The organism is Pseudomonas sp. GW821-FHT05H12, assembly GCF_059419385.1.
Map to the genome: position 1 here is coordinate 15595 of NZ_JBWKRS010000019.1, position 115343 is coordinate 130937.

96 protein-coding genes, 2 tRNA genes and 1 other RNA gene (1 of these 99 running past the window's edge) are annotated in these 115343 nt (G+C 58.9%); 60 read left to right on the forward strand and 39 right to left on the reverse strand.

All coding sequences use genetic code 11. The annotated features are described in order from the left end of the window. Window positions 1-86 precede the first annotated feature (86 nt). The 3 genes from yjiA to AC07SU_RS17855 all read left to right on the forward strand — a co-directional run bounded on the left by yjiA (window position 87) and on the right by AC07SU_RS17855 (window position 2667). Complete coding sequence (yjiA, locus tag AC07SU_RS17845; RefSeq protein ID WP_494997769.1) at window positions 87-1058, forward strand: GTPase; 972 nt, start codon at window positions 87-89, stop codon at window positions 1056-1058. A 101-nt stretch (window positions 1059-1159) separates the two neighbouring features. Further along, on the forward strand, window positions 1160-1816 hold the full coding sequence (locus AC07SU_RS17850) for a YopT-type cysteine protease domain-containing protein (RefSeq protein ID WP_494997770.1): 657 nt from the start codon (window positions 1160-1162) through the stop codon (window positions 1814-1816). Window positions 1817-1908: 92 nt separating this feature from the next. Then, window positions 1909-2667, forward strand: coding sequence for a hypothetical protein (locus AC07SU_RS17855; protein ID WP_256349894.1), 759 nt, complete (start codon window positions 1909-1911; stop codon window positions 2665-2667). A gap of 56 nt (window positions 2668-2723) precedes the next feature. On the opposite strand, the gene glyA is transcribed toward AC07SU_RS17855, so the two are convergent. Together glyA and AC07SU_RS17865 are read right to left on the reverse strand one after the other, a co-directional pair. Next, on the reverse strand, window positions 2724-3977 hold the full coding sequence (gene glyA, locus AC07SU_RS17860) for a serine hydroxymethyltransferase (RefSeq protein ID WP_058427701.1): 1254 nt from the start codon (window positions 3975-3977) through the stop codon (window positions 2724-2726). A gap of 223 nt (window positions 3978-4200) precedes the next feature. After that, entirely contained in the window at window positions 4201-8052 is a 3852-nt protein-coding gene (locus tag AC07SU_RS17865; protein WP_494997771.1) for a sensor domain-containing protein, read from the reverse strand. Between the two features lie 284 nt (window positions 8053-8336). Here AC07SU_RS17865 and ettA point away from each other — a divergent pair, with 284 nt between their 5' ends. Next, window positions 8337-10001 carry an energy-dependent translational throttle protein EttA gene (gene ettA / locus AC07SU_RS17870; protein ID WP_176998456.1) on the forward strand — a complete coding sequence of 555 codons (1665 nt, stop codon included), beginning with the start codon at window positions 8337-8339 and terminating at the stop codon, window positions 9999-10001. 357 nt (window positions 10002-10358) lie between these two features. Further along, window positions 10359-11696 (forward strand): NADP-specific glutamate dehydrogenase, encoded by a 1338-nt coding sequence (gene gdhA, locus AC07SU_RS17875; RefSeq protein WP_494997772.1) that lies wholly within the window; start codon window positions 10359-10361, stop codon window positions 11694-11696. On the opposite strand, the gene AC07SU_RS17880 is transcribed toward gdhA, so the two are convergent. The 4 genes from AC07SU_RS17880 to AC07SU_RS17895 form a co-directional block, all read right to left on the reverse strand. Further along, entirely contained in the window at window positions 11693-12181 is a 489-nt protein-coding gene (locus AC07SU_RS17880) for a GreA/GreB family elongation factor (protein ID WP_494997773.1), read from the reverse strand. The genes gdhA and AC07SU_RS17880 overlap by 4 nt on opposite strands. 70 nt (window positions 12182-12251) lie before the next feature. Further along, window positions 12252-12608 (reverse strand): hypothetical protein, encoded by a 357-nt coding sequence (locus AC07SU_RS17885; RefSeq protein ID WP_494997774.1) that lies wholly within the window; start codon window positions 12606-12608, stop codon window positions 12252-12254. Window positions 12609-12932: 324 nt separating this feature from the next. Further along, on the reverse strand, window positions 12933-14786 hold the full coding sequence (locus AC07SU_RS17890; RefSeq protein ID WP_494997775.1) for an Lnb N-terminal periplasmic domain-containing protein: 1854 nt from the start codon (window positions 14784-14786) through the stop codon (window positions 12933-12935). A gap of 91 nt (window positions 14787-14877) precedes the next feature. After that, window positions 14878-15366 carry a DUF3015 domain-containing protein gene (locus AC07SU_RS17895; RefSeq protein WP_176998451.1) on the reverse strand — a complete coding sequence of 163 codons (489 nt, stop codon included), beginning with the start codon at window positions 15364-15366 and terminating at the stop codon, window positions 14878-14880. Between the two features lie 267 nt (window positions 15367-15633). On the opposite strand from AC07SU_RS17895, the gene AC07SU_RS17900 reads away from it, so the two are divergent. Further along, entirely contained in the window at window positions 15634-18072 is a 2439-nt protein-coding gene (locus tag AC07SU_RS17900; RefSeq protein ID WP_176998450.1) for a Lon protease family protein, read from the forward strand. 275 nt (window positions 18073-18347) lie between these two features. Beyond that, the gene (locus AC07SU_RS17905; RefSeq protein ID WP_178919521.1) at window positions 18348-18677 is read left to right on the forward strand and encodes a PA4575 family protein; all 330 of its coding nucleotides are present in this window, start codon (window positions 18348-18350) and stop codon (window positions 18675-18677) included. A 3-nt stretch (window positions 18678-18680) separates the two neighbouring features. Here AC07SU_RS17905 and AC07SU_RS17910 read toward each other — a convergent pair whose 3' ends face one another. After that, window positions 18681-20504, reverse strand: a complete 1824-nt coding sequence (locus tag AC07SU_RS17910) for a hypothetical protein (RefSeq protein ID WP_494997776.1) — start codon at window positions 20502-20504, stop codon at window positions 18681-18683. Window positions 20505-20667: 163 nt separating this feature from the next. On the opposite strand from AC07SU_RS17910, the gene AC07SU_RS17915 reads away from it, so the two are divergent. Beyond that, window positions 20668-21156, forward strand: a complete 489-nt coding sequence (locus tag AC07SU_RS17915; RefSeq protein WP_016976786.1) for a TIGR00645 family protein — start codon at window positions 20668-20670, stop codon at window positions 21154-21156. A gap of 15 nt (window positions 21157-21171) precedes the next feature. Here AC07SU_RS17915 and AC07SU_RS17920 read toward each other — a convergent pair whose 3' ends face one another. The 3 genes from AC07SU_RS17920 to dcm all read right to left on the reverse strand — a co-directional run bounded on the left by AC07SU_RS17920 (window position 21172) and on the right by dcm (window position 25595). Then, window positions 21172-22605 carry an ArnT family glycosyltransferase gene (locus tag AC07SU_RS17920; RefSeq protein WP_494997777.1) on the reverse strand — a complete coding sequence of 478 codons (1434 nt, stop codon included), beginning with the start codon at window positions 22603-22605 and terminating at the stop codon, window positions 21172-21174. Window positions 22606-22741: 136 nt separating this feature from the next. Beyond that, entirely contained in the window at window positions 22742-23767 is a 1026-nt protein-coding gene (locus tag AC07SU_RS17925; RefSeq protein WP_494997778.1) for a hypothetical protein, read from the reverse strand. A 391-nt stretch (window positions 23768-24158) separates the two neighbouring features. Continuing rightward, on the reverse strand, window positions 24159-25595 hold the full coding sequence (gene dcm / locus AC07SU_RS17930; protein WP_170038133.1) for a DNA (cytosine-5-)-methyltransferase: 1437 nt from the start codon (window positions 25593-25595) through the stop codon (window positions 24159-24161). Between the two features lie 287 nt (window positions 25596-25882). Here dcm and AC07SU_RS17935 point away from each other — a divergent pair, with 287 nt between their 5' ends. The 6 genes from AC07SU_RS17935 to AC07SU_RS17960 all read left to right on the forward strand — a co-directional run bounded on the left by AC07SU_RS17935 (window position 25883) and on the right by AC07SU_RS17960 (window position 32317). Next, window positions 25883-26314: a very short patch repair endonuclease gene (locus AC07SU_RS17935; protein WP_170038135.1), complete on the forward strand. Its 432-nt coding sequence runs from the start codon at window positions 25883-25885 to the stop codon at window positions 26312-26314. Window positions 26315-26483: 169 nt separating this feature from the next. Then, complete coding sequence (locus AC07SU_RS17940; RefSeq protein ID WP_494997779.1) at window positions 26484-28118, forward strand: ATP-binding protein; 1635 nt, start codon at window positions 26484-26486, stop codon at window positions 28116-28118. Then, window positions 28115-28939 carry an HNH endonuclease gene (locus AC07SU_RS17945; protein WP_170038149.1) on the forward strand — a complete coding sequence of 275 codons (825 nt, stop codon included), beginning with the start codon at window positions 28115-28117 and terminating at the stop codon, window positions 28937-28939. The genes AC07SU_RS17940 and AC07SU_RS17945 overlap by 4 nt, the downstream gene beginning before the upstream one ends. Beyond that, entirely contained in the window at window positions 28932-30752 is a 1821-nt protein-coding gene (locus tag AC07SU_RS17950; protein ID WP_494997780.1) for a DEAD/DEAH box helicase, read from the forward strand. Before AC07SU_RS17945 ends, AC07SU_RS17950 begins: the two co-directional genes overlap by 8 nt. After that, window positions 30749-31189 (forward strand): EcoRII N-terminal effector-binding domain-containing protein, encoded by a 441-nt coding sequence (locus AC07SU_RS17955; RefSeq protein WP_078739171.1) that lies wholly within the window; start codon window positions 30749-30751, stop codon window positions 31187-31189. The genes AC07SU_RS17950 and AC07SU_RS17955 overlap by 4 nt, the downstream gene beginning before the upstream one ends. 687 nt (window positions 31190-31876) lie before the next feature. Further along, window positions 31877-32317 carry a hypothetical protein gene (locus AC07SU_RS17960; RefSeq protein ID WP_494997781.1) on the forward strand — a complete coding sequence of 147 codons (441 nt, stop codon included), beginning with the start codon at window positions 31877-31879 and terminating at the stop codon, window positions 32315-32317. Window positions 32318-32444: 127 nt separating this feature from the next. Here AC07SU_RS17960 and AC07SU_RS17965 read toward each other — a convergent pair whose 3' ends face one another. Then, window positions 32445-32720: a hypothetical protein gene (locus tag AC07SU_RS17965; protein WP_078739170.1), complete on the reverse strand. Its 276-nt coding sequence runs from the start codon at window positions 32718-32720 to the stop codon at window positions 32445-32447. A gap of 84 nt (window positions 32721-32804) precedes the next feature. Further along, window positions 32805-33569, reverse strand: a complete 765-nt coding sequence (locus AC07SU_RS17970) for a hypothetical protein (protein ID WP_464008919.1) — start codon at window positions 33567-33569, stop codon at window positions 32805-32807. A gap of 799 nt (window positions 33570-34368) precedes the next feature. Here AC07SU_RS17970 and AC07SU_RS17975 point away from each other — a divergent pair. From AC07SU_RS17975 to AC07SU_RS17995, 5 genes are all read left to right on the forward strand, one after another. Continuing rightward, the gene (locus AC07SU_RS17975; protein WP_494997782.1) at window positions 34369-34905 is read left to right on the forward strand and encodes a LasR-specific antiactivator QslA; all 537 of its coding nucleotides are present in this window, start codon (window positions 34369-34371) and stop codon (window positions 34903-34905) included. Between the two features lie 1066 nt (window positions 34906-35971). After that, window positions 35972-37372: a YfjI family protein gene (locus AC07SU_RS17980; RefSeq protein ID WP_032699727.1), complete on the forward strand. Its 1401-nt coding sequence runs from the start codon at window positions 35972-35974 to the stop codon at window positions 37370-37372. Beyond that, complete coding sequence (locus AC07SU_RS17985) at window positions 37365-37718, forward strand: hypothetical protein (RefSeq protein ID WP_170038157.1); 354 nt, start codon at window positions 37365-37367, stop codon at window positions 37716-37718. Before AC07SU_RS17980 ends, AC07SU_RS17985 begins: the two co-directional genes overlap by 8 nt. Next, window positions 37702-38682, forward strand: coding sequence for an integrase domain-containing protein (locus tag AC07SU_RS17990; protein ID WP_170038159.1), 981 nt, complete (start codon window positions 37702-37704; stop codon window positions 38680-38682). Before AC07SU_RS17985 ends, AC07SU_RS17990 begins: the two co-directional genes overlap by 17 nt. Beyond that, the gene (locus tag AC07SU_RS17995) at window positions 38679-38948 is read left to right on the forward strand and encodes a hypothetical protein (RefSeq protein ID WP_170038161.1); all 270 of its coding nucleotides are present in this window, start codon (window positions 38679-38681) and stop codon (window positions 38946-38948) included. The genes AC07SU_RS17990 and AC07SU_RS17995 overlap by 4 nt, the downstream gene beginning before the upstream one ends. 171 nt (window positions 38949-39119) lie before the next feature. On the opposite strand, the gene AC07SU_RS18000 is transcribed toward AC07SU_RS17995, so the two are convergent. The 5 genes from AC07SU_RS18000 to AC07SU_RS18020 all read right to left on the reverse strand — a co-directional run bounded on the left by AC07SU_RS18000 (window position 39120) and on the right by AC07SU_RS18020 (window position 46053). Next, on the reverse strand, window positions 39120-40376 hold the full coding sequence (locus AC07SU_RS18000; protein ID WP_170038163.1) for an integrase domain-containing protein: 1257 nt from the start codon (window positions 40374-40376) through the stop codon (window positions 39120-39122). Between the two features lie 186 nt (window positions 40377-40562). Continuing rightward, window positions 40563-40959: a transfer-messenger RNA gene (gene ssrA, locus AC07SU_RS18005) on the reverse strand. 101 nt (window positions 40960-41060) lie between these two features. Beyond that, a complete protein-coding gene (locus tag AC07SU_RS18010; RefSeq protein WP_494997783.1) occupies window positions 41061-41342 on the reverse strand; it encodes a PA2433 domain-containing protein in 282 nt (93 codons plus the stop codon). An 87-nt stretch (window positions 41343-41429) separates the two neighbouring features. Further along, window positions 41430-44288 (reverse strand): FAD-binding and (Fe-S)-binding domain-containing protein, encoded by a 2859-nt coding sequence (locus AC07SU_RS18015; RefSeq protein ID WP_494997784.1) that lies wholly within the window; start codon window positions 44286-44288, stop codon window positions 41430-41432. A gap of 70 nt (window positions 44289-44358) precedes the next feature. Continuing rightward, entirely contained in the window at window positions 44359-46053 is a 1695-nt protein-coding gene (locus AC07SU_RS18020) for a lactate permease LctP family transporter (RefSeq protein WP_494997785.1), read from the reverse strand. A 252-nt stretch (window positions 46054-46305) separates the two neighbouring features. Here AC07SU_RS18020 and AC07SU_RS18025 point away from each other — a divergent pair, with 252 nt between their 5' ends. Continuing rightward, the gene (locus AC07SU_RS18025) at window positions 46306-47073 is read left to right on the forward strand and encodes a GntR family transcriptional regulator (protein ID WP_176998436.1); all 768 of its coding nucleotides are present in this window, start codon (window positions 46306-46308) and stop codon (window positions 47071-47073) included. Window positions 47074-47109: 36 nt separating this feature from the next. Here the strand turns inward: AC07SU_RS18025 and smpB are convergent, their stop codons facing one another. Further along, on the reverse strand, window positions 47110-47592 hold the full coding sequence (gene smpB, locus AC07SU_RS18030) for an SsrA-binding protein SmpB (RefSeq protein ID WP_176998554.1): 483 nt from the start codon (window positions 47590-47592) through the stop codon (window positions 47110-47112). Between the two features lie 167 nt (window positions 47593-47759). Here smpB and AC07SU_RS18035 point away from each other — a divergent pair, with 167 nt between their 5' ends. Both AC07SU_RS18035 and AC07SU_RS18040 read left to right on the forward strand, forming a co-directional pair. Continuing rightward, entirely contained in the window at window positions 47760-48194 is a 435-nt protein-coding gene (locus AC07SU_RS18035; protein WP_016973780.1) for a type II toxin-antitoxin system RatA family toxin, read from the forward strand. Beyond that, a complete protein-coding gene (locus tag AC07SU_RS18040; protein WP_494997786.1) occupies window positions 48187-48489 on the forward strand; it encodes an RnfH family protein in 303 nt (100 codons plus the stop codon). Before AC07SU_RS18035 ends, AC07SU_RS18040 begins: the two co-directional genes overlap by 8 nt. A gap of 63 nt (window positions 48490-48552) precedes the next feature. On the opposite strand, the gene AC07SU_RS18045 is transcribed toward AC07SU_RS18040, so the two are convergent. Continuing rightward, window positions 48553-49080, reverse strand: coding sequence for an outer membrane protein assembly factor BamE (locus AC07SU_RS18045; RefSeq protein ID WP_176998434.1), 528 nt, complete (start codon window positions 49078-49080; stop codon window positions 48553-48555). A gap of 98 nt (window positions 49081-49178) precedes the next feature. Between AC07SU_RS18045 and fur the strand changes: the two genes are divergently transcribed. Next, a complete protein-coding gene (gene fur / locus AC07SU_RS18050; RefSeq protein ID WP_083360362.1) occupies window positions 49179-49583 on the forward strand; it encodes a ferric iron uptake transcriptional regulator in 405 nt (134 codons plus the stop codon). Window positions 49584-49670: 87 nt separating this feature from the next. Here fur and recN read toward each other — a convergent pair whose 3' ends face one another. Then, entirely contained in the window at window positions 49671-51344 is a 1674-nt protein-coding gene (gene recN / locus AC07SU_RS18055) for a DNA repair protein RecN (protein ID WP_494997787.1), read from the reverse strand. Between the two features lie 254 nt (window positions 51345-51598). Here recN and grpE point away from each other — a divergent pair, with 254 nt between their 5' ends. From grpE to AC07SU_RS18095, 8 genes are all read left to right on the forward strand, one after another. Further along, the gene (gene grpE / locus AC07SU_RS18060) at window positions 51599-52159 is read left to right on the forward strand and encodes a nucleotide exchange factor GrpE (RefSeq protein WP_016976812.1); all 561 of its coding nucleotides are present in this window, start codon (window positions 51599-51601) and stop codon (window positions 52157-52159) included. 102 nt (window positions 52160-52261) lie between these two features. Next, entirely contained in the window at window positions 52262-54178 is a 1917-nt protein-coding gene (dnaK, locus tag AC07SU_RS18065; protein ID WP_176998432.1) for a molecular chaperone DnaK, read from the forward strand. A gap of 318 nt (window positions 54179-54496) precedes the next feature. Continuing rightward, window positions 54497-55621: a molecular chaperone DnaJ gene (gene dnaJ / locus AC07SU_RS18070; protein ID WP_178919542.1), complete on the forward strand. Its 1125-nt coding sequence runs from the start codon at window positions 54497-54499 to the stop codon at window positions 55619-55621. Between the two features lie 10 nt (window positions 55622-55631). Next, on the forward strand, window positions 55632-56438 hold the full coding sequence (gene dapB / locus AC07SU_RS18075; RefSeq protein ID WP_494997788.1) for a 4-hydroxy-tetrahydrodipicolinate reductase: 807 nt from the start codon (window positions 55632-55634) through the stop codon (window positions 56436-56438). A gap of 259 nt (window positions 56439-56697) precedes the next feature. Continuing rightward, on the forward strand, window positions 56698-57834 hold the full coding sequence (gene carA / locus AC07SU_RS18080) for a glutamine-hydrolyzing carbamoyl-phosphate synthase small subunit (RefSeq protein ID WP_038843802.1): 1137 nt from the start codon (window positions 56698-56700) through the stop codon (window positions 57832-57834). Window positions 57835-57939: 105 nt separating this feature from the next. Next, complete coding sequence (carB, locus tag AC07SU_RS18085; RefSeq protein ID WP_176998429.1) at window positions 57940-61161, forward strand: carbamoyl-phosphate synthase large subunit; 3222 nt, start codon at window positions 57940-57942, stop codon at window positions 61159-61161. Next, a complete protein-coding gene (gene greA, locus AC07SU_RS18090) occupies window positions 61158-61634 on the forward strand; it encodes a transcription elongation factor GreA (protein WP_017139258.1) in 477 nt (158 codons plus the stop codon). Before carB ends, greA begins: the two co-directional genes overlap by 4 nt. Before the next feature lie 28 nt (window positions 61635-61662). Then, window positions 61663-62067, forward strand: coding sequence for an MFS transporter (locus AC07SU_RS18095; protein WP_178919543.1), 405 nt, complete (start codon window positions 61663-61665; stop codon window positions 62065-62067). A 9-nt stretch (window positions 62068-62076) separates the two neighbouring features. Here AC07SU_RS18095 and AC07SU_RS18100 read toward each other — a convergent pair whose 3' ends face one another. Beyond that, entirely contained in the window at window positions 62077-62385 is a 309-nt protein-coding gene (locus AC07SU_RS18100) for a YhbY family RNA-binding protein (RefSeq protein WP_010206607.1), read from the reverse strand. Between the two features lie 105 nt (window positions 62386-62490). On the opposite strand from AC07SU_RS18100, the gene rlmE reads away from it, so the two are divergent. The 16 genes from rlmE (at window position 62491) to AC07SU_RS18180 (ending at window position 78715) form a co-directional block, all read left to right on the forward strand. After that, window positions 62491-63141: a 23S rRNA (uridine(2552)-2'-O)-methyltransferase RlmE gene (gene rlmE / locus AC07SU_RS18105; RefSeq protein ID WP_010206606.1), complete on the forward strand. Its 651-nt coding sequence runs from the start codon at window positions 62491-62493 to the stop codon at window positions 63139-63141. 200 nt (window positions 63142-63341) lie between these two features. Further along, a complete protein-coding gene (gene ftsH / locus AC07SU_RS18110; RefSeq protein WP_176998427.1) occupies window positions 63342-65252 on the forward strand; it encodes an ATP-dependent zinc metalloprotease FtsH in 1911 nt (636 codons plus the stop codon). An 8-nt stretch (window positions 65253-65260) separates the two neighbouring features. Continuing rightward, a complete protein-coding gene (gene folP, locus AC07SU_RS18115; RefSeq protein ID WP_176998426.1) occupies window positions 65261-66112 on the forward strand; it encodes a dihydropteroate synthase in 852 nt (283 codons plus the stop codon). Window positions 66113-66128: 16 nt separating this feature from the next. Beyond that, entirely contained in the window at window positions 66129-67466 is a 1338-nt protein-coding gene (gene glmM / locus AC07SU_RS18120) for a phosphoglucosamine mutase (RefSeq protein WP_176998425.1), read from the forward strand. Between the two features lie 66 nt (window positions 67467-67532). After that, window positions 67533-68288: a triose-phosphate isomerase gene (gene tpiA / locus AC07SU_RS18125; protein WP_016973764.1), complete on the forward strand. Its 756-nt coding sequence runs from the start codon at window positions 67533-67535 to the stop codon at window positions 68286-68288. Window positions 68289-68292: 4 nt separating this feature from the next. Further along, window positions 68293-68676 carry a preprotein translocase subunit SecG gene (gene secG / locus AC07SU_RS18130; protein WP_010206600.1) on the forward strand — a complete coding sequence of 128 codons (384 nt, stop codon included), beginning with the start codon at window positions 68293-68295 and terminating at the stop codon, window positions 68674-68676. Window positions 68677-68698: 22 nt separating this feature from the next. Further along, window positions 68699-68784, forward strand: a tRNA-Leu gene (locus tag AC07SU_RS18135). A gap of 96 nt (window positions 68785-68880) precedes the next feature. Continuing rightward, window positions 68881-68957, forward strand: a tRNA-Met gene (locus AC07SU_RS18140). A 140-nt stretch (window positions 68958-69097) separates the two neighbouring features. After that, window positions 69098-69556: a ribosome maturation factor RimP gene (gene rimP, locus AC07SU_RS18145; RefSeq protein WP_176998424.1), complete on the forward strand. Its 459-nt coding sequence runs from the start codon at window positions 69098-69100 to the stop codon at window positions 69554-69556. A gap of 47 nt (window positions 69557-69603) precedes the next feature. Beyond that, a complete protein-coding gene (gene nusA, locus AC07SU_RS18150; RefSeq protein WP_176998423.1) occupies window positions 69604-71085 on the forward strand; it encodes a transcription termination factor NusA in 1482 nt (493 codons plus the stop codon). A gap of 27 nt (window positions 71086-71112) precedes the next feature. Continuing rightward, window positions 71113-73638, forward strand: coding sequence for a translation initiation factor IF-2 (infB, locus tag AC07SU_RS18155; RefSeq protein WP_176998422.1), 2526 nt, complete (start codon window positions 71113-71115; stop codon window positions 73636-73638). Window positions 73639-73797: 159 nt separating this feature from the next. Continuing rightward, window positions 73798-74193: a 30S ribosome-binding factor RbfA gene (gene rbfA / locus AC07SU_RS18160; protein WP_016973761.1), complete on the forward strand. Its 396-nt coding sequence runs from the start codon at window positions 73798-73800 to the stop codon at window positions 74191-74193. A gap of 3 nt (window positions 74194-74196) precedes the next feature. Next, a complete protein-coding gene (gene truB, locus AC07SU_RS18165) occupies window positions 74197-75114 on the forward strand; it encodes a tRNA pseudouridine(55) synthase TruB (protein ID WP_176998421.1) in 918 nt (305 codons plus the stop codon). Window positions 75115-75228: 114 nt separating this feature from the next. Then, window positions 75229-75498, forward strand: coding sequence for a 30S ribosomal protein S15 (gene rpsO, locus AC07SU_RS18170; protein ID WP_003177875.1), 270 nt, complete (start codon window positions 75229-75231; stop codon window positions 75496-75498). Between the two features lie 196 nt (window positions 75499-75694). Continuing rightward, window positions 75695-77800, forward strand: coding sequence for a polyribonucleotide nucleotidyltransferase (gene pnp / locus AC07SU_RS18175; RefSeq protein WP_016973759.1), 2106 nt, complete (start codon window positions 75695-75697; stop codon window positions 77798-77800). A gap of 294 nt (window positions 77801-78094) precedes the next feature. Then, a complete protein-coding gene (locus tag AC07SU_RS18180) occupies window positions 78095-78715 on the forward strand; it encodes a BON domain-containing protein (protein ID WP_176998420.1) in 621 nt (206 codons plus the stop codon). A 294-nt stretch (window positions 78716-79009) separates the two neighbouring features. Here AC07SU_RS18180 and AC07SU_RS18185 read toward each other — a convergent pair whose 3' ends face one another. The 14 genes from AC07SU_RS18185 to dksA form a co-directional block, all read right to left on the reverse strand. After that, window positions 79010-81925, reverse strand: a complete 2916-nt coding sequence (locus tag AC07SU_RS18185) for a DUF748 domain-containing protein (RefSeq protein ID WP_494997789.1) — start codon at window positions 81923-81925, stop codon at window positions 79010-79012. An 87-nt stretch (window positions 81926-82012) separates the two neighbouring features. After that, window positions 82013-83029: a class I SAM-dependent rRNA methyltransferase gene (locus tag AC07SU_RS18190; protein ID WP_494997790.1), complete on the reverse strand. Its 1017-nt coding sequence runs from the start codon at window positions 83027-83029 to the stop codon at window positions 82013-82015. Window positions 83030-83085: 56 nt separating this feature from the next. Then, window positions 83086-83955 carry an oxygenase MpaB family protein gene (locus AC07SU_RS18195; protein ID WP_494997791.1) on the reverse strand — a complete coding sequence of 290 codons (870 nt, stop codon included), beginning with the start codon at window positions 83953-83955 and terminating at the stop codon, window positions 83086-83088. Window positions 83956-83971: 16 nt separating this feature from the next. Then, the gene (acs, locus tag AC07SU_RS18200) at window positions 83972-85909 is read right to left on the reverse strand and encodes an acetate--CoA ligase (protein WP_494997792.1); all 1938 of its coding nucleotides are present in this window, start codon (window positions 85907-85909) and stop codon (window positions 83972-83974) included. Between the two features lie 178 nt (window positions 85910-86087). Then, window positions 86088-87752, reverse strand: coding sequence for a glucose-6-phosphate isomerase (pgi, locus tag AC07SU_RS18205; protein ID WP_176998415.1), 1665 nt, complete (start codon window positions 87750-87752; stop codon window positions 86088-86090). Window positions 87753-87993: 241 nt separating this feature from the next. Beyond that, complete coding sequence (gene panC / locus AC07SU_RS18210; RefSeq protein WP_494997793.1) at window positions 87994-88845, reverse strand: pantoate--beta-alanine ligase; 852 nt, start codon at window positions 88843-88845, stop codon at window positions 87994-87996. Continuing rightward, window positions 88842-89642 carry a 3-methyl-2-oxobutanoate hydroxymethyltransferase gene (gene panB / locus AC07SU_RS18215; RefSeq protein ID WP_176998413.1) on the reverse strand — a complete coding sequence of 267 codons (801 nt, stop codon included), beginning with the start codon at window positions 89640-89642 and terminating at the stop codon, window positions 88842-88844. Before panB ends, panC begins: the two co-directional genes overlap by 4 nt. A gap of 365 nt (window positions 89643-90007) precedes the next feature. Continuing rightward, a complete protein-coding gene (gene folK, locus AC07SU_RS18220) occupies window positions 90008-90493 on the reverse strand; it encodes a 2-amino-4-hydroxy-6-hydroxymethyldihydropteridine diphosphokinase (RefSeq protein ID WP_494997794.1) in 486 nt (161 codons plus the stop codon). A gap of 2 nt (window positions 90494-90495) precedes the next feature. Further along, window positions 90496-91890 carry a polynucleotide adenylyltransferase PcnB gene (locus tag AC07SU_RS18225; RefSeq protein ID WP_494997795.1) on the reverse strand — a complete coding sequence of 465 codons (1395 nt, stop codon included), beginning with the start codon at window positions 91888-91890 and terminating at the stop codon, window positions 90496-90498. 697 nt (window positions 91891-92587) lie between these two features. Continuing rightward, the gene (locus AC07SU_RS18230) at window positions 92588-94018 is read right to left on the reverse strand and encodes a sigma-54-dependent transcriptional regulator (RefSeq protein ID WP_494997796.1); all 1431 of its coding nucleotides are present in this window, start codon (window positions 94016-94018) and stop codon (window positions 92588-92590) included. 22 nt (window positions 94019-94040) lie between these two features. After that, window positions 94041-96995, reverse strand: coding sequence for a sensor histidine kinase (locus AC07SU_RS18235; protein WP_176998409.1), 2955 nt, complete (start codon window positions 96993-96995; stop codon window positions 94041-94043). Beyond that, entirely contained in the window at window positions 96979-97155 is a 177-nt protein-coding gene (locus AC07SU_RS18240) for a hypothetical protein (RefSeq protein ID WP_003176118.1), read from the reverse strand. The genes AC07SU_RS18235 and AC07SU_RS18240 overlap by 17 nt, the downstream gene beginning before the upstream one ends. 62 nt (window positions 97156-97217) lie before the next feature. Further along, window positions 97218-98105 (reverse strand): tRNA glutamyl-Q(34) synthetase GluQRS, encoded by an 888-nt coding sequence (gluQRS, locus tag AC07SU_RS18245; protein ID WP_494997797.1) that lies wholly within the window; start codon window positions 98103-98105, stop codon window positions 97218-97220. 84 nt (window positions 98106-98189) lie between these two features. Beyond that, a complete protein-coding gene (gene dksA, locus AC07SU_RS18250) occupies window positions 98190-98633 on the reverse strand; it encodes an RNA polymerase-binding protein DksA (protein ID WP_065910298.1) in 444 nt (147 codons plus the stop codon). A gap of 321 nt (window positions 98634-98954) precedes the next feature. Between dksA and AC07SU_RS18255 the strand changes: the two genes are divergently transcribed. Both AC07SU_RS18255 and sfsA read left to right on the forward strand, forming a co-directional pair. Next, window positions 98955-100127 (forward strand): pyridoxal phosphate-dependent aminotransferase, encoded by a 1173-nt coding sequence (locus tag AC07SU_RS18255; RefSeq protein WP_176998407.1) that lies wholly within the window; start codon window positions 98955-98957, stop codon window positions 100125-100127. Continuing rightward, window positions 100127-100840 (forward strand): DNA/RNA nuclease SfsA, encoded by a 714-nt coding sequence (gene sfsA / locus AC07SU_RS18260; RefSeq protein WP_494997798.1) that lies wholly within the window; start codon window positions 100127-100129, stop codon window positions 100838-100840. Before AC07SU_RS18255 ends, sfsA begins: the two co-directional genes overlap by 1 nt. Here sfsA and AC07SU_RS18265 read toward each other — a convergent pair. Further along, window positions 100837-101154, reverse strand: a complete 318-nt coding sequence (locus AC07SU_RS18265; RefSeq protein WP_494997799.1) for a Rieske (2Fe-2S) protein — start codon at window positions 101152-101154, stop codon at window positions 100837-100839. The two genes, sfsA and AC07SU_RS18265, sit on opposite strands and share 4 nt — an antisense overlap. Before the next feature lie 156 nt (window positions 101155-101310). Between AC07SU_RS18265 and AC07SU_RS18270 the strand changes: the two genes are divergently transcribed. From AC07SU_RS18270 to AC07SU_RS18280, 3 genes are read left to right on the forward strand one after another with little or no spacing between them, the layout of a single operon-like run. Continuing rightward, window positions 101311-102189: a heme/hemin ABC transporter substrate-binding protein gene (locus tag AC07SU_RS18270; RefSeq protein WP_494997800.1), complete on the forward strand. Its 879-nt coding sequence runs from the start codon at window positions 101311-101313 to the stop codon at window positions 102187-102189. 50 nt (window positions 102190-102239) lie between these two features. Then, complete coding sequence (locus AC07SU_RS18275; RefSeq protein ID WP_494997808.1) at window positions 102240-103223, forward strand: FecCD family ABC transporter permease; 984 nt, start codon at window positions 102240-102242, stop codon at window positions 103221-103223. Further along, window positions 103223-103990 (forward strand): heme ABC transporter ATP-binding protein, encoded by a 768-nt coding sequence (locus AC07SU_RS18280; RefSeq protein ID WP_494997801.1) that lies wholly within the window; start codon window positions 103223-103225, stop codon window positions 103988-103990. The genes AC07SU_RS18275 and AC07SU_RS18280 overlap by 1 nt, the downstream gene beginning before the upstream one ends. Before the next feature lie 242 nt (window positions 103991-104232). On the opposite strand, the gene AC07SU_RS18285 is transcribed toward AC07SU_RS18280, so the two are convergent. The 3 genes from AC07SU_RS18285 to AC07SU_RS18295 form a co-directional block, all read right to left on the reverse strand. Continuing rightward, complete coding sequence (locus tag AC07SU_RS18285) at window positions 104233-104505, reverse strand: TfoX/Sxy family protein (RefSeq protein ID WP_494997802.1); 273 nt, start codon at window positions 104503-104505, stop codon at window positions 104233-104235. Window positions 104506-104708: 203 nt separating this feature from the next. Next, window positions 104709-105053: a pentapeptide repeat-containing protein gene (locus tag AC07SU_RS18290; RefSeq protein WP_135310628.1), complete on the reverse strand. Its 345-nt coding sequence runs from the start codon at window positions 105051-105053 to the stop codon at window positions 104709-104711. Window positions 105054-105146: 93 nt separating this feature from the next. After that, the gene (locus AC07SU_RS18295; RefSeq protein WP_494997803.1) at window positions 105147-106703 is read right to left on the reverse strand and encodes a bifunctional aminoglycoside phosphotransferase/ATP-binding protein; all 1557 of its coding nucleotides are present in this window, start codon (window positions 106701-106703) and stop codon (window positions 105147-105149) included. Window positions 106704-106821: 118 nt separating this feature from the next. Here AC07SU_RS18295 and mrcB point away from each other — a divergent pair, with 118 nt between their 5' ends. The 8 genes from mrcB to msrP all read left to right on the forward strand — a co-directional run. Next, entirely contained in the window at window positions 106822-109146 is a 2325-nt protein-coding gene (gene mrcB, locus AC07SU_RS18300; protein ID WP_494997804.1) for a penicillin-binding protein 1B, read from the forward strand. 16 nt (window positions 109147-109162) lie between these two features. Beyond that, on the forward strand, window positions 109163-109897 hold the full coding sequence (locus tag AC07SU_RS18305; protein WP_176998399.1) for a tetratricopeptide repeat protein: 735 nt from the start codon (window positions 109163-109165) through the stop codon (window positions 109895-109897). Further along, entirely contained in the window at window positions 109897-110226 is a 330-nt protein-coding gene (locus AC07SU_RS18310) for a YqcC family protein (RefSeq protein ID WP_494997805.1), read from the forward strand. Before AC07SU_RS18305 ends, AC07SU_RS18310 begins: the two co-directional genes overlap by 1 nt. 431 nt (window positions 110227-110657) lie before the next feature. Continuing rightward, entirely contained in the window at window positions 110658-112382 is a 1725-nt protein-coding gene (locus AC07SU_RS18315) for an acetolactate synthase 3 large subunit (protein ID WP_176998397.1), read from the forward strand. A 2-nt stretch (window positions 112383-112384) separates the two neighbouring features. Next, window positions 112385-112876, forward strand: a complete 492-nt coding sequence (gene ilvN, locus AC07SU_RS18320) for an acetolactate synthase small subunit (protein WP_003176102.1) — start codon at window positions 112385-112387, stop codon at window positions 112874-112876. A gap of 47 nt (window positions 112877-112923) precedes the next feature. Continuing rightward, window positions 112924-113940, forward strand: a complete 1017-nt coding sequence (ilvC, locus tag AC07SU_RS18325) for a ketol-acid reductoisomerase (RefSeq protein WP_003194132.1) — start codon at window positions 112924-112926, stop codon at window positions 113938-113940. A gap of 144 nt (window positions 113941-114084) precedes the next feature. Then, window positions 114085-114942, forward strand: coding sequence for a CDP-diacylglycerol--serine O-phosphatidyltransferase (pssA, locus tag AC07SU_RS18330; RefSeq protein ID WP_176998396.1), 858 nt, complete (start codon window positions 114085-114087; stop codon window positions 114940-114942). A 63-nt stretch (window positions 114943-115005) separates the two neighbouring features. Then, window positions 115006-115343 carry the start of a protein-methionine-sulfoxide reductase catalytic subunit MsrP gene (gene msrP, locus AC07SU_RS18335; protein ID WP_494997806.1) on the forward strand. The gene runs 676 nt beyond the window's last position, so 338 of the gene's 1014 nt are visible here — the first part of the coding sequence; it begins with the start codon at window positions 115006-115008; its stop codon lies off the right edge, out of view.

The following is a 115343-nucleotide window of genomic DNA, read 5'->3' on the forward strand; positions in this document are numbered from 1 at the left end:
CTGCCCCCCCCCCCCCCCCCCCCCCCCCCCCCCCCCCCCCCCCCCCCCCCCCCCCTCGCTCCTACAGTTTTTTTAGCGCATGGGAGATGTGTGTTTTGTTAACCCCCATTCCGGTAACAGTCCTCAGCGGCTTCCTCGGCGCCGGCAAGACCACCTTGCTGCGCCACCTGCTCAAGGCCGAGCACGGTTTGAAAATCGCCGTGATCGAAAACGAATTCAGTGACGCCGGTATCGACACCCAACTGTTGGGCGCCGAGCCGGTGCAAGTCATGACCCTGTCCAACGGCTGCGTGTGCTGCACCATCCACACCGACCTGACCAAAGCCCTGTACCTGCTGCTCGAACGCCTGGACAGCGGCGAGATCGCCTTCGACCGCCTGGTGATCGAGTGCACCGGCCTGGCCGACCCGGCGCCCGTGGCCCAGACCTTTTTCATCGATGAAGAACTGCGCGAGCGCTACATCCTCGACGGTATTATCACCCTGGTGGACGCGGCCCACGCCGAGCAGCACCTGACCCAGACGATTGCCCAGGCGCAGATCGGCTTTGCCGACCGCTTGCTGGTGAGCAAGCGCGACCTGGTGGACGCGGCGACCTTCGACGCCCTCAGCCAGCGCCTCACGCGCATCAACCGGCGTGCGCCGATCCGTGTGGTCGACCACGGCAACATCGACCTGGCTGAGCTGCTCGATGTGCGCGGCTTCAACCTCAACGCCGGCATGAGCCTGCGCCCGGTGAGTGCTGCGCCGTCCATCGATCGCATCTCCAGCCTGGTGCTGCGCACTGACCAGCCGCTGGATATCGACCGCCTCAGCGAGTTCATGAATGCGTTGCTGGAAGACCATGGCAAGCAGCTGCTGCGTTACAAAGGCGTGCTGAACATCGCCGGGGAAGACCGGCGACTGGTGTTTCAGGGCGTGCTCAAGCTCTACGGGTTCGATTGGGACACCGAGTGGGCCGAGGACGAAGCGCGTGAAAGCGTGATCGTGTTCATTGCCGATGAACTGCCCGAAGACAAGATCCGCCAAGGTTTCCAGCAGCTGTACCAGCCGGAATAAACTGCCCATGCGAGCTGTTATCTCATCAGGCAGGTGAGATCGCAGAGGCAGACCCATGGTGAAAGTGGCACGGACCAACGCCGGCATTGGGGGCAGCGCCAATGCCGGCTAATTATGTTTCCTGGAAAACCCCGATCGGCATGAAAGTGCATCGGGTCGCCAAGTTCAAACAGCGCTCGGCGTTGAGCAATAACGCTGCCATCAAAGAGATGCCCGGCGTGCAGAACGGCGCCTGCATCGGGCTGGCGTTTGCGTGGTTGCGGCGCAGGCTGCAGCAACCGTCGGAGACGCCGCAGCGGCGCATACAGTACCTGGGGCAGGAAGACACGCTGTACAAGGTCGATGTGGATTGCAGCTCCTTCAATCGCTGCTACTACAGGTCCGCCCGTGGCATCGAGCGAATTGTCGCGGCAGCGCCCAATATCTGCGGCATGTCGAGCCGTTCGGCCATCGAAGCGAGCGGGCTGACGGGCTTGGAGGTATTGGCCAGTCATCTCGACGAGACCCAGCCGGGCTATTACCTGTGGGAATGCACCTTTACCGAGGGCGTCACGTCCCACGCTTTTGCCTTGTACGCCGACGGCAGCGGGATGAGTTTTTTCGACCCCAACTCGGGCGAGTACCGTATCGGGTCGAAGGGCAAGCTGGCCTTCTTCAAGCAGCTGTACAACCACTACCGGCTTTACGTGTCGATGAAAGGCGTCAAGGCCGACCTTCAATTCGACAAGCTGTACCTGATTCAGCTGGGACGCCTGTAGCCGGGCACCCTGTTGGCCTGGTCATCAAGCCGAAGCCCAGGCCCTCGGAATAAACCGCGATCACCGACTGTTATTTCAACAGGCACGTTCAGATGTCGGAGATCGACCCCATGGCCACGGCAGCACAGATCCAAGCGGGCAGAAAGAGTGACGGCAAGCTGGCCCAGACTTACCGGGCCAAGACCGGCATGATGACCTTCACCTACCAGGCCTATACCGGGCCTGGCGCGGCGATGATGAGCATCGGCAGCGAAAACGGTGACCCGCTCGCCCAGTTGAAACGCACCGCCATCGACAAGGCCCTGCAAGTGCTGGCGGCAAAGGGCTTCAGCCTGCCGCCGATCACCTTTCTCTGCTCGGCCACCGAGGGCGTGCCGTGCATTGCCTGCATGGGCAACCTGCGCGGCGGCGCCGAATACACCGTCTTCATGGGGCCCAAGACCGGGCAGCACAACCCGCAGATCCAGCTCAATGGCATTGAAGGCGGCTTGGGCAAGGACCCGGGAAGGGGCGTCGCCGACCAAGTGTACGACGGTACCCAGCGCTGGTTCGGCGACCCTAAGATGCATGGGCATGCCGCGACCGTGGTGATCCACGAAATCGGCCATATCCTTCATGAGATGAATCAGCCTGAGACGTTCTGGACCTTCAAGCTCGGCGCGCAAGACCCGTCGATCACGCTCAAGGCGGCCAACAACGGTACGGCGGTGAGCATGTACGCCATGACCAACCCCCTGGAGTTCGTGGCGGAAACCTTTGCCGCCCACCTGTCGGGCAAGTCTTTTGATACCGGTGTGAGCAACTTCTACCGTGAGATAGGCGGTGCGTTACCACCCTCGGGCAGCTTTTAGCAGGCAAAAAAAAGCGCCGACGTTGCCGTCAGCGCTTTTGGTTCAAGCTACTGCTATCAAGCGCCGTAAACCGGCAGCTTTTTGCAGATGGCCTTGACCTTCTCACGGACCGCGTCGATCACGGCTTCGTTGTTCAGGTCTGCCAGGATGTCGCAGATCCAGCCGGCCAGTTCCTTGCACTCTGCTTCCTTGAAGCCACGAGTGGTCACAGCCGGGGTGCCGAAGCGCAGGCCGGAGGTGACGAACGGGGAACGTGGGTCGTTTGGCACGGAGTTCTTGTTCACGGTGATGAAGGCTTTGCCCAGGGCAGCGTCAGCATCTTTACCGGAAATGTCCTGCTTGATCAGCGACAGCAGGAACAGGTGGTTTTCAGTACCGCCAGACACCACGTCAAAGCCGCGCTCGATGAACACGCTGGCCATGGCCTGGGCGTTCTTGACCACTTGTTGCTGGTAGGTCTTGAACTCAGGTTGCAGTGCTTCCTTGAAGCAGATCGCTTTAGCGGCGATCACGTGCTCCAGCGGGCCGCCTTGGGCGCCTGGGAATACGGCGGAGTTCAGCTTCTTCTCGATGTCGGCGTTGGCGCGAGCCAGGATCAGGCCGCCACGTGGACCGCGCAGGGTCTTGTGGGTGGTGGTGGTCACGACGTCAGCGAAAGGCACCGGGTTCGGGTAGACGCCTGCGGCAACCAGGCCAGCTACGTGAGCCATGTCGACGAACAGGTAGGCACCGACTTTGTCAGCAATAGCGCGGAAACGTGGGAAGTCCAGGATCTGCGAGTAGGCAGAGAAACCGGCCACGATCATTTTTGGCTTGTGTTCAACCGCCAGGCGCTCGACTTCGTCGTAGTCGATCAGGCCGTTGGCATCGATACCGTACTGGACGGCGTTGTACAGCTTGCCGGAGGACGAAACGCTGGCGCCGTGGGTCAGGTGACCGCCGTGGGCCAGGCTCATGCCCAGGATGGTGTCGCCGCCTTGCAGCAGGGCCAGGTACACGGCGCTGTTGGCTTGGGAACCGGCGTGTGGCTGGACGTTGGCGTAATCGGCGCCGAACAGCTCCTTGGCGCGATCGATGGCCAGTTGCTCAACCACGTCGACGTACTCGCAACCGCCGTAGTAGCGCTTGCCTGGGTAACCTTCGGCGTACTTGTTGGTCAAGACCGAACCTTGAGCCTCCATCACCGCTGGGCTGGTGTAGTTTTCCGAAGCGATCAGCTCAATGTGCTCTTCCTGGCGCACGGCTTCTTGCTCCATGGCGGCAAAGAGATCGGCGTCGTACTTGGCAATAGTCAAATCACGGCTGAACATGGCGGTCCTCAAGGATCGGGGGCAGAAAAGGAGGGCATTCTAACCCAATGGGTTTTAGATGGCATATGAAAGGACATCATGTCGCGGACAAGTGGCGTTCATCTGGGAACAGGCGGTGATTGTAAGGCCGCCATCGCCGGCAAGCCGGCTCCTACAATTGGAATGCGGTCCCCTGTAGGAGTCGGCTTGCCGGCGATGGCGTCATCAGGCGCGCCGCACAACGTCAATCGAACATGAACAGCGCATCATTGCTGAACTGCGCCTCAAACCGATTCGCCGGCATCGGCCGCCCGAACAGGTAGCCCTGAACCTCATCGCACCCATGCTCACGCAGGAAGTCGAGCTGTTCATGGGTTTCCACACCCTCGGCGATCACCGCCAGGTTGAGGCTGTGGGCCATGGCGATAATCGCGCGGGCGATCTGCGCGTCCTGCTCGCCGGACGGCAGGCCGTCGACGAAGGTGCGGTCGATCTTCAGCACGTCGATGGGGAATTGCTTGAGGTAATTGAGCGACGAATAACCGGTGCCGAAGTCGTCGACCGCGATGCTCAGGCCCAGGTTTTTCAGGCTGTCGAGGATCTGCATCGCCTCGTTGACCTCACGCATCAGGATACTTTCGGTCAGCTCCAGCTCCAGGCACGCCGGTGGCAGGCCGGTGTCCTTGAGGATGGTGGCAATGCGCTCACCCAACTGGCCGTCCGAAAACTGCCGCGCGGAGATGTTCACCGACACCTTCGGCACGCGCACCTTGTTCTGGTGCCAGGTCTTGAGCTGGCGACAGGCTTCGCTGAGCACCCAGTCGCCCACGTCCACCACCAGCCCCAACTCTTCCAGCACCGGGATGAAATCCCCTGGCGGCACCAGGCCGCGACGCGGATGGCGCCAGCGCAGCAAGGCTTCGGCGCCGGTCAGGCGTTTGCCGTCGCCGCTGAACTGCGGCTGGTAATAGAGCACGAATTCGTTCTGGTCCAAGGCGTGGCGCAGGTCGCTTTCCAGTTCCAGGCGTTCCAGGGCACTGGCGTTCATGTCGGCCTGGTAAAACTGGAAGTTGTTCTTGCCGCGCTCCTTGGCGTGATACATCGCCGTGTCGGCGTTTTTCATCAACTGGCTGAGTTCGTTGCCGTCCTGAGGGCTCAGGGCGATGCCGATACTGGCGGTCACAAAGAACTCTCGGCCTTCGAGCACGAAGGGCTTCACCAGGCTGGCGAGGATCTGCTCGGCCACGTGGATTGCCCGGTTCAGCGCCATTTCGCGGCTGACCCGCGGTTGCAGAAGCAGGGTGAACTCATCGCCGCCCATGCGCGCCACGGTGTCGTCTTCGGCCACGCAGCCCAGCAGGCGGGTGGCCATTTCCTTGAGCATGCGGTCGCCGGCGGCGTGGCCCAGGGAGTCGTTGATCGGCTTGAAGCGGTCGAGGTCGAGGAACATCAGCACCACCCACGACTTCTGCCGTTCGGCCGACTGCAGCGCGGTGTGCAGGCGGTCCTGGAACAGCGTGCGGTTGGGCAGGTGGGTCAGGGCGTCGTAGTAGGCCAGGCGGTGGATGCGCTGTTCGCTGGCCTTGCGCTCGCTGATATCACTGAAGAAGCACACGTAGCTGGCCAGGTCGCCTTCATCGTCGAACACGGCAGTAATGCCGACCCAGGCCGGGTAGTGCTCGCCGTTGCGGCGCTTGAGCCACACTTCGCCTTCCCAGGTGCTGTGCTGGTGCAACTGCTTGAGCACATAGCGCAGGTGGGCTTCCTGTTGTTCGTCGACGGTGAGCATGTTGGGCAATTGATCGAGTACATCGCTCACCGCATACCCGCTGACCCGGCTGAACGCTTCGTTGGCCTGCACGATGTAGCCGGCCGGGTCGGTGATCAGGATCGCCGACGTGGAGTGCTCGAATACCGTGGCCGCCATGCGCAGGTCTTTCTCGGCGCGGCGCTGCTGGCTGATGTCCCGGCCAACGCCCAGGATGCCTTCAAACGCACCGTGCTCGTCCCACACCAACACCAGGCGCAGTTCGATCGGCACCTTGCGGCCATCGGCGCGCAGGCAGTCGAACAGGAACAGCTGGGTTTGCACTTCGTCGCGCAGTTGGTTCAGCGCTGCGGTATCGCCCAAAGCGCGGCTGACCCGCTCCACCAGGCTATAGATGCCGCTCAATTGCTGCGGGTTGGCGATGATCGACTGCCAACCGTTCTTGAACACCCAGTCCACGTCATAACCCAGTACGGCACTGACCGACGGGCTGATGTAGTTAAGGGCCAACTGGCTGTCGGTGGAACAGATCACGTCGCTGATGCTTTCGGCCAGCATGCGGTAGCGCTGCTCGCTGTCACGCAGGGATTCGCTGGCTTCGATCTGGTCGGTCACATCCTTGGCCACGCCGATGATCCGCGTGACCACGGCGGTCTTGTCCCGGGCCAGGGCCTGTTCGCGGATCTCGAAGCGACGCCACTGGTTGTTGCGGTGGCGAAAGCGCAATTGGCACTGCAACTGGGTGCTGTAGCCGGCCTGACGCTGTTGCTGGCGCAGGTCGTGGTAGTGCTCGGCGTCTTCGGGGTGCAGCAGGATTTCCCAGAAGTACTCGCCCATTTGCTGCAGTTCGGCCTTGTTGTAGCCGAGGGTGTGGCCCAGGTGGTGGTTGCTGAAGATCATGCGCTGGCTGATCACGTCCTGCACATACAGGTGGTCGGGCACGGTGCGCACCACGTCCGACCAGAAGCTTTCACGCTCCACCAGTGACAGTTCAATGAGCTTGCGGCTGGTGATGTCGCTGATGCTGAGGATCACCGCCTTGAAATCGTCCTGCTGCTCCGGCAGGCGCATCACCAGCCACAGGTACTGCTCGTTGCCGGCGACATCGTTGAGCTGGATTTCCAGTTCCAGCTGCTTCTGCTGGGTCAGCACTGCCTCAAGCACCTGGTAGCCGATGGCCGTGGCGTTGCGTGGGCAATCGTCGATCAGGCGCTCCCACGCCTCTTCGCACGAGGCCACATTGAGCAGACGCACCGCCACCTGGTTGACCTCGGTGATGCGCAGTTCCTTGAGCAGTTGCTGGCGTTCTGCGGGGTTGTCCTGCAGCCAGTCGTGCAATTGCTCGCGGCTGTGCAGTTGCGCCTTGTCGAAGAATGCATTGAGCTCCGACAGGTCGAGCACGCACAGGGCCACGCCGGTGCCCTCGAAAATATCCTGATAGCGCCGCCGGCCTTCATGCACCTGGCGCTGACGGCGGCGCATGTTCAGCAGCACGATCACCGGGATCAGCGAGAACGCCAGGCCCAGCAGGCATTTGCCGATAAATGCGGGCAGCAGTTGCTCCAGTACCGCCGTGCGGTCGAACAGCCCGCGCAGTTGCCAGTCGCTCTTGCTCAGGGGGGTGACCAGTACGCTTCTGTTCAATTCATCCGGGGTGAGGGCGGTGGCCCATTGCGCCGGCATGCCGCTGTCACGGCTGACCACGCGGTGGTTCAGGCGGTTCTCGATGGCCCACATCGGGCGCTGGCCCTGGCCGTCCTGGCGGGTGAGGTTGGTCAGGTAGCTGGGCGCCAGGCGCAGTGCCCAGTACATCCGCGAACCGCCGCTGGGCTGGTGCAGCAGCAGGTAGATGATGGTGCCGTCGTTACTGTTGCTCAGGTAATAAGGCTGGGAGTGGCTGCGCTGCACCAGTTCTTCAAGCCAGGCGCTGTCCTGGCTGTCTTTGGCGCTGTCACTGATCATCGCGCCACTGGGGGCCAGCAGGGCGATACTGCGCAACTCCGGCAACGAGCGTTGCAGGGTGCGCATCAGGGCTTGCTGCTGTTCATCGTTGCGCGGCGGCTCGACCATCGGGAGCAGGTTCAGCGCGATTTTTGCGCTGAGGGCCATGTTCAGGCTGATTTGTTCAGCCAGGTCGGCGCTGTAGTCGATGGTGTATTGCTGCTGGTTTTTCTGGTTTTGCTGCAGCTGGTCCAGCAGTTGCCAGAACAATAGCGCGAGCAGCATGAGGACAAGCGTCGCCAATGCGCCTTTAAGGGTGCCGTGCAGGGGCGCTCCCGGCGCTATATGAGCGGCGCGCAGGGGAGTTGGCGGCGTGACTTTGGACAAGCTGTGATCCTGCGGTTTGGCTGGACTGGCGCGCGACGTGCACTATAAGCCGGACGCCCGGAGGGCGGCTAGCATGCCTTGAGTTGTGGCAAAGTGCCAGTCCTTGCCTGGCTGGACTGACCAAGCGCATTCAGGTAGCTTTGCCGGTTACGCGGGGCGTTCCAGCCCCAGACATTCAGGCTTTTCCCGCACGCAGGCATTGATCACCGTCAACGGCCCGCGCGGCGCATGGCCTGCACGGGCTCCGCCCGCTCAATTCATCAGTCACTGACGCTAGGTTCACCATGGCTCAATACGTCTTCACCATGCATCGGCTGGGAAAAGTTGTTCCGCCGAAGCGGGAAATCCTGAAAAACATTTCGCTGTCCTTCTTCCCTGGCGCCAAGATCGGCGTACTCGGCCTCAACGGTTCGGGTAAGTCCACGCTGCTGAAAATCATGGCCGGCGTCGACACCGAGTTCGAAGGCGAAGCCCGCCCGATGCCGGAACTGAACATCGGTTACCTGCCACAGGAACCGATCCTGGACCCGACCAAGACCGTTCGTGAAGTGGTTGAAGAAGCCGTCAGCGCGATCAAGAACGCCCAGGCGCGCCTGGACGAGGTCTACGCCGCCTACGCCGAGCCGGATGCCGACTTCGACAAGCTGGCCGCCGAACAGGCCAAGCTGGAAGCGATCCTGCAAGCCGGCGACGGTCACAACCTGGAGCGCCAGCTGGAAGTCGCCGCCGACGCGCTGCGCCTGCCGGCGTGGGATGCCAAGGTCGAACACCTGTCCGGTGGTGAGAAGCGCCGTGTGGCCCTGTGCCGCCTGCTGCTGTCGGCCCCCGACATGCTGCTGCTCGACGAGCCGACCAACCACCTGGACGCCGATTCCGTCGCCTGGCTGGAACATTTCCTTCACGATTTCCCGGGCACCGTGGTTGCGATCACGCACGACCGTTACTTCCTGGACAACGTTGCTGGCTGGATCCTCGAGCTCGACCGCGGCGCCGGTATCCCTTACGAGGGCAACTACTCCGGTTGGCTGGAAGCCAAGTCCGACCGTCTGGCTGCCGAATCCAAGCAGCAGTCGGCCCACGAAAAAGCCATGAAGGAAGAACTGGAGTGGGTGCGCAAAGGCGCCAAGGCCCGCCAGTCCAAATCCAAGGCGCGTCTGCAGCGCTTTGAAGAAATGCAATCCCAGGAATTCCAGAAGCGTTCGGAAACCAACGAGATCTACATCCCGGCCGGTCCGCGCCTGGGTGACAAGGTCATCGAATTCAAGAACGTCACCAAGGGTTATGGCGACCGCGTGCTGATCGACAACCTGTCGTTCTCCATGCCAAAAGGCGCGATCGTCGGCGTTATCGGTGGTAACGGTGCGGGTAAATCCACACTGTTCCGCATGCTGATGGGCAAGGAAACCCCGGACTCCGGCACCATCGAAGTGGGCGAAACCGTGCAGCTTGCTTGCGTTGATCAGAGCCGTGAGGACCTGGACGGCAGCAAGACGGTGTTCCAGCAGATTTCCGATGGCTCCGACCAGATCCGCATCGGCAACTATGAAATCCCGTCGCGCACCTACGTGGGTCGCTTCAACTTCAAGGGCGGCGACCAACAGAAGTTCGTCAAGGACCTGTCCGGTGGTGAGCGCGGCCGCTTGCACCTGGCCCTGACCCTGAAAGAAGGCGGCAACGTGTTGCTGCTCGACGAACCGTCCAACGACCTCGACGTTGAAACCCTGCGTTCCCTGGAAGAAGCCCTGTTGGACTTCCCGGGCGCCGCCATTGTGATCTCTCACGATCGGTGGTTCCTTGACCGCGTCGCGACTCACATCCTGGCGTACGAAGACGACTCTCAAGCCGTGTTCTTCGAAGGCAACTACACCGAGTACGAAGCCGATCGCAAGAAGCGCCTGGGCGAAGCCGCTGCCCAGCCGCACCGCGTGCGTCACAAGAAACTGGCCTGATTCGGGTTTGTGGTTTGAAAAAACGGAGCCTTCGGGCTCCGTTTTTTTTTGCGTCTTTTCAGGTGGACCGAGGTGGGTTCATCGCAGGCAAGCCAGCTCCCACAGTTTTATCTGTGCCCACATTTCAAATGTGTGAACCCTGTCAAATGTGGGAGCTGGCTTGCCTGCGAAGACGGTTTAACTGCTGGTGCATTCTCTGAATTCGAATCCCATTTATGGTGCAAAAAGGGTGTTTATTTATATCTAATGCACCATTTAAATTCACAAAGGCGACATTTTGCACTTTTCAGGTGCGGCATGACTTGCTAAGGTCCGGCTCAATCTCATTTAAAAACAATCAATTTGCCGAGACTTCCCATGATCGAATCTGTCGAATCTTTCCTTTCCCGCCTCAAGAAACGCGACCCCGACCAGCCAGAATTCCACCAGGCCGTAGAAGAAGTCCTACGCAGCCTCTGGCCTTTTCTTGAAGCCAACCCCCACTACCTGACGTCGGGCATCCTGGAGCGCATCTGCGAGCCGGAACGTGCGATTACTTTCCGGGTGTCGTGGGTGGATGATCACGGCAAGGTTCAGGTCAATCGTGGGTTCCGCATCCAGATGAACAGCGCCATCGGCCCGTACAAGGGCGGCCTGCGGTTCCACCCGTCGGTGAACCTGGGCGTGCTGAAATTCCTCGCTTTCGAGCAGACCTTCAAGAACTCCCTGACCTCGTTGCCCATGGGCGGCGGCAAGGGCGGCTCGGACTTCGACCCCAAGGGCAAGAGCGACGCCGAAGTGATGCGCTTCTGCCAGGCCTTCATGAGCGAGCTGTACCGGCATATCGGCGCAGACGTGGATGTGCCGGCCGGTGATATCGGTGTGGGTGCCCGTGAAATCGGCTTCCTGTTCGGCCAGTACAAGCGTCTGAGCAACCAGTTCACCTCTGTGCTGACCGGCAAGGGCATGACCTATGGCGGCAGCCTGATCCGCCCGGAAGCCACTGGTTTCGGCTGTGTGTACTTCGCTGAAGAAATGCTCAAGCGCAACAGCCAGCGGGTGGAAGGCAAGCGCGTGGCCGTGTCGGGTTCGGGCAACGTGGCGCAATACGCGGCGCGCAAGGTCATGGACCTGGGCGGCAAGGTGATTTCCCTGTCCGACTCCGAAGGCACTCTTTACGCCGAGAGCGGTTTGACCGAGGAGCAATGGTCGGCGCTGCTGGAGCTGAAAAACGTACAGCGCGGGCGCATCAGCGAACTGGCCGAGCGCTTCGGCCTGGAGTTCCGTAAAGGCCAGACCCCGTGGCATTTGGCCTGCGACATCGCGTTGCCCTGCGCAACCCAGAACGAACTCGATGCCGAGGCGGCGCGCACGCTGTTGCGCAACGGCTGCATCTGCGTGGCCGAAGGCGCCAACATGCCTACCACGCTGGAGGCTGTGGATATCTTTATCGAGGCGGGCATTCTGTTTGCCCCGGGCAAAGCCTCCAACGCCGGTGGCGTGGCCGTGAGCGGGCTGGAAATGTCGCAGAACGCCATGCGCCTGCTGTGGACGGCCGGTGAAGTGGACAGCAAGCTGCACAACATCATGCAGTCGATCCACCACGCCTGCGTGCACTACGGCGAAGAAAACGGTCGGATCAACTACGTGAAGGGCGCAAACATCGCCGGCTTCGTGAAAGTCGCCGACGCGATGCTGGCCCAAGGCATCGTCTAAGCCTCAGGCTCGATCCGCAGCACTTCGATCAACTGATCGCCGACGGGGCGCTTCCACAGCACCTCGTCACCGATCTGGGCACCCAGCAAGGCACGGCCCAGCGGCGAGCCCCAGTTGATCAAGTGCGCGGCGGCGTCGGCCTGGTCTTCGCCGACCAGTTGGATGCGCTGCTGCTCATCCTGTTCATTGGCGAAGGTGACCCAGCTGCCGATCTGTACGTTGTCGGTGGAAGTCGCCGGCGCGACGACTTGAGCGCTTTGCACCCGTTGATTGAAGTAGCGCAGGTCGCGCTCAAGGTCAGCCAGGCGCTGTTTGTCGTCTTTGGAAGATTCGACGCTATATGCCTGCTGTAACTGCGCCACCTTGGCCTGCAACTGCGCCAACCCTTGGGCCGTCACTCGGTTGGGCTGCTCGCTGACCTGGCGCTCCACCGGCTGGTCGGCCTGGGCGGCGGCGTTATCTTCATTTACAAAAGCTCGGCTCATGACGTTCTCCCTCAATGGAGTTTGGGCCATAGTCGCCGCGCTTTAGTTTCGATGGATGTCTGAAAGCGACCTATTGCGAGCGATAGGCCCTGGCGGCGTCGCGGTCTTTCTCTTGCTGCCAGGCGCGCTCGCGGTCGTCCCAGTGATTGTCCTTGTAGTCGCGCAGCTCTTCGTTTTCACGCATGGCCTTGCATTGGCGGAAGCCATCCTCCCAGCCTTCGGCGTACTCGCGGTCCTTGAGATAACGCGGCACATTCTTGCGAAACGCCCCGCTGATCACCCCGGCCGCCTGGCGACCACTGCTGCAACCGTCGTCAAAACCATCGGCAAACGCCGGTGGATAACCCTTGGCCAACAGGTCTTGATGAGTGGACTGACAACCGGCCAACCACACCATCGCACACAGCATTACCGCATACCGCCACATTGCCTGCTCCCTCGCCGTGTCACGGCTGATAGGAGAAGTCTAGAAGGGGATTCGTCGGAGAGATGTGAAAGGAAAGTGAGAACGGTGTGGTCCGTAGGCGCCGGCTTGCCGGCGATGCAGACACCTCGGTGTGTCAGGTAATCAGCGGTGATGCGATCGCCAGCAAGCCGGCTCCTACAGGTTGCGTTGGTCAAATGTGGGAGCGGGCTTGCCCGCGAAGGCGGTGGTTCAGCTGAAATATCTTTGACTGGCACACCGCATTCGCGAGCAAGCCCGCTCCCACACAAGCCCGTTCCCACATTTTTGATCGTTGTGCGCCTTTGGTCAGTAGTGATACCACTTCACTTCCAGCAGCACTTCGTTCACCGGGGTGGAGAGGTGGCTGTACTCGCGTTGGGCACTCAGGCGCAGGCCCAGGTTGCGGGACAATTCCCACTGCTGGTTCAGGCTCAGGCTGCGGCGCACTTCGCCGTTGGTGAAGAAGTCGCCCTTGGCTTCCAGGCTCAGGTTGCCCAGCGGGTTTTTCCACAGCACGCCGGTGTTGAAGCCGGCTGCGGGGGAGATGGCTTCGCTGAAGTCGTTGTTGTGTTCCACGCGCACGGTGCCGAGGGCGAAGCCGAGCATGTCGTCGCTCAGTTGCCAGGTACCACCGGCGCCGCCGTTGACGTGGGCCACCAGGGTTTCGTCGTCGTGTTTGCCGGGCACCCGCTCCAGGCCGCCGGTGACTTGCCAGGACCACGGCTGCAACAGCGCGTTGCGCGGGGTCAGGGAGCGGATGGTGGCCAGGTCCAGTTGCTGCAGTTGCCAGTGGTTGCCTTCGTACTGGCGCAGTTTCATCTGCAGGATTTCGATCTGCGCGCCGAGGGGGAAGCCTTCGGCATTGTCATTGAGGTCGTGGTAGGCCATGCGCAGGCCGTACTCACCGAAGGCTTTGTCGCCACGGGTGCCGATACCGGCTTGCCAGGTGCGCGACTCATGGCCGTCTTCCGGCAGGCCGGGGCGTTCGACGTTCAGGTCGGGCGCCGGGTTCTGGTTGATTGCGCGCAGCAGTTCAAAGCTGCGTTGGGAACGTTCGGTGTCACGCTCCAAACCGTTGGCGCGGTAGCGACCCAGGCGGTAGGCGGCGTCGATGATCAGGGCCTGGCGCTCGCGGGGCAGGGCCTTGAAGGCCGGCTCTTGCAGTTGCTTCTGGTCGTCGCTGACCTTGAGTACCCACTGTTGTTCTTCATTGCTCAGCGGCTTGGCACGCTCCAGTAGCTCGCGTTCGCGGGAAGGGCGGTAGTCGATCTTCTCCACCAGCCCTGCATCCTTCACCGCCTTGACGGTGTCGGTAGGGATGGCGGTCAGCGGGAATTGCTCGGTCAGGCGCAGGCCTGGGCGGGCGACTTGCAGCAGTTCCAGCAGGCGATAGGAGCAGTTTTCGTCAAAGAAGAAATAGTCGAACTGGATCTGCTTGAGCTCCCACACGTGCTCGACCATGCGCTCGGTCTCGACCTGGGTCAGGTTCAGGCGGTATTCCCACAGGTCGCGGTTTTCGAGGCTACGGTACTCGGAAAGTTTTTCCTGGTAGGGCACCAGGGCGAACAGGCCGGGGTAGCCGCCCATCAGGCCTTTCCAGGCGTAGAGGATGCTGTTGTCCGAACCTTCGATGTAGGCGCCGAAGTTGATCGCGTAGCTGAGCAGGGCGGTCTTGTCGCGCTGCACATCGGCCTGGTCGATGCGCAGCAGGGTGTGGCCGAACATGGACGACGGGCTGTTGAGGTAGGCCGCCGGGAAGATCATCACCGCGCTGTGCGGGGCGACGTCCTTGAACCATTGCTTGAATTCTTTGCAGTCCACGGCGGGCAGGTCGGTCAGTTGCAACTGATCCTTGAGCCAGCGGGTGCGTGCGGGGTAAACGCATTGAACATGTTTTTCGCCCAGGCTGGCCGGCGCATAGAGTGCGTCAACGGTGGCCTTGAGTTCGGCGTCCGGGTGGTGGGCACCGTCGGGGGCGAGGAAGAATTTCTTGTCACTGACATAGCTGCGCCAGCCCTTGAGCTTGCCGGCTTCGTAATGGCCCAGGGACAACCAGAACGGATCATTGGCCAATTGCTGCAAACGTTGATCATCAATATGCGGGGCCGCGTACAGCGGGGCGCAGGCGAAGAGTGCCAGCCAGGCAAAGCGTTTGAGCATAGGGGCAACTTAAGTCGGATAAAGAGAGACCCAAAGGGGAGGCGGGTCCAAAAATAAAGCCCGTGCCTCGAAAGGCACGGGCGGGTCGAGCTTAAGCCTGGGTAGCGTATTTCGCCAGGCGGGCGTCGCCCTTGAGGACGGCGAGGGTGTTGGTGTGCACATCGTCAGCCGTCACGTCGGCTTTGCTGAAGATCTGTTGGAAGTGCTCGTGGGTCACGGCAGCGAAGTGCTCGCGATCTTCTGGAGCAACGCCCAGTACCACCGCGTAGGTGGTCAGTGCTTCGCCATTGCCTTTGGCCATGTCTTCGGACAGCTCGTTCATCATGCCATTCATGGCAATCCAGGACTTGCCGCCGTAGGTCAGGGCGCTGTTGGTGCTGCAACCGTTGGTGCCCGAGGTCATGCCGAAAGTGGCGTTACCGGAGGTGCCGTTGGTGGTGGACGCCAGGAAGTGAGCTGGAGTACCGCGTTGGCCTTCAAACAACATGTTGCCCCAACCGCAGTTCGGGCCGCCTGGTGCTTCTGCCATTGCATTGAGGGAGACGACGGTGAAGAGAGTACCAAGAAGGATCCGTTTCATAGCTTTGTTCTCTTTGTGTGCAAACCAATGGACAAGGGTTCAGGCGCGTTGCAGCGCCCTAGGGATCGGTTATTAGTCCAACCCGCGCAGTTTGGAGTTTAGGCACGTTCCCGGGGTTCCGTGTTTTTTTATAAAACAATCAGCGATGTCGCGAATTATTTGTAGGACGCCTCCCGTGTCTATGCTTTCCCACAGGCTCGCCTTGCCAGAGCGCGCAAGCGGGAGCCAGAATGCCGTTATCTGCCCCGCCTGATGTAAGGAAGCCCGATGCCTGATCCTGTTGCTGCCAGCTTGCGTCTAGCGCCCGAAGCGCTGACTCGTCCTTTTTCCGCTGAACAGTTCAGCTTCTCGACCACCAATGATTTGGAGCCCTTTCGCGGTGTGCTTGGCCAGGAACGTGCGGTTGAAGCCTTGCAGTTCGGTGTGGCCATGCCACGCCCCGGTTACAACGTGTTTGTCATGGGCGAGCCCGGTACCGGCCGCTTTTCGTTCGTCAAACGCTACCTGAAGGCAGAAGGTAAACGCCTGCAGACCCCGTCGGACTGGGTCTATGTGAACAATTTCGATGAGCCTCGCGAACCCCGTGCGCTGGAACTGCCCGCGGGCGGCGCGGCGGCGTTCATCAGTGACATCAGCGGGTTGATCGACAACCTGGTGGCCACCTTCCCGGCCGTGTTCGAACACCCGACCTACCAACAGCGCAAAAGCGCCATCGACCGCGCTTTCAACCAGCGCTACGACAAGGCCCTGGACGTGATTGAACGCCTGGCATTGGAAAAGGACGTGGCGCTGTACCGCGACAGTTCCAACATCGCCTTTACCCCGATGCTCGACGGCAAGGCGCTGGACGAAGCCGAGTTTTCGCAGCTGCCGGAAGCCGACCGCGAGCGCTTCCACACGGATATTTCCGAGTTGGAAGAACGCCTCAACGAAGAGTTGGCCAGCCTTCCACAGTGGAAGCGCGAGTCGAACAACCAACTGCGCCAGTTCAACGAAGAAACCATCACCCTGGCCCTGCAGCCATTGCTCTCGCCGCTGTCGGAAAAGTACGCGGAAAACGCGGCGGTCTGCGGTTACCTGCAAGCCATGCAGGTGTACTTGCTGAAAACCGTGGTCGAGCAATTGGTCGACGACGCCAAGACCGACGCCCAGGCGCGCAAGCTGCTCGAAGAGCAATACTGCCCGAGCCTGGTGGTGGGCCACCCGATCAACGGCGGCGCGCCGGTGGTGTTTGAACCGCACCCGACCTACGACAACCTGTTCGGCCGTATCGAATACAGCACCGACCAGGGCGCGCTCTACACCACCTACCGGCAATTGCGCCCGGGTGCTTTGCACCGCGCCAATGGCGGCTTTTTGATCCTCGAAGCCGAGAAAATGCTCGGCGAGCCGTTTGTGTGGGACGCGCTCAAGCGTTCCCTGCAGTCGCGCAAGCTGAAGATGGAATCGCCGTTGGGCGAGCTGGGGCGCTTGGCCACCGTCACCCTGAACCCGCAGATGATTCCGTTGCAGGTCAAGGTGATCATCATCGGTTCGCGCCAGCTGTACTACGCGTTGCAAGATGCCGATCCGGACTTCCAGGAGATGTTCCGGGTGCTGGTGGACTTCGACGAAGACATCCCGATGGTGGACGAGAGCCTGGAGCAGTTCGCCCAGTTGCTCAAAACCCGCACCTCGGAAGAAGGCATGGCGCCCCTGACGTCGGACGCCGTGGCGCGGTTGGCCACCTACAGCGCACGCTTGGCCGAGCACCAGGGCCGTTTGTCGGCGCGCATTGGTGACCTGTTCCAGTTGGTCAGCGAGGCGGATTTCATTCGTCACCTGGCGGGCGACGAGATGACCGATTCCGGGCATATCGAGCGGGCGCTCAAGGCCAAGGCCACGCGCACCGGGCGCGTGTCGGCGCGGATTCTCGACGACATGCTCGCCGGGGTGATCCTGATTGACACCGCAGGCGCGGCCGTGGGCAAGTGCAACGGGCTGACAGTGTTGGAAGTCGGCGATTCGGCCTTCGGTGTGCCGGCGCGGATTTCCGCCACGGTGTACCCGGGCGGCAGTGGCATTGTCGACATTGAGCGTGAGGTTAACCTCGGCCAGCCGATTCACTCCAAGGGTGTGATGATCCTCACCGGTTACCTGGGCAGTCGTTATGCCCAGGAATTCCCGCTGGCCATCTCGGCGAGCATCGCGCTGGAGCAGTCCTACGGTTACGTGGACGGCGACAGTGCGTCCCTCGGCGAGGCGTGCACCTTGATTTCGGCCCTGTCGAAGACGCCGCTCAAGCAGTGCTTTGCCATCACCGGCTCGATCAACCAGTTCGGCGAAGTGCAGGCGGTGGGCGGGGTCAACGAGAAGATCGAAGGCTTCTTCCGCCTGTGCGAAGCGCGCGGCTTGACCGGCGAGCAGGGGGCGATCATTCCCCAGGCCAACGTGGCCACGTTGATGCTTGATGAGAAGGTGCTGCAGGCCGTACGTGCCGGGCAGTTCCATATCTATGCGGTGCGCCAGGCGGACGAGGCGTTGAGCCTGTTGGTGGGCGAGGATGCCGGTGAGCCGGATGCCGAGGGGCAATTCCCGGAGGGCACCGTCAATGCCCGCGTAGTCGAACGCTTGCGTGCGATTGCCGAGATGATCAGCGAGGAAGACCTGAAAGAGGCGGAAAAGGAGCTGGCGCAGCAAGCGCTGGCCGAAGCCAAGCCCACCTGACACACCTTTGTAGGAGCCGGCTTGCCGGCGATGGCGGCGTGTCAGTTAAAGCAATGTTGACTGACATATCGCGATCGCCGGCAAGCCGGCTCCTACGGGGTAAGGTGTCAGTAAATTGGCTGTTTTTGTGGGGCCAACGCCCGTTGGTCCCTACAACCTTGGTTTGTCGTGGTTTTCTTCTATTCTCTGCTCAAGGGATATCCACAGGAGTCGCTGGATAGAGACAGCCTCGCCGTGCGCTGAGGTTGAACACCGATCTACCGAGGGTCGCCGCCATGCCGCGCAACCTTTGCCTTACCCGTCAATGCCTGGGCCTGGTCACCCGTATCGAATGCTCCATTCGCCCGCTCGCCGGGGATAACGGGATGTGGACCTTGCTGTTTGCGGCCGGGATGACCGGCGAACAGCCGTCCACCATCAAGTCCCAAGGCCCGTTTCATGGGCCCTTCGTGGCAGAAACCATACTGGAATCGATTGTCGACAGCCTCACGCTGCACGGCTACGAGAAAGCGGGCGACCCGCAGATCTGGAGCCTGCACATGCAGGCCCACCTGCGACAGCTCAACGGCGGGCGCTCACAGACGGTCAGTGATACCCATCACTGACCGCTATTGTGCCTGCGGCTTGTCCAGCTTGACCTCGAAGCCGTATTGCACGGTGTTCAGGTCGGTGCGCTGGTAGCTTTCCAGCACGGTCGGCTGGCCGTAGAAATAATGCACGTCAAACATCGCCGTGCCGTATTCCTCGGCGCGGTGGCTGACGCCGAGGATTTCCTTGAGGTAGTTGCCGCTGGCGTCCTTGGCGTAGAAGCGCCAGCTGTCGGACGGGAATGCCTTCTGGTCGACGATCAGCGCGTTGTCCTTGAGCGTCAGGCCTTTGGGCAGCTTGGCGACGTCAATCGTGGCCTTTTCGATGTTGGCCAGGAACAGCGGGATCGAACCCACCACAAACGCCGGGTTTTCCGGAAACAGGTTGAGGTCGTAGGTCAGCGTGCCACGGGCTGCGTCCAGCTCAAACGCCTCGGCCGGCAGCTCGATGGGTTCGCCGCGCTCGCCCTTGTCGTCGGCCGTGAAGAAGGTGATGGGTTCTTCGCTGCTGTTGCGTTCGCTGCCGACCAGGTCGTCGTTGAAGGTGAACGGGTGGTCGAACACGATGTGCGCGGCGCTGGCGTCTTCGGTCGACTGGGTAATGGTGACGCTTTTTTTCAACTGGTCTTCGGTCAGCGTCGCGTCTTTGAGCCAGCTGGCGGCGCTGTCGTCATACACCGTGACGGGCATCGGCAGGGCTTGCACGGTTTTTTGCAGGCTGTTTTTGTCGAAGCGCATCACCGGCAGGTCGAGGTCCTTGTGCGTGACCGTCGCCTTGGAGAAGTCCAGCACGTTGACCTGCAGGCTATCGATCACGCCGTTGAAGTACACCTTGGCGTAGTGGCTGCTCTGTTTGTGCTCGAACGCCTTTTGTTCGTCGCTCAGTTGCTTTTCAAATGCGTCGGACCAGGCCTTCTGCTTTTGCATCTCGGCCAGTTGTTTCTCGTAGAACGCCACCTGGGCGCTGCTCTCGTTGATCGAGCCCGCGCGGGTGAGGAATTGCCCGGTGGTGTCGCGTGCCTGCACCAGCAACGGGTTAGGCGATTCGTCGCCCACTTCCGGGGCGAGGGGCGCGCTGGTGGTCAGTTCGATCTCGGCGTAGTTCTTTTCAAGCAGCAGCAGGTTGAGGGTGATATCGCCCTCGGTGCGCTTGCGGCCCACGTCTTTTTTCGACAGGTCGAAGGTCAGCACCTTGCCGGGGGCAACCACTTCCACCGCACCTTTGAGGCTGACCGGTTGCGGCTGGCTCTTGTTCTCAGTCTCTACGCCATCGATGAACGGGTAGGTCACCGTCAGGTCATCGGGGTTGGTCAGGTTGGAACTGCTGGGGCTCAGTTGGATGCCCGGGTCGGTTTCCGACCATTCAGGCTGGAAAGGAATGACCTTGTTGTTGCTCAAGGTCACCGACTGCCATTCCAGCCCGTGGGGGAAAGGGAACTGGTCGGGGCTGTTGAAGTTGAACGGGAAGACCGGCTGCAGGTCGGTCAGGTAGTCGGAGTGCGAGGTTTTACGCAGCACGAACAGGCCGTTGATGTAGGTGTCCACCAAGGCTTGGGGCGTGGGGTAGTGTTTGAGCAGGGCCAGGGTGTCTTCGCCATATTCGGCCTCGACGGGCTTTTCGGCGAGTTTGACGCGTGCCCGTTCCAGCAGGAGCAGCGAGCCGCCGAGGTCGGCGATGGCGTCGCGCAGCTTGGGATCCTGGATGCTGTCCAGGGACTGCTCGAACTTGGCGGTTCTCTCTTCGAGGGTGGCTTGCTTCTGCTCTTCTTTGGGGGAGCAGCCGCCGCTCATCAACAGCATCGCACCCAGGCCGATAGTGGCCAAATGGGATCGCACATCCATCATCTGAGTTTTTCCTGTTCGACGTCATCGAGCCGATTTGATGGGCTCGACACTAGCAGAAAAATTCTCTTACAGATGCCGCTCAGGTCAGTTTTCTCGCGGTGACAGGTGTCTTGTAGCGGCTGGTATACTCGCGGCCATTTTTAGCCAAGCTGTGTGAGATTCAATGGAACGCTTTATCGAAAATGCTATGTACGCCTCGCGCTGGCTGCTGGCGCCAATCTATTTCGGCTTGTCCCTGGGGTTGCTGGCGCTGGCGCTGAAATTCTTCCAGGAGGTGATTCACCTGCTGCCGAGCGTGTTCTCGATGGCCGAGTCAGAGCTGATCCTGGTGCTGCTGTCGTTGATCGACATGGCCCTGGTGGGTGGCTTGCTGGTGATGGTGATGATCTCCGGCTACGAGAACTTCGTCTCGCAGCTGGATATCGATGAGAGCAAGGAAAAGCTCAACTGGCTCGGCACCATGGACTCTTCGTCGCTGAAGATGAAGGTGGCGGCGTCCATCGTGGCGATTTCCTCCATCCACCTGTTGCGCATCTTCATGGACGCCAAGAACGTCGATCCGCAGCATCTGATGTGGTACGTCATCATCCACATGACCTTCGTGATCTCGGCGTTTGCCATGGGTTACCTGGACAAGGTCACCAAGCACTGATGCCTTGCGCCGGCCTTACTGCTCGACGAAGTAGTAAGGCTGGCGATTGATCGCCATCTCCTTGATGACCGTGACCTTCTCGGTCAGTTGTTCGGTACGGTCCATCAGCGCCACGTTGCCCGGCTTGGCCGTGAGGAACGTGCGCAACTGCGCTTCGGTCTGCAGGATCGGCAAGTAAGCCTGCAGATAGAACACGCTGGCCCCGGCAATCCGCTCGTTGGGCTGGAACAACACCACTTCCTTACCTTGCGCTTGCAGCGCCTGCACCTGGCTGATCACTGGGACGAACGACTGACGCACGTCCGCTTTGGGCGCAAACCAGAAGGCTGCAATCAGGTAGCAGGCGACCGCCAGGGTAAACACGCTGCCGATCACGGCCTTGTGGTGTATGTACAGCGATGGCTTGTGCTGCTTGGCCCATTCCAACAATACGCGCGCGTATTCGGCAGCCAGCACGGCGGCGGCTGGCGTCAGCGCCATGAGGTACACCGTGCGCTTGCTGGAAGCCAGGGTCAGCAGGGTGAATTGCGCCACCAGCCAGATGCTGAAAAACAGGTAGTAGCGGTTGCGCACCAGGCTTTTACGGAAATGCCACAGCCCCAGGTACACCAGGATGTTCCATGGCAGGAACGCCTCGGGCAGCTTGGCGATGTAGTAGTAGAAGGGTTCGTAATGCCCAGCCTCGACGAATGAACCGCTGAAGCGGCCGACGCTGTTGGTCCACAACACTTCGCCCACGGCCTGCATCCCGCCGCGCTGGAACAGGAAGCCCAGCCAGATCATCAATGGCACCAGCGCCAGCAAGGTGAACAGCCCCGGTTTGAGCCAGTCACCGATACGCAGGCGCTTGTCCATCACCGTGGTCGCGACCAGGTACACGAAGATCACAATGCCCGGCATCGCCAGGCCCAGTACGCCCTTGCTCAGGGTGGCGATGACCATCCCGGCAGTAAACAAAGCCCATGCCCAGGCAGTGGAGCCTTGGCGGTCGGGGCGTACCGCCTGATAGAACCCCAGCAATGCAGTGGTCACGCCCAGGCTGAGCAAGGAGTCTTCGCCAACACCCCGCACGTTGCCCCAGTAACTGGCCATGGTCGCGAGGATCAGGGCGGCGCAGAAGGCCAATGTTTTCGAGCGGCCAAAGGTGCGCAGCATTCCGTAGAACAGCATCACGCTGAACAATCCGGCAAACGCCGAGGCCAGGCGCACTGCGCCGGTGCTGGCGCCAAACAGGCGAATGGCGCCGGCGTCCAGCCACAGGCTCAGGGGCGGTTTTTCAAGGAAAGGTTCACGAAACAGCTGGGGCACCACCCAGTTGTTATCCAGGTGCATGGCCATGGCGATCCCGGCGACGCGGGCTTCGGTGGAGCCCTGCAGTTCATGGTTACCCAGGGCAAAGAAGAACAACAAACCAGCGAGCAGGAGCAGCAGAGGAGCAGGACGCGTCATAGTACTGGCAACCGAGGCAAGGGACCGTTCGGGGGGAACGGCCGTGGCAATCGGCTAGTATCTGTCAGCATTTCTGAATATTTCGTGAATGAGTGTCAGTTTTTTGTAAGGCGCCCTTGTGTGCCTGCTCTGGCAGTCAGGGGGTCTTCAAACTGGGCAGTGCGGCTTTGCCTTCTGCCGTCAGTACCGGCTCCAACTGCTCCCAGGTAAAACTCAATTCGTTGTCACAGCCATCGCCTTGGGCGGGTGTCGAAAGCTGTATCCCTTCGGTATTGAAGCTCAAGTCGAAGGTGGAGTAACTGGTCACCGCCGGGCAGCCTTCGTCAATGGTGGTCTGTTTGGCGAGCCATGCGCTGAAGGGCGCAGGCAACTTGATCTGGCCGGAGTAGGGGCTGTCCCATGTTTCACGGCCACCCAGCCAAGTCCATGGGTCGACGCTGTCGCCGGTTTGCAGGTTCCAGGTGTGCAGGCCCCAACTGATGCCGCCCCGACCGTAGCCGGCCGTCCATCGGTAGAACCGCACGGTGATCCAGTGCGAGGACCAATAGTGCGGCTCCACACTGATCTCGCTGGTCGACGTGCCGCCGCCCTGGTCCAGTGAATTGCGCCGCTCCCGATAGAAATCGGCCTGGCCGTCCGGGCTGATAGCCATGCGCGCCAGGTCCCGGTTGATTTTGTCGATGGCCGCGCCCTCACCTTCGAGTTTGAGGATGACCTGGCCGCCTTGGGTCTTCACCTGATAGGCGTGCTCATGAAAGGTATTTTTCTCCACCTTCACCGGCGGCGGCAGCGCTTCGATGGCGTTGTTGTAGGCGTCGCTGGCGCAGCTGTCGACGTCTATGCGTTTCAGTGACAACGCCAAGCCCTTGCCGCCTGGGGTTTTGCTCCAGGTGCCGGTCAGCGTATCGCCTTGGGGTTCGTCCAGTTGCCAGAAACCGCTGTTGCCTTCTTCGGCCCAGGGTTCACTCGCGTTGGCCTGGGTCAGCTGGATCGGCGTGAGGATACGTTGATAGTAGTAACTGCCGTTGGCGCCGTGCGCGCCGTTAAAGCACGCGGTGATGGCGGATTTGCCCAAGGTGCCTTGCCACACGCCGGCGAGGTCGGCAGCGGTAGCGATTAACGGGGTGCAGGCGAGTGCGAGGACGGCGAGGGGCTTGAACACGGGTATCGGACTTCCGATTGTCTGATAGAGGGGGTCAGGGTAATGGGAAGTGGGGGGGGATTCCAGAGGGGGTGGGCGGTGCTTTCCAAACCCCAGAAACAACAAAACCCGCACTTGACGGGTTTTGTCGATGCTTCGAAGTGGTGGGGCCGGGGTAATTTGAATTCGCTTAGTAACAAATTGATTAATTGAGGTAATTCCTGATTTTATTTTAAGCTGGAATACCGATTGGAATACTTCAGATGGCAATGCCATGACCCGCCGCTCGTAATCGAATTGACAATCTTGCTCGGCTGCCATGGTTTACGATTATTATTTGTTAACTGCCTACCCGTTGATAGAGGTCCACAGATTTCTATCGAGGACGAAATAAATTTGTAGGTGGCGACCGTTATCCCGGAAGCGCAATTTCAAGTTTCGGTCTTTCCGCATCTTGTGCTTTTGCCTTGGCCGCTAAGATACGGTCTTTCATTATTCGCGCGACCGCTTCGAAAACAGGCACTGCTACGGAGTTGCCGAATTGACGGTAAGCTTGGGTGTCAGAGACAGGAATCACGAAGCTGCTCTCGCCCGGTTTGTCAAACCCCATCAAGCGGGCACATTCATGAGGAGTAAGGCGGCGCGGCCTATTCATATGATTAAGTTCGCCATGAAATTCAAGTTTTTCCGAGAATCCGCGATCAACAAGAATTTCTGAGCCATCCTTGTGGTAGCGGGCGGACAGCGTACGCGCCACACTGTTGGGGCCAGTCAGGCCGAACCCGAAGCCGTTACCCTTCTCCTTGTGTTTCTGAGCGTACTTATAGAGATACTCCCACAGCTTGGGCGTGAGGATGTACTTGCTGTCGACGTCCTCGTCTAGAAGATCGCCGAACGAAGGCCGTTGTGCTGGCTGGTGCTTGACTATGTCTTTGAGAGTGAAGCCCTCATGGACATTTAAATCGCGTCTGAAGCCTACCAGTACGATCCGCTCGCGGTGCTGAGGCAGAAATTTCATGGCATCAATCACCTTCGGATCGGCACCCTTAGGTGCGTTTACATCAGCCACTTCGTAGCCGAGCTCGTCCAGCGTCTCGCAGATGATCCGGAATGTGTTGCCCTTGTCGTGACTCTTAAGATTTTTTACGTTTTCGAGCAAAAACGCTGCTGGCCGCTTGGCCGCTATGATTCTGGCAACATCGAAGAAGAGCGTGCCTTGAGTTTCGCATTCGAACCCATGCTTGCGACCTAACGAATTCTTTTTCGAAACGCCTGCCAAGGAGAAAGGCTGGCAAGGAAAACCTGCCAGCAACACATCATGATCTGGTATTTCAATATCAATATTGCGATATGCCTCGTCCTCGCTGACGTCAGGCCGATCGGATAGTGTCACGGACCTGATATCCAAGTTGAAGCGATGGCGAGCTGGGTCGCAATAATGGTTGGCTTTGTAGGTCCGAACTGCGTACTTGTTCCATTCGGAGGTGAACAGGCACTCGCCGCCGATCGCCTCGAAGCCCTTTCGAATACCGCCGATCCCGGCAAACAAATCGATGAAAGTGAATGTGCGCTTGCCTTCGACCTTTCGAGGTAGCAGCTCACTGAGGCGCGCGTGCTCGACGTAGGAGAGTTTCGGAGATGCCTTACCCTTGTGCCAGCGGTTGATCGTCTCGCGACACCAGTGCCCAGGACTGGCTTCGTTGAGGGTCTCAGCCAAAAAGCCTTGGTCGTAGATGTCGAGCAGCTTCTTTAACAACGCTAGGTCGTTGTCGGCATGATTAGCGGGACGATTCGCCAATAAGCTCGGTGCATCTCCATAAGCGTTTTGTTCATTGTCAACGAAATTCATATGAGCTCTTCTGGGTCAAATCTGTGACGAAATATCACTATAATATCCCTATGGCAGCTAATGTGAAGCGTTTTCTAAATTAGCTTGCAGGAGCAAAAAACGACTTGAAATTATCGTTTGGCTGTGTGCATGTACAGTGCTTTGCGGTGGCAGATTTTGTTTGCCGTTCTGGTACATGATCCAAGCTATTACCGAATCCAGCTCAACTGCTAGCTTGTCGGCATGTTTCTTGAACCTCGCAAAGCGAGAGTTACCGAACAGAGATCTTTCATGGTTACGGTTCAGATATGGACACTGTAGACACTGCAACTCGTTCTAGGATGATGTCCGCCATTCGCGGCAAGGACACTGTGCCAGAAATGGTAGTCAGGCGCTTTTTGCACGGTCGAGGTTACCGTTATCGCATCCATCGTAAGGACCTAGCCGGCAAGCCAGACATCGTGATCCCACGTCTGAAGGTCTGCATCTTTGTCCATGGCTGCTTCTGGCACCGTCACCCGGGCTGCCCTTACTCAACGGTCCCGAAGACGAGGCCAGAGTTTTGGGAGGAAAAATTCCAGAAAAATGTCGCAAGGGACCTCGCCAACATCAATAGCCTCGAGGCTGCCGGCTGGAATGTTCTGATTATCTGGGAGTGTCAATTGAAGAAGGAACCGGACACATTGGACCGGCTGGAGCGGAAACTTAGCCTGCTATCGTCCGATCAGGCACCCTCCTAAAAAAATGGTTGCGACATCGGACTAGGCTTGCTGGAACGGATGTTCATTAAAAGCCGATTGAGCGAGTTGTCCTGCAGCGTCAGAGTACAATTATACTGGCCCGAATTTTCGCTTGGTGCAGAAACTCGCCGGACTAGACGGTAGAAGCCCATGATAAAAGGATTTCGATGTGAACGATTTGATCAACGAGCCCGATGCTCCACGTTTGATTTTTGGTCTTAGGGATACTGGCTACAACGTTAGGACTGCGGCTGCGGACATCATCGACAATTCGATTGCCGCGAAGGCGGGGCAGATCAGTGTCGAGATCACTCTCCGTGAAGACGGCCGAAAGTTTGTCTATTTCGGCGACAACGGCGAAGGTATGGATGCGCAGGGCATCCATCGGGCCATGCGCTACGGGGCTCCCGAACGCGAGAATCCTGAGAGCCTCGGCAAGTTCGGGCTTGGTCTGAAGACGGCGTCAAGCTCCGTATGTCTCAAATACACTCTGATTTCCCGCAAGAGTCCGGACCAGGAACTCGCAAAGCTTGCTTGGGATCTCGAGTATGTTGCCAAGCAGAAAAAGTGGGAAATGCTCAAGGAGCCAGTTACCTCAGACGAACAGGAGATGTTTGAAGAACTCTGCGGTGACAAGGGAACGCTCTTGATCTGGGAGAACTGTGACAGGATCCTGACGAAGGATTATGAGCCTGGCTCGGCTAAGGAACAGGCTGCGATCAAGCGGCTGGCAGAAAGCCTTGTCAAACATCTTTCGCTCGTTTACCACCGGTTCGTCGACTCGGCTGACGATAGGGAGCGCAACGTATCCATTTTCGTTAATCAAATCCCTGTCGATCCTTGGAATCCCTTCTATCCCTCCCGCTCAGAACAGGTCCTTGCCGAGACAAAGCAGAAGCTCCTAGTGGAAATGCCCGACGGCTCGGAAGAGATCGCGAATATTCGGGCGTGGATCCTGCCCCATCGCAGCGACATGACCAAAGATGAGGAAAAAGCCCATGCGCGGATCTCCAACCGCGCTCAGGGTTTCTACGTCTATCGAGAGGGGCGCTTGATTCAAGATGGCAGCTGGATGGACGTCTTCGGAGCTCCTGAACCGCATACTTCGCTGCTGCGGATCGAGTTCGACTTCGGCCACGAGCTTGATGATGCGTTCCGGATCGACGTAAAGAAATCCCGGATTCTTTTCCACCCCGACCTAGAGGATGGTCTGCGTGATCTACTGCAGCCAATCTACCGGGAAGCTGGGAAGCGTGCTCGAAGGCAAACTCGTGAGCAGACAAATGTTCGTCAGATCGACCACACCAGTGCGAACAAGAACATTGCGGATACAGGCAGTGCCAGTAAGGCTCAGGTGACATCCGTCGATCCTGCTGCCCAGTCGGCAGTCATCTCCAATAACATGGGTTCGAAGATCAAGCTCAAGCTTACTGTCCAAAGCAATGTGAGCGCGGACACGGTATATGTCGATGCGGTCGAAGACATCAATACTGGTGAGCTATGGCAGCCTGCCCTGCGTAGCGCAGGCGATAGCGGCCACATGCCGGCGGTACTGCTGAACAAACATCATGATTTCTACCAGAAGATATATAAGCGTGCCGCTGCCAACGGTTACGCGGTAGAGGGTATGGACCTACTTCTATGGGCATTTGCCGCAGCAGAGCAAAACAATACGAACGAAGAGCTGGAACCGATCTTCGAGGACATCCGTAGCGAGATATCGAACAACCTGCGCAAGCTCCTACGCAATGTTCCTGATCCTGACCCTGCTGACTTGATGATTGAGGATGAAGACGCAGAATGATCGTAGGGAAGAAGGATCTGATTTTAAAGGAGCTAGAAGAGGGAACCGGGGCTGCGATCGCTGCCGCAGTCGACGTCAGCGGACTGCGATCGGGCCTGCGTATATGGTTCGGCGATCTTGACCAGAAGCACGGACCGGTTGCCGAGCTTAAGCCTTACGGCTTGAAAGGGCACAGCGTCGGTCTGTCGTTTGGTAGCTTCTCAGGAGAGATAATCGGACAAATCCGAAGGGCAGCTTCGGAGGATGTGCAGTTGGCGCGTGCTCTTGTCGCCTCGATCCGGTCAGATATTGCGGTGGAAATCGCTGGCCAAAACCTCGCCGACTGGGCTGTTACGTCTGGCTCTTTCCGGATGACTGCACTAATCCGGAATCAGGACCATCCACACGATGACGTTGCGATCATCGCCATCTGTCGCGACGTGATAGTACCGATGATGGCCGCAATGGCCGAGCTCATCGGATATGACGTTATTGAGGAGGAGGTCAATGATGAAATTCCCGCATTTGAAGGCGCTATTCTTCAGTCAGTCGTGAAGCGAAGGGAGCGAAACCCGCGCAACAGGCTCTTGTGTATCCGCATTCACGGAGAACGTTGTATCGTTTGCGGACTCGAGCCCCGACGGGTCTACGGGGAGGCGGGGGCGATAATTGAAGTACACCATCTTGAGCCGCTTGCATCGCTTATCGAACCTCGCCCTTATGATCCACGTACCGATCTAGTTCCACTTTGTCCATCCTGTCATCGAGCGCTTCATACGAAGCGCCCAATTCCTTGGGATATTGAGGATTTAAAGCGGTTGAGGAGTGGCTGCAATGACTGAGCCTGCCGAGTTCCCAGAGAGTTATGAGTCGCTGCGACAGAACATACCCGAAGGCTTGATGCTTTCGGAGCGATTGATCGACCCAGTAATGATCATCGGCCGGGCTGGGGACTGGATTGTTGCGCAACTTGGTGGGGTCCGCTTGCTGAGAGGAAATCGCTATGTGCATCTCGCGCCCAGCAATCGCCATGCATGGGTCATAGACGGTACGACGATTCGGCCTCTGCCGCGAGATGCAGTCATCCTTTTCGAAAAAATGCTGAATGGCTGTTCTCCCGATAGGCTTACCTATAGCCAAGCAATCAGCCTTATCCGCGGCGTGGATGCAAGTATGCAGGTCGAGGTCGAAGAGGGGGTTCTTCAGGCTGGTAGAGTCGCTGCTGAGGACCTAGATGACGAAATGACTATTCAGGGGCTGACAGCTACCCTTTTTCCGTACCAATCGCGCGGCGTCAGTTGGATGTGGAACACCATTAGACATACCGGCGGATTGATCCTGGCCGACGAAATGGGGCTAGGGAAAACACTACAGATCATTGCGTTGTTGCTGATGGAACCGCCGAAAACCGATGCTCCTGCCTTGATAGTTTGCCCGACCAGCTTGATTGCCAACTGGGTGCGTGAATTTGAGCGCTTCGCGGCCGGGATGACAGTGATGGTTCATCGGGGTGCCAATAGAGCTGGAATTTACCGAGAGCTCCAACGGACAAGTGTGGTCATTACGACCTACGACACGATGGTTAATGACATTTCAATCTTTTCATCGTTTGAATGGTCATGGGTAATCTGCGATGAGGCACAAGCCATCAAGAACCCGGACTCGAATCGTAGAAGTGCAGTCGTATCGATCCCGCGCCGGCGAACCATTCCTATGACTGGCACTCCGGTTGAAAACAGTCTATTGGATCTGTGGTCACTCGCAGATTTTGCGATACCAGGTTTGTTGGGGTCGAGACGGGAATTTGAAGCAGCCTACTCGGACAGCCTCGAATCGGCACAAGCGATTGGGCACTTTACGGATCCGATCATTCTCAAACGCAGAGTGGTTGACGTGGCAGGTGACCTTCCCGCGCGAATTAATATCGATATTCCGTTAGAGCTGGATGATTTGCTCGCCGACCATTATTCCATGGTACGTGCGGCTACCTTGGCTAAGTACCCTGTGGCGGGAGCTTTGGTTGCAACGCTCCAACTGCAATTAGTTTGTGCGCATCCTTGGCTGCGGAAAGATGAAGAAGGTGACGACGAGGGCGAAGAGGCGAGCGTGCTCCGCTCAACTGGGTGTCCTCTCATGACTCCCAAAATGGAGCGTGTTGTGAGCCTGCTTCGTGAGGCATTCTGTAATGGACGAAAGGTCATTGTGTTTGCGCTCTTCAATCGGGTCGGGGGACTCTTGATGGAGGCGGTCCAGAGCCTCCCCAACACATATTGGGGAGCGATTAATGGTTCGACTCCTCAGCAAGACCGTCAGGCGATAATTGACGATTTTTCAAATCATGACGGGCCGGGATGTTTGGTATTGAACCCTAAAGCCGCAGGTGCCGGGTTGAATATCACCGCAGCCACAGTTGTAATCCACTTCACTCCAGTGTGGAACCCTGCATTGGAGGCCCAGGCAAGTGCGAGGGCCCACCGTCGTGGTCAGACACACCCAGTAACCATCTATCGTCTTTTCTACAAGGGTACAGTAGAGGAAGTGATGATTGACAGATCACTTTGGAAAAGTGAATTGGCAAATGAAAGTGTCCCTGTTTCGTCCAGAGATGCGGCCGACTTGAAGCGAGCCCTAGAAATAACTCCAGGAAGAATATGACTCATAGAACCTTTAGCAAGACACTTAGCGCAAATGACGTTGGCTCGACCGGAGGGCATCAGGGTGGCATTCTCATTCCGAAATCGGAAGGAGAGCTGCTAACTTTTCTGCCTCCGTTGGATGCGACTGTCAAGAATCCCGATGCATGGATCGATTGTGAAGACGAAATGGGGACTCTGCGAAAGTTTCGATTCGTTTACTACAATAATAAGTTACATGATGTCGGCGGAACCCGGAATGAGTATCGCATTACCTACATGACTAAATACTTTCGTGAAATTGGGGCTAAAGAAGGCGAGGAGCTGGAAATATCCAAGGGTGTGGCTTCGAGCACTTACAAAATTCGTGTGGTGCGTACAAATGTCCCCCAACAAGACGAACAAGAAGCTGACGTCGTTAGAATAAAAATCAAATCAGGCTGGAGGCGAGTCCATTAATGAAATAGCTATTTTATTTAAGAGGCAGTAAAAGCGTATGTCAACTGAGTGGTCGAAGAATGGAGGTTGACGCTGACGATATTGGGCGAGGTGATTGTGCCTATCGTTTTGTATCAGTGATCTTCTGGCAAGGTTGCATATTTCTATCAAGCTATCATTGATGGCCTTCACTTTTCGAAAAAACGTATTTGGGGTGGGCGCTTTCCCTCTCCCCGCGTTCGTCTTGAGTTAGGGCTAACTCGTAGGTCTCAAATGGGTAGGTCTCGGTTTTCCCGAGCCGATCTCGAAAGGCCCGGCAGAAACTACGTCGAGTACATGACCTTGATTGCCCTAATTTGCGCCACTTATCTGGCCAACTCAAGCTGTGAGCATCGCTACGCGCATTGGCGAGCATTTTGAATAGTGATCTATTCCGCGCTCGCGGAGTATTTTTGTTCTATCTATATGAAAAATATAAGATTTTAATTGAATGCTATACCAAGTTTAATCCTTCGAATTGTGTTTTTATACTGCGGTCTCCGGCTTCATTGCGATCCAATTGTCGGCCTGTCGTAGGCATGAAAAATTTTTTGTTACGCATCCGCAGTCAGTCGGCAGCGATTTTCCAGCACTCGCTCTTGAAATGCTGTCGATTTGGCATCATATGGTAGGGGCAGAGTCTCTAGGCGGTTGCTATGGTGAGCCTCGATGATTACCCCCCCAATATTTGAATTTCAGAAGGATTGGAATGCGATGTCGAATCGACCTATTGTGCTGAACCCCGCTTGTATCAAGACCCTTTCTGCGGTGGAGGCCCGCCCAGAGCGTTCAAACCAGCATGAGTTTAATGGCGTGGCTGCGCTCAAGGACGTGCTAGGAACCAATCGGTCAGAGTTGAATGTCCACTTCTCTGTGAGGGGGGAAAACATCGGCGCTCAAGCTAATGTTACCTGGTACGATGCTCGTGAGGACCACCCTACTCGCTCCGAGCATCGTCTCTACTTCCAAAAAAATGAAGTAATGGATCAAGCGCAAGAAGGTGACAACGTCATCATCGGCTACGATGGGCAGCGCACTCTTCACTGTATTCTCATTCGCACTGGCAGTAGCGAGCACCGTCCTGGGATCGGCCAGTGGGAAACATATTAAGAGTGAGTTTATGGCTGTGAGGGAGGGGTAGTAACGCACATGCTTGTGTCGAGTATTTGCATCCGAGCAGCCTCGGCTTCAGATTAAGTGCCGCACTGGAGGATCTGCTTGGCGGCTCCTCCAAGGCTCAAATATGATTAGCACTTCGCTCCTTGGCTGCATGTGCTGCCAGTTGCTCAAGTGCATACTGGACTGCATACGGAGCTGGTCGATAGGTAGCTGACTCTTGATCGCTCAAGTAGTAACGCATAACTCGATCAGTGATACCTAGTGCGGTCGCTGCTGCTTCTTGGGTGACGCGCGCGATCTCCAGAAGTTCACGTAGATAGACTGGTGAAGGATTGTGTAAGGAAGCGTCCGGTCTTTGAGGGTGCTTATCTTCATTTCGGTATTCGGGATGCACGCTAAGGCTCCTCAATAAGGTATTCCTCTTTATCAGTAGGTTTCAGCGAGCTTTACTTCTGTTCTCCTCAATGGCTGCTGCGTTCTAGGTAGTTGCAAAGTAATACTCGTCATCCGCGTGCGGATCGAACTCAGGTCGAGCGATGCGACCTTGATCCAATAAGTATTGGATTATGTCGCGCACTTCCAGCCAGCCATCGGATTCGATGATATTAAGATCTTCTATGGCTTTGCTAATTTCTCTCCAACCAGTATTTTTTGGCTTGATGACGGTCAGTAATGTATTCAGAACCAGTTGCTGGCGCTCGTCTTGATTCATTTCAGTCAAGGGTTCCACCTCGTCGGTTGATTTCATTACGCTCGCACTTGCATCGACGCGGTAGTCACGAATGAATTCGTAAGCCTCTTCGCGGCTCATATCACCCTTGATAATCTCCACGCGATCACGCATCGGCTTGTCGTAGTGAACAACAGTCACATCATATTTGCCGCCGCCGACTTGGACAGAAATATTCACCCCCGTACGTTCACGAGCCTCTAAGACGATGTTCTGTTCTACTCGCATTTGAACTTCGGCATCAGTAACGACATCCCACTCTGGCCGTTCAAAAATGTCTGGGTACACACGATGTTTGGTCGTGAAGTAGCGCTTGGACATCTCGATGCAATTTTCACGATTGCAATTTGGCGTTTTAATCACATAGAGGAACGGTGTTTCCAGGTTCTTTTCGCGCCAGTTGTTGCATTTACGGAAGCTGGAAAACTTGACTGTTTGAAATAGCTCTCCGTTATAGAAAATCTCGAAATCCAGAAGTGTTGCAGCAGGCTTGACTGTTTTTTTGACGCTCATATCGTCCTGCTCCGTCGTTGTGTGTACCACTGCGTTACCTTAATTTCATTTTAGGAACAATGTTCCTGATTGGCAAGGGTGTGCCTGCGTGGCATTCCGATATGTAAGAGCGTCGTCCCGCTCAATGCGTTAATCAACAGGTCGTCGGGTACTATCCTGTCGCCTGCGTTGAGGGCTGTCCTATGATCTAAAACCCCACGGGGCTCTGCGGAGTCTCAGGCTCCCCGAATAGTGCCCAACGCATTTCTTTTTCCGTCGCCTCTTCAGCAAAATCATTTTTTCGAAAGCATGTCATGTATGTCGTTTCCCGATCCTGTCAGGGTGATGGGGTTTAGGAGAAGACGCTGCATTCTATCGGGCCCGCAAAAGCCGCTAGATAACGACAACCGCTAGTTTTGCCGGACGCTTTCATCTGAATGCTGCACTTATTGACACTCATGCTTGTGTTGTCGTGGCTTCACATTTACGCTTTGCTCCGTCGCGGTCAATCCCGCGACCGGGTGTCGCAACCTGAATCGAAACCAAGGCGCGGTATGTGCCATATCGCACAGTCAGCACTTCAAGTGCTAGCTGCTGCTTTTCTATGGCGCACCGTGCAGGGCAGGCTTCGGCCTGGCCGGGTTCCTTGGTTTCCGGTTTGCGACCCCTGTACGGTGTGCCACCCATTCGTGTCGCAACGATGGATGGCATTCCTTAATCAAACCAAGGAGATAAGGAAAATGGCATGTCCCCCTTTTAAGCTCGTGCGCCACCCCCGCCTAAATGGTTCAGGCAGCAAACTATCTCGGAGGATTCCGTGATGTTTGATCTTTCGTTTCTCATCGGACTCCCCAAACCCAACAGCATCGATACTTCAGTGCTTACCCCTGAAGATGCTGCGATTAAACTGCGGCAGGCTGCCACTCTCCGGCTTAACGGAGCCCAGAGTATTCTGCTTCATTTTCCGCAAGACGTTGAGCTGGCAGTAGAGCTGTTGGATGACGCGGCGGTGTTGTACGACAGGGCGTTCCGGAATCTGACTGGCATCCCAGCTCAAAGCGTCCATCAACAGATCCATGAATATGTCTCTGTCCCGTCAGTTGAAGGGGCTCCCGCGATCCAAACTCCGTGGGGCGATGAGTTCGCTCCGGTAATCAAGGAGGGCGTTCGTTGCGCAGAGACTTGGCTTGAGGGCTCATCATTACCGTTATGGTGGGCGCTGTCTCAGAACCGAAAGCGTCATCGTCCAGGTGATCCACAAGAGGCATTTGAAGCAGGTTTTTTGCTGCGGTTGCAGCAGACGCTGATCATGCGACGTGAGACCGTCACTTCCCAATCAACCCGTTTCGATGCCTGAGTTTGTAATTGACGTTTGAGATTTTCTTTTCCCGCCAAACCCTCCGATCAAGCGATCTTTGATCGCGCCGATCGGAGGGTTCACTCGCTTTTTCTCGAAGCCGCCGCGTTCCACCCTCCATGCTCAAATTTAATTCACACCACGCCTACTATCACCATCAGTATTTCCCCCCCGATTTCCATCGAGCGCAACGTTATTCAGTGTGTGTCCGAATCTTTTCGTTGGGCATGGATGTACGTGTGGCGACAGCGGCGACAGCGGCGACAACCCACGTATAATGTGGTCTGGGGCATTGCGACAGAAGTGGCGACAGTCGCCACTTTCTCAGCGCATTGGCTGTGACGCTTGACCACCTTTTCGAGTGGGTATAAAAATTGGTGCACGGATCGCTGTCGTTGACAGCACCTGCCCAGGTAGCCAGAACCTTTAAGGCTACGCCCCTCGCGTGGTGGTTCTCCAAAAGTGCGATTAGCATCCGGCGGCTCGCACGGTCACTCCCCAAGAGTGATGGATGCCTACTCCACTTATCTGTCCACTGCGACAGACGATGGACCTTCCTCGCTGCACTGCAGCAACCTCATCTCTCGGCACACTTCGCTGCGCCAGATCGCGCCCGTCTCTTTCTCCTGGAAAGAGACGGGCGCTCGTACCACTGCTGCAAGCCACGTCACAAAAGGCATTGCCGCATCTCTCCTCGTGACAATCGGCCTGACAAATCCGATTCGTCGCAATCCGCAACGACACAGGCGCCGGTGCCGCAGCCTATGGAAAGACTGCACCTGACTGACAGTCAGGCATGCCCCAGGTGTCGATGTTGTTGCCTTCTCCCGCTCAGGATCTCCAGGTGCCGAACTCGTCAGCCGGCACAGCCTCCACCCGCCCGCATCTTCGAATGCGTCTAAGGAGGTCAGATTCATGGGTCATGCCCTTGCTCCCGGTCGTAAGGAGCCGTTCGTTCCACGTCAGTGAATACCTCACAGGCCGCAGGGGCCTTGATCCCTGATAACACTCAACAGCCGTGGCGGGACTACGTGAGGACAGCCAGCAATGAACGAGGAGAGGGCCCATGCAACAGTTAGATCCGAAGCTTGAACTACCACGACCACCTCGACCGCTGATTGAGTCGAATCCCGTAGCCCAGCCTTATCCGGTGCAGGCACTGGGTGGGATTCTTGGGCCTGCGGTGGAACGCATGGCCGAGGTCATCGGCGTGCCCCAAGCACTGGCCGCGCAATCGGTGTTGGCTGCCTCGGCGCTGGCTACCCAAGGTCATGCGGGCTTACAGCTCGACGGGAGAAATTATCCCCTGTCGCTGTACCTGATCACGGTGGCAGCGTCGGGGGATCGTAAAACGGCGGCAGACCGATGTGCATTGCTGCCGGCACGGCAATGGGAGCGTGAGCAGTGGCAGCGTTACCGCGAACAGCTTGCACGGCACCGTGCCGCACAGCGGCAGGCGCAGCGTATCAATCCTGCCGATCCTGAGTCTGCGAACGGGGCGCCGCTCGAAGCGGAGCCCTCAGCCCCTAGGCTGATCACCACGGACCCAACTATCGAGGCCCTGATCAAGGGGCTCTGTCATGACCTGCCCAGCATGGGGCTGTTCTGTGATGAGGGCGGACAGTTTCTCGGCAGCAGCACCATGAGCCGGGATAACCGTTTGAAAGCGGTCACGACCTTGTCGTCACTTTGGGATGGCAGTCCGATAGATCGCGCGCGTTCCATGGTTGGTGAAAGCCTACGAGCCTATGACCGGCGTTTGAGCCTGCATCTGATGCTTCAGCCGTATTTAGCCATGCAGTTACTCAGTGATCCGTTGCTGCAGGGGCAGGGCATTCTCGGTCGCTGTCTGATGACCTGGCCCTCCAGCCTGGCAGGACAACGCAGCTACCAGGCTGTCGACTTGTCGAAAGACGGCGACTTGAAGCGCTATCACCACCGCATCTCGGCGCTGTTTCATCAGCCCTGGTCACTTACATCTGACGGTGCTCTGCAGCTATCACCGCTGACCCTCAGTCCGTTGGCTCGCCGTCGGTGGATAGATCTGCATGATGCCATCGAAGCCCAGTTGGGTGAGTTTGGCGAGCTGGCCTGCGTGCGGCCTAGCGGATCGAAGGCCGCCGATAACCTGCTGCGTGTCGCCGGCATTCTGGCAGTGGTGGAGGAGAGCAGCGTCGTGGAGGTCGACCATATCCAACGGGCCTCCGCTTTAGTCGGCTACTACCTCAACGAGATCCAGCGCCTGACAGAGCAGGAGCCAGTGTGTCGAGTAAAAGAGGAGGCAGACCGGCTGCTGCGATGGCTACAGGTCAAAGATTGGAAGCGTTTCAGTATTCGTGAATTGAATCGCAACGGTCCCCGCTTTGCCCGCAAGAGCAGTCGTCATGCCGCCAAGCTACTGGTCGAGTTGATTGATCATCAGTGGTTGATCACTGATGGCCACACCTTCGAGGTGCGCCATGTTTAATCTTGATGAAGCGCTGCGCAACCATCTGGCTCAGCGTCAAAAGGAGCCCAAAGCGCGATTTGTCGCCGCTACTGTCGCCACTTTGTCGCCACGCTCAAAACCAAACAGGACAAGGGTTGTCGCCGCTGTCGCCGGTGTCGCCACTACCCACAAAACTATTGCCTCGACGACAGCCATCATCCAATGGTTGGAAGAGCAGGGCGCGCAACTCTACGTCGCCAACAACACGCTTTGTTTCCGTCCAACTGATTGGGCCCAGTTCGCTATGGTGAGTGCACACTGGCAAGCCCTTCTACATGAGCTTGCTGCAGTCGATCAGGAACAGAAAAATGGCTCGCGTCGGTAAGCGAGCGGGGCGAAATTTCGGCTTCGGTCGCCAGCTCAGCTATGCCGGACCGCAAGCCTTGAAAGATCTGTTTGGCGACGGCCATTTTGCTACCGTCAAAGCCCATAGCGATCGGTGGCAGGCCTTCGTGAATTGGTGTCGATCCGAGGAAGGGCCGAGGCTCAATGACGCGCGTCAGATCGACCGCGAGATCCTCATGCGGTACGCCGCCTATATGAGGCAGCAGGTTGACCAGGGCAACGTCGGCATCGCCACCGCGCAGAACCGACTGTCAAGCGTGAACCGAACGATGGCTGCGCTGCGCGGTGATCAGTACGTCAAAATCCCCAGTCCGAGCAAGGCGCTGGGTATGCAGCGCTCAAACGTGCGCGGGGAGGCACCGCAAGGCCAAGATCGTGCTCAGATCGAGTTGATCGCACGCGCACTGTCAGAGCGAGGTCAGCAACGAGTGACCGCAATTGTGCATCTGGCTCGAGAGACTGGTATGCGCCTGCGTGAAGCGATCCTGGCTGACCTGCCCCGACTGCAACGTGAGGCCGGGCAACTGGGCAAGATCAACATCCAAGACGGCACCAAAGGTGGTCGGTCAGGCGCGTCAGCACCGCGCTGGATCGCGGTCACTGATCAAATCCGTGGCGTCTTGGATAGGGCCTGGGAGGCTTCACCCAGCGGCAGTCGGAACCTGTTGGCTCCCAACGAGAGCTACAAAGAGTTTATGCAATCAGTTGTGCGACCGGCACGGGACCTCCTGCATGAACATGGATTGAAAGGCTTTCATGAGCTGCGGGCGGCTTACGCCTGTGAGCGCTATGAGCAACTAATCGGCTTTCCTGCACCCGTTAATGGTGGTCGTGTTCGTCAAGAGGATCGAGCACTCGATCAGCGAGCCCGTAAGCAGATCAGCCACGAGTTGGGACATAACCGCATCGATGTGGTGAGTGCCTACATCGGAGGCCGGCGATGACGGCCGAGTTCGACATAGCGTTGTTCCTGCGCCCCGTGCTCAAAGGTGCACATGCCACGCAGCAGCGGCACATCAGGCAAGCAGAAAGGATGCACGAGGTGATTCGTGAACGCTGGGGTTGCGCGACTCCCTGGTTCTGGAGAGAGAAGCACGTGAGATGGTTTCTGGAGCACTATTTGCGATGCTCAGCTCCAGCTACCATCTATTACTACGAGTTAACAGCAGGGTTGATCCGCCGTAGAAAGGCAAAAACCGTGGTTGCCTAATAGACCTTTAAGCGTGAGCCCCTGAGTAAGGGAATGCAGAGCCTTCCCATACTCAGGGGCTTGGCTGAAAAAGCGCAGGCATACCAGAGATTTGGCAACTGTCGTCACTCCTTTCACCCTACGACACGACACGACACGAATCGTAGCCGGTGCCGCGTACCTTTTGGATGTTCAGCGAATCGGTACGACGTTGCGATCTCTGGTTTGATTGATAGCCGATGCCGACAGGCTGCCGGTGGCCGCGTTCTGGATATGTTCACTCCACCAAGCCATCATCGGACGCCGGCGTTCGATGTAGTCAGTCCTGTTGTAGGCGCTACGAACTTCGTCCTTGTCGACATGCGCCAGCGCGACCTCGATCAGTTCCGGATCCCAGCCATGCTCATTCAGGATGGTACTCGCCATCGAGCGCAAGCCGTGGCTGACTAGACGGTCCTGAAAGCCCATGCGCTTCAACGCCATGTTGGCGGTCTGGCTATTGGCATGGGTGCGAGGGTTTCTATCTGAGGGGAACACGTACTCTCTGTTACCACTGAGTTGCTTGAGCGTTTCCAGTAACGAAAGTGCCTGATCGGTGAGGGGGATTGTGTGCGGGCGCCGCTTTTTCATGCGCTCTGGCGGAATGGTCCAAATGCGCTTGTCGAAGTCGATATCTGCCCATCGTGTGGTGGCTGCTTCGGCGGGGCGAGTCATCGTGTGCAACTGCCATTCGATCAGGCAGCGGGTCGTGCGCTTGATGCTGGCATTCGCGATTTCCATCATCAGCTCGGGAAGCTCCTCAGGTGGCAGCGCAGCCATGTTCTCTTTCTTCGGTTTCTTGAACACCGCCCGAATTCCATTGAGGGGGTTCGCAAATATCAGCCCGGAGTTGACCCCGTAGGTCATGATCTCGTTGAGTCGTTGGCTCAATCGTTTCACGGTTTCGAGGCTCCCTTTGGCCTCGATTGGGCGAAGGATCTTGATAACCGTCGGAGCAGTGATTTGAGAGAGCGGCGTTGTTTTCATGCTTGGGAACACATGGAGCGTCAGCGATCTCCAAATGTCTTCGGCGTAGGCTTTGGTTACGGAGTCTTTCTTCAGCTCGAACCAGGCGGTGGCCACCTTCTCGAACGTGTGTTCAGTCTCAGCAAGTCTGGCTTGCCTTACCTCATCACGCTGGGTTTTGGGATCAATGCCCAAAGCGAGCAGCTCACGCGCCTCTGCTGCTTTCTTCCGGGCGTTGGCCAGCGAGAGGTCGGGGTATGGACCGAGCGCCATATTAAGACGGGCTCTGGTCAACGGCTCGCGGTAATTGAAATTCCATATCATCGAGCCGCTGGCGCGTACTCGAAGCTGCAGGCCGTCGCCGTCGCTGAGGACGAAGTCTTTACCAGTTGCCTTGACTGCCTTGAGCTGGCGATCGGAGAGGCGGGTTGCGTTAGTAGGCATGGGGGCTACCTCCAGCACAGTTTTGGTATCCTGAAAATAGCATTTGGTAACTCGGGATACCACCTGGGATACCAAAGCGCATGGAACTCAGAAACCCTCCAAAGCCGCCAAAAGAGCTGAAACTCTCGTATTTACTGGGTTTCAGGCACAAAAAAAGACGTCCGTGGACGTCTTTAGTTGATCAAATGGTGGAGCCGGGGGGATTTGAACCCCCGTCCGCCAGTACTCCGCTGTCGGTACTACATGCGTAGCCGTTTCTATTAAGTTAACCCTCAGCGACCCGAAGGGCAGGGTGCTTTGGGCGAGTTGTGTAAGTTTTAGCCGCTTCGTCCACAACGTACTGCACGGCGATTCTGTTCTATATGACAATCACTTTGGGTTTACAGACATCCCCTGGTGATTGCTGGACCCGAAGGTACCAGAAGCTCAGGGCTAAGGCTGCTTACGCAGCGAGAGCGAATTCCTGGCCGTAGTTTTCGTCATTGGCAACTATAAGAAGTTGCAACAGTGGATTTACGAGTTCTGTTACCAACTCGGCATGCACCTAAAGTTTCGCAACCGGCGTCGAATCCTAAACGGCCCCGTGCTTGTAACTCGTTGTTTCTTAGTGAGTGACAAGCTCATGCAGTGTACGCCAAACGGTCGCAGAAGGCCAACCCGAAGGTTGACCTTGAGCATCCGTGGTTACTGATTGCCGCCTTTGTCGCCGTTCTGCAGGTCTTGCAGGGCCTTGGAGGTGATCTCGATGCACTTTTTGTCATCGCCTGCTGCGTGAGCTGCCTTGGCCTGGGAGACGGCGGTGTCGATTTCTCCCTTTTTGCCACTGGTATCGGTGGCGAGCAGCGCTTGGCCGTTATTGATTTTGTCCAGGTTGATTTTGCACAGGTCGGGTTCACCGGCCGCGAAAACAGGGGAGGCCAGCATCGCAGCGGTAATGAACAAGCCAGCAAGAGCGGAACGCTTCATAGGGTATCTCCTTGCGCAAAAGGGCTCGACGCTGCTGGCGTTCAACGGCTGCCAGCGACATCACGGATGGGCCTCGTTCGTCGAGGCCTATGCAGATGACTGCGCCGGCGCGCAAGGGTTCTGTTTTTTTGCAGGATCAGTGGGGCGGGCCTGGGTGACCCGGTCCACGAGGTACACCAGCCCGTGGTAATCGATGCCGCCGTGCTGGCTCAGGCCGATCTCGCAGGTGCGGCTGGTGGAGATCCCTTCAGTGCAATATTGCACGGCGTCCTTGAGTGATCGCAGCGAGTGGGCGTTGAGCTCCGGCGTGGTAAAGCCTTTGTCGCCGGCAAAGCCACAGCAATGAATGCCTTCCGGGACCACCACGGTTTTGGCGCAGCGCCGCGCCAGGTCAATCAAGGCCTGGCTTTCGCCCAAGTGCTGGGTGCTGCAGGTGACGTGTACAGCGATGGGGGCTTCCTGTGGGGTGAAGTCCAGGCGATCCATCAAATGGGTGCGGATAAATCGCACCGGGTCGTACAGGTCCAGGCGCGTTTCGCCGAGGTCTTGCACCAGCCGCAGGGTGCAGGGGCTGGTGTCGCAGTAGATCGGGTCGAGGCCGCCACGGCTGGCATGGAGCAGCGCACCGATCAGTTCCTGGCGTTTGTGCTCGGCCTGTTCGGCGTAGCCTTTGGACGCGAAGGGCTGGCCGCAGCAGAGGCTGTCCTGATTGTCAGGAAATACGACTTGGTAACCGGCTTTTTCCAGCAGGCCTCGGGTTTTGTCGTACAGCGACGTCTGTTCCTTGTCGTCGGCTGAAGGGCCCATCGCCCGTGAGACGCAGGCCGCCAGGTACACCACGCGCGGTCGTTCGTCGACGACGGCCGGGCTGAAGCGGATGGCTTTTTCCGGTTGCGGCATGGCATTGGTCCACTGCGGGATCTGCCCTTTGGACAACTGGGTGATTTTCGCCGACAGCCTCGCCAGGCGTGGCGCCCCCAGCAGCATGCGGGCACCATTGGCGACGTGCAGGGTAAAACGTGCGCCTTGCAGTGCTGTGGAGAAATGGCTTGCGAGCCATTCGGCGGTTTTCGGACGATCAGCCTCTTGGGCGCGCAGCTTTTTCACTAGGTCGCCGGTGTTGATGCCCACAGGGCAGCGCTGGGCGCACAGGCCGGTGGCGGCGCAAGTGTCGATGCCCTGATAGTGGTAGGCGGCTTCCAGCTCGGTGGTGTCGATGCCCGCACGTTTTTTAGCCTGGATGTCGCGCCAGATCACGATGCGCTGGCGTGGGCTCAACGTCAGGCCTTTGGAGGGGCACACCGGCTCGCAAAAACCACACTCGATGCACTTATCCACAAGCTCATCAGCGGCAGGCAAGGGTTTGAGGTGCTTGAGGTGGATCTGCGGGTCTTCACTGAGCACCACGTCGGGGTTGAGGATGCCGTTGGGATCGAGCAGGCGTTTGAGTTGCCACATCAGTTGATAGGCTTCGCTGCCCCATTCCAGTTCGACAAAGGGCGCCATGTTGCGGCCGGTGCCGTGCTCGGCTTTCAGCGAGCCGCCAAACTCCACGGCTACCAACTGTGCAACGTCGTCCATGAACGCTTGATAGCGTGCGACTTCTTCGCTGCTGTTGAAGCCTTGGGTGAACACAAAGTGCAGATTGCCTTCCAGGGCGTGTCCGAAAAGGATGGCTTCGTCGTAGTGGTGTTTGTCGAATAGCTCGATCAAACGGTTTACGCCAATGGCCAGTTGCTCGACCGGAAAGGTCACGTCCTCGATGATCACCGTTGTGCCGGTTTTGCGCACGGCGCCGACGGCGGGGAAGGTGTCTTTGCGGATGGCCCACAAGCGGGCGTTTTCAACGGGGTCTTCGGTGAAGTCGACCTGTTTTTCCACAGGGAAAGCGACCAGGGACGCCATGATCAGGGCCAGCTGTTCCTGCAGCAATGAAGACGACGCGGCGCGGGATTCGATCAATAGTGCGCAGGCATGTTCCGACAGGTGCTGTACGAAGTCGGGCATGCCCGGTTTGTTCTGCACCGAGCGCAGGCTGCGTCTGTCCAGCAGCTCGACGGCAGAGACCGGCTGGGTCTTCAGCACGGTCACAGCGTTGCAGCACGTTTCGACATCCGGGAACACAATCAGCGCCGAGGCTTTATTCGGGTGGTCGATCACGGTGTCGTAGGTCACCGCGCTGATAAAGCCCAGGGTGCCCTCGGAACCCACCAGCAGGTGGCTCAGGATATCCAGCGGTTCATCGAAATCCACCAGGGCGTTGAGTGACAAGCCGGTGGTGTTTTTCAGACGGTATTTGTGGCGGATTCTTGCCGCCAGCTCAGTGTTGGCCCGCGTCTCACGACCGAGTGCAGCCAGGCGTTCCAGCAATGGGCCGTGTTGCTTTCTAAACGCGGTAACGCTGGCGGCATCTTCGGTATCCAGGCGGCTGCCGTCGGCCAATACCAGGCGAATACCCGCGAGTGTGTGGTAGGTATTCTGTGCGGTACCGCAACACATGCCGCTGGCATTGTTGGCAACGATGCCGCCGATCTTGCAGGCGTTAATCGAGGCCGGGTCGGGCCCGATCTTGCGGCCGAACGGCGCCAGCCACGCGTTGGCCTGGGCGCCGATCACACCGGGTTGCAGGCGGATCTGGGTGCCTTGCCCGCGAATCTCAAGACCGTTCCAGTTGTCGCCGAGCACCAGCAGGACCGAGTCGCTGATGGCTTGCCCGGACAAGCTGGTGCCGGCGGCACGGAAGGTCACCGGCACGCGATCGCGCTGGGCCAGTTGCAACAGCGCTACCACTTCGTCTTCCGACTCCACGCGGATAACCAGCTGTGGGATGAGTCGGTAAAAGCTCGCGTCGGTACCGAAAGCGAGGGTGGAAAGTGGATCGTCGAAGCGTCGATCCTTCGGGATCAGTTGTGCGACGTCGCTCAAAAAAGCAGCAGGCAGGCTCATCGGTCCTCCAGAAATAGCAGACGCCGGACGCAGTGTCCGGCGTCGATTCTTACCCTGTGACGTGCAGGTCTCAGTGCACCAGCATACCGGTGAACCAGTAGGCCTGGGCCAGGGTGATCAGCCCGACGATGGTGGCGAAAAACAGACTGTGCTTAAGGGTGAAGCGGAACAGGTCGGATTCCTTGCCCACCAGCCCGGTTGCCGCACAGGCCACGGCGATCGATTGCGGCGAGATCATCTTGCCGGTCACGCCACCACTGGTGTTCGCCGCGACCAGCAAGGTGTCGTTGACACCGATCTGGTGTGCCGTAGTGGCTTGCAGCGAACTGAACAGGGCGTTGGATGATGTATCAGAGCCTGTCAGGAATACCCCCAACCAACCGAGGAACGGCGAGAAGAACGGGAAGGCCGCGCCGGTAGCGGCCAAGACCAGTGCCATGGTCGACGACATGCCGGAGTAGTTGGTGACGAACGCGAACGCCAGCACCATGCCGATGGACAGGATTGGCCAGCGCAGTTCGTAGAAAGTCTCTTTTAAAGTGGTAAGACCAGTTTTGATATCGATTCTGAGCACCAGCATCGAGACCAGTGCGGAGAAGAAAATCGCAGTGCCGGTCGCGGAAATCGGGTCCAGCTTGAACACCGCAGGAATGGCGGTCGGGTTGGTCACGATGGGCGCGACTTTGATCACCAGCTGATCAAGGTGCGGGATTGCGAAGTTGAACACCCAGCTGTACATCGAGCCGCCAGCAGCGAACATCGCCTTGAAGGGCTTGAGGGTCCATATAGTGACGAGCACCGTGAGGATCAGGAACGGCGACCAGGCTTTGAAAATCTGCCCCAGGCTGTAGGGCGATGCGATTGTGCTGCGCGGCTGGCCGAAGCCTCCGACGCTGGCGGTAATCGCGGCGCTGGAGGTGGCGCCTGCGATCTGCGCACCGGCCGTGCGCTTGGGTTGCCAGACTTTCAGGAACAGGGTGAGGGCAATCAGGCTAGCGAGGGCCGACGTGATATCCGGCAGTTCCGGGCCGATGAAATTGGACGTGAAGTATTGGGTGACGGCAAAGCTCAAGCCCGCAACCAGTGCGGCCGGCCAGGTTTCGCGAACGCCGCGCAGGCCGTCCATCATGAATACCAGCCAGAACGGCACGAACAGCGACAGCAGGGGCAGTTGGCGGCCGGTCATGGCGCCGATCTTGAACGCGTCAATGCCAGTGACTTGGCCGGCCACAATAATTGGAATGCCCAGGGCGCCGAAGGCTACCGGCGCGGTGTTGGCGATCAGGCACAGGCCTGCGGCGTACAGCGGGTTGAAACCCAGGCCCACCAATAATGCGGCAGTGATCGCCACCGGCGCGCCGAAACCGGCAGCCCCTTCCAGAAAGGCGCCGAAGCAGAAACCGATCAGCAGAACCTGCAGGCGTTGGTCGTCGGTGATCGACAGGACCGAGCTGCGGATGATCTCAAACTGGCCGCTCTTGACGGTGAGTTTGTACAAGAAGACTGCTGCGACGATGATCCACGCAATCGGCCAAAGGCCGTAGGCAAAGCCGTAGCCCGCGGCGGCCAGTGCCATGTCCACGGGCATCTGGAAGGCGAAGATCGCCACCAGGATCGATAACGCCAACGTGATGCTGCCGGCCACATGGCCTTTGAGGCGAAATACGGCCAGCGCCAGGAAGAAGAACACGATCGGAATAACGGCGGCCAATGCGGACAGGCCGAGGCTGCCGAGTGGGCTGTAGAGCTGTTGCCAGGTTTGCATAGGGGATGGCCCTGATTGTTGTTGTTTGGTCAGCTTGGATAATTGGTAATACCAATTTACAGTCGCTGTTGGCTAGAGTAAAAGCCTTGCCAGGGGTGTGTCAATTTGCCGCCCGCGAAACTTTGGTCGTAGGGGGGGGCGGAGGTGGGGGTCTGATCGGGTCAATCGAAGGCGTTCTGATAGGTGCTGCGAGCGCGGCGATAGGCCAGAATAGAGGCCCTGGCGAGTGGTCGGGGTTGTGGAGAGTGAGTTATGGGGTTTGATCAGGTGCGTTCGCGCCGTTTGTCTGACGATATTGTCGAGCAGCTTGAGGGCATGATCCTTGAGGGCACGCTGAAGTCGGGCGAGCGCTTGCCGGCTGAACGCGCGTTGGCGGAGCAGTTTGGCGTGTCGCGCCCATCGCTGCGGGAGGCGATTCAGAAGCTGGCGGCCAAGGGGTTGCTGGTGAGTCGGCAGGGCGGCGGCAACTATGTGGCTGAGTCCCTGGGTTCAACCTTCAGTGATCCGCTGTTGCACCTGCTGGAAAACAACCCCGAGGCGCAGCGTGATCTGCTGGAATTTCGTCAGACGCTTGAGGCGTCCTGTGCCTACTACGCCGCGCTGCGTGCCACTGAAGTTGACCGTGAGCGGCTGACCACTGCATTCGAGGCCTTGCAGGATTGCTACACGCGCGCCGATGAGGTGAGCCGGGCGGAAGAGGGGGCGGCGGACGCAAGGTTTCACCTGGCGATTGCCGAGGCCAGCCACAACGCGGTGTTGTTGCACACCATTCGCGGTTTGTTCGATCTGCTCAAGCGAAATGTGGTGACCAACATCGGCGGCATGTACCAGCAGCGTACGGAAACCCGCGACATGCTGATCAATCAGCATCGGGATTTGTACCTGGCGATTATCGAAGGGCGGGCCGAGCAGGCGCGGGAAGTCTCAACACGTCATCTGCTGTACGTGCAGGAAGTGTTGGAAGAAGTGCGTCAGGAAGTGCAGCGCGTAGCGCGAGCAGAGCGTCGCAAGGGCCTGTAGCCCGGGATATGTCCCAAGGCTACGGCGTTGCAGGAATTACTCTTCCTTGCCCTTGTTGCGCACGGCGCGATGCAATTCACGGTTGGAATCGCGTTCGCGCTCGGTGTCGCGCTTGTCGTACTCTTTCTTGCCCTTGCCCAGAGCGATCTCGCATTTGACGAGATGCTTGCTCCAGTACCAAGACAGGCAGACGCACGCGTAGCCTTTTTGCTGCACGGACGCGGCGAGCTTTTCCAGTTCGCGGGCATTGAGCAGCAGCTTGCGCGTGCGCACCGGGTCGGCAATCACGTGAGTGCTCGCGGTGGTCAGCGGGGTGATATGACTGCCGAGCAGCCATGCCTCGCCATCCTTGAGCAGCACATAGCTGTCGACCAGCTGCAGCTTGTTGGCACGCAGACTCTTTACTTCCCAGCCGGCCAGGACCAGACCAGCCTCGAAACGATGTTCGATGAAGTAATCGTGTCGCGCTTTTTTATTTTGCGCGATGGTCCCTGTGGGGTGTTTCTTTTGTTTAGCCATAGGGGCGGCATTATAGGGAGTTGCGAGCGTGTCGGCTACGGTCAACCTGCGTGCTTGAGCGTGTTGGACGAATCCCGGACAATGCGGGCAATTCTTTGGTTTTTTTCTCTCGCGGATCGGGCTGTTTTTTTCGCGATGTTTGCCTCAGCAGTGGAAATAACGCTCACATGACGACGCACATTCAACGCTCGGCCTTGCTGCCTTATCCGGCACAAGCGCTCTATGACCTGGTCAACGACGTGGCGCGTTACCCGGAATTCTTGCCGTGGTGCTCTGCCGCCGAGGTGCTGGAAAGCAGCGATGAGCATATGGTTGCCAGTGTCGGGGTGGCGAAGGGCGGCCTTAGCCAGCATTTTGTTACGCGCAATGTGCTGGTGCCGGGCAAGTCCATCGAAATGAACCTGCAGGAAGGACCGTTCACCCAGTTACATGGGGTGTGGGTGTTCAAGGCGTTGACGGACAAGGCCTGCAAGATCAGCCTGGACCTGTCCTTTGATTACGCTGGCCCCATTGTGCGGGCGACGTTGGGGCCTTTGTTCAATCAGGCAGCCAATACATTGGTGGATGCGTTCTGTCAGCGGGCCAAGCAACTGCATGGTTGAGATTGAGGTGGTGTATGCCGCCGAAGACCGTCAGGTGCTGGTCGCGGTTGCGGTGGCGCCGGGTACCAGCTTGAGGGCGGCAGTATTGGCTTCGGGTATCGCCCGGGAGTTTCCTGGCGTGGAACTGGCGGATTGTCCGCTCGGGATTTTCGGCAAGGTGGTAGCTGACCCGGATACGCAAGCAGTGATGGCGGGTGATCGCATCGAGATTTACCGGCCTTTGCTGGCTGACCCTAAAGAAGTGCGACGGCTGCGCGCGGCCAAGGCAGCATTGGTCAAGCGGCAGAACACCTAGGTGTTCTGAGCGACAGGCAACAAAAAGCCCGGCATGCCGGGCTTTTTGTTGAGCGCCGCTTTATTACTGCGGGCTGGCGTCCAGAGGTTCTGGCGTCGGGACCGGAACGGTTTTCACGCCGTCGACGTCCTTTTGGATCTGGTCGAGCAAGGAGCCTGGCTTGGCCGGCACTTCGGATTTCGGTTTCTCCGCTTCCTGCGCAGGGGCAGTCACGTTGGTGCCGTTGTCCTTGCCAAGCAAGGCTTCATCACGGCTTACGCCGGGCATGAAGTCGCCGGACAGGCTGACAAGCTGGTCATTGCCATTAAAAATGACGCTGACACGCTCCTGTTGGCGTTCACCGCCACCTGGTTGAATGCTGTAGAGATAATCCCAGCGATCGGCATGGAAAGTGTCGGTCAGCAGGGGGTTACCCATGATAAACCGTACTTGCCGTCGGGTCATTCCCGGGCGTAACTGGTCTATCATATCCTGCGTGACGACATTGCCCTGCTGGATGTCGATTTTGTAAACCCCGGGGAATGAACAACCGGCGAGTGCGAGCAGTCCCACAAAGGTGAAACTGGTTAGCAAGAGCTTGGTGTTTTGCATCGGTGGGCGACTTCCACTATCTTGGCTGGGACAACGTAAACGCCGATCATACCCGTATTAAGAGAAGCTGCGAAGCAGCATCCGCGAGAAAGCTAACCATGGTTGAAAATAGCGAACTACGCAAAGCCGGTCTCAAAGTGACTCTGCCGCGAGTCAAGATTCTACAAATGCTCGATTCTGCTGAGCAGCGCCACATGAGTGCCGAAGATGTTTACAAGGCGCTGATGGAGTCTAACGAGGACGTTGGCCTGGCCACGGTTTACCGTGTGCTGACCCAGTTTGAAGCCGCAGGACTGGTGGTTCGTCATAATTTCGACGGCGGTCATGCAGTGTTCGAACTGGCTGACGGTGGTCATCACGACCACATGGTTGACCTGGATACCAACGAGGTTATCGAGTTCACCAGCCCGGAAATCGAGAAGCTCCAGCACCAAATTGCTGAGGAGCATGGATTCGATTTGGTGGACCACAACCTGGTGCTGTACATCCGTAAGAAAAAGTAAAAAAGATGCAGATTTGCTCTGCGCAATGATCGAAGGCGACCCAGAGGTCGCCTTCGTGCTTTCTATAGGAGAGAGGAAAATGCCAGTTTAAGCCTTGGCGGCCACGACCATTTTCTTCGCGTGGGCCAGGGACTCCTTGGTCAGGTCGATACCCCCAAGCATTCGTGCCACTTCTTCCACGCGTTCCGACTTGTTCAGCTTCGACACGGCGGTGTGCGTCGCGTCGCTTCCCCGTACTTTATGCACAAACAGATGTTGATGCCCTTGGGCGGCCACTTGCGGCAAGTGCGTTACCGTGAGCACCTGGCCGCGATCACCCAGGCGACGCAACAACTGGCCAACAATCTCCGCCGTCGGCCCACCGATACCCACGTCCACTTCATCGAACACCAGTGTGGGGACGCGTGAGGTCTGGGCGGTAATCACCTGAATCGCCAGGCTGATACGCGACAGCTCACCACCAGAGGCGACTTTTGCCAATGCCTTGAGCGGTTGCCCAGGGTTGGCGCTGACCAGCAGCTCAACTTGCTCCAGACCATGAGGTTGCAGTTCGTTGCTGGCGTTGGCGCGCAGTTCAATGGTGAACCGCCCGCCCGGCATGCCCAGTCGCTGGATCTCCGCTTCCACTGCGCTGGCCAGGCTGTTAGCCGCCTGCTGGCGCAGGTCGCTCAGTTCGCGGGCTTTTTCTTGATAGTGGCGTGCAAAGGAGGCGAGCTCTTCGCCCAGTCGTTCGATGGACTCATCGTTAGCGTTGAGGGTCTCGATTTCATCCAGCAGTTTCTGCTGCATGGCTGCGACTTCGGTGGGCTGGATTCGATGTTTGCGCGCCAGGGTATAGATGGTGTCCAGGCGCTCTTCGATTTCCTGCAATCGCGCAGGGTCAGCGTCGAAGTGGTCCAGGAAGCGGTTGAGTTCGCCCACGGCTTCCTCGACCTGGATCTGTGCGCTGGTCAGCAACGTGGTGGCTTCGCTCAGGGAGCCGGACGCGCTGTTGACGCTGGACAGGCGGTTGAGGCTGGCGGTCAGCGCATTGAGCACGTTGCCGGAATCACTCTCGCTGCACTGTTCCACGACCTGGCGGCAAATACCTAGCAGGGTTTCAGCGTTGGTCAGGTTTTTGTGTTCCTGTTCCAGCTGTTCAAGTTCGGTCTCGCCAAGCCCCAGGCTTTCGAGCTCTTCAAGCTGATAGCTCAGCAGTTGGTGGCGGGCGCGCTGCTCGTCGCCGGAATTGGAAAGGCGCTCCAGTTCCTGGCGAGTCTGGCGCCAACGTTGTGCAGCAAGTTGCACTTGCCGGGCAAGGTCGGTGGCGCCCGCGTACTCGTCGAGTAGTCGGCGATGCGTATCGGTCTTTAGTAGGGATTGGTGTTCGTGCTGGCTGTGAATATCGATCAGCAGCTCGCCCAGGGATTTCAAATCGCCCAGGGGGCAAGGCGTGCCATTGATGTAGCCGCGAGAGCGCCCTTCAGCGGTGATGACCCGGCGCAGGATGCAAGGGCCTTCAATATTCAGGTCGCGTTCTGCCAGCCAGGCTTCTGCCTCGGGAATATCCGCCAGGTCAAACGTGGCCAGGATATCGGCTTTGTCGGCGCCAGGGCGCACAACGCCGCTGTCGGCGCGGTCGCCGAGGGTAAGGCCCAGGGCATCGAGCATGATCGACTTACCGGCGCCGGTCTCGCCTGTGATTACGCTCATCCCGCGATCCAGTTCGAGATCCAGGTGTTCAACGATGGCGTAGTTATGTACAGACAGGTGCACGAGCATGAAGACCGCTCCCAGGTGTTAGGTCTGGTTATTTATACAGTGTTTTGTTCGGGGCTGACAATCCTGATGCTTAGCTCGATTTGCTTGAGTGGCCTGGTTTTTTAGTGCGACGAGGAATGACAGCGCGGGAATTGATCCAGAGCACCTGAAAGACTTTTGGTAACGCCTGCACCCTTGAACCTGGAAATTGTGGCCCCATATACCGGAACAGAAGCGCGAGTCGAGTTCGCGCATGATTTTGAAAGGAGAAAACTATGGCTGACGAACAGACGCAGGATACGCAAACTCCAGACGCCAATTCGGCTGTCGGCGATGAGCTGGCAACCCGCGTGCAAGTGCTTGAAGAGCAATTGGCCGCTGCGCAGGATCAGTCTTTGCGTGTTGCCGCTGATCTGCAGAACGTCCGCCGCCGTGCCGAGCAGGATGTAGAAAAGGCTCACAAGTTCGCGCTGGAAAAATTCGCCAATGACTTGCTGCCGATCATCGACAGCCTGGAGCGTGGCCTTGAATTGTCCAACCCTGACGACGAAAACATCCGTCCGATGCGCGAAGGGATCGAACTGACCCTGAAAATGTTCCAGGACACCCTGAAGCGTTATCAGCTGGAAGCGATCGATCCACAAGGCGGCGAGCCGTTCAACGCTGAGCATCACCAGGCCATGGCCATGCAGGAAAGCCATGACCTGGAGCCGAACAGCGTGCTCAAAACGTTCCAGAAGGGTTACCTGCTCAATGGTCGCTTGCTGCGCCCGGCGATGGTTGTAGTGAGCAAGGCTCCTGCACCGGTTTCGCCTTCTATTGATGAGCAGGCTTGAAATACGCCGCAAGGCCCCCATCTATAAGTCAAGCGTTTAAGTGCTACCGCAGTTAGCCACCACTGCTGCGGCAACCAAATTCAAGTTTCGGGAGAGTAAATCATGGGCAAAATTATCGGTATCGACCTGGGGACCACCAACTCCTGCGTCTCCGTCATGGAAAACGGCAAAGCCAAAGTTATCGAAAACGCCGAAGGCGCGCGTACTACGCCGTCGATCATTGCTTACGCAAATGACGGCGAGATCCTGGTTGGTCAGTCGGCCAAGCGCCAGGCTGTGACCAACCCGCACAACACCCTGTACGCGGTAAAACGTCTGATCGGCCGTAAGTTCGACGAAGAAGTCGTACAGAAAGACATCAAGATGGTGCCTTACAAAATCGCCAAGGCTGACAACGGTGACGCTTGGGTTGAAGTCAATGGCAACAAGATGTCTGCTCCGCAGATCTCGGCTGAAGTCTTGAAAAAGATGAAGAAGACGGCTGAAGACTACCTCGGTGAAACAGTGACCGAAGCGGTGATCACCGTTCCGGCCTACTTCAACGACAGCCAGCGCCAGGCGACCAAAGACGCCGGCCGCATCGCGGGCCTGGACGTAAAACGTATCATCAACGAACCCACCGCAGCTGCTCTGGCTTACGGTATGGACAAGGCCAAAGGCGACCACACTGTGATCGTTTATGACCTGGGTGGCGGTACGTTCGACGTGTCGGTCATCGAGATCGCTGAAGTTGACGGCGAGCACCAGTTCGAAGTGTTGGCCACCAACGGTGACACCTTCCTGGGTGGTGAAGACTTTGACATTCGTCTGATCGACTACCTCGTTGACGAATTCAAGAAAGAAAGCGGCATGAACCTCAAGGGTGATCCGCTGGCCATGCAGCGTCTGAAAGAAGCTGCCGAGAAGGCCAAGATCGAGCTGTCCTCGAGCATGTCGACCGACGTGAACCTGCCGTACATCACTGCAGATGCCACTGGTCCTAAGCACTTGAACGTGAAGATCTCTCGCGCCAAGTTGGAAGCACTGGTTGAAGACCTGGTTCAGCGCACCATCGAACCTTGCCGCATCGCGCTGAAAGACGCCGGTATCGACGTTGGTTCCATCAACGACGTGATTTTGGTGGGCGGTCAGACCCGTATGCCACTGGTACAGCAGAAAGTGACCGAGTTCTTCGGCAAGGAAGCACGTAAAGACGTGAACCCGGACGAAGCGGTTGCCATGGGTGCTGCCATCCAGGGCGCGGTATTGGCCGGTGACGTGAAAGACGTGCTGCTGCTGGACGTTAGCCCGCTGACCCTGGGTATCGAAACCATGGGCGGCGTGATGACTGCGCTGATCGAGAAAAACACCACGATTCCTACCAAGAAATCGCAAGTGTTCTCGACTGCCGACGACAACCAGGGCGCTGTGACCATTCACGTGCTGCAAGGTGAGCGTAAGCAGGCTGCTCAGAACAAGTCCCTGGGCAAGTTCGACCTGGCCGAGATTCCACCAGCGCCACGTGGTGTGCCACAGATCGAAGTGACCTTCGACATCGACGCCAACGGCATCCTGCACGTAGGTGCCAAGGACAAGGCCACTGGCAAAGAGCAGAAGATCACCATCAAGGCCAACTCCGGTCTGTCTGATGAAGAAATTCAACAGATGATTCGTGATGCTGAAGCCAACGCCGATGCAGACGCCAAGTTCGCAGAGCTGGCCGGTGCACGTAACCAAGGTGATGCCCTGGTTCACTCGACGCGCAAAATGGTCGCTGATGCTGGCGACAAAGTGACTGCCGAAGAGAAGACCGCGATCGAAGCTGCCGTGGTTGCCCTGGAAGCCGCTATCAAAGGCGACGACAAGGCTGCCATCGAAGCCAAGGTTGAGGAACTGTCGAAAGTCTCCGCGCCAGTCGCTCAGAAGATGTACGCCGAGCAAGGCCAGCCGGCAGAAGGCGCTGCACAGCACGCAGAACCTGAAGCCAAGCACGACGACGTTGTCGATGCCGAGTTCGAAGAAGTCAAAGACCAGAAGTAAGTTGGTCGCCCGGTTGACCGCTATCAAGCGGTGACTGGTAGGATGTCGCCGCGCGGGAGCTTGCTCCCGCGTTGGCGTGTCTGGGGTATGCGAATTTTTACAGCATGCGACAACGTGCGGATGCTGGCGGTGTGATCGGGAATGCTCCTGCTTTCCGAGCAGTAAATACCGCACTTTTGGCCGGGTCCCTGGCTAAAAAGTAGTAATGACCAGGATCGTTGAATTGACGTGAGTTGGGTCCGGGCCTGTATTGGGGCTCAACGAGTTTGGCAAGGCTCAGGAGGGTCTGGCTGAACGTCCTTAAGAGTGCAAAGACTTATGGCAAAGCGTGACTATTACGAAGTGTTGGGTGTGGAGCGCGGCTCCAGCGAGGCGGACCTGAAGAAGGCTTACCGTCGCCTGGCGATGAAGCACCACCCGGACCGTAATCCGGACAGCAAAGAATCCGAAGAAATGTTCAAAGAGGCCAATGAGGCCTACGAATGCCTGTCTGATCCCAACAAGCGTGCGGCCTACGATCAGTATGGCCACGCCGGTGTCGACCCGAGCATGGGTGGCGGCGGTGCCGGTTTTGGTGGTCAGAACTTCTCCGATATTTTCGGCGACGTATTCAGCGACTTTTTCGGTGGTGGCCGGGGTGGTCAGCGTGGCGGTGCCCAGCGTGGCAGCGACTTGCGCTACACCCTGGAGCTCAACCTGGAAGAGGCCGTGCGCGGCACCAGCGTCAATATCCGTGTGCCGACACTGGTCAACTGCAAGCCGTGTGATGGCTCGGGTGCCAAGAAGGGCTCGTCGCCGATCACCTGCCCTACGTGTGGCGGTATCGGCCAGGTGCGCATGCAGCAGGGCTTCTTCTCGGTGCAGCAGACCTGCCCGCGCTGCCATGGCCAAGGCAAGATCATTTCCGATCCGTGCGATTCCTGCCACGGCGAAGGCCGCGTAGAAGAGTACAAGACGCTGTCGGTGAAGGTGCCTGCGGGCGTGGATACCGGTGACCGCATTCGCCTGTCGGGTGAAGGCGAGGCGGGGACTCAGGGTGGCCCGACGGGCGACCTGTATGTGGTGATCAATGTGCGCGAGCACTCGATCTTCCAGCGCGATGGCAAGCACCTGTTCTGTGAAGTGCCGATCAGCTTTGTCGATGCGGCCCTGGGTGGCGAGCTGGAGATTCCGACCCTGGATGGTCGGGTCAAGCTCAAGATCCCGGAAGGCACGCAGACCGGCAAGCAGTTCCGCATTCGCGGCAAAGGCGTTGCGCCGGTGCGGGGTGGCGGTGCTGGCGACCTGATGTGTCGCGTGGCGGTAGAAACGCCGGTCAACCTGAACCGTCGTCAGCGTGAACTGCTTGAAGAGTTCCGTGGTTCGATGGAGGGCGATGACTCCCACTCGCCGAAAACCGCGGGCTTTTTCGATGGTGTGAAGCGCTTCTTCGGCGACCTGTAAGGAATTGAGTATGCGACGTATAGCCGTAATGGGCGCTGCAGGGCGCATGGGCAAGACGCTGGTCGAGGCAGTGCAGCAGCGCTCGCCGGCCTCCGGGCTGACAGCGGCGATCGTTCGCCCTGGCAGCACGTTGATCGGCGCGGACGCGGGTGAGCTGGCTTCGCTGGGGCGCATCGGTGTTTCGCTGTCGGGCAACCTGGAGCAGGTGGCCGATGAGTTCGACGTGCTGATCGACTTCACCCTGCCGGAAGTGATGCTGAAAAACCTGGCGTTCTGCCGCAAGGCGGGCAAGGCCATGGTGATCGGTACCACCGGTTTGACGGCTGAGCAGAAGCAATTGCTGGTGGAGGCGGGCAAGGATATTCCTGTCGTCTTCGCGGCCAACTTCAGTGTGGGTGTGAACCTGTCGCTCAAGTTGCTGGATCTGGCAGCTCGCGTGCTGGGCGATGAGGCGGATATCGAGATCATCGAGACCCATCACCGTCACAAGATCGATGCGCCATCGGGCACTGCGCTGCGCATGGGGGAGGCGATTGCCGATGCGTTGGGTCGCGACCTGTCAAAGGTGGCGGTGTATGGTCGTGAAGGTCATACCGGTGCGCGTTCGCGTGACACTATCGGCTTTGCAACCGTGCGCGGTGGCGATGTGGTGGGTGATCACACCGTGCTGTTCGCTACCGAGGGCGAGCGCCTGGAGATCACGCACAAGGCTTCCAGCCGCATGACCTTTGCCAAGGGGGCGGTCCGCGCTGCGCTTTGGCTGGAGGGTCGCGAGCCTGGCCTGTACGACATGCGCGATGTGCTGGATCTGCACTAATCAGTAGCTAAAACGGGGCCTCAAGCTTATGCTTAGGCCCCGTTTTTACCCGCTAAGCGACGTCCTGTCGCATTCCCCTGCCTTTAAGGCTCATTAGCGGTGGACCAAAAAAGCCTTTTTCTGTAAGCTACAGCTTTAGTGTGTCCACTAAAAGCGCGCAGAATAATTCAGTGAACAAGCGGGGTGACGTGTCCATACGTCACTCCGCTTTTTTACAACCTGCGATCGCCCTTTCAGGCTTTATTTACGGGAGGTCTTCTTGACTAAGCCAGCCATACTCGCCCTTGCTGATGGCAGCATTTTTCGCGGCGAAGCCATTGGAGCCGACGGTCAAACCGTTGGAGAGGTAGTGTTTAACACTGCCATGACCGGCTATCAGGAAATCCTTACCGATCCTTCCTACGCCCAGCAGATCGTTACCCTGACCTATCCGCACATCGGCAACACCGGTACTACACCGGAAGACGTCGAGTCTGATCGTGTCTGGTCGGCCGGTCTGGTGATTCGTGACCTGCCACTGGTTGCGAGCAACTGGCGTAACACGATGTCGCTGTCCGATTACCTGAAAGCCAACAACGTTGTGGCGATCGCTGGTATCGATACGCGCCGCCTCACGCGCATCCTGCGTGAAAAAGGTTCGCAGAACGGCTGCATCATGGTCGGTGACAATATCTCCGAAGAGGCGGCGATCGCCGCAGCGCAAGGTTTCCCTGGCCTGAAAGGCATGGACCTGGCGAAAGTTGTCAGCGTTAAAGAGAAGTATGAGTGGCGCTCCACTGTCTGGGACTTGAAAACCGACAGCCACGCGACCATCGAAGCCGCAGACCTGCCTTACCACGTGGTGGCCTACGACTACGGCGTCAAGTACAACATCCTGCGCATGCTGGTCGAGCGCGGTTGCCGCGTGACCGTAGTGCCGGCGCAGACCCCAGCCAGCGACGTGCTCGCCCTGCAGCCAGACGGCGTGTTCCTGTCTAACGGCCCAGGCGATCCTGAGCCATGCGACTACGCCATCCAGGCCATCAAGGACGTACTGGAAACCGAGATTCCGGTATTCGGCATCTGCCTCGGTCACCAACTGCTGGCCCTGGCTTCCGGCGCCAAGACCCTGAAAATGGGCCACGGCCACCACGGTGCCAACCACCCTGTGCAGGACCTGGATACCGGCGTTGTGATGATCACCAGCCAGAACCACGGTTTTGCGGTAGATGAAGCCACCTTGCCGAGCAACGTCCGTGCGATTCACAAGTCGCTGTTCGACGGCTCCCTGCAAGGCATCGAGCGCACCGACAAGAGCGCGTTCAGCTTCCAGGGCCACCCTGAAGCAAGCCCGGGCCCGAACGACGTAGCGCCGCTGTTCGACCGTTTCATCAATGAGATGGCCAAGCGACGCTGAGTGAGTGGTCTGCGGGCGGCCCCGAGCATCGGTGGCCCCCGCAGGCTCTTCAAAGATTGTTCAAGACGGCTTGCCGACTGACCTGCGGATTTGAGTGACAAACCCATGCCAAAACGTACAGACATAAAAAGCATCCTGATTCTCGGCGCTGGCCCGATCGTGATCGGCCAGGCCTGCGAATTCGACTACTCCGGCGCCCAGGCCTGTAAAGCCCTGCGCGAAGAGGGCTACCGCGTCATCCTGGTGAACTCCAACCCGGCCACCATCATGACCGACCCGGCCATGGCCGACGCCACCTACATCGAGCCGATCAAGTGGCAGACCGTTGCCAAGATCATCGAGAAAGAACGTCCGGACGCACTGCTGCCAACCATGGGTGGCCAGACTGCACTGAACTGCGCCCTGGACCTGGAGCGCGAAGGCGTCCTGGAAAAGTTCGGCGTAGAGATGATCGGTGCCAACGCCGACACCATCGACAAGGCTGAAGACCGTTCGCGTTTCGACAAGGCCATGAAGTCCATCGGCCTGGCGTGCCCGCGTTCCGGTATCGCCCACAGCATGGAAGAAGCCAACGCGGTCCTCGAGACCCTGGGCTTCCCGTGCATTATCCGTCCGTCCTTCACCATGGGCGGCACCGGTGGCGGTATCGCTTACAACCGTGAAGAGTTCGAAGAAATCTGCGCCCGTGGCCTGGACCTGTCGCCGACCAAAGAGCTGCTGATCGACGAATCCCTGATCGGCTGGAAAGAGTACGAGATGGAGGTTGTCCGCGATAAGAAGGACAACTGCATCATCGTCTGCTCCATCGAAAACTTCGACCCGATGGGTGTGCACACCGGTGACTCCATCACCGTGGCTCCAGCGCAGACCCTGACTGACAAGGAATACCAGATCCTGCGTAACGCCTCCCTGGCGGTACTGCGCGAGATCGGCGTGGAAACCGGCGGTTCCAACGTCCAGTTCGGTATTTGCCCGAACACCGGCCGTATGGTCGTGATCGAGATGAACCCACGGGTTTCCCGTTCGTCGGCCCTGGCTTCGAAAGCCACCGGTTTCCCGATCGCCAAGGTCGCAGCCAAGCTGGCGGTGGGTTACACCCTGGACGAGCTGTCGAACGACATCACCGGTGGCAAGACCCCGGCGTCCTTCGAACCGTCCATCGACTACGTCGTCACCAAGCTGCCACGTTTTGCCTTCGAGAAATTCGCCAAGGCTGACGCCCGCCTGACCACTCAGATGAAGTCGGTGGGTGAAGTCATGGCCATCGGCCGTACCTTCCAGGAATCCCTGCAGAAAGCCCTGCGTGGCCTGGAAGTGGGCGTTTGCGGCCTGGACGAGAAACTCGACCTGGCCAACCCGGAAAGCATGAGCGTGCTCAAGCGCGAACTGACTGTGCCGGGCGCCGAGCGTATCTGGTACGTCGCAGACGCCTTCCGTGCGGGCATGACCGTCGAAGACATCTTCGGCATGAACATGATCGACCCTTGGTTCCTGGTGCAGATCGAAGATCTGATCAAGGAAGAAGAGAAGGTCAAGACCCTGGGTCTGGCCAGCATCGACCGCGACATGATGTTCCGCCTCAAGCGCAAGGGCTTCTCTGACCAGCGTCTGGCCAAGTTGCTGGGTGTGACCGAGAAGAACCTGCGTACCCATCGCCACAAGCTGGAGATCTTCCCGGTCTACAAGCGCGTTGACACCTGCGCCGCCGAGTTCTCCACCGACACCGCCTACCTGTACTCCACCTACGAGGAAGAGTGCGAAGCAGCGCCGTCGGGTCGCGACAAGATCATGATCCTGGGCGGCGGTCCTAACCGTATCGGCCAAGGTATCGAGTTTGACTACTGCTGCGTACACGCCGCCCTCGCACTGCGCGAAGACGGGTACGAGACCATCATGGTCAACTGCAACCCGGAAACCGTTTCCACCGACTACGACACCTCCGATCGCCTGTACTTCGAGCCAGTAACCCTGGAAGACGTACTGGAAATCGTGCGCGTCGAGAAGCCAAAAGGCGTGATCGTCCAGTACGGCGGCCAAACTCCACTGAAACTGGCTCGTGCCCTGGAAGCCGCTGGCGTGCCGATCATCGGCACCAGCCCTGACGCCATCGACCGTGCCGAAGACCGTGAGCGCTTCCAGCAGATGGTTGAGCGCCTGAACCTGCGTCAGCCGCCAAACGCCACCGTGCGCAGCGAAGACGAAGCCATCCGTGCAGCCAGCAAGATCGGCTACCCGCTGGTGGTGCGTCCGTCCTACGTACTGGGCGGTCGTGCGATGGAAATCGTCTACGAAGAAGAAGAGCTCAAGCGTTACCTGCGCGACGCGGTGAAAGTGTCCAACGACAGCCCGGTGCTGCTGGATCACTTCCTCAACTGCGCCATCGAGATGGACGTGGACGCAGTTTGTGACGGCACCGACGTGGTGATCGGCGCGATCATGCAGCATATCGAACAGGCGGGTGTTCACTCCGGTGACTCCGCATGCTCGCTGCCACCGTACTCGCTGCCGGCGCACATCCAGGACGTGATGCGCGACCAGGTCAAGAAAATGGCCCTGGAATTGGGCGTGGTCGGCCTGATGAACGTACAGTTGGCGCTGCAAGGCGAAGACATCTACGTCATCGAAGTGAACCCGCGTGCTTCGCGTACCGTGCCATTTGTTTCCAAGTGCATCGGTGTGTCCCTGGCCATGATCGCTGCTCGCGTGATGGCCGGTAAGACCCTGAAGGAAATCGGCTTCACCAAGGAAATCATTCCTAACTTCTACAGCGTGAAAGAGGCGGTGTTCCCATTCGCCAAATTCCCGGGTGTGGACCCGATCCTGGGCCCAGAGATGAAGTCCACCGGTGAAGTGATGGGTGTGGGCGACACCTTCGGTGAAGCATTCGCCAAGGCCCAGATGGGCGCCAGCGAAGTGCTGCCGACCGGCGGCACGGCCTTCATCAGCGTGCGTGACGACGACAAGCCGCTGGTTGCAGGTGTGGCCCGTGATCTGATCAACTTGGGCTTCGAAGTCGTGGCCACCGCCGGGACCGCCAAGCTGATCGAGGCTGCCGGCCTGAAAGTGCGTCGCGTGAACAAGGTGACGGAAGGCCGTCCGCACGTGGTCGACATGATCAAGAATGACGAAGTCACCCTGATCATCAACACCACCGAAGGTCGTCAGTCGATCGCGGACTCTTACTCCATCCGTCGTAACGCCTTGCAGCACAAGATCTACTGCACCACCACCATTGCTGCTGGCGAAGCCATCTGCGAAGCGCTCAAGTTCGGTCCGGAAAAGACCGTGCGCCGCTTGCAGGATCTACACGCAGGATTGAAGGCATGACCAAATACCCAATGACCGTCCAGGGCTTCAAGGCCCTGGAAGAGGAGCACGCCCATCTGACCAAGGTCGTACGTCCAAAGTTGAGCCAGGACATCGGTACGGCCCGCGAGCTGGGTGACCTCAAGGAAAACGCCGAATACCACGCTGCTCGCGAGCAGCAAGGTATGGTCGAAGCGCGTATCCGTGACATCGAAGGCCGTCTGCAGAACTCGGTGGTCATCGACGTGACGACGATTCCGAAGACCGGTAAGGTGATTTTCGGTACGACCGTGGAAATCGCCAACGTTGAAACTGACGAAAGCGTGGTTTACCACATCGTGGGCGAAGACGAAGCTGACTTTAAACTCGGCAAAATCTCCGTCGGTTCGCCACTGGCCCGCGCCTTGATTGCCAAGGAAGAGGGTGATGTGGTGACCGTCAAGACGCCTGGCGGCGTGACCGAGTACGAGATTGTTGAAGTTCGTCACGTCTGAAAGGCGGCGCCCGCTTCGTGCGGGCGCTATGCTGTGGCAACTCGCCCAGATGCTTTGGGTGGGTGGCCTATGGCTGCTGCATATTGGTGTTTTACCGGCGTTGGGCCTGATTGGCCTGGCGCCGTTGCTGATCGATGAGATCGACGGACTACTGAGTGCGCTGCTGGTGGGTTTTGCGGCGGCGTGCGTGATTCTTCAGGCGCTGGTGCTGATCAAGGCTGAAGGCCTGGGGAGTTTGTGGCGGGATATTCGCGGCCAACTGCTGTTGATGGCGCTGTATGCATGTGCAATGTTTTGCGCGGTGCATGTATGGTTGCCGGAAGCGTTGCGCTGGCAGCTATTCAGCTATCTTGTGCTAGGGTTTTCCGGCCTGGTGCTGGTTATACAGCCGGCGCCCGGGTGGAGTGGCGGGGCGCGCGAAGCACGCCCGTGACCCTTTGAATCATTTGAAGCGATGAACGTTCGACAGTTGCTTGTTGACGCTGAAGTTCTTGCGATACAGCAGCGCCATCTTGCCGATGACCTGAACCAGGTCCGCTTTGCCAACCTTGCACAGTTCTGCAATGGCAGCCAGGCGCGCCTCGCGGTCGAGGATGTTGACCTTGATCTTGATCAGTTCGTGATCGTTCAGCGCGCGTTCGAATTCGGCTAACACACCCTCAGTCAAACCGTTGTCTGCCACAATCAGAACTGGTTTCAGATGGTGGCCAATGGATTTGTACTGTTTCTTCTGCTCTTGAGTGAGCGGCATAATCTGACCCCTGCGTCTGATCTTGTAAAAAGCGGCGGCCAGTTTACCCGAGGGAGTCCGGGACCGCCCAGTTAATCACGACCCGTTTTATTTTCGAGGTGGCCCGTGGCCCGTTCCAAAACTAGCCTTAAGTGGCTGCAAGAGCATTTCAACGATCCTTACGTCAAAAAGGCGCAGAAGGACGGTTACCGTTCCCGGGCCAGCTACAAGCTGTTGGAGCTCCAGGACAAGGACAAATTGTTTCGCCCCGGCATGAGCGTGATCGACCTGGGCGCCGCCCCGGGTGGCTGGTCCCAGGTGGCCAGTCGTCTGATTGGTGGGCAAGGCCGGTTGATTGCGTCCGACATCCTTGAGATGGACAGCATCCCTGACGTGACCTTCGTGCATGGCGACTTTACCCAGGACGCCGTATTGGCCGAGATCCTGGAAGCTGTGGGAAATTCGCAGGTAGACCTTGTGATTTCCGACATGGCCCCCAATATGAGTGGATTACCGGCTGTTGATATGCCGCGAGCCATGTTCCTGTGCGAGTTGGCACTGGATCTGGCCGGGCGGGTATTGCGCCCGGGTGGTGATTTTCTGGTCAAGGTCTTCCAGGGTGAAGGCTTCGACGAGTACCACAAGAACATCCGCAAGCTGTTTGACAAGGTACAGATGCGCAAGCCGGACTCTTCCCGGGACCGGTCTCGCGAGCAATACCTATTGGCGCGGGGGTTCCGTGGCATTGAAGGCGCCGCCAGCGATGAGCGTCTTTAAAGGTTTGAAGGGAGTCGATAGGTTTTTTTATATCGCTTTCGTCACGAAGCTTTACGAATATTGTGTAGTCAAAGTTTCACAAAGGGTTACAGACGGCGCCTGCCAGAGTTGTAGGTAATGTAGTAAGTTAGGCCGGTGAATATCATGCGAAGCGCGCGCCAGTAGCGGAGCTTGCTTCAGAGGGTAGTTAATTGAACGATATGGCAAAGAATCTGATCCTGTGGTTGATCATCGCGGCTGTCCTGGTGACGGTGATGAACAACTTCTCCAGCCCTAACGAGCCGCAGACCCTCAACTATTCCGACTTCATCCAGCAAGTTAAGGATGGCAAGGTCGAGCGCGTAGCGGTTGATGGCTACGTGATCACCGGCAAGCGCAACGATGGCGACAGCTTCAAGACCATTCGTCCGGCCATTCAGGACAACGGTCTGATCGGCGACCTGGTGGATAACCACGTGGTTGTCGAAGGCAAGCAGCCTGAGCAGCAAAGCATCTGGACCCAATTGCTGGTAGCCAGCTTCCCGATCCTGGTGATCATCGCCGTGTTCATGTTCTTCATGCGCCAGATGCAAGGTGGCGCGGGGGGCAAGGGCGGGCCGATGAGCTTCGGCAAGAGCAAGGCGCGCCTGCTGTCCGAAGACCAGGTGAAGACCACTCTGGCTGACGTCGCAGGTTGCGATGAAGCCAAGGAAGAAGTCGGCGAACTGGTTGAGTTCCTGCGTGATCCGGGCAAATTCCAGCGTCTGGGCGGCCGTATTCCTCGCGGTGTGCTGATGGTGGGCCCGCCAGGTACCGGTAAGACCCTGCTGGCCAAGGCCATTGCGGGCGAGGCCAAGGTGCCTTTCTTCACCATTTCCGGTTCTGACTTCGTCGAGATGTTCGTGGGTGTCGGTGCAAGCCGCGTTCGCGACATGTTCGAGCAGGCCAAGAAACACGCGCCGTGCATCATCTTCATCGATGAAATCGACGCCGTTGGTCGCCATCGTGGCGCCGGCATGGGCGGCGGTCATGACGAGCGTGAGCAAACCCTTAACCAGTTGCTGGTTGAGATGGACGGCTTTGAAATGAATGACGGCATCATCGTCATCGCTGCAACCAACCGTCCGGACGTATTGGACCCTGCGTTGCTGCGTCCAGGCCGCTTCGACCGTCAGGTTGTGGTGGGCTTGCCGGACATCCGTGGTCGTGAGCAGATCCTGAAAGTACACATGCGCAAAGTGCCGATGGGTGATGACGTGGCTCCGGCCGTGATCGCACGGGGTACTCCGGGCTTCTCCGGTGCCGACCTGGCCAACCTGGTCAACGAGGCTTCGTTGTTCGCTGCCCGTACCGGCAAGCGTATCGTCGAGATGAAAGAGTTCGAACTGGCGAAAGACAAGATCATGATGGGCGCCGAGCGCAAGTCCATGGTCATGTCCGAGAAAGAAAAGCAGAACACGGCTTACCACGAAGCCGGTCACGCCATTGTCGGTCGCGTCGTGCCTGAGCATGACCCGGTCTACAAAGTGTCGATCATTCCTCGTGGTCGGGCACTGGGTGTCACCATGTTTCTGCCGGAAGAGGATCGCTACAGCCTCTCCAAGCGGGCGCTGATCAGCCAGATCTGCTCGCTGTACGGTGGTCGTATTGCAGAAGAGATGACCCTGGGCTTCGACGGTGTCACTACCGGCGCTTCCAACGACATCATGCGTGCCAGCCAGATTGCTCGGAACATGGTCACCAAGTGGGGCCTGTCGGAAAAACTAGGCCCATTGATGTACGCCGAAGAAGAAGGCGAAGTGTTCCTGGGCCGGGGTGGTGGCGGTCAAAACGCCAGTTTCTCCGGCGAGACAGCCAAGCTGATTGACTCCGAAGTACGCAGCATCATTGACCAGTGCTACGGCACGGCCAAGCAGATCCTGACTGACAACCGCGACAAGCTGGATGCCATGGCGGATGCGCTGATGAAGTACGAGACCATTGATGCCGATCAGATCGACGACATCATGGCGGGGCGCGCACCTCGTGAGCCTCGCGATTGGGAAGGCGGTTCGGGCACTTCTGGCACCCCGCCAGTGGTTCAGAACGAACGCCCTGAAAACCCGATCGGCGGCCCGGCAGCTGACCACTAAGGCTTGAAATGACTTCTGTGTTGTCCTCCACCCGGTTGCCTTGCGGCAATCGGGTTCTTGATTTGGCCCATACGCATGTCATGGGCATTCTTAATGTAACCCCCGATTCCTTTTCCGATGGCGGCCGTTTCAGCCAGCTTGATGCAGCGTTGCGTCATGCCGAGGCGATGGTGGCGGCTGGCGCGACATTGATCGATGTCGGTGGTGAGTCGACTCGTCCCGGCGCCCGCGTGGTCTCTCCTTTGGAGGAGCTGGAGCGGGTGGCGCCTATCGTCGAGCGCATTGCTCGCGAGCTGGACGTGATCATTTCGGTTGATACTTCAACACCAGCCGTAATGCGCGAGGCTGCGCGCCTGGGTGCCGGGTTGATCAATGATGTGCGTTCCCTCCAGCGCGAGGGTGCCTTGGATGCAGCTGCGGCGACCGGGTTGCCGGTATGCCTGATGCACATGCTGGGCGAGCCCGGAAATATGCAAGACAGCCCGCACTATGATGACCTTGTGGGTGAGGTGAGTGGCTTTCTCGCGGAGCGGGTCGAGCAGTGCGCTGCGGTCGGAATTCCTGCGGAAAAGATCATCCTTGATCCGGGATTTGGTTTCGCCAAGACCCTGCAACACAATTTAAGCCTGTTCAAGCATATGGATTCCTTGCATGCCCTTGGTCGGCCCTTGTTGGTCGGTGTTTCGCGCAAGAGCATGATAGGGCTGGCCTTGAACCGTCCGGTGGGTGAGCGACTGTATGGCGGCCTTGCGCTGGCGGCGCTGGCGGTGACCAAGGGCGCGCGTATCTTGCGTGTGCATGATGTCGCGGAGACTGTGGACGTGGTGCGTATGATTGCCGCTGTAGAATCAGCCGAATAAGAATGATGGAGCACTTATGACTAAAAAATACTTTGGCACCGACGGTATCCGTGGTCGGGTCGGCGAGTTTCCTATTACTCCAGATTTCATGCTCAAGCTGGGTTGGGCGGCAGGCATGGCGTTCCGCAGCATGGGCGCATGCCGTATCCTGGTGGGCAAGGACACCCGTATTTCGGGGTACATGTTTGAATCTGCGCTGGAGGCCGGTTTGTCCGCCGCCGGTGCTGATGTAATGCTGCTTGGCCCAATGCCAACGCCGGCGATCGCTTACCTGACGCGTACCTTTCACGCTGAAGCCGGTATCGTGATCAGCGCCTCGCACAACCCTCATGATGACAATGGCATCAAGTTCTTCTCGGGCCAGGGCACCAAGCTGCCGGACGAGATCGAGTTGATGATCGAAGAGTTGCTGGATGCGCCAATGACGGTGGTGGACTCCAGCAAGCTGGGCAAGGTGTCGCGCATCAATGACGCTTCCGGCCGCTACATCGAGTTCTGCAAGAGCAGCGTGCCGACCAGCACCAATTTTGCCGGTCTGAAAATTGTTGTCGATTGCGCTCACGGCGCCACCTACAAGGTTGCGCCGAGTGTGTTCAAGGAGCTGGGCGCCGATGTGACGGTGCTGTCGGCTCAGCCGAATGGTTTGAACATCAACGAAAACTGTGGCTCCACCCATACAGAGCAACTGCAGGCGGCCGTGCTGGCTGAGCATGCGGACCTTGGTATTGCCTTCGATGGTGATGGCGATCGCGTGCTGATGGTTGATCACACCGGTGCTGTGGTCGATGGTGATGAGCTGTTGTTCATCATTGCCCGCGACCTGCATGAGCGTGGCAAGCTGCAAGGCGGTGTCGTGGGTACGCTGATGAGCAATCTTGGGCTGGAACTGGCCCTGGCGGATTTAGGTATTCCTTTCGTTCGCGCGAATGTGGGCGACCGTTATGTGATCGCAGAACTGTTGGAGCGCAACTGGCAGGTGGGGGGTGAAAACTCCGGGCACGTCGTGTGCTTCCATCACACCACGACGGGCGATGCCATTATTGCCGCGCTGCAGGTGCTGTTGTCCTTGCGTCGTCGTGAAGAAAGCCTTGCCCAGGCCCGTCAGGCGCTGCGCAAGTGTCCTCAAGTGCTGCTCAATGTGCGCTTTGCGGGCGGTGAAAATCCGATCGAGCATCCGGCTGTCAAAGAGGCCTGCGAGCGCGTGACCCTGGCAATGGCGGGGCGTGGGCGGGTGCTGCTGCGCAAGTCCGGCACAGAGCCCTTGGTGCGTGTCATGGTCGAAGGTGATGACGAAATACAGGTTCGCGGCCATGCCGAAGACCTGGCAAAACTGGTAACTGAAGTTTGCGCCTGAATTCGGCTTGCCAGTGATGATGTGGTTGGGTAACATCTGCGCCCACTTTGACCGACGAGGTACAGCATGCGTCGCACTATGGTAGCTGGTAACTGGAAGATGCACGGTACCCGCGCCAGTGTCGCTGAGCTGATCAACGGCCTTCGTCACTTGGCCTTGCCAAGCGGTGTTGATGTCGCGGTTTTTCCACCTTGCTTGCATATCAACCAAGTGGTTGATGGCTTGAAAGGCAAGTCGATCCAGGTCGGCGCGCAGAACTCTGCGGTGGAGCCGATGCAAGGTGCGTTGACTGGTGAAATTTCGCCGAGTCAGCTGGTTGATGCGGGTTGTTCCTATGTGCTCGTTGGGCACTCCGAGCGCCGTCAGATGATGGGCGAGCGTGATGGGACACTCAATCGCAAGTTCGCAGCGGCACAGGCTTGTGGCTTGATTCCAGTGTTGTGCGTAGGGGAGACCCTTGCAGAGCGCGAATCGGGCAAGACTCTTGAAGTTGTCTCGCGTCAGCTGGGCAGCATCATCGAGGAGCTGGGTGTCGGTGCGTTTGCAAAGGCAGTAATCGCTTACGAGCCGGTCTGGGCCATTGGTACCGGGCTGACTGCTACACCGCAACAGGCGCAGGATGTGCACGCAGCCATCCGCGCACAGTTGGCGGCAGAGAATTCTGAGGTCGCACAAGGTGTGCGGCTTCTATACGGCGGCAGCGTGAAGGCGGCCAATGCGGTCGAACTGTTCGGCATGCCGGATATCGATGGGGGGCTCATTGGTGGAGCTTCCCTGAATGCAGATGAGTTCGGTGCGATCTGTCGCGCCGCGGGAAACTGAAAAAATGCTGGAAACAGTCGTAGTCGTTTTTCATCTGTTGGCTGCCCTGGGCGTAGTCGCCCTGGTTTTGTTGCAACAGGGTAAAGGTGCGGATGCTGGTGCGTCTTTCGGTGCAGGTGCTTCAAATACTGTGTTCGGAAGCCAAGGTTCCTCTACCTTTCTTAGTAAGTTTACTGCTATACTTGCCGCAGGTTTCTTCATAACCAGCTTAGGGTTAGGTTACTTTGCTAAAGAGAAAGCTCATGTGCTGACTCAAGTAGGTTTGCCAAACCCAGCAGTGTTGGAAGTACCAAAAGCAAAACCGGCTTCTGATGATGTCCCGGTGCTTCAAGAGCAAAAGTCGGCTACTCCAGCGACTGACGTACCTCCAGCTCAAGAGCAAAAGTAAGAAGGGTTGTAAGCGCTGTATTGCCGAGGTGGTGGAATTGGTAGACACGCAACCTTGAGGTGGTTGTGCCCATAGGGTGTAGGGGTTCGAGTCCCCTTCTCGGTACCAATTATCAGGAGAGCCCGCAGTTGCGGGCTTTCTTGTAGGTGGAAGGTTACATTGACCCTGTAAGGGATCGGTCGTATACTTCCGCCCCAGCTTTGTCGCGGGGTGGAGCAGTCTGGTAGCTCGTCGGGCTCATAACCCGAAGGTCGTCGGTTCAAATCCGGCCCCCGCAACCAGTTTTAGCGGAGCCCCTTTTAAGGGGCTTTTTGTTAGCTGGACACTTTCAACGCCGCTGTTCGACGGCGTTTCAAGGATGGGCGTTTCGCCCATTTTTTTATTTTGCACAGCATGCACATACATGCACGAGGGGGTTCAGGTGTCGAGCAAGCTAGAAGAGTTGCAGGCCTTGTTGGCCCCGGTGGTCGTGGCCCTAGGCTATGAATGCTGGGGTATTGAGTTTTCGGCTCAAGGTCGCCACTCAATGTTGCGCGTTTATATCGATAAAGAGGGCGGCGTGCTGGTGGACGATTGTGCCATTGTCAGCCGTCAGATCAGCGGTGTCCTGGATGTTGAAGATCCAATTTCCGTTGAATACACCCTCGAAGTTTCCTCGCCAGGCATGGAACGCCCACTGTTCACTATTGATCAGTTTGCAAAATTTGCCGGTGAACAAGTGAAGATCAGGCTGCGATCTCCCTTTGAAGGGCGACGCAACTTTCAGGGCCTTCTGCGCGGTGTAGAAGAACAGGATGTCGTGGTGCAGGTAGACGACCATGAGTTCCTGTTGCCGATCGATATGATCGACAAGGCCAACATTATTCCCAGTTTTGACTGAGACGCGGATCCCGCGGATCCAATGGCTTGCGAAAGGCGAGGCGTACGATGAGCAAAGAAGTACTGCTGGTTGTTGAGTCGGTATCCAATGAAAAGGGCGTACCGGCAAACGTGATTTTTGAAGCGCTGGAGCTGGCTCTGGCCACTGCTACCAAAAAGCGTTTTGAAGACGAAGTTGATCTGCGTGTGGAAATCAACCGCCACACCGGTGCCTATGAGACTTTCCGTCGCTGGACGGTCGTCGAAGAAGCCGATCTTGATGATCCGGCCATCGAAACCTGGCCGAGCAAGGTTGCGCAAACGCACCCTGGCGCCAAGGTCGGTGATGTCGTTGAAGAAAAGATCGAATCGATCGAATTCGGCCGTATTGCTGCACAGACCGCCAAGCAGGTCATCGTGCAGAAGGTTCGCGAAGCCGAGCGCGCTCAAGTCGTTGACGCCTATCGCGAGCGCCTGGGTGAAATCATCTCCGGCACCGTGAAAAAAGTCACCCGCGACAACGTGATCGTCGACCTGGGCAACAACGCCGAGGCGTTGCTGGCCCGCGAGGACATCATCTCCCGCGAAACCTTCCGTGTCGGCGTGCGTCTGCGTGCGCTGCTCAAGGAAATCCGCACCGAAAACCGTGGCCCTCAGTTGATCCTGTCGCGTACCGCGCCGGAAATGCTGATCGAGCTGTTCCGTATCGAAGTGCCGGAAATCGCCGAAGGCCTGATCGAAGTCATGGCTGCGTCCCGCGACCCGGGTTCGCGCGCCAAGATCGCGGTCCGCTCCAAGGACAAGCGCATCGACCCGCAAGGCGCCTGCATCGGTATGCGCGGTTCGCGCGTCCAGGCAGTGTCGGGCGAATTGGGCGGTGAGCGTGTGGACATCGTCCTGTGGGACGACAACCCGGCGCAGTTCGTGATCAACGCCATGTCGCCCGCTGAAGTGGCGGCAATTATCGTTGACGAAGATGCCCATGCCATGGACATCGCCGTTGGCGCAGACAATCTGGCTCAGGCCATTGGTCGTGGTGGTCAGAACGTGCGTCTGGCCAGCCAACTGACCGGCTGGACCCTGAACGTGATGACCGAATCGGACATCCAGGCTAAGCAGCAAGCTGAAACCGGTGACATCCTGCGCAACTTCATCGACGAGCTGGAAGTCGACGAAGAGCTGGCACAGGTGCTGGTAGATGAAGGCTTCACCAGCCTGGAAGAGATTGCCTACGTACCGTTGGAAGAAATGCTCAACATCGACGGCTTTGACGAAGACATCGTCAACGAGCTTCGCGCTCGGGCCAAGGATCGTTTGTTGACTAAAGCCATCGCTACTGAGGAAAAGCTGGCAGACGCCCATCCGGCCGAAGACCTGCTCTCGCTTGAGGGTATGGACAAGGATTTGGCGATGGAACTGGCGGTGCGCGGCGTAATTACCCGCGAAGACCTGGCCGAGCAGTCTATTGACGATCTGCTCGACATCGACGGCATTGACGATGATCGTGCCGGCAAGTTGATCATGGCCGCCCGAGCCCATTGGTTCGAGTAACTAGGCGCGGCCTGAGGAGAGAAGTGCATGACGCAAGTCACGGTGAAACAACTGGCCGATGAGGTCAAAACACCGGTAGAGCGCCTGTTGCAGCAGATGCGTGAGGCAGGTCTGCCGCACACCGCCGCCGATGAAGGTGTGAGCGACAGTGAGAAGCAGTCTTTGCTGACTCACTTGAAGAGCAGCCACAAGGCGAAAGTGGAAGAACCGCGCAAGATTACATTGCAGCGCAAAACCACCAGCACCCTGCGTGTCGCTGGTAGCAAGAGCATCAGCGTTGAAGTACGCAAGAAGAAAGTCTTCGTACAACGCAGCCCGGAAGAAATCGAAGCCGAGCGCAAACGCGAACTGGAAGAACGTCGCGCAGTAGAAAATGCTGCTCGTCAGAAGGCTGAAGAAGAAGCCAAGCGTCGCGCCGAAGAAGAAGCGCGTCGCCAGCCTGCTGCTGCGCAACCTGCTGCCACTGAAGCGGTCGCCGCGCCTAGCGCGCCAGTAGAAGCTGTGCGTGAGGCCGCTCCGGTTGCCCCGGCGCCAGCCCCTGCTGCCGACGCTCGCAAACGTGACGAACCTCGTCGTCCGGACAAACCACGTGCTGACGATAACAATCGTCGCGGTGGTGGTGGCGATGGCGAGCGCAAAAACGCTCCGCATCGCGCTTCGGTGAAAGAGAAAGCGCCTGCTCCCCGCGTTGCCCCACGTACTACCGACGAAGAAAGCGATGGCTTCCGTCGTGGTGGTCGCGGCAAGGCCAAGCTGAAAAAACGCAACGCCCACGGTTTCCAGAGCCCAACCGGCCCTGTCGTGCGTGAAGTGAAGATCGGCGAGACCATCACTGTTGGCGACCTCGCTCAGCAGATGTCGGTCAAGGCTGCTGAAATCATCAAGTTCATGTTCAAGCTGGGTACTCCGGCCACCATCAACCAGGTACTGGATCAGGAAACTGCTCAACTGGTTGCTGAAGAGCTGGGCCACAAAGTGACCCTGGTCAGCGACACCGCCCTGGAAGATTCCCTGGCCGAGTCCCTGAAGTTTGAAGGTGAAGCAGTATCCCGTGCGCCAGTCGTGACCGTAATGGGCCACGTTGACCACGGTAAGACTTCCCTGCTCGACTACATCCGTCGTGCCAAGGTTGCTGCTGGCGAAGCCGGTGGTATCACCCAGCACATCGGCGCATACCACGTTGAAACCGACCGTGGCATGGTGACGTTCCTCGATACCCCAGGCCACGCCGCGTTTACCGCAATGCGTGCCCGTGGTGCCAAGGCGACCGACATCGTGATCCTGGTGGTTGCGGCGGACGACGGCGTAATGCCACAAACCATCGAGGCTGTTCAGCACGCTCAGGCGGCTGGCGTTCCTCTGGTGGTTGCAGTGAACAAAATCGACAAGCCGGGCGCCGATCTCGATCGCATCCGTAGCGAACTGTCGGTTCACGGCGTGACTTCTGAAGAGTGGGGTGGCGACACTCCATTCGTACCGGTCTCTGCGAAGATGGGTACCGGCGTTGACGAACTGCTCGAAGCCGTTCTGTTGCAAGCCGAAGTGCTGGAACTGACCGCTACGCCATCGGCTCCTGGCCGTGGTGTCGTGGTTGAATCGCGCCTCGACAAGGGCCGTGGCCCGGTTGCAACCGTCCTGGTTCAAGACGGTACCCTGCGCCAAGGCGACATGGTCCTGGTCGGTTCGAACTACGGCCGTGTACGTGCCATGCTCGACGAGAACGGCAAGCCAATCAAGGAAGCAGGTCCTGCTATCCCAGTCGAGATCCTCGGCCTGGACGGTACTCCGGACGCTGGTGACGAGATGAGCGTGGTAGCCGACGAGAAGAAAGCCCGTGAAGTGGCTCTGTTCCGTCAAGGCAAGTTCCGCGAAGTCAAACTGGCCCGTGCTCACGCCGGCAAGCTGGAAAACATCTTCGAGAACATGGGCCAGGAAGAGAAGAAGACGCTTAACATCGTCCTCAAATCTGACGTACGTGGTTCCCTCGAAGCGTTGAACGGCGCCCTGAACGGCCTGGGTAACGACGAAGTGCAAGTGCGCGTTGTCGGTGGCGGTGTCGGTGGTATCACCGAGTCCGACGCCAACCTGGCACTGGCTTCCAACGCTGTACTGTTCGGCTTCAACGTGCGTGCCGATGCCGGCGCTCGCAAGATCGTCGAGCAGGAAGGCCTGGACATGCGTTACTACAACGTCATCTACGACATCATCGAAGACGTCAAGAAAGCCCTCACCGGCATGCTTGGCAGTGACGTTCGGGAGAACATCCTGGGTATCGCCGAAGTTCGTGACGTGTTCCGCTCGCCGAAATTCGGCGCGATCGCCGGTTGCATGGTGGTTGAAGGCACCGTGTACCGTAACCGTCCAATCCGTGTACTGCGTGAAGACATCGTTATCTTCGAAGGCGAGCTGGAATCCCTGCGCCGCTTCAAGGATGACGCTTCCGAAGTACGTGCCGGCATGGAATGCGGTATCGGCGTCAAGAGCTACAACGACGTCAAGGTTGGCGACAAGATCGAAGTCTTCGAGAAGGTTCAGGTTGCTCGCAGCCTCTAACTCGCGCACTTCCGGAGCCACGCGGCGTGTGGGCATGCAAATGCCCCGCGCAGCGTACGGACTCTAAACGCAACGCCCGGTCTGGCTTTTGTCAGGCCGGGCGTTTGCCGCTTTCAGACCTCACGGGTTTCACCGTGTGGCAGTAACAGGTAACAAGACATGGCAAAAGAATACAGCCGTACCCAGCGTATCGGCGATCAGATGCAGCGTGAGCTGGCCCAACTGATCCGTCGCGAAGTCAAAGACCCCCGTGTTGGCCTGGTCACCATTACCGCCGTTGAAGTGAGCCGTGACGTGGGTCACGCCAAGATCTTCATCACCGTGATGGGCCAGGACAGCAGCGAAGAAATCGCGCAAAGCATCAAGGTGCTCAACTCCGCCGCAGGTTTCCTGCGTATGCAGTTGGCCCGCGAAATGAAGCTGCGCAGTGTTCCCCAGTTGCACTTCCACTACGACGAAAGCGTCGTGCGTGGCGCGCACCTGTCGGCACTGATCGAGCGCGCCGTGGCTGAAGACAGCCAGCACCCGTCCACACCTGAAGACGCCAAGGAGTAAGCGGTGGCTCAGGTCAAACGTATCCGTCGCAACGTCAGCGGCATCATTCTGCTCGACAAGCCCATTGGCTTCACCTCCAATGCCGCGTTGCAGAAGGTTCGCTGGCTGCTCAATGCCGAAAAGGCCGGGCACACCGGCAGCCTCGACCCGCTGGCCACCGGCGTGTTGCCGTTGTGCTTTGGCGAGGCCACCAAGTTCTCGCAATACCTGCTCGATTCCGACAAGGGTTACGAAACCCTGATGCAACTGGGCAAGACCACCACCACGGCCGATGCCGAGGGTGATGTGCTGCAGGTTCGCGACGTGACCGTTGGTCGCTCTGATATCGAGGCTGCGTTACCCGGTTTTCGTGGGCAAATCAGTCAGATACCGCCGATGTACTCGGCTCTCAAGCGTGATGGGCAACCCCTTTACAAGCTGGCACGTGCGGGCGAAGTAGTGGAGCGCGAAGCGCGTTCTGTTACTATTGCGCGCTTGGAATTGCTCGCCTGTGAAGGTGACACCGCGCGCCTGGCCGTGGACTGCAGCAAAGGCACCTATATCCGTACCCTGGTGGAAGATATTGGTGAACATCTTGGTTGCGGTGCGTACGTTGCAGAGCTGCGACGCACACAGGCTGGCCCTTTCACCCTGGCCCAGACGGTCACGCTGGAAGAGTTGGAAGCGGTACACGCCGAAGGCGGCAACGAAGCGGTTGATCGCTTCCTGATGCCATCGGACAGCGGTTTGCTGGATTGGCCATTGCTGCACTTCTCGGAGCACAGCGCGTTCTACTGGCTCAACGGCCAGCCGGTACGTGCCCCGGATGCTCCGAAGTTCGGCATGGTGCGGGTACAGGATCATAACGGTCGCTTCATCGGTATCGGTGAAGTGAGTGAAGACGGGCGCATCGCGCCACGTCGACTGATTCGGTCAGAATGACCGAACGAGTGTGGCTGTTAACAGGCACGGTCAACACTCATTTTTAGATACAGGGATTTGTCCCTGGCCTGTTGAAACTGCCCTTTGGGTGGTTTCCTGAAAAAGGATTGCCTCATGGCTCTCGACGTTCAAGAAAAAGCACAAATCGTTGCTGACTATCAGCAAGCTGTTGGTGACACTGGTTCGCCAGAAGTGCAAGTTGCACTGCTGACCCACAACATCAACAAGCTGCAAGGTCACTTCAAGGCCAACGGTAAAGATCACCACTCCCGTCGTGGTCTGATCCGCATGGTAAACCAGCGCCGTAAGCTGCTGGACTACCTGAAAGGCAAGGATCTGGGTCGTTATCAGACTCTGATCGGTCGCCTGGGTCTGCGTCGCTAATAAGCGATTGCGCTAGAGGTTGGTTGTCTGCCGTGTGTCAGTGGGATTCCCGCTGGCTCATGGTAGGCTCCCAGCCTCAAGTTTTATCTGGATACACGTTTTACCCCTGGACCTGGTTCGGGCCGATTCCCGACATTGCCCAAGAATTTCGCAAGAAGACAAGTTCCCCCAAGAGCCACAAAGAAGGTAGGACACCGTGAACCCGGTTATCAAAAAATTCCAGTTCGGTCAGTCGACCGTTACCCTCGAGACAGGCCGTATCGCCCGTCAAGCCTCCGGCGCAGTGCTGGTTACCGTTGACGACGACGTTACCGTTCTGGTGACCGTGGTTGGTGCCAAGACCGCTGACCCGAGCAAAGGCTTCTTCCCTCTGTCCGTTCACTACCAGGAAAAGACTTACGCTGCCGGTAAGATCCCTGGCGGTTTCTTCAAGCGCGAAGGCCGTCCTTCCGAGAAAGAAACCCTGACTTCCCGACTGATCGACCGTCCGATCCGTCCGCTGTTCCCAGAAGGCTTCATGAACGAAGTGCAGGTTGTCTGCACCGTCGTTTCCACCAGTAAGAAGACCGATCCGGACATCGCTGCGATGATCGGTACCTCGGCTGCCCTGGCTATCTCCGGCATTCCTTTCGATGGCCCGATCGGCGCTGCCCGCGTTGCGTTCCACGAAAGCACCGGCTACCTGCTGAACCCGACTTACGAGCAACTGAAAGCTTCGAGCCTGGACATGGTCGTTGCCGGTACCTCGGAAGCCGTATTGATGGTTGAATCGGAAGCCAAAGAGCTGACCGAAGACCAGATGCTGGGCGCCGTACTGTTCGCCCACGACGAGTTCCAGGCTGTCATCAAGGCTGTCACCGAGCTGGCTGCCGAAGCGGCCAAGCCAACCTGGACCTGGGCGCCACAAGCTGAAGCCACTGAACTGCTGGGCGCTATCCGCTCCGAGTTCGGCGCTGCCATCTCCGATGCCTACACCATCACCGTCAAGGCCGACCGTTATGCGCGCCTGGGCGAGCTGAAGGATCAGGTTGTGGCCAAACTGTCCGGTGAGGAAGGCCAGCCTTCCTCCAGCGACGTCAAAGCGGCTTTCGGCGAGATCGAATACCGCACCGTTCGCGAAAACATCGTAAACGGCAAGCCACGTATCGACGGCCGCGACACCCGCACCGTACGTCCGCTGAACATCGAAGTCGGCGTTCTGCCGAAGACTCACGGTTCGGCGCTGTTCACCCGTGGTGAAACCCAGGCCCTGGTAGTCGCGACCCTGGGTACTGCCCGTGACGCGCAGCTGCTGGACACCCTGGAAGGCGAGAAAAAAGACCCGTTCATGCTGCACTACAACTTCCCTCCGTTCTCGGTGGGCGAGTGTGGTCGCATGGGTGGCGCTGGTCGTCGCGAAATCGGCCACGGCCGTCTGGCGCGCCGTTCGGTACAGGCCATGCTGCCTGCTGCTGACGTGTTCCCTTACACCATCCGTGTTGTGTCGGAAATCACCGAGTCCAACGGTTCCAGCTCCATGGCTTCCGTTTGCGGTGCTTCCCTGGCGCTGATGGACGCTGGTGTGCCGATGAAGGCGCCGGTTGCCGGTATCGCCATGGGCCTGGTTAAAGAAGGCGAGAAGTTCGCCATCCTGACCGACATCCTGGGCGACGAAGACCACCTGGGCGACATGGACTTCAAAGTAGCTGGTACCGCCAAGGGTGTGACCGCGCTGCAGATGGACATCAAGATCAAAGGCATCACCGAAGAAATCATGGAAATCGCCCTGGGCCAAGCCCTGGAAGCGCGCCTGAACATCCTCGGCCAGATGAACCAGATCATTGGTCAGTCCCGTACCGAACTGTCGGAAAATGCTCCGACCATGATCGCGATGAAAATCGACACCGACAAAATCCGTGATGTCATCGGTAAAGGCGGCGCGACCATCCGTGCTATCTGCGAAGAAACCAAGGCTTCGATCGACATCGAGGACGACGGTTCGATCAAGATCTTCGGCGAAACCAAGGAAGCGGCTGAGGCAGCACGCCAGCGCGTCCTGGGCATCACCGCTGAAGCCGAGATCGGCAAGATCTACGTCGGCAAGGTTGAGCGCATCGTCGACTTCGGCGCATTCGTGAACATCCTGCCGGGCAAAGACGGTCTGGTTCACATCTCCATGCTGAGCGACGCTCGCGTTGAGAAAGTGACCGACATTCTGAAAGAAGGCCAGGAAGTGGAAGTGCTGGTACTGGACGTGGACAACCGCGGCCGTATCAAGCTGTCCATCAAGGACGTAGCAGCAGCCAAGGCTTCGGGCGTTTAATCACCCCAGGCTTTACGCTGAAAAAAAGGACCCTTCGGGGTCCTTTTTTATGGGCGCGGGAAAGTGAAGGGAAATCAGCCATTTACCCCGAGCCAAAAGCCGCAACTTGCATGCAGGCACGATGGGCTTCATGCAAGTTGCACGATTTCGAAAATCGCACATTTTTATAAGTCATTGTTTTATAAGGACTTAATTATCAGTCACGACTTGGCACACTGCCTGCAATATCCCTGTTAACGCTGCAGCATCAAGGTTCATGTGCTGCGGACTTTTAATAAAACAGGAGTTACTCGTATGAAGAAGTTCGCTCTCGCTACTGCTACCGCTCTGACTCTGGCCATGGGTGCTAACGTAGCCTTTGCTCAGACTTCCCAAGCCCCTATGACTTTGGCGGCGGGTGAAGCGACCAAGGCCAAAGAAAGCGTTTCGGATACTTGGATCACTACCAAAGTTAAATCCGATCTGCTGACCGAGAAAGGCATTCCTGGCTCGGACATCAAGGTTGAAACCAACAAAGGCGTGGTTTCCCTGTCGTCCACAGTCGCTATCTCTGATTCGCAAAAAGCCACTGCTGTAGCGATCACCAAGAAAATCAAAGGTGTCACCGCCGTTTCCGCTGATGGCCTGTTGGCTGGCGGCGCGACCAAGGCTGACGGCATCGACAAGACCAAAGGCGCGGCTGCCAGCGCTAAAGAGTCGACCTCTGATACCTGGATAACCACCAAAGTGAAAGCTGATCTGGTAACCGAGAAAGGCATTCCTGGCACCGACATCAAAGTCGAAACCAACAAAGGTGTTGTTTCCCTGTCTTCGGCCGTAGCGGTCACTGAAGCCCAGAAAACCACCGCGGTGAACATCACCAAGAAAATCAAAGGCGTTAAGGCTGTATCGGCCGATGGCCTGAAAGCAGAGTAAATACTGAAGGATTCGTCTTGAACTAGACGGCGGCGGCTAAGGGTGAGTTAGATATCCACCCGATGCACCTCTTGAGTTCATGCGACCGACCACAGGGATGTGGTCATTACAGGCCCCGGCACTCGTGTCGGGGCCTGTTCTATTTTAGGCTGGAGAAAAACCTGACCACAACAGAGATCCAATGTGGGAGCGGGCTTGCCCGCGAAGGCGTCGTGTCAGCTAACCGATGGGTCGACTGATTCACCGCATTCGCGGGCAAGCCCGCTCCCACAGTTGGATGAGGTGCTTAGGAGGTTACTCAGCATCCAGATGCATCGGGGTCACCACTCGACCATCTTTCTCCGCCTGCCCCAGGTTCGCATCAATGAAGTACACCCGTTCATCTTCAAGCTGCCCCTTGTCCACCAAGTAGTCCTTGATCGTGCTGGCGCGGTCCTGGCCCAGCTGACGCAGCAAGACGTCACTGGTGCTCCAGAACTTGATCACGCCCTCACGCAGCTTCGCAGAGCGGTCGTCGTTGCTCAGGTCTTTCCACTCCGCTGGCGGTTGTTGCTTCAGGCGTGTGCGATAAATGCCTTCCAGCAGCGGCGCTTTCTCTTTCTCCGGTACGACCAACAGCGAGGCCTGCGCCGGGACCTTGTCGCCACGGCGTTGCAGGATCTTGTAGTAGTTGTATTGGTATTCACGCTCCAGGCGCTGTGCGGCCAGGAATGGGCCGTCGCTGCTGGCGGCTGCAGTGCCTTCGATTTCCAGGCGTAGGGCTGGACGTTCTTTCAATGCTTTGGCCAGGCTGTTCAAGGCGCCTTCGGCATCCTTGCTCAAATCGCTGGAACCCGCGGCGAAGGACACGTTGCCCAAATCCTCAGCACCGCCGCCTGAGATCAGCCCACCAATGAACTTGAACGGCGCCGTCGCCGCACGTACCACCAAGTTGCGCAGGGTCTGCCACACAATCGGCATCACGCTGAATTGCGGGTTGTTCAAGTCGCCGGTCACCGGCAGCTCGATGGAGATTTTGCCATCGCTGTCCTTGAGCAAGGCAATTGCCAGGCGGATCGGCAGGTCCACGGCGTCCGCACTGTCGACTTTTTCACCCAGCTGCAATTGCTCGACCACCACTTTGTTTTCGGCTTTCAGCTGGCCCTTGGTGATTACATAGTGCAGGTCGAGGTTCAGCCGGCCTTTGCGGATACGGAAGCCAGCGAACTTGCCGGAGTAGGGGGTCAGAGTCGTCAGTTCGACACGCTTGAAGCTGGTGGCGATATCCAGCGCCGCCATCGGGTCGAAAGGGTTCACGCTGCCCTTGATGGTCACAGGTGCATAGCGGTCCACCTTGCCGTTGATATTGACGCTGGCGGGCTTGGCCTGGCGACTGTCAATGGTGCCGATTTGGCCGTTGAGCTGTTGGATCGCCGTGGCGAAGTTGGGTGTCAGGCTGAAGTCGGCAAAGTTGGCCGACCCGTCATTGATCGCAATTTGCCCGATACGAATGCCCAACGGCTTTTCCTTGCTGGCGGGCTTGGATGTTTTGTCGGCGGGTTGCGGGATCAACAGGTCATCAACGTTGGTGGTGCGGTCATCGTTGATCATGAAGCGCACATACGGTTGCAGCAGGTTGACCTTGTCGATCGACAGGCTGTCGCCATGCTGGTAGTTCACGCCCTCCAGTACCAGGCGCTGCCATTTGACGAAGTCGCGGGTCTTGAGGGTATCCAGGGTATGCAGTTGATCGACCTGCGCCCGGCCGGTGACCTGCAGTTTCAGCGGGTCCGCGCTTTTGAGGTTCACGTCCAGGTTGCTGCCCAACATGCCGCTGCGCAGTTCCAGGCGAATGAACGGGCTGATGTAGGACTGGGCGACCCGCAGGTCGATGTCCTGGGTGTTCACTTTAAGCTTGGCGCTGATCGGGTTGAGGTTCACTTCGCCGGTCGCGAGGATCTTGCCTTGCTTGCCCAGCCCCGTGTCGACCTTCAAGGTGAAGGGGCTCTGGTTGAGGCTGTCGAAGTTCTGTACATCGACATTCAGCGGGCCCAGTTCCAGCGCGACGGCAGGTTTGACCTGGCGGTCGGCCAGGTGCACCTGATAATTGCGCAGTTGCACGTCCTTGAGCAGCACCTGCCAGGGTTTGCTCGGCGCGGCAGGTTCAGGTTTGGGCGAGTCAGCGGTGGCCGGTGCGGTGGCGGGTTCCGCCTTGGCCGGTTTACTCGGTTGACTGGCAAACAGCTTCTGCCAGTCCAGTTGCCCATCGGCTTCGCGGGCGGCCCAGGTTTCGAGCTTGTTACTGCGAATCTTGCCAACCACTACTTGCTGCTTGGCCAGGTCCACCGTGGTTTCGCTGACGTCCAGGCGCTCCAGACGTGCCAGCGGGCGGCCATCGGGGGCCTTGATCGCAAACGGCGCGATGCTCGCAGCGGTGTTGGTCAGGTTGAGTTCGGTCTCTTTGGCCAGGCTGAATTTATAGTCGGTGCTGAAATTCAACACACCGTCTTCAAGTACCAATGGCAAGGCATCGCGTACGTACGGCCACCAAGCTTTCATCTTGCCGTCGGTGACTTTCAGGGTGCCCTCGGAGGTGATCGGCACCAGGCTGAAATTGCCTTTCCAGTCGATTTGCCCGCCTTCGGGGCCTGCGGCCACCAACGTCATGTCGGCGTTGTCTTCAGGCAGGGTGCTGAGGTTTTTCAGCTCGAAGTCGAGTTTGTCGTAGAGAAATTCGATCGGCTCGCTGGGGCGCAGATCCTGGAAATGCACATAGCCGCTCGCCAGCTTGATGCGTTCGATGCGCAGCGGGAACGGTTTGGCGTTGGGATCGGCCGGGGTCGGCTCGCTCGGCGGCAGCTTGAACAGTTGCGCCAGGTTCAGTTGCCCGGACTTGTCGAACAGCAGCTCGGTCTTGGGCTTGTCCAGCTCGACGTCCGCCAGGTGCAAGGCGCGGGTCCAGAGGCTGTCGATCTGCAGGTTGGCGTAAAGGCGCTCGAAGCCGACTTGTTCCTTGCCGGGTTCACCGATTTGCAGGCCCCACACGGTCAGCTCCAGGCTGAACGGGTTGAGCTCGATACGCTCGATGCGCGCCGGCACCGTGGCGTAATGGGCCAACTGTTGGTTGGCGATGCGAAGCGCAATGCCGGGCAAAATCAAAAAGCCCAGCAAGCTGTACAGAGCCAGAGCAGTCAACAAGGCGCCGATGGCGCGAATCAATCCTTTGGGCATGGGTGACGCCATCTGTGTCGAACGAGAGTGCCTTGGAGTATGGCACGGGTTTTCGGTTCCGAAGAACAGGCTCCGTTGGGATAAGTCTTACAGTTGCAGGATCAGGGTTTTCAACGGAGGCTGCTGGTCCCGGGACGGGAAGTCAGCCCCAGGCGTCATGACGGTCCACTCGCGGACCGGGCGACCGGCTTTTTCGGCGCAGCGCAGCACCTGTTCGCGCCAGTCATCCATGCTGACTTTAGCCAGATTGTTGCAGCAGATCAGCACGCCGTTGTCGGCGGTGGCCAACAGTGCCGGCTTGAGCAGGCTTTGGTAGTCGCGCAACAAATCGACGGTGCCGAAAGCGCTCTTGGCCCATGCCGGAGGGTCGAGCAACACCAGGTCATATTGACGCTGTTCGAGGCGTGGGTAGCTCGGCAGCTTCTGGCCGCGCCGCTGGGTGATCGGCAGCCCAGCCAGTTGGCGAATCGCCGGGAAGTAATCGGACTGCACGAACTCCATGGTCGGCAGTTGCGGGTTTAACAGGCCGTTTTCGCGCCCGACCGCCAGGTTGCCCTCGGCAAAGTCCAGGTTGCACACCTCTCGCGCACCTCCGGCTGCCGCGCTCAAGCCCACGCCACAGGTGTAGGCGAACAGGTTCAGCACGCTCTTGCCGGCGCTGTGCGCCTTGACCCAACCGCGCGTGTTGCGCAAATCGAGGAACAGCAGCGGGTCTTGCCCGGCATGACGACCGCGCACACGGTAGTTCAGGCCCCACTCCTGACCAACCAGGTCCACCAGTGCCGCAGGTTCGGCGCGGTACACCGTGTCTTCACGGTCGATCCGCGAATTGCCACGGGAGCGGTCGTTGTAGACCAGCAATAATTCCAGGCCCATGTACTGGTTGATCAGTTGATGCAGGTCCAGCAGGTCGGCGGTTTCCAGCGACTGGTGGAAGCTTTGCACCAGCAGTTGCGGACCATAGCGGTCGATGGTCAGGCCACCGGCGCCCTCCTGGCTGCCATGGAACAGCCGGTAGCAGTCGGTGCCTTGGGCGTGCAGCTCGTTGATCAGGTCTTGGCGATAGTCGAGGGCGGCGCGCAGCGCCTGATTCAGGGGAGACATGGAGCGCGCCTTGCTGGGAAAAGAGGGCGCGAAGTTTAACAGTTATGCGGCGTTGCCTACATCAACCCCATCCGCCGATGGGCGCGTTGCACCGAACCATTGCGCATGGCCCAGCGCAGCAATGGTGCACTGCGTCTTACCCCGGCGCGGATCATCTGGCGCTGCAACGGGCTTTGGTGCTGTTCGAGCATCGCACTGGCCCACTCCGGCAGCAGATCGATCCCGGCCTGCATCATCAAGCTGCCAAAGGGCTTGGCCAGGGTGCTGGGGGCGGGCGCATTGACCAGCAGGCGCAACACTTCGCGACTGCGTTCGTCGCACAACAGTTGAGGGCGGATACGCTCCAGATAATCCGAAACGTCCTGCCGTGAACGGGGAACATGCCGCGCGCCCAGGCGTTCAGCCACCAAGGCGATTTCGCTGTAGTAGCGGTCCTGATCCCGCCCCGAGAGATGAGGGTTGCGATAGCGCAGGTGCGCCGCCAGAAAATTGCTGACTTCCGCCACGTGCACCCAGGTCAGCAACTCTGGGTCGCTGGCCGCGTAAGGCCGCCCGTCCGGCGCGTGGCCGACCACTTGCAGGTGAATGGTGCGTACTTTCTCGATCAGCCATTCGGCGTCTTGGCGTGAGCCGAAGGTGGTGCCGGAGATGAACTGCGAGGTGCGCCGCAAACGCCCGAGCATGTCCTGGCGGAAATTCGAATGGTCCCACACACCCGCCAGGGCCAGTGGGTGCAAGGCTTGCAACATCAAGGCGCTGATGCCGCCGATCAACATGCTGCTGAAGTCGCCATGCACTTGCCAGCTCACCGAGTCGGGCCCGAACAGGCCAGGATCGCCCTTGGGGTTTTCCAGGTCCAGTTGGCCCAGTGACAAGCCGGTGAGGCTCATCAACTGGGTTTCGATACGGCTGCGGATAAATTCCATGGCGACTCAAGGGTTCCTATCGGTTCAGGCGTTTGTCGATCAGGCCGTCCACCACGCTCGGGTCGGCCAGGGTCGAGGTGTCGCCCAGGCTGTCGAGTTCGTTGCAGGCGATCTTGCGCAAGATACGCCGCATGATCTTGCCGGAGCGGGTTTTTGGCAGGGCTGGCGCCCATTGGATCAGTTCCGGCTTGGCAAAGCTGCCGATTTCCTTGCTGACCAGTTCCAGCAGGTGTTTTTTCAGTGTGTCGCTGGGTTCTACGCCATTCATGGGGGTGACGAAGGCATAGATGCCCTGGCCCTTGACGTCGTGGGGGTAACCCACCACTGCGGCTTCGGCGACCTGGTCGTGCAGCACCAGCGCGCTCTCTACTTCGGCGGTGCCGATACGGTGGCCGGACACGTTGATCACATCATCGATGCGCCCGGTGATCCAGTAGTCGCCATCCTCATCGCGGCGAGCGCCATCGCCGGTGAAGTAGTAGCCGGGGTAGGGTTTGAAGTAGGTGTCGATCATGCGCTGCGGATCGCCATAGACACTGCGGATCTGCCCGGGCCAACTGGCCTTGATCGCCAATACGCCGCTGCCGGCGCCGTGCAGCACCTTGCCGTGTTCATCCAACAGCACCGGCTGCACGCCGAACATCGGCTGGGTGGCGCAACCGGGCTTGATGCGCTGTGCGCTGACCAAGGGGCTGAGCATGATGCCGCCCGTTTCGGTCTGCCACCAGGTGTCGACGATGGGGCAGCGCTGCTCGCCCACGGCATTGAAATACCAGTCCCAGGCTTCCGGGTTGATCGGTTCGCCGACGCTGCCCAGCAGCCGCAGGCTCGCCCGGGAGGTGTTTTCCAGCGGGCCGTGGCCCTCACGCATCAAGGCGCGCAAGGCGGTGGGCGCGGTGTAGAAGATATTCACCTGGTGTTTATCGATCACTTGCCAGAAGCGCGAGCTGTCCGGGTAGCTGGGCACCCCTTCGAACATCAGTGAGGTGGCGCCATTGGCCAGCGGGCCGTACACGATGTAGCTGTGGCCGGTGACCCAGCCCACGTCGGCAGTACACCAGAACACTTCGCCGTCGCGGTAGTCGAGCACGTACTTGAAGGTCATCGCCGCCTGCAGCAGATAGCCACCGGTGGTGTGCAGCACGCCCTTGGGTTTGCCGGTGCTGCCGGAGGTGTAGAGGATGAACAGCGGGTCTTCGGCGTCCATTGGCTCGGGCGGGCAGTCGTCGCTGGCGGCCTCCAGGGCGAACTGATAGTTGAGGTCGCGGCCTTCGCTCCAGTTAATGGTTGCTCCGGTGCGTTCCACCACCAGCACCGTGCTCACATTCGGGCAACTGGCCAGTGCCTTGTCAACGTTCTGTTTCAGCGCCACCGGCTTGCCACCGCGTACGCCTTCGTCAGCGGTGATCACGGTGCGACAGTCGGCGTCGAGAATGCGGTCGCGCAGCGCGTCGGGCGAGAACCCGCCAAACACGACGGAGTGCACGGCACCAATACGCGTACAGGCCAGCATCGCGTAGGCTGCTTCCGGGATCATTGGCATGTAGATGCACACGCGGTCGCCTTTCTTCACGCCACGGCTTTTCAGCACATTGGCCAGGCGGCATACGTTTTGGTGCAGTTGGCGGTAGGTGATTGTGGATGATGTTGTCGGGTCATCGCCTTCCCAGATGAAGGCCGGTTGATCGGCACGTTGTGCCAGGTGACGGTCGATGCAGTTGTAGCTGACGTTCAGCTGAGCACCGGCAAACCATTGCGCTGCGCCGGTCTTGATGTCTGAGATTTGAACGGTGTGCCAGGGTTTGATCCAGTCAAGGAAGCCCTTGGCCTGTTCGGCCCAGAAGGTGTCGGGCTGTTCGATGGACTGGCGATAGAGACGCTTGTAGTCCTCTTGGCTGAGCTGCGCAGCTCGGCGGACGGCATCGGCGGTGGGAAATGAGCTGATATCGAACATGAGCGGTCCTTATTCTTGTTTTAGGGACAAGAGGGGAGCGCCCTGTGTGTAGGAGCCGGCTTGTCGAATCGTCGCACCGCGGCGATGGCGATCTTTCGGACGCCATCGCCGGCAAGCCGGCTCCTACACAGGAAGGTGTGCTCCCGCCATTTCAGACCATCAGTGTAGTGCCGATCCCTTAGCCGCGGTGACGACCACGGAAGTAGTTGATCAGGCCCTGGGTCGAAGCGTCCTCGGCCGAGGTTTCTTCGGCGCCGGTCAGGCGGTTGTACACGCCTTTGCCCAGCTCTTTACCCAGCTCCACACCCCATTGGTCGAAGGCGTTGATGCCCCAGATCACGCTCTGCACAAACACTTTGTGTTCATACATGGCGACCAGCGCGCCCAAGCGGCGCGGGCTGATGCGCTCAACCACCAGGGTGTTGCTCGGACGGTTGCCCGGGATCACCTTGTGCGGGGCCAGCTTCTGAACTTCGGCTTCCGGGATGCCCTTGTCGCGCAGCTCGGCTTCGGCTTCGGCGCGGGTCTTGCCGAGCATCAGCGCCTGGCTCTGGGACAGGCAGTTGGCGTACAGCCACTGGTGGTGGTCAGAGACCGGGTTGAAGCTGACGATCGGCACGATGAAGTCGGCCGGGATCAGTTGGGTCCCTTGGTGCAGCAACTGGTGGTACGCGTGCTGACCGTTGCAGCCGACGCCGCCCCAGATCACCGGGCCGGTATCGGTGGACACGGGCGTGCCGTCCTGGCGCACGCTTTTGCCGTTGGATTCCATGTCCAGCTGTTGCAGGTGCTTGGTGATGTTACGCAGGTAGTGGTCGTACGGCAGGATCGCGTGGCTCTGCGCGCCCCAGAAGTTGCCGTACCACACGCCCAGCAGGCCCAGCAGCACGGGCATGTTCTGTTCGAACGGCGCGTTCTGGAAATGCTGGTCCATGGTGTAGGCACCGGACAGCAACTCCTTGAAGTTGGACATGCCGATGGCCAGCGCGATAGGCAAGCCGATGGCCGACCACAGCGAGTAACGGCCGCCAACCCAGTCCCACATCGGGAAGATGTTCTCCTCGCGGATACCGAAGGCCACGGCCGCGGCGTTGTTGCTCGATACGGCGATGAAGTGGCGGTACAGCTCGGCTTCCGAGCCCCCCTGGGCCAGGTACCAGGCACGGGCGGCCTGGGCGTTCTTCAGGGTTTCCAGGGTGTTGAAGGATTTCGACGAAACGATGAACAGCGTGGTCTCGGCGCGCAGCTTCATGGTCAGCTCGTGGAACTCGCTGCCGTCGATGTTCGCCAGGTAATGGCAGCGCACGCCTTTGTGGGCGTAGGACAACAGCGCTTCGGACACCAGCTCCGGGCCGAGGAACGAACCACCGATGCCGATGTTCACCACGTCGGTGATCGGCTTCTCGGTGTAGCCACGCCACAGGCCGTCGTGGATACGGCCGACCAAGTCAGTGATCTGGTTCAGCACCTTGTGCACGTCCGGCATGATGTTCACGCCGTTGACCGACAGCTTGTCGCCCACTGGGCGGCGCAAGGCGGTGTGCAGGGCAGGGCGGCCCTCGGAAGAGTTGACCGGCTCGCCTGCATACAGCGAGTTAATCGCATCTTTAAGACCGACTTCCTTGGCCAAACCCACCAGCAAGTCGCGGGTTTCGCTGGTGATCAGGTTTTTCGAGTAATCGAGGAAAAGTCCGCAGCTGCTCAAGGTGAACTGGGAGAAACGCTGAGGATCGGCATTGAACGCTTCGCGCATGCTGAAATCCTGCATGGCTTGGCGATGTTGATTGAGCGCTTGCCAGGCGGGCAGAGCGGTAACGTCATGAGGAGTGCGGTAGTACGCCATCGCTGCGGGTTTCCTTTTATTACGGGGACTGCCTTTAGGACACTTCAAAGTCCGGAACGTCCTGCTTTGTTCAAGCGGCCGACCCCGGACAGCGCTAACCAAGAGCGCAGGGCGATTACATTAAACCTAGCGTGTGAATATGTCTTGGCTTTGTCTGCGCTGTAGCCGGTACTTTTTTATACCGGCACAGCGGACAGGGCAACAGACGTGCTGTTTTTGAGGTGGGAAAAGGCGGGGAGTGTCAGGCCAGGTTCAGGTGCAGGTTGTCGATCAAGCGCGTGGCGCCCAGGTAGGCGGCCACCAGGATCACGATGTCGCGGTCCTCGGCCGTGGCGGGCCGCAGGTGCGCGCCTTGGCGAACTTCGAGGTAGTCGATGCGCAAGCCGGCGGCTTCGATCTGCTGGACCTGCTCGGCGCGCAGCTTGGCGAAATCATGCTCACCGGCTTTGATCGCCTCGGCAATCTGGCTGAGGCTGCGGTACAGCACCGGGGCAATGGCTCGTTGCTCGTCGGTGAGGTAACCATTGCGCGACGACAGCGCAAGGCCGTCGTCGGCGCGCACGGTGGGCTCGCCGATGATCTGGATAGGCATGTTCAGGTCGTGGACCATGGCGCGGATCACGGCCAGTTGCTGGTAGTCCTTCTGGCCAAACACGGCCATGTCCGGCTGGACCATGTTGAACAGCTTGCTTACCACCGTGGCCACGCCCTCGAAGTGCCCGGGGCGGCTGGCGCCGCACAGGCCTTCGGAGAGTTGCGGCACACTGACGCGCGTCTGGCCGGTCATGCCGCCCGGGTACATTTCTTCGACGGTGGGTGCGAACAGCAGGTTGCAGCCGGCTTGCAGCAGCTTTTCCTGGTCGGCCGCCAAGGTGCGCGGGTACTTGTCCAGGTCTTCGCCGGCGCCGAACTGCAGCGGGTTGACGAAGATGCTCGCCACCACGAAGTCCGCCTGTTGCGCGGCTTTGGTGACCAGAGTGGCGTGGCCGCTGTGCAGGTTGCCCATGGTGGGCACAAAGCCAATGCGTTTGCCGGCGCTGCGGGCGTGGGCCACGGCAGCCCGCAGTTCACGTACGGTTTTTACGGTGTTCATGCAGAGAATCCGTGTTCGACGCCAGGGAAGGTAACGGCTTTGACTTCAGCGACGTAGGCGCTCAAGGCGGCATGGATGCTGTCCTGGCCGGCCATGAAGTTCTTCACGAACTTGGGCACGCGGCCGCTGATCGACAGGCCGAGCATGTCATGCACCACCAGCACTTGGCCGTCGGTGGCCGAACCCGCGCCAATGCCGATGACCGGTACTTTGACGGCCTGGGTGATTTCGGCGGCGAGTTCGCTGGGCACGCACTCCAGCAGGATCATTGCGGCGCCGGCTTGTTCCAGGGCAATCGCGTCGGCACGCATCTGGCGTGCCTGAGCCTCATTACGGCCTTGAACCTTGTAGCCGCCGAGTATGTTCACCGACTGCGGCGTCAGGCCCATATGTGCACACACCGGCACGCCACGTTCCGCCAGCAGACGGATGGACTCGGCGAGCCACACGGCGCCTTCCACTTTGATCATGTGCGCACCGGCTTGCATCAGCTTGCCGGCGTTCTGGAAGGTCTGTTCGAGTGTTGCGTAACCCATGAACGGCAGGTCAGCAATGATGAACGCACCGTCGTTGCCGCGTTTGACGCTGGCAGTGTGGTAAGCGAGGTCATCGGTCGTCACAGGCAGGGTGCTGTCATTCCCTTGAAGAACCATGCCCAGGGAGTCACCCACCAGCAACACCTCCACACCCGCCTGGCAACTGGCGTGGGCGAAGGTGGCGTCGTAGCAGGTCAGCATGGTGATTTTTTCACCTTTGAGCTTGAGGCTCTGCAAGGTGGTCAGGGTAATGTCTGGCATGAAAAGGGTCCTCGTTCAGGCGCTTGGAAACAGCGAGTAACGCGCGTGAGTCTTCGTTTATACAGGCGCACTGTCTTGAGAGCAGTGCTTATAAGGCCTGGATTGCGCCCTTGAGCGCCGTGTTGACGGCAGCGGGACGCCTATAGTCGTGATGGGGACACGGGAAGTCAATTGGATGTGTTACCGCATTGTTACGACGGCGGTGTTACCGCTGTTACTGACGCGATTCAGCAACTTCAGCGGCGTTTTCAGGCTACATGGGATCAAAATGTGGGAGCTGGCTTGCCTGCGATGCAGGCGCCTCGGTCTTTCAGTGAGGCCGAGGTGATGCTATCGCAGGCAAGCCAGCTCCCACATTGACCGAGTCAGTCTTGGGGCAGGCGTTCCAGGCCGACGAATGGGCACGCGGCCAACAGATCGCTGAGCCGCTGACCGTTGGGTAATTGCAACGCGGCCGGTGCCAGCTCAGCCAGCGGATACAGCACAAACGCCCGCAGGTGCATCTGGTAGTGCGGCACCTTCAGGCGCGGTTCGTCGATCAGGCGATCGCCAAACAGCAGGATGTCCAGGTCCAGGGTGCGCGGGCCCCAACGTTCAAGGCGCTCACGGCCCTGATCGTTCTCGATAGCCTGCAAGGCATCGAGCAGTTCCAGCGGCGCGAGGCTGCTGTCCAGGGCGGCCACCGCGTTGGTGTAGCGCGGTTGGCCCGGGAGCAGGGAGTCACTTTGGTAGAAGGCCGACACGCCAGCGACGGATGTGCCGGGCAATTGCGCCAGTGCTTCGATGGCGCTGCGCAATTGCTGGTCCGGGGCAGCCAGGTTGCTGCCCATGCCGATGTAGATGTGCTCCACGTTTATTCGCCCGAAGCGTCAGCCGCACTGCGTTTACGCTTGGTGCCACTGCGACGACGCTTTTTCGGGCCTGCGCCTTCACCGTCACCCTTGCTGCCGAGGTCACGGATCATGTCGCGGCGCTCGCTGTCGTTGGCGTCCTGGTAGTCGGTCCACCAGTCGCCCAGGCCGTCGGTCTGCTCGCCAGCGCTTTCACGCAGCAGCAGGAAGTCGTAGCCCGCACGGAAGCGCGGGTTTTCCAGCAGCAGGTCGGCGCGTTTGCCGCTGCGGCGTGGCAGGCGTTCCTGCATGTCCCAGATCTCGCGGATCGGCATCGTGAAACGCTTCGGAATAGCGATGCGTTGGCACTGCTCGGCGATCAGCTCGTGCGCAGCTTCCTGCATGGCCGGAATCGGCGGCATGCCACGGTCTTGCAGGCGCAACACGCGTTTTGGCAGGGCCGGCCACAACAGGGCGGCAAACAGAAACGCCGGGGTGACCGGTTTGTTCTGCTTGATGCGCAGGTCGGTGTTGATCAGGGCTTCGCTGATCAGGGTGTGGGTGTACGTCGGGTTGTACTCCAGTGCTTCGGCGCTGGCCGGGAACAGTGGGTCGAACAACTGCAAATCCACCAGCATTTCGAAGGTGTCGGCGGCGTATCCCGAGAGGAACAGCTTGAGCACTTCTTCAAACAGGCGTGCCGAAGGAATCTCGCGCAGCATCGGCGCCAGGTCGCGAATCGGCGCGGCGGTGTGCTTCTCGATGCCGAAGTTCAGCTTGGCGGCAAACCGCACTGCCCGCAGCATGCGCACCGGGTCTTCCTGGTAGCGCTGGACCGGGTCGCCGATCAGACGGATCAGGTTGTTGCGGATGTCGTGTACGCCATTGGCGTAATCGAGAATGCGCTCGCTGACCGGGTCGTAATACAAGGCGTTGATGGTGAAGTCGCGGCGCTGCGCATCTTCTTCCAGGGTGCCATAGACGTTGTCACGCAGGATGCGGCCGCTTTCGTTGCGCGAAGACTGGTTGGTGTCTTCTTCTTCATCGCTTTGCGGATGACCGGCGCGGAAGGTGGCGACCTCAATGATTTCGCGACCAAAGTGGATGTGCACCAGCTTGAAGCGACGACCGATGATTCGCGCATTGCGGAATTCGGCACGCACTTGCTCGGGCGTGGCACTGGTGGCGACGTCGAAGTCCTTGGGCGTGATATTGAGCAGCATGTCGCGCACACAGCCACCGACCAGGTAAGCCTGGTAGCCGGCGTTCTGCAGGCGTTCGACGATGTTCACCGCATAACGGCTGAATTGAGCGCGTTGCAGCGAATGTTGGCTGCTGTTGAGCACTTCAGGCGTGCTGCGTTTGTGTTGCGTACGACGCAAGGGAGAACGGAATGACTGGAACAACTTCTTCAGCATGGGATGCACTGTTTGAAGGAATGTTCGGCCATAACGAAGAATGACCGCATGATGGGCGGGGATTCTAGCATTTAGTCGGGGGATGGTGTAGGAACAAGCTGCAGGCCTTGCGCCATAAGCCTTGGAAGGTCAAATCGCAGAAACTACAAGGGGAGCCGAAGCTCCCCCAGAAGTAGTTGCGTGCTCTATTTTTATTATTGATTTCGGGCTTCTTGTTTTTGTTGATCGCCCTCGCCATGAAGCTTCACCTTCATGGCACTCCCAATCGAGAGTCAAGAGCAAACGGATTGCTTTGGTCGCTGTGTTGCTGATCTACGATCCAACCAGTTCAGGCTCTGCCTTAGGGCAGTTTTTGTTGTTCTCGGCCTGGTTGCGGGGCAAGCCCCAAATGCAACGCCTCTCCAAAAGAATCAGTTAGCTGCGCCTCCGCCGTGTTGTTTTTGTTATGCGTGAGTCGATTCGTCTTATTTTTATTGTCTTGTACAAAGCTTGTTATTGTTTTTGTACTAAGCATATAGCAGGGTGCGTGCCAACTTTTGCACCGGCCAATGATTCCGGGGGTTTAAGGTGTTTTTTGGTTTTTGACAGGCCAAAAAAAGCCGGGGCTTCGTTACCGTAAGCCCCGGCTTTTGTTACGTGAAAAATCAGCGGTAACAGTTTTTTCACATCTGAGGGTGTTACCTGTGGGGGCGCGCCCTCAACTCTCGCTGGCCACCCCGGTCTTGCGCCGTGGAATACCCAGGCGCTGGCGGCGTTCCCACAGGCACTTACGGCTTACGCCCAGCTTGCGGGCCAGTTCAGTCTCGGTCATGTGGTCCTGATGCTCGAGAACGAAATGCTGGAAGTAGTCCTCCAGTGACAAATCTTCCGTCGGCTCATGGCTGGTATTGCTACCGCTGCCCTGTTGCGGGGCCAGGCCGATGAAATCGTCGTCTTCCAAGTCGCTCAGCTCGATGTCGATACCCAGCAGCTCGGCAGAGATTTCCGGGCTCTCCGACAGGATTACCGCACGCTCGACCGCGTTTTCCAGTTCCCGCACGTTACCCGGCCACGAGTAATGCCGGATGGCCTGTTCGGCGTCCGGGGCAAACTTGAGGTCGGTACGGTTGATGCGCGCGCTCTGGCGCAGCAGGAATGCATTGGCGATCTCGTTGACGTCAGCGCCGCGTTCACGCAGTGCCGGCAGCTTGAGGGCGATCACGTGCAGGCGGTAATACAAGTCTTCACGGAACTGGCCGATCTTGGCCAGGCTCTTGAGGTCACGGTGGGTCGCCGCGATCAGGCGCACATCGACCTTCTGCGATTGCACCGAGCCGACACGGCGAATCTCGCCTTCCTGCAACACGCGCAGCAAACGGGCCTGGGCTTCCAGGGGCAGCTCGCCGATTTCGTCGAGGAACAGCGTGCCGCCGTCCGCGGCTTCGACCAGGCCCGCACGCCCGGCGCTGGCGCCGGTGAACGCGCCTTTTTCGTGGCCGAACAATTCGGATTCGATCAGCGATTCAGGGATGGCTGCGCAGTTCACCGAGATCATCGGCGCCTTGGCGCGCTTGGACAGGTTGTGCAGGGCGCGAGCCACCAGCTCTTTACCGGTGCCTGACTCGCCCTGGATCAACACATTGGAGTCAGTAGGCGCGACCTTGCGGATCTTGCCGTACAGGTCCTGCATCGGCGGGCAGGAGCCGATGATGCCGATTTCGCCGTTGCTGTTATCCACCCCTGGCTTGTCGGCAGCCTTGCCGGAAGGACGCTGTTCGGCCGGTGCGCTGCTGGCCGACTGACGGTCACGCAGGATGCGGGCCACGGCCTGGAGCATTTCGTCATGGTCGAAAGGCTTGGCGATGTAGTCCACCGCGCCCATCTTCATGGAGTCCACCGCCGAGCGCAGGCTGGCGTAGCTGGTCATGATCAGCACCGGGGTGCCCTGGCCAAGCTTGATCAGCTCGGTGCCCGGAGCGCCCGGCAGGCGCAGGTCACTCACAATCAGGTCGAACGTGGGAATGCTGAACCGCTCCTGGGCTTCCTGCACCGAGCCGGCTTCGCTGACCTGGTACTGATTACGTTCAAGCAGGCGACGCAAGGCAGAGCGGATAATGGTTTCGTCTTCGACGATCAAAATGTGCGGCATTGATTCAATTCTCTCGACGGTCTCAGTTCACAGCGGACGTCGCTTCGACATGACGCGGCAAGGTCACCCGAATACGGGTGCCGCGTTGGCTTTCGGTGTCAGCCGGGCTGTCGATGGTGATTTGTCCATAATGCTCTTCAACGATGGAATAGACCAGTGCAAGGCCCAGACCGGTACCTTCACCGGGGTCCTTGGTGGTGAAGAAGGGTTCGAACAATCGGTCCATGATGTTCTGTGGAATGCCGCTGCCTTCGTCCTCGACGATCAGGTCGACCGTGTGCTCGAAAGCCTCGGTCTTGACCCTTACCGCGCCACCCGCCGGGGTTGCGTCGCGGGCGTTGGACAGCAGGTTGATCAGCACTTGGGCCAGGCGTTGTGAGTCGCCATCGACCCAATGGTCCGGATCACACAAGTTGAAGAACTGTACTTCGAAATTGCGCCGGTTCAAGGCCAGCAGCCCAATGGCATCCTGCGCCACTTCAGCCAGGCAGACGGCTTCGTCCTGATTCTGATGGGCGCCTGCGTGGGCAAAGCTCATGAGCGACTGCACGATGCGCGAAACACGCTTGGTTTGTTCGAGGATCTGCCCGCTGATTTCGGTGATTTCGCCGTCTTCTTCGCGCTCTTCCCGCAGGTTCTGCGCAAGGCAGGCGATACCGGTGATCGGATTGCCGATTTCATGGGCAACGCCTGCTGCCAGGCGGCCAATACTGGCCAGTCGCTCGGAGTGCACCAGCTTGTCTTCGAGCATCTGGGTTTCGGTCAAGTCTTCCACCAACAACACCAGGCCACTGTTACCCGGTGCCAGCGGCTCGTCGATCGCAGCCTTGTGCAGGTTGAGCCAACGGGTCTGGCCGTCGAGGGCCAGGTGCTGCTTGTGCAAGTGTTCGTCGGGCAGGTTGATGAAACCTTGCAGCAACTCCTTCCACGGTTCGCCCAGGGTATTCAGGCGCGAGCCCACGACGCGCTGGGCGGCGATACCGGTGAGTTCCTCCATGGCCTTGTTCCACATGAGGATCTCCTGGTCCTTGGCCAGGGAACACACGCCCATCGGCAGCTCTTGCAGCGTCTGACGGTGGTAGCGGCGCAGGGCATCGAGTTCGGCGGCCAGGCCGGTGAGGCGCGAGTGGTAGTCCTCAAGGCGGCTTTCGATGAAGTGGATATCTTCGGTGACGTAGTTTTCGCCGCCCGCCTTGTAGGGCAGGAAGGTTTCCACCATGTCCTGGGACACGCTCGGGCCCATCAGGCCCGAGAGATTGGCTTCGATACGGTCACGCAAACGACGCAGTGCATACGGGCGCCGCTCGTCGAACGGCAGGTACAGATCGCGCAGCGCTTGCTCGACTTCTTTTTGTGCGGCCTTGGCGCCAAGGGGCTTGGCCAGTTGCGTGGCGAACTCCTGGGGCGACGCCGCATGCAACTCGCGGCGTTGCGGCCGGCGCACGTTATCCACCGCACAGGCTTCGGCGGCGCTGGTTTCTTCCGGGCTGGCGTTGGTGAACAGCGAAATCAGGGTGAACATCAGGACGTTGGCGGCCAGCGAGGCGATGGCCGCCATGTGCCAGCTGGTGTCGTCCAGCACGTAAATCATGTTCAGCAGCGGAATGTAGAAACCCTGCAGGTTGCCGACCAACGGCAAGAGCATGGTGACGATCCACACCAGGATGCCCGCCAGCAGCCCGGCGATAAACCCACGACGGTTGGCCGTCGGCCAATACAGCACCGACAGCACCCCCGGCAGGAACTGCAAGGTGGCGACGAACGCGACGATGCCCAGATTGGCCAGGTCTTGCCCGGCGCCCAGCAGCAGGTAGAAGCCGTAGCCGGCCATGATGATCGCGACGATCAGCGCACGGCGTGTCCATTTCAGCCAGCGGTAGATATTGCCCTCGGCCGGCGGCTGGTACAGCGGCAGCACCAGGTGGTTGAGCGCCATGCCCGACAGCGCCAGGGTGGTGACGATGATCAACCCGCTGGCGGCGGAAAGCCCGCCAACGTAAGCCAGCAGCGCCAGGGCCGGGTTGTTGGCGGCAATGCCGATGCCGAGCGTGAAGTATTCGGGATTGGTGGTCGCGCCCAGCTTCAGGCCGGCCCACAGGATCAGCGGCACTGCCAGGCTCATCAGCAGCAGGAACAGCGGCAAGCCCCAACTGGCACTGACCAGCGAGCGCGGGTTGAGGTTTTCGGTAAAGGTCATGTGATACATGTGCGGCATCACGATCGCCGAGGCGAAGAACACCAGCAACAGCGTGCGCCACGGGCCTTCTTGCAGCGGCGTGTGCAAGGCGGCGAGAGCGGTCTGGTTCTGCAGCAGCCACAGTTCAAGCTGTTGCGGGCCGTCGAACACGCCGTAGAGCGCGTAGAGACCGACGCCGCCGATGGCGATCAACTTGATCACCGACTCGAAGGCGATCGCAAAGACCAGACCTTCGTGTTTCTCGCGAGTGGCGATATGGCGCGAGCCGAAGAAAATCGTGAACAGCGTGATCAGCGCACAGAAGGCCAGCGCCACGCGATGTTGCACAGGCTCGCGGGTCAGGATGCTGATGGAGTCCGCCACGGCCTGGATCTGCAGGGCCAGCAACGGCAGCACGCCGATCAGCATGAACACGGTAGTCAAGGCACCCGCCCACGTGCTGCGGAAGCGGAAGGCAAACAGGTCGGCCAGGGAGGAAAGCTGATAGGTGCGGGTGATTTTCAGGATTGGGTACAGCAGCACCGGCGCCAACAGGAACGCACCGGACACGCCAAGGTAGCTGGAGAGAAACCCATAGCCATATTGGTAGGCCAGGCCCACGGTGCCATAAAACGCCCAGGCGCTGGCGTAGACGCCCAGGGACAAGGTGTAGGTCAACGGATGGCGAATGATCGCCCGCGGAATCATTCCGCGCTCACTGATCCAGGCCACCCCGAACAACGCGGCCAGGTAGGCGGCGCTGATCAGCAGCATCTGGGTGAGACTAAAGCTCATCGGCATCTTTTTGGCTCTGCAGGATGAAGGTCACGACGATCAGGATCAGCCACAGCAGATAGGGGCGATACCAGGCGCCCGTGGCGTCGATCCACCAATCCATGATGGCGGGAGAAAACAGGTAGATCCCGACGACCAGCAGCAGGACCAATCGATAGATGTACATGTTGGCCTCTGTGTAAAAACGTGCGGCGATGGTAACGGATGCTTGGCAAGCTGCAAGCGCCTTCAGTTCAATTTCGCTTCGGCCAGCGTGAGTGTGCGCGGGATCTTGGTCGCGTCCCAGTGCGCAATCCCCCAATCCAGCAGCTCCCGTGGGCTGGCGTACAGCAACTCGGTGCTCGGTTGCTGGCCCAGGGCGCGCAGTGCTCTCAATAACAAAGGCGTGGCCTGGTCGGGCGTCAACGGCGGCGATCGGTAGGATTTTCCCAACTTGTTGCCGTCCGGCTGGGTGATCAACGGTACGTGCAGATAGCGCGGTTGGCGCAGGCCCAGCAACTCCTGCAGGTAGAGCTGGCGCGGTGTGGAATCCAGCAGGTCGGCGCCGCGCACGATATCGGTGACACCCTGCCAGGCATCGTCGAGCACCACGGCCAATTGGTAGGCATAAAGCCCGTCACGGCGGCGGATGATGAAGTCGCCGACATCGCGGCCCAAATGCTGTCGGAATTCGCCCTGCACACGGTCGGTAAAGTGATACGCAAGCTCAGGCACACGCAAACGAATGGCGGCGTCCTGCTGCTCGTGCCCGGCGTTGCGGCACAGCCCCGGGTAAATCCCGTTGTAGGCTTCCAGTTGCTTGCGTGAACAGGTGCAGGCGTAGGCCAGGCCATGGTTGAACAGGTCGTTCAGTACTTTGGCGTAGGCTTCATGCCGCTCGCTTTGTCGGACTAGTTCCCCGTCCCATTCGAAGCCATAGCTTTCCAGGGCGTGTAGGATCGCCGCCTGGGCGCCCGGTTCTTCGCGGGGTGGGTCGAGGTCCTCCATACGCATCAACCAGCGGCCATGGTTGGCGCGGGCATCAAGGTAGGAGGCGAGGGCGGCGACCAGGGAGCCAAAGTGCAAGTGGCCGCTGGGCGTGGGGGCAAATCGCCCGATATAGGTAGAGGCAGTCATGGGCCGGATACTACTGGAAAATCGGTAAACGCCAGAAACAAAAATGGGGCGTTTGCACGCCCCATTCGTTCAGCCCGGCAGGGATTACTTGCCGACCTGTTTTTCCTTGATTTCAGCCAAGGTCTTGCAGTCTACGCAGAGGTCCGCGGTAGGGCGGGCTTCCAGGCGACGGATACCGATCTCGACGCCGCAGGATTCGCACCAGCCGTATTCCTCGTCTTCGATCAGTTGCAGTGTCTTGTCGATTTTCTTGATCAGCTTGCGCTCGCGATCACGGGCGCGCAGTTCGAGGGCGAATTCCTCTTCCTGGCTGGCACGGTCTGCCGGGTCCGGAAAGTTGGCTGCTTCGTCCTTCATGTGGTCAACCGTGCGGTCGACTTCCTGCATCAAGTCCTGCTTCCACTTCTTCAGAATATTGGAGAAGTGCTTGCGCATGGGCTCGCTCATGTACTCCTCACCCTTTGCCTCGACATAGGGTGTGAAGCCGCTGAGGCCTGAGGATTGTTGTTGCTTTGCTTGGGTGGACATGAATAGACCGCCTCTCACTCTTCTAATCCATTGCGCAGGATTGCAACGTCACCGACACCTGCCGGCCCTGCGGCTGCAAGCGGGCGAACTTACCAGATAGATTCGGGGTGCGCCACTCCCGGTTGTCGAGGCCCATCACGCGGGGGTTGCAAACGGTAGCAGCCCGCCGTGGCTGGTTATGTATCGTCTCGAATGTTGATTTTAGTCGTTTTGCAAGCGCCTGCCCGGTTCATCCTGGACGACCGGGCAGGCAATAGAACATGTTTTACGGCGCGGGTTCGGTAGAATCCGGATTTTGTCCTCACCGTCTAAGGAAGGCTAATGGCTCAGCCCTACAGTGCGCGCAGTCGCGCCATCGAACCTTTTCATGTCATGGCGTTGCTGGCGCGCGCCAATGAGCTGCAGGCTGCGGGTCATGACGTGATCCACCTGGAGATCGGCGAGCCGGATTTCACCACGGCCGAACCGATCATCCAGGCCGGCCAGGCTGCGCTGGCGAACGGCAGGACTCGCTACACAGCAGCCCGCGGCCTGCCGGAATTGCGCGAGGCCATCAGCGGTTTCTACGAGCAACGATACGGTTTGAACGTGGATCCTGAACGCATCCTGATCACCCCCGGAGGTTCGGGCGCGCTGTTGCTGGCGAGCAGCCTGTTGGTCGACCCGGGCAAGCATTGGCTGCTGGCGGACCCGGGCTACCCGTGCAACCGGCACTTCCTGCGGCTGGTGGAGGGCGCGGCCCAACTGGTGCCGGTGGGCCCGGAGGTGCGCTATCAGTTGACGGCCGACCTGGTGGCCAGGCATTGGGACCAAGACAGCGTTGGTGCGCTGGTGGCGTCGCCCGCCAACCCTACCGGGACCATCCTTACGCGAGATGAGTTGGCCAGCCTGTCGAGCGCGATCAAGGCGCGCAATGGCCACCTGGTGGTCGACGAGATTTACCACGGTCTCACCTACGGCACAGACGCCGCCAGCGTGCTGGAAGTCGACGATGATGCCTTTGTCCTGAATAGTTTTTCGAAGTATTTCGGCATGACCGGCTGGCGCCTGGGTTGGTTGGTGGCGCCACCGGCGGCGGTGGGTGAGCTGGAGAAGCTGGCGCAAAACCTCTACATCAGTGCACCGAGCATGGCCCAATACGCGGCGCTGGCCTGTTTTACCCCGCAAACCCTGAGCATCCTTGAGGAGCGTCGCGCCGAGTTTGGCCGTCGTCGCGACTTCCTGCTGCCCGCGCTGCGTGAGCTGGGCTTCGGCATCGCCGTCGAGCCAGAGGGGGCGTTCTATTTATACGCTGATATCAGCGCGTTTGGCGGTGATGCCTTCGCGTTCTGCCGTCATTTCCTCGAAACCGAGCACGTCGCGTTTACCCCCGGGTTGGACTTTGGTCGCCATCAGGCGGGGCATCATGTGCGCTTTGCCTACACACAAAACCTCGATCGACTCCAGGAGGCGGTGGAGCGTATCGCCCGTGGCCTGCGGAGCTGGCAAGGCTGATGCGCTTCCATCCTCCCCTCGAAGAAGGGCGGCTGATTCGCCGCTACAAGCGCTTTCTCACCGATATCGAAACCGTTACCGGCGAGTTGCTGACCATTCACTGCCCGAACACCGGTTCGATGCTCAATTGCATGGTGGAGGGCGGGCAGGTCTGGTTCAGCCGGTCCACAGACCCCAAGCGCAAGTTGCCGGGTACCTGGGAAATCGCCGAAACCCCTCAAGGGCGCCTCGCGTGCGTCAACACGGCGCGAGCCAATCAGTTGGTTGAGGAGGCGTTGCGTGCAGGTGTCATCAGTGAACTCAACGGCTTTACCGCCCTGAAGCGGGAAGTGCCCTACGGCCAGGAAAAAAGCCGCATCGACTTTTGGCTGGATTACCCGCAGGGCCAGGCTTATGTGGAGGTCAAGAGCGTCACCTTAGGGTTTGACGGTTCGACAGTCGCCGCCTTCCCCGACGCCGTCACCCAGCGCGGCGCCAAGCATTTGCGGGAACTGGCGCACCTGGCGCGCGAAGGCGTGCGGGCCGTGCAGTTGTATTGCGTCAACCTGTCGGGGGTGGATGCGGTGCGCCCGGCCGTGGAAATCGATGCCGGTTACGCCGCGGCATTGCGTGAGGCCAAGGCTGCCGGGGTGGAGGTGTTGGCCTATGGCGTGCGGGTGACGCCTGAAGAAATGTACGTCGACCGGCGCCTGGGTGTCGTCATGGGCGACTAGAGTTCCACCCACAATCCCTGCTCGTCCTCGCGGCCGGGCAGGGCAGTCAGGCTTTGGCCTGCGCAGGGGCCGGCGATGCATTCGCCGCTTTCGATCAGGAACAGCGCGCCATGGGTGGCGCACTGGATCAGGCTGGCGCTGGTGTCGAGGAATTGGTCGGGCTGCCATTCCAGCGGGATACCGCGATGGGGGCAACGGTTGATATAGAAGTAGGCGACGCCGCCCCGGCGCACGGCCAACAATTTGCAACCATCGATTTCAAAACCGAGGCTGCTATCGGGCGCGAGGGTGTGGGAGGGGCAGACAAACTTCATTTCAATCCTTAAGTGCCTTGACGTTCAAATGCAAACAATTATCAAATGCCGGCTTCGCCCGTCGGCTGACCGGGCGCTCAATACGATGCCTGGCAGACGCTGTCTGTCACATCGATGAGTGCTTGAGTAGCCCTGCCCCTGGAAGGAAACCCTGTTATGCGCCTGAGTACCAGCGCTATTGCGCTTGTTGCCTCACTGCTGGTCAACTATGGGGCACAAGCCTCTGAACTGCCACAACGCTGGGTGAGTGCCGGTGGCGCACTGTCGGAATGGGTGACGGCCCTGGGCGGGGAGTCGAAGTTGGTGGGGGTGGATACCACCAGTCAGCATCCCGAGTCGCTTAAAGCGCTGCCGAGCATTGGCTACCAGCGGCAATTGTCGGCTGAAGGCATTCTGAGCTTGCGTCCGCAGATCCTGGTAGGCACCGAGGAAATGGGGCCGCCGCCTGTGTTGGCGCAGATACGCGGTGCCGGTGTGCAGGTGGAGTTGTTCTCGGCCCAACCGGACTTGCCGACGTTGAAAGGCAACCTGCAGCACTTGGGCAAACTGTTGGGCAGCGAGGCGAAAGCCAACGAATTGTTTACCGGATATGAGCAGGCGCTTGAGCAGCAGAAAAGCTGGGTCGCCAAGGCCCAGGCCACGCAGAAATCCCCGGGTGTGCTGCTATTGCTCGGTCACGCGGGTGGCAAGCCGCTGATCGCGGGTAAAGACACGGCTGCCGATTGGATGCTGCAACAGGCTGGCGGACATAACCTGGCAACCCACAGTGGTTACAAGCCGTTTTCGGTGGAGTCGCTGGCCGGTTTGAGTCCGGATGTTCTGGTGTTTGCTGATCGTGCCCTTACCGGTGATGCGGCGCGTGCAGCCTTGTTCAAGGAGAACCCGATTCTGGCTTCCACCCCGGCCGCCAAGCAGGGTCGAGTGTTTGAAGTGGATCCGACGCTGCTGGTGGGCGGGCTCGGGCCGCGTCTACCGCAAAGCCTGGTGAAGCTGTCTGCTGGGTTTTACCCGTCCCAGGCCAAGCCTGCCCCATGACGACGCTGGTTAAACCCAAAACGCTGTTTATCGGGCTGGCGTTGCTGTGTGTGTTGGCGACCTGGCTCTCATTGGCCTTGGGGCCGGTCAGCCTGCCGTTGATGGATACGCTTAAGGCGGCTCTGCGCTTGATGGGCATACCGATTGAGGCGCAAGGGTTGGAGCAGGCCGAGTTGATCCTGGGGCAGATTCGCCTGCCGCGAACGTTACTCGGACTGGCGGTAGGGGGCGTGTTGGCACTGTCGGGTGTGGCAATGCAGGGATTGTTTCGCAACCCGCTGGCCGATCCGGGCCTAGTGGGGGTGTCCAGCGGTGCTGCGCTGGGGGCGGCGATTGCGATAGTCGGTGGTTCGTTCTTTGGCGGTCTGCCGGATGCGTTTGGGCCGTATTTATTGTCGCTGTGTGCGTTTCTCGGGGGGCTTGGGGTGACGGCCCTGGTCTACCGCCTGGGGCGGCGTAATGGCCAGACCAATGTCGCGACCATGCTGCTTGCCGGTATTGCCCTGACCGCCCTCGCCAGTTCGGCGGTTGGGCTGTTTACCTACCTGGCGGATGACGCCACCTTGCGTACGCTGACCTTTTGGAACCTGGGCAGCCTCAATGGCGCGAGCTATTCGCGGTTGTGGCCATTGCTGTTGGTGAGTGCGGGTGTGGCGCTGTGGCTGCCGCGTCGGGCCAAGGCGTTGAATGCGCTGTTGCTGGGAGAGTCCGAGGCCAATCACCTGGGCGTTGATGTCGAGAGGCTCAAGCGTGAACTGGTCTTCTGTACCGCCCTGGGCGTGGGAGCTGCCGTGGCGGCAGCCGGCATGATTGGTTTTGTCGGGCTGGTGGTTCCACATCTGGTGCGGTTGCTGGCCGGGCCGGATCACCGGGTGTTGTTGCCCGCGTCGGTATTGGCAGGGGCGAGCCTGTTGCTGTTCGCCGATTTGGTGGCTCGCCTGGCGCTGGCGCCGGCTGAGTTGCCGATTGGTATCGTAACTGCGTTTATTGGCGCGCCATTTTTTCTCTACCTGTTGTTGCGGGGGCGTGCCTGATGCTGCGCGTGGAAGAGCTGCAGATCCGGCGCGGTCACAAGACGGTGCTGGCTGATGTCACCCTAGACCTGATGCCGGGAGAAGTGTTGGGTGTGCTGGGCCCCAACGGGGCAGGCAAAAGTACGTTGCTTGGTGCGTTGTGTGGAGAGTTGCAGCCGGATAAGGGCAATGTCTGGCTTGACCAGCAGGTGTTGGCTGACTGGAGTGGTTCGCAACGTGCGCAGCGGTTGGCAGTGCTGCCGCAGGTATCGACGCTGGACTTTGCCTTCCGTGTCGAAGAGGTAGTCGGCATGGGGCGCTTGCCTCATCAAACGGGCCGAGTGCGTGATGATGAAATCATCGAGGCTGCCCTGCAGGCGGCGGATGTGGGGCACTTGAGTGGTCGCAGCTACCTGGCGTTGTCGGGTGGGGAGCGTCAGCGTGTGCATCTGGCGCGGGTGCTGGCTCAGTTATGGCCGGGTGAAGCAGGCCAGACGCTGCTATTGGATGAGCCCACGTCGATGCTCGATCCATTGCACCAGCACACCACCTTGCAAGCGATCCGCCACTTTGCGGATCGGGGGGCGGCTGTGCTGGTGATCCTTCATGACCTGAACCTGGCAGCACGTTACTGCGATCGCATCTTGTTGCTGGAACAGGGGCGCCCTCATGCGCTGGATATACCTTCGAAGGTCTTGCTACCTGAGCCGCTCAAGGCTGTCTTTGGCCTGGAGGTGTTGGTACAGCCGCATCCCGAGCGCGGTCACCCGTTGATTATTGCGCGCTGAAACAGGTTTTTACGGGCAAAAAAAGACCCGGCAAGAGCCGGGTCAAATAACCGTGATTAGCCTGATGAGGAGATAATCTGAGAGTCCGAACCAATGGTCTTTCAGTTATCGGCTGATCTCGCGACCAGTTGTGATAATCATAACGATTCTCATTTGAGAGTCAACCTTTGTTTTTGCCTGCTCCTCAGGTTTTCTCAAACAGGTGTTTGTCATGCCCGTAAAGGCTGGGTCTGATCGTGAATCTAATTCTTCTGCCGTGCTGACATAGCATCCAACTGACGGTTCAACGCTTCTTTGCGCTCCGACGGAATGTCGTTCCAGTGCACATCCATCAATGCGCCTTCGATGGCATACAGCAGCACTTTGGACGCCCGGAATCCACGCGTCCGAACGGCTCGGTAGGCGTCGACTGCTCCCAGGCGGCGCAGATCGGACGCGCTGTGGATGCCCACCGCATGCAGCCACTGCGCCGACGTCTTGCCAAGATTTTTCAGGTGTTGCAGCTCATCGTTCATCAAGCCTCCTTGCGACGGCCGAATGGTGCGGTGGGTATCGTGACCAGGCAAGCCTGAAAAAGAGTGTAGCGCTCAGTAGGAAAAGCGTAGTTCTTTGGTCAGGAACGGCTGAAAAGCTTATAAGAATGACGCGAGGATTTTGACGGCGGGCAGGCATAAAACCCCAGCACGCCTGGGCGTGGCCGGGGTTTTGGGCATTGGCGTTACTTGGTGCGGTAACGCAGGCGGGTACCGAAATTGACCGACATGAGGATCTCATCGGCGGTCAGCTCGGGCGGGAAGTAGGCGCCCGAGATCTGTGCATGGGCCAGGCTGGCGCCTTCCAGTGAGCAGTCGCGTAAATCCAGGCCACGCAGGTCGGCGGAGCGGAAGTAGGCATCGGTGAAGTCCACGCCGGTAGCGTTCAGCTCGCGCAGGTCGAGCCCGCGGAAGTCGCCGCCACGCATATCGATGGCACCGTCTTTGGGGCGCTCCTGGTTGAAACCTCGGATGTCATCTTTATGCAGGAGCGAGTAGAGCGGGGTATCAAGAAGCTTGGGCTGACTCATGACGGCGACTCCTGTTGGATTTATGACGCCATTATAGTGCCACTATTGCTGGGTCGTGCGCCCTAAGTCGGTGACACGACCAAGAAATATTTCTTACAGCCCCGGCAAGCGCTGGCGAATATGCGCGACCAAGGCATCGAGCGTCCCGCTTTCATTGGTCTCGACACGATGGCTGAGGAGCAGTTCTTCGGCGGTCAGCGGCTCACGGTTGGCGTGTTGCTCCTCAATTACCGCCAGTGTTGCGTCGGAAGGATCGTTCCTGTCCGCCTGACGTTGTGCCAACCAGCTGGCGATAACGGCCTGTGGTGCGTTGCAATCCAGGATCAGGAAAGGAGCGCCAGTCGCTTCAGCCACTTTGGCGGCGGCGCTGCGCTGTTCGTGCTTGAGGAAAGTGGCATCCAGCACCACAGGGAAGCCTGCACGCAGCACGGTATCGGCGATTTCATTCAGGCGGGCGTAGGTCGCTGCACTGGCGTCGGTCGCATAAATGCCCGCTTGTGGCGTATTTTCCACGTGTTGTTCACCAAATAGACGTTTGCGTTCAACGTCCGAGCGCAGGCGCACAGCGCCCAAGGCTTCCACCAGTCGCATCGAGACCTGGCTTTTGCCGACAGCCGAAACGCCGTGGGTAATGGCCAGGAAGCGCGACGGAATGGTGCTGTAGCTTTCCGCGAGGTTCGCGTAGTTACGGTACTGGCGCAGAGTGGTGGCGCGTTGCACCGGGCTGGCCTCGCTCGGCATGCTGAACAGCGCGATCTTGGCGCGGACCAGGGCGCGGTAGGCTTTGTAGAAGTTCAGCACTTCAAGGCCCTTGTAGTCGCCCGTCAATTCCAGATATTGGCTGATGAAGCGACGTGCCAGGGACTTGAGGCCTCGGTCTTCCAGGTCCATTGCCAGGAAGCCGGTGTCGGCGTAGACGTCGGTGAAGCGGAACGGTTCGTTGAACTCGATGCAGTCGAAGATCACGACTTGGCCATCGATCAGTGTGGCGTTGCCCAGGTGGATGTCACCGTGACATTCGCGAGTAAAGCCGTCGAGTTTGCGCTGTGCGAGCAGAGGCTTGAGACGCTCGAAACTGCTTTCGGCCCAGGCTTGCAGGGCTTCCAGTTGTACCAGGTCCGCCTTGTCGCTGAGGAATGGGCGGATCTGTTCGAAGTTCTGCCGCACCGGTGCCATCACTTCGTCCGGCGTGCCGGCCGGGTGATCCTGCGGCACTTTCGGGGCCGTCAGGTGAAAGTGTGCGATCTGTTTGGCCATCTCATCGATGTGCGCACTGGTCAGTTCGCCATTGGCTTGCAAGGTGCTGAGCAGCTGGCTTTGCGGGAACTGGCGCATTTTCAGCGCGTACTCGATCACCGGGCCTTCGCCATCCAATTGCGGGGCTTCGGCCGTACCGGTAATCGGCAACACTTCAAGATACAAATCTTCGGTCAGGCGCGCGTTGAGGCGCAGTTCTTCGTTGCAGAAGTGGCCGCGATCTTCGAGGGCCGTGAAGTTGAGAAAACCGAAGTTCATCGGCTTCTTCAATTTATAGGCATAGGGGCCGGTCAGGATCACCCAGGAAATATGGGTTTCAATGACTTGAAACGCTTCAACCGGGTGAGGGTATAAAGCCGGGTTTTGCAGGGCAGCGATCAGGGACTGGCTCACGGGCGATCCTTCAAAGTCGGGGGGAAATCATGGCGGGCATTATGGCCGCTACGAGCGGTCGTGCAAACCGCTGTCCGGCTCATGTTGATCATCAATAAAGTGCGTATAATCCGCCGCCATGACTCGAACCCGATCTCCCCGTTCCCGTAAAAAACCTCCTTCACGCGGCCTGCGCCCATGGCTGGGCTGGGCGCTCAAGCTCAGCCTGGTAGGCCTTGTGGTGCTCGCCGGCTTTGCGGTGTACCTCGATGCCGTGGTGCAGGAGAAGTTCTCCGGCAAGCGCTGGACCATTCCGGCCAAGGTGTATGCACGCCCGCTGGAGCTGTTCACCGGCCAGAAGCTGAGCAAGGATGACTTCCTCACTGAGCTGGACGCGCTTGGATACCGCCGCGAACCGGTGAGCAATGGCCCGGGCGCGGCGGCGGTCAGCGGTAACACCGTCGACCTGAATACCCGTGGCTTCCAGTTTTATGAAGGCCTGGAGAAACCCCAGCCTGTGCGTGTGCGCTTCTCTGGCGACTATGTTGCCGAACTGTCGTCACTCAACGGTTCGAAGCTGCCGGTGGTCCGCCTTGAACCGCTGCTGATCGGCGGCATTTATCCCAAGAATCTTGAAGACCGCATCCTGATCAAACTTGATCAGGTGCCGCCGTATTTGCTGGAAACCTTGGTTGCGGTGGAAGACCGCGATTTCTACAGCCACTGGGGCGTTTCGCCCAAGTCGATTGCCCGTGCCATCTGGGTGAACACCTCTGGTGGCAAGATGACCCAGGGTGGCAGCACGCTGACCCAACAGTTGGTCAAGAACTTCTACCTGACCAACGAACGCAGCCTGACCCGCAAGTTGACCGAAGCGATGATGGCGATGCTGCTTGAGTTGCACTACAGCAAGCAGGAAATCCTGGAGGCGTATCTCAATGAGGTGTTCGTCGGCCAGGATGGCCAGCGTGCCGTGCATGGTTTCGGCTTGGCCAGCCAGTTCTTCTTTGGTCAGCCGTTGTCTGAGCTGAAGCTGCATCAAGTGGCGCTGCTGGTCGGTATGGTCAAGGGCCCGTCCTATTACAACCCGCGTCGCAACCCGGAGCGCGCGCTGGAGCGTCGTAACCTGGTGCTCGATGTGCTCGAACAACAGGGCGTGGCCACGGCTGAGCAAGTGGCGGCGGCGAAGAAGATGCCGTTGGGCGTCACCACGCGCGGCAAGCTGGCGGACAGCTCCTTCCCGGGCTTCATCGACCTGGTCAAGCGCCAGTTGCGTGAAGACTATCGCGACGAAGACTTGACCGAAGAAGGCCTGCGGATCTTCACCAGCTTCGACCCGATCCTGCAGATGAAGGCCGAAGCGTCGGTCAATGACACCTTCAAGCGCATGACCGGTCGTAAGGGCATCGATGACGTCGAAGCGGCCATGGTCGTGACCAATCCGGAAACCGGTGAAGTCCAGGCCATGATCGGCAGTCGCCAGGCCAGTTTTGCCGGGTTCAACCGTGCGCTGGACGCCGTGCGGCCGATCGGCTCGCTGGTCAAGCCGGCGGTTTACCTTACTGCGTTGGAAAAACCGAGCAAATACACCCTTACCAGTTGGCTGTCGGATGACCCGTTGTCGGTCAAATTGGCAGATGGCCAGGTGTGGACGCCGAAAAACTTCGAGCGTCGCTCCAACGGTACGATTTTCCTCTATCAGGGATTGGCGCATTCCTACAACATTTCCACGTCGCGCCTCGGGCTTGAAGTCGGCGTGCCGAATGTGTTGAAAACCCTCGGACGCCTAGGCGTCAACCGCGAGTTCCCGGCGTTCCCATCAATGCTGCTGGGCGCCGGCGCCATGACGCCGATGGAAGTCACTACGATGTACCAGACGATCGCCAACGGTGGGTTCAATACACCGATGCGCGGCATTCGCAGTGTGCTGACCGCTGAGGGCGAGCCGCTCAAGCGTTACCCGTTCCAGATTCAGCAGCGCTTTGATGCAGGCTCTATCTACCTGATCCAGAACGCCATGCAGCGCGTGATGCGTGAAGGTACCGGGCGCTCGGTCTATAGCGTGCTGCCGGCGAACCTGACGTTGGCGGGCAAGACCGGCACCAGTAACGACTCGCGTGACAGCTGGTTCGCCGGTTTCGGCCAGGATGTGCTGGCGGTGGTCTGGATGGGACGTGACGACAACGGCAAGACGCCGTTCACGGGTGCGACGGGCGCGTTGCAGGTGTGGACAAGTTTCATGCGCAAAGCCGACCCGCTGCCGCTTAATATGCCGCAGCCGGATAACATCGTGCAGGCGTGGATCGATCCGCACACAGGGCAGGGCTCTGATGCCAACTGCCCGGGTGCGGTGCAGATGCCGTATATTCGCGGCAGCGAGCCACCTGCCGGCCCTGCCTGCGGTAGCGGTGCCCCTGCCAGTGCGGAGTCGGTGATGGATTGGGTCAAGGGCTGGATGAATTAAGCAAAGAGGGTTTCAAGTGAACAAGTGGTGGATTCCAGCTATTACAGCTCTGGCTTTGCTCAACGGTTGCGCCAGCGTGCAGCGCGGTTCGATTCCGGTGGTGGACTCAAGCACGACCGTCTCCAACAACGACCGCATCTCGGCCAACGGCGGTTTCCGCCAGACCGTGACGAACCGTCCTGCCCAAGCCCGGCCTCAAGCCGTGCCGCAGGATTCCGGCGTGGTGGTGATGGTGCCGGGTGGTGGCGCTGCCACATCCGCGCCGATCAGCGCTGAGCCGTGGACCCCGGGGCCAAGCACTTCAGGTCCGATCGATTCCACGCCGATTCAAACGGCGCCGATCAACCAGGGCACTTACACCATGCCGTCCACGCCAAGCGGTATTCCGTCTTCGTCCAACGCAGGCGGCCTGTCGGCTGACGAGCAACTGGACGGCCCGGTGCTGGCATTGCTCACTACCGCCCAGCAGCAGCAGGCGGGTGGTGATCTGAACGGCGCATCGTCAAGCCTTGAACGTGCCCAGCGTGTGGCGCCGCGTGAGCCGCAAGTGCTGTATCGCCTGGCCCAAGTGCGTATGGCCCAGGGCGATGCGCCGCAAGCCGAGCAATTTGCCCGCCGCGGCCTGAGCCTGGCGAACGGTCGTCCCGACCTGCAAGCCAACCTGTGGGCCTTGATCGGTGATGCGCGTGCCGCGCAAGGCGATGCTGCCGGTGCCGCCCAGGCTCGGCAAAAAGCCAAGGTCAGCCTCTGATGGATGCACGGTTTCCGGCAATTGCCGAACAGTTGTTGCTGATTGAACGCGAGTTGCGCGTGCAAGGTTGGTGGGACGAAGTGTCCCCCAGCGTCGAGGCGCTCAGCAGTGTCGAGCCGTTTTCGGTCGATACCCTGGACTTTCACCAGTGGCTGCAATGGATCTTCCTGGTGCGTATGAAGCAGATCCTCGAGCAGGATCTGCCATTGCCCAACGCGTCCGGGATCCTGGAGATGGCCGAGATGGTCTACGCCGATCGCCCGACAGAGAGCCTTGGCCTGCGTAACGCGCTGAAAAAGTTCGACCAACTGATCGCCGACGCTCGTTAATTGCCTGACTGCCGGTTTTTCCGGCAGTCTTGCGCACATTTCTACCGCTTGACGACATTCAGGCGAGTTTTATCCCTCCTCAAAGCCCTTTCTTCTACGTTCTCATGCGCTTAGTTGGAAAAAAGCGCAATTATTGCTTGACTTGAAGGGCCTGAAACAGAAGAATCCAAAGTCCGCTGTATCGGGACTGCCAGAAGCAGGCCCGCTCAGCAGATCATGAGGCGCATATCCGCGCCGACCTGTAACACCCGCAACGCGTTACCTCGCGCTGGGTGGGAAAAGCCCGCAACACTTGGGACGATCCCAATACTTGCTCAGTCAGTGCTGACGTAGTCGGCGACCACCGTCGCTCATGCTCTGTTGAGAAGTAAACCTATTAAGACCCGTCGGTTTTCAACGGACGGTATTCTGGCGTTTTAGAGGTGAACAACGTGGAGCTTTTATCTGGTGGTGAGATGCTCGTCCGCTTTTTGCGTGACGAAGGCGTCGACTATATCTACGGGTACCCAGGTGGTGCTCTGCTGCATGTTTACGACGCACTGTTCAAGGAACCGGCTGTTACCCACATCCTGGTTCGCCACGAACAAGCTGCAACCCATATGGCTGACGGTTACGCCCGTGCCACCGGTAAAGCCGGCGTGGTACTGGTAACGTCCGGCCCGGGCGCAACGAATGCCATCACCGGCATCGCGACTGCGTATATGGACTCCATCCCGATGGTGATCATCTCCGGCCAGGTGCCTAGCACCATGGTGGGCACCGATGCATTCCAGGAAACCGACATGATCGGTATCTCCCGGCCGATCGTGAAACACAGCTTCATGATCAAGCATCCATCGGAAATCCCGGAAGTCATGAAAAAGGCCTTCTACCTCGCACAGTCCGGTCGCCCGGGCCCTGTCGTGGTCGATGTGCCGAAAGACATGACCAACCCGGCCGAGAAATTCGAATACGTCTTCCCGAAGAAAGCCAAGCTGCGTTCCTACAGCCCGGCCGTTCGTGGGCACTCGGGGCAAATCCGCAAGGCGGCAGAAATGCTCCTGGCGGCCAAGCGCCCTGTGCTGTACTCGGGCGGTGGCGTAATTCTGGGCGGCGGTTCCGCACCGCTGACCGAACTGGCCAAGATGCTCAACCTGCCAGTGACGAACACCCTGATGGGCCTTGGCGCATTCCCGGGTTCGGACCGTCAGTTCGTCGGCATGCTCGGCATGCACGGCAGCTACACGGCCAACCTGGCCATGCACCACGCCGACGTGATCCTGGCCGTGGGCGCACGCTTCGATGACCGTGTGATCAATGGCGCGAGCAAATTCTGCCCGAATGCCAAGATCATCCACATCGATATCGACCCGGCGTCCATCTCCAAGACCATCAAGGCCGACGTGCCGATCGTAGGTCCTGTGGAAAGCGTGCTGACCGAAATGGTTGCCGCGCTCAAGGACATCGGCGAGACGCCGAACAAGGAATCCGTTGCCAGCTGGTGGAAGCAGATCGACGAATGGCGTGGCGATCGCGGCCTGTTCCCTTACGACAAGGGCGACGGCAGCATCATCAAGCCACAAACCGTGATCGAAACCCTGTGCGAAGTGACCAAGGGCGATGCCTTTGTGACCTCCGACGTGGGCCAGCACCAGATGTTCGCAGCGCAGTACTATAAGTTCGACAAGCCTAACCGCTGGATCAACTCCGGTGGCCTGGGCACGATGGGCTTTGGTTTCCCTGCGGCCATGGGCGTGAAACTGAGCTTCCCGGACACCGACGTCGCGTGCGTCACCGGCGAGGGCAGCATCCAGATGAACATCCAGGAACTGTCGACGTGCCTGCAGTATGGCCTTCCGGTGAAGATCGTCTGCCTGAACAACGGCGTGCTGGGCATGGTTCGTCAGTGGCAGGACATGAGCTACAACAGCCGTCACTCCCATTCCTACATGGAGTCGCTGCCAGATTTCGTCAAGTTGGTTGAAGCCTATGGCCACGTCGGCATTCGCATCACCGATTTGAAAGATCTGAAGCCGAAGATGGAAGAGGCGTTCGCCATGAAGGACCGCCTGGTGTTCATCGATATTCAGGTGGATACCAGCGAGCACGTCTACCCGATGCAGATCAAAGACGGCTCTATGCGCGACATGTGGCTGAACAAGACGGAGCGTACTTAATCATGCGGCACATTATCTCCCTGCTTCTGGAGAACGAACCCGGCGCTCTGTCTCGTGTTGTCGGCCTGTTTTCGCAACGCAACTACAACATCGAAAGCCTGACCGTGGCCCCGACCGAAGACCCGACCCTGTCGCGCCTGACGTTGACCACCGTGGGTCACGATGAGGTGATCGAGCAGATCACCAAGAACCTCAACAAGCTGATCGAAGTGGTCAAGCTGGTCGACCTGTCGGAGAGTGCCCACATCGAGCGCGAGCTGATGCTGGTCAAGGTCAAGGCCACGGGTGCCCAACGTGCCGAGATCAAACGGACTACCGACATTTATCGCGGGCAGATCGTCGATGTGAGCGCCAGCGTTTATACCGTTCAACTGACCGGTACGAGCGACAAGCTGGACAGCTTCATCCAGTCGATCGGGACGGCCTCGATTCTGGAAACGGTACGCAGTGGTGTCACCGGGATTGCCCGTGGCGACAAAGTACTCAGCATCTAACCCAAATTAGCGAATGGCCTTACGGCCTGGATATATAGAGGAACCTCATGAAAGTTTATTACGATAAAGATTGTGACCTGTCGATCATCCAGGGCAAGAAAGTCGCCATCATCGGCTACGGCTCCCAGGGTCACGCACAGGCGTGCAACCTGAAAGACTCCGGCGTTGACGTAACCGTTGGCCTGCGCAAAGGCTCGGCTACTGTTGCCAAGGCTGAAGCCCACGGCCTGAAAGTGACTGACGTTGCTTCCGCTGTTGCGGCTGCCGACCTGGTCATGATCCTGACCCCGGACGAGTTCCAGTCCTCGCTGTACAAGAACGAAATCGAGCCGAACATCAAGAAGGGCGCCACCCTGGCCTTCTCCCACGGTTTCGCGATCCACTACAACCAGGTTGTGCCGCGCGCTGACCTCGACGTGATCATGATCGCGCCGAAAGCACCGGGCCACACTGTGCGTTCCGAGTTCGTCAAAGGCGGCGGTATCCCTGACCTGATCGCGATCTACCAGGACGCCTCGGGCAACGCCAAGAACGTCGCCCTGTCCTACGCTGCTGGCGTGGGTGGCGGTCGTACCGGCATCATCGAAACTACCTTCAAGGACGAGACCGAAACCGACCTGTTCGGCGAACAAGCCGTTCTGTGCGGCGGTACCGTTGAGCTGGTTAAAGCCGGTTTCGAAACCCTGGTTGAAGCGGGCTACGCGCCAGAAATGGCCTACTTCGAATGCTTGCACGAACTGAAGCTGATCGTTGACCTCATGTACGAAGGCGGTATCGCCAACATGAACTACTCGATCTCCAACAACGCCGAATACGGCGAGTACGTGACTGGCCCGGAAGTGATCAACGCCGAGTCCCGTCAGGCTATGCGCAACGCCCTGAAACGTATTCAGGACGGCGAATACGCCAAAATGTTCATCAGCGAAGGCGCAACCGGCTACCCTTCGATGACCGCCAAGCGTCGTAACAACGCCGCTCACGGTATCGAAGTCATCGGCGAGCAACTGCGCTCCATGATGCCGTGGATCGGTGCCAACAAGATCGTCGACAAAGCCAAGAACTAAGTCGTACGCATCAAGGGAAAACGCGGCTTAGGCCGCGTTTTTTCGTTTGGGGGCGGGTTCTGGTATAAAGCTGCATCGTTTGCGGGCGAACACGCTCCGCAAGTATTTGTCGAATTCTTTTCACACCGTTGCAAGGTAAAGTCCATGACCGAACGTCCCGAAGAGCCGGGCCAGGCCGCTGACGCCGATAGCCTGCTACCGATCGATGAGCATGTCGAAGAAGGGCATGATGCGGAAGGTCGCAAGGTCCGGCATCGTGGCATCTATCTTTTGCCCAACCTGTTCACCACGGCGAACCTGTTTGCCGGGTTTTATTCCATCATCAACTCCATGAGTGCCCAGAGCGCCCTGGCAGCGGGTGATGCAGCGAGCGCCAGCAAGTACTTCGGTTTTGCGGCTATCGCCATTTTTGTAGCCATGGTGCTCGATGGCCTTGATGGTCGTGTGGCACGCATGACCAACACCCAAAGTGCTTTCGGCGCCGAGTACGACTCGTTGTCGGACATGGTTGCCTTTGGTGTTGCGCCTGCATTGCTGGCGTTTGCCTGGGCACTGGGGGACATGGGCAAGGTGGGCTGGATGGTTGCCTTCATCTATGTTGCCGGCGCGGCCTTGCGCCTGGCGCGTTTCAATACCCAGGTGGGTACTGCCGACAAACGCTACTTCATCGGCCTGGCCAGTCCGGCAGCTGCGGGTGTGGTGGCGGGTATTGTCTGGGCGTTCAGTGACTACGGTATCCAGGGTTCGAAGATGTCATTCCTGGTGGCCTTGATGGTTGCGGCGGCCGGCATGCTGATGGTCAGTAACATCAAGTACAACAGCTTCAAGGAGTTCGACCTCAAGGGGCGCGTGCCTTTCGTGGCGATTCTGGTAGTGGTGCTTGTGTTTGCCGTCGTGTTCAGCGACCCACCGCGCATTCTGCTGCTGGCGTTCCTGGTCTACGCGGCTTCGGGGCCAGTTCAGTACTTGCTGCATCTGCGCCGGGACAAAACATTGCCTTAATGTAATTTCCCCCATACTCCGCAGTCTATTGGTGCATCAGTTCTCCAATACTGCGGAGTTGCCATGCTAATCAAATTGCCCAAAGCGTCCGATTGCCACGAATCTGACGTCACGCCTGAATCCTTCTATCTCTCTCGCCGTAGCTTGCTCGGTGGTGCGCTGGCCGGCATTGCTGCCAGTAGCTTGCCGCGTTGGGCAAGTGCCAACGATGCTTCACGTTATGCCGATGTCGAGGCAGGCAAGGCGCCAAGCTGGTTTACCGGCAAGCTGCCCGATACCAAGTGGCAGGCTGTGACGGTGTCGGGGGAGGCGATTACCCCGTTCAAGGACGCGGCCCACTACAACAACTTCTATGAATTTGGCACTGGCAAGGGCGACCCGGCAACCAATGCGGGGTCACT

What these genes read in the sequence shown, in the direction of transcription:
- pssA (WP_176998396.1), top strand. Translation starts at nt 114,085, where the DNA reads ATGACCGAACGTCCCGAAGAGCCGGGCCAGGCCGCTGACGCCGATAGC.
- AC07SU_RS18225 (WP_494997795.1), bottom strand. Translation starts at nt 91,890, where the DNA reads ATGCTGAAGAAGTTGTTCCAGTCATTCCGTTCTCCCTTGCGTCGTACG.
- yjiA (WP_494997769.1), top strand. Translation starts at nt 87, where the DNA reads ATGTGTGTTTTGTTAACCCCCATTCCGGTAACAGTCCTCAGCGGCTTC.
- AC07SU_RS18045 (WP_176998434.1), bottom strand. Translation starts at nt 49,080, where the DNA reads ATGCAAAACACCAAGCTCTTGCTAACCAGTTTCACCTTTGTGGGACTG.
- rpsO (WP_003177875.1), top strand. Translation starts at nt 75,229, where the DNA reads ATGGCTCTCGACGTTCAAGAAAAAGCACAAATCGTTGCTGACTATCAG.
- recN (WP_494997787.1), bottom strand. Translation starts at nt 51,344, where the DNA reads ATGCTCGTGCACCTGTCTGTACATAACTACGCCATCGTTGAACACCTG.
- nusA (WP_176998423.1), top strand. Translation starts at nt 69,604, where the DNA reads ATGAGCAAAGAAGTACTGCTGGTTGTTGAGTCGGTATCCAATGAAAAG.
- ftsH (WP_176998427.1), top strand. Translation starts at nt 63,342, where the DNA reads ATGGCAAAGAATCTGATCCTGTGGTTGATCATCGCGGCTGTCCTGGTG.
- AC07SU_RS18285 (WP_494997802.1), bottom strand. Translation starts at nt 104,505, where the DNA reads ATGAACGATGAGCTGCAACACCTGAAAAATCTTGGCAAGACGTCGGCG.
- AC07SU_RS17850 (WP_494997770.1), top strand. Translation starts at nt 1,160, where the DNA reads ATGCCGGCTAATTATGTTTCCTGGAAAACCCCGATCGGCATGAAAGTG.
- AC07SU_RS18185 (WP_494997789.1), bottom strand. Translation starts at nt 81,925, where the DNA reads ATGCCCAAAGGATTGATTCGCGCCATCGGCGCCTTGTTGACTGCTCTG.
- AC07SU_RS17945 (WP_170038149.1), top strand. Translation starts at nt 28,115, where the DNA reads ATGATCGTAGGGAAGAAGGATCTGATTTTAAAGGAGCTAGAAGAGGGA.
- grpE (WP_016976812.1), top strand. Translation starts at nt 51,599, where the DNA reads ATGGCTGACGAACAGACGCAGGATACGCAAACTCCAGACGCCAATTCG.
- AC07SU_RS17885 (WP_494997774.1), bottom strand. Translation starts at nt 12,608, where the DNA reads ATGTGGCGGTATGCGGTAATGCTGTGTGCGATGGTGTGGTTGGCCGGT.
- AC07SU_RS18180 (WP_176998420.1), top strand. Translation starts at nt 78,095, where the DNA reads ATGAAGAAGTTCGCTCTCGCTACTGCTACCGCTCTGACTCTGGCCATG.
- AC07SU_RS18040 (WP_494997786.1), top strand. Translation starts at nt 48,187, where the DNA reads ATGGTTGAGATTGAGGTGGTGTATGCCGCCGAAGACCGTCAGGTGCTG.
- AC07SU_RS18310 (WP_494997805.1), top strand. Translation starts at nt 109,897, where the DNA reads ATGGATGCACGGTTTCCGGCAATTGCCGAACAGTTGTTGCTGATTGAA.
- sfsA (WP_494997798.1), top strand. Translation starts at nt 100,127, where the DNA reads ATGCGCTTCCATCCTCCCCTCGAAGAAGGGCGGCTGATTCGCCGCTAC.
- panB (WP_176998413.1), bottom strand. Translation starts at nt 89,642, where the DNA reads ATGCCAGACATTACCCTGACCACCTTGCAGAGCCTCAAGCTCAAAGGT.
- glyA (WP_058427701.1), bottom strand. Translation starts at nt 3,977, where the DNA reads ATGTTCAGCCGTGATTTGACTATTGCCAAGTACGACGCCGATCTCTTT.
- dcm (WP_170038133.1), bottom strand. Translation starts at nt 25,595, where the DNA reads ATGAATTTCGTTGACAATGAACAAAACGCTTATGGAGATGCACCGAGC.
- AC07SU_RS18265 (WP_494997799.1), bottom strand. Translation starts at nt 101,154, where the DNA reads ATGAAGTTTGTCTGCCCCTCCCACACCCTCGCGCCCGATAGCAGCCTC.
- AC07SU_RS18290 (WP_135310628.1), bottom strand. Translation starts at nt 105,053, where the DNA reads ATGAGTCAGCCCAAGCTTCTTGATACCCCGCTCTACTCGCTCCTGCAT.
- gluQRS (WP_494997797.1), bottom strand. Translation starts at nt 98,105, where the DNA reads ATGACTGCCTCTACCTATATCGGGCGATTTGCCCCCACGCCCAGCGGC.
- AC07SU_RS18000 (WP_170038163.1), bottom strand. Translation starts at nt 40,376, where the DNA reads ATGCCTACTAACGCAACCCGCCTCTCCGATCGCCAGCTCAAGGCAGTC.
- AC07SU_RS17920 (WP_494997777.1), bottom strand. Translation starts at nt 22,605, where the DNA reads ATGACGCGTCCTGCTCCTCTGCTGCTCCTGCTCGCTGGTTTGTTGTTC.
- AC07SU_RS17910 (WP_494997776.1), bottom strand. Translation starts at nt 20,504, where the DNA reads ATGATGGATGTGCGATCCCATTTGGCCACTATCGGCCTGGGTGCGATG.
- greA (WP_017139258.1), top strand. Translation starts at nt 61,158, where the DNA reads ATGACCAAATACCCAATGACCGTCCAGGGCTTCAAGGCCCTGGAAGAG.
- ettA (WP_176998456.1), top strand. Translation starts at nt 8,337, where the DNA reads ATGGCTCAATACGTCTTCACCATGCATCGGCTGGGAAAAGTTGTTCCG.
- mrcB (WP_494997804.1), top strand. Translation starts at nt 106,822, where the DNA reads ATGACTCGAACCCGATCTCCCCGTTCCCGTAAAAAACCTCCTTCACGC.
- dnaK (WP_176998432.1), top strand. Translation starts at nt 52,262, where the DNA reads ATGGGCAAAATTATCGGTATCGACCTGGGGACCACCAACTCCTGCGTC.
- AC07SU_RS17975 (WP_494997782.1), top strand. Translation starts at nt 34,369, where the DNA reads ATGTTTGATCTTTCGTTTCTCATCGGACTCCCCAAACCCAACAGCATC.
- fur (WP_083360362.1), top strand. Translation starts at nt 49,179, where the DNA reads ATGGTTGAAAATAGCGAACTACGCAAAGCCGGTCTCAAAGTGACTCTG.
- AC07SU_RS17995 (WP_170038161.1), top strand. Translation starts at nt 38,679, where the DNA reads ATGACGGCCGAGTTCGACATAGCGTTGTTCCTGCGCCCCGTGCTCAAA.
- ilvN (WP_003176102.1), top strand. Translation starts at nt 112,385, where the DNA reads ATGCGGCACATTATCTCCCTGCTTCTGGAGAACGAACCCGGCGCTCTG.
- AC07SU_RS17915 (WP_016976786.1), top strand. Translation starts at nt 20,668, where the DNA reads ATGGAACGCTTTATCGAAAATGCTATGTACGCCTCGCGCTGGCTGCTG.
- AC07SU_RS17895 (WP_176998451.1), bottom strand. Translation starts at nt 15,366, where the DNA reads ATGAAACGGATCCTTCTTGGTACTCTCTTCACCGTCGTCTCCCTCAAT.
- AC07SU_RS18190 (WP_494997790.1), bottom strand. Translation starts at nt 83,029, where the DNA reads ATGTCTCCCCTGAATCAGGCGCTGCGCGCCGCCCTCGACTATCGCCAA.
- dksA (WP_065910298.1), bottom strand. Translation starts at nt 98,633, where the DNA reads ATGTCCACCCAAGCAAAGCAACAACAATCCTCAGGCCTCAGCGGCTTC.
- rbfA (WP_016973761.1), top strand. Translation starts at nt 73,798, where the DNA reads ATGGCAAAAGAATACAGCCGTACCCAGCGTATCGGCGATCAGATGCAG.
- AC07SU_RS18020 (WP_494997785.1), bottom strand. Translation starts at nt 46,053, where the DNA reads ATGCAAACCTGGCAACAGCTCTACAGCCCACTCGGCAGCCTCGGCCTG.
- AC07SU_RS17955 (WP_078739171.1), top strand. Translation starts at nt 30,749, where the DNA reads ATGACTCATAGAACCTTTAGCAAGACACTTAGCGCAAATGACGTTGGC.
- AC07SU_RS17855 (WP_256349894.1), top strand. Translation starts at nt 1,909, where the DNA reads ATGTCGGAGATCGACCCCATGGCCACGGCAGCACAGATCCAAGCGGGC.
- AC07SU_RS18270 (WP_494997800.1), top strand. Translation starts at nt 101,311, where the DNA reads ATGCGCCTGAGTACCAGCGCTATTGCGCTTGTTGCCTCACTGCTGGTC.
- AC07SU_RS18025 (WP_176998436.1), top strand. Translation starts at nt 46,306, where the DNA reads ATGGGGTTTGATCAGGTGCGTTCGCGCCGTTTGTCTGACGATATTGTC.
- AC07SU_RS17970 (WP_464008919.1), bottom strand. Translation starts at nt 33,569, where the DNA reads ATGAGCGTCAAAAAAACAGTCAAGCCTGCTGCAACACTTCTGGATTTC.
- AC07SU_RS18095 (WP_178919543.1), top strand. Translation starts at nt 61,663, where the DNA reads ATGCTGTGGCAACTCGCCCAGATGCTTTGGGTGGGTGGCCTATGGCTG.
- carB (WP_176998429.1), top strand. Translation starts at nt 57,940, where the DNA reads ATGCCAAAACGTACAGACATAAAAAGCATCCTGATTCTCGGCGCTGGC.
- infB (WP_176998422.1), top strand. Translation starts at nt 71,113, where the DNA reads ATGACGCAAGTCACGGTGAAACAACTGGCCGATGAGGTCAAAACACCG.
- AC07SU_RS18010 (WP_494997783.1), bottom strand. Translation starts at nt 41,342, where the DNA reads ATGAAGCGTTCCGCTCTTGCTGGCTTGTTCATTACCGCTGCGATGCTG.
- pgi (WP_176998415.1), bottom strand. Translation starts at nt 87,752, where the DNA reads ATGGCGTACTACCGCACTCCTCATGACGTTACCGCTCTGCCCGCCTGG.
- AC07SU_RS18280 (WP_494997801.1), top strand. Translation starts at nt 103,223, where the DNA reads ATGCTGCGCGTGGAAGAGCTGCAGATCCGGCGCGGTCACAAGACGGTG.
- ilvC (WP_003194132.1), top strand. Translation starts at nt 112,924, where the DNA reads ATGAAAGTTTATTACGATAAAGATTGTGACCTGTCGATCATCCAGGGC.
- AC07SU_RS18240 (WP_003176118.1), bottom strand. Translation starts at nt 97,155, where the DNA reads ATGTACATCTATCGATTGGTCCTGCTGCTGGTCGTCGGGATCTACCTG.
- dapB (WP_494997788.1), top strand. Translation starts at nt 55,632, where the DNA reads ATGCGACGTATAGCCGTAATGGGCGCTGCAGGGCGCATGGGCAAGACG.
- AC07SU_RS17905 (WP_178919521.1), top strand. Translation starts at nt 18,348, where the DNA reads ATGCCGCGCAACCTTTGCCTTACCCGTCAATGCCTGGGCCTGGTCACC.
- folP (WP_176998426.1), top strand. Translation starts at nt 65,261, where the DNA reads ATGACTTCTGTGTTGTCCTCCACCCGGTTGCCTTGCGGCAATCGGGTT.
- AC07SU_RS17900 (WP_176998450.1), top strand. Translation starts at nt 15,634, where the DNA reads ATGCCTGATCCTGTTGCTGCCAGCTTGCGTCTAGCGCCCGAAGCGCTG.
- dnaJ (WP_178919542.1), top strand. Translation starts at nt 54,497, where the DNA reads ATGGCAAAGCGTGACTATTACGAAGTGTTGGGTGTGGAGCGCGGCTCC.
- AC07SU_RS17990 (WP_170038159.1), top strand. Translation starts at nt 37,702, where the DNA reads ATGGCTCGCGTCGGTAAGCGAGCGGGGCGAAATTTCGGCTTCGGTCGC.
- AC07SU_RS18230 (WP_494997796.1), bottom strand. Translation starts at nt 94,018, where the DNA reads ATGCCGCACATTTTGATCGTCGAAGACGAAACCATTATCCGCTCTGCC.
- AC07SU_RS17935 (WP_170038135.1), top strand. Translation starts at nt 25,883, where the DNA reads ATGGACACTGTAGACACTGCAACTCGTTCTAGGATGATGTCCGCCATT.
- AC07SU_RS18035 (WP_016973780.1), top strand. Translation starts at nt 47,760, where the DNA reads ATGACGACGCACATTCAACGCTCGGCCTTGCTGCCTTATCCGGCACAA.
- AC07SU_RS17950 (WP_494997780.1), top strand. Translation starts at nt 28,932, where the DNA reads ATGACTGAGCCTGCCGAGTTCCCAGAGAGTTATGAGTCGCTGCGACAG.
- AC07SU_RS18255 (WP_176998407.1), top strand. Translation starts at nt 98,955, where the DNA reads ATGGCTCAGCCCTACAGTGCGCGCAGTCGCGCCATCGAACCTTTTCAT.
- AC07SU_RS18015 (WP_494997784.1), bottom strand. Translation starts at nt 44,288, where the DNA reads ATGAGCCTGCCTGCTGCTTTTTTGAGCGACGTCGCACAACTGATCCCG.
- AC07SU_RS18100 (WP_010206607.1), bottom strand. Translation starts at nt 62,385, where the DNA reads ATGCCGCTCACTCAAGAGCAGAAGAAACAGTACAAATCCATTGGCCAC.
- AC07SU_RS17880 (WP_494997773.1), bottom strand. Translation starts at nt 12,181, where the DNA reads ATGAGCCGAGCTTTTGTAAATGAAGATAACGCCGCCGCCCAGGCCGAC.
- acs (WP_494997792.1), bottom strand. Translation starts at nt 85,909, where the DNA reads ATGTTCGATATCAGCTCATTTCCCACCGCCGATGCCGTCCGCCGAGCT.
- AC07SU_RS18235 (WP_176998409.1), bottom strand. Translation starts at nt 96,995, where the DNA reads ATGCCGATGAGCTTTAGTCTCACCCAGATGCTGCTGATCAGCGCCGCC.
- AC07SU_RS17980 (WP_032699727.1), top strand. Translation starts at nt 35,972, where the DNA reads ATGCAACAGTTAGATCCGAAGCTTGAACTACCACGACCACCTCGACCG.
- smpB (WP_176998554.1), bottom strand. Translation starts at nt 47,592, where the DNA reads ATGGCTAAACAAAAGAAACACCCCACAGGGACCATCGCGCAAAATAAA.
- AC07SU_RS18195 (WP_494997791.1), bottom strand. Translation starts at nt 83,955, where the DNA reads ATGGAATTTATCCGCAGCCGTATCGAAACCCAGTTGATGAGCCTCACC.
- secG (WP_010206600.1), top strand. Translation starts at nt 68,293, where the DNA reads ATGCTGGAAACAGTCGTAGTCGTTTTTCATCTGTTGGCTGCCCTGGGC.
- AC07SU_RS17890 (WP_494997775.1), bottom strand. Translation starts at nt 14,786, where the DNA reads ATGCTCAAACGCTTTGCCTGGCTGGCACTCTTCGCCTGCGCCCCGCTG.
- panC (WP_494997793.1), bottom strand. Translation starts at nt 88,845, where the DNA reads ATGAACACCGTAAAAACCGTACGTGAACTGCGGGCTGCCGTGGCCCAC.
- gdhA (WP_494997772.1), top strand. Translation starts at nt 10,359, where the DNA reads ATGATCGAATCTGTCGAATCTTTCCTTTCCCGCCTCAAGAAACGCGAC.
- AC07SU_RS17960 (WP_494997781.1), top strand. Translation starts at nt 31,877, where the DNA reads ATGATTACCCCCCCAATATTTGAATTTCAGAAGGATTGGAATGCGATG.
- tpiA (WP_016973764.1), top strand. Translation starts at nt 67,533, where the DNA reads ATGCGTCGCACTATGGTAGCTGGTAACTGGAAGATGCACGGTACCCGC.
- AC07SU_RS17985 (WP_170038157.1), top strand. Translation starts at nt 37,365, where the DNA reads ATGTTTAATCTTGATGAAGCGCTGCGCAACCATCTGGCTCAGCGTCAA.
- glmM (WP_176998425.1), top strand. Translation starts at nt 66,129, where the DNA reads ATGACTAAAAAATACTTTGGCACCGACGGTATCCGTGGTCGGGTCGGC.